The organism is Pseudomonas sp. GL_135, from assembly GCF_057834665.1.
Genome location: NZ_CM174408.1, coordinates 2,070,749 through 2,183,980, shown reverse-complemented (window position 1 = coordinate 2,183,980; position 113,232 = coordinate 2,070,749). Strand labels below are relative to the sequence as shown.

Genomic DNA, 113,232 nt, shown 5'->3' with positions numbered 1-113,232 from the left:
CGCAATGTCCGATTACCTGCTGCAAATGAACGGCATCGTCAAATCCTTTGGCGGCGTCAAGGCGCTCAATGGCATCGACATCAAGGTGCGGGCCGGCGAATGCGTCGGCCTGTGCGGCGAGAACGGCGCTGGCAAATCGACGCTGATGAAAGTCCTCTCGGCGGTCTATCCCCACGGCACCTGGGAGGGCGAAATCCTCTGGGACGGCCAGCCGCTGAAGGCGCAATCCATCAGCGAAACCGAGGCCGCCGGGATTGTCATCATCCACCAGGAACTCACCCTCGTCCCCGACCTGTCGGTGGCCGAAAACATTTTCATGGGCCACGAACTGACCCTGCCAGGCGGGCGCATGAATTACCCGGCGATGATCCACCGCGCCGAAGCCCTCATGCGCGAACTGAAAGTGCCGGACATGAACGTGGCCCTGCCGGTCTCGCAATACGGCGGCGGCTATCAGCAATTGGTGGAAATCGCCAAGGCGCTGAACAAACAGGCGCGCCTGCTGATCCTCGACGAGCCCTCTTCGGCCCTGACCCGCTCGGAAATCGAAGTCCTGCTGGATATCATTCGCGAGCTCAAAGCCAAGGGCGTCGCCTGCGTCTACATCTCCCACAAGCTCGATGAAGTCGCCGCCGTCTGCGACACCATTTCGGTGATCCGCGACGGCAAGCACATCGCAACGACGGCCATGGCCGACATGGACATCCCCAGAATCATCACGCAGATGGTCGGCCGCGAGATGAGCAACCTCTACCCCACCGAACCGCACACCGTCGGCGAGGTGATTTTCGAAGCGCGCCATGTCACCTGCTACGACGTCGACAACCCGAAACGCAAGCGCGTGGACGACATCTCATTCCTGCTCAGGCGCGGGGAAATCCTCGGCATCGCTGGCCTGGTCGGCGCCGGGCGCACCGAACTGGTGTCGGCGCTGTTCGGGGCCTACCCGGGGCGCTACACCGGTGAAGTGTGGCTGGACGGCAAAGCCATCGACACGCGCACGCCACTTAAATCCATCCGCGCAGGCCTGTGCATGGTTCCCGAGGACCGCAAGCGTCAGGGCATCATTCCCGACCTGGGCGTGGGCCAGAACATCACCCTCGCCGTGCTCGACAGCTTCGCCCACTTGACGCGCATTGACGCCGAAGCCGAGCTGGGCAGCATCGACAAGGAAATCGCGCGCATGCACCTGAAGACCGCGAGCCCGTTCCTGCCGATCACCAGCCTGTCCGGCGGCAATCAGCAAAAAGCCGTGCTGGCGAAAATGCTGCTGACGAAGCCGCGGGTGCTGATTCTCGATGAGCCCACACGCGGCGTGGACGTCGGCGCCAAATACGAGATTTACAAACTGATGGGCGCGCTGGCGGCCAGCGGCGTGTCGATCATCATGGTGTCGTCGGAGCTGGCCGAAGTGCTCGGCGTCTCCGACCGCGTGCTGGTGATCGGCGAAGGTCAGTTGCGTGGGGACTTCGTCAACGAAGGTCTGACCCAGGAACAGGTGCTCGCGGCCGCACTCAGCCAGTCCGCGGACTGCCTGGCTGCGCCCGACAAAAACAATAACGACCGGCCCGGTGCTGTGGGAGACGCGCGTCAATGAATCAACTCAAGCAACTGTTCACCCGCTACAAAATGCTCGCGCTGGTGATCGCCATCGCGGTCATCTGGCTGTTCTTCAGTTGGGAAACCGACGGGGGCTTTCTGACGCCGCGCAACCTGTCCAACCTGCTGCGGCAGATGTCGATTACCGGGATTCTCGCCTGCGGCATGGTGCTGGTGATCATCAGCGGTGAGATCGATCTGTCGGTGGGGTCGTTGCTCGGCCTGCTCGGCGGCGTGGCGGCAATTCTCGACGTGGTGTACCACGTGCCGCTGCCGCTGAACCTGTGCATCGTCGCCGGCTGCGGGCTGTTGATCGGCCTGGCCAACGGCTGCATGACCGCGTACCTGCGCATCCCGTCATTCATCGTCGGCCTGGGCGGCATGCTGGCGTTTCGCGGGATTCTCCTGGGAGTCACCGGCGGGACCACCATCGCACCGGTGTCGCCGGAACTGGTCTACATCGGCCAGGGTTATCTGCCGCCAATGGTGGGCATCGTGCTTGGCGTGCTGCTCTTCGCCCTGACGCTGTTCCTGACCTGGCGCCAGCGCAGCAACCGCGCATTGCACGGGCTGGCCGCCCATTCGCTGGCAAGGGATGCAGTGCGGGTGGTGGCGATCGGTGCCGTCCTGGCCGGGTTCGTCTACACCCTGAACAGCTACGACGGGATTCCGGTACCGGTGCTGCTGCTGTTGGTCCTGCTTGGCGTGTTCAGCTACATCACCAGCCAGACCGTGTTCGGCCGACGCATCTACTCGGTGGGCAGCAACATGGAGGCCACGCGCCTCTCCGGGATCAACGTGCAGGCGGTGAAGTTGTGGATCTTCGGCATCATGGGTGTCATGTGCGCCCTCGCCGGCCTGGTCAACACCGCACGCCTGGCCGCGGGCTCGCCGTCGGCGGGCAACATGGGTGAGCTCGATGCCATCGCCGCCTGCTTCATCGGCGGGACCTCCATGCGCGGCGGCTCGGGCACCGTCTACGGCGCCTTGCTCGGCGCCCTCGTCATCACCAGCCTCGACAACGGTATGTCCATGCTCGACGTCGACAGCTACTGGCAGATGATCGTCAAGGGGAGCATTCTGGTGCTGGCGGTGTGGGTCGATGTCAGTACCCGGGCTGGGCGGCGTTAAGTGCAGACACCTGAATGTCTGTATTGGAAGCGAAATGGGTGGGAGATTCTATGGTTGTCATCAAACCAAAATCCCCCTTTTGATCGTTCCCACGCTCCGCGTGGTAACGCCGCCTCGGACGCTCCGCGTCCCGCAGACGACGCGCATTCAGGCCGGGGAAGGTGACGCGGAGCGTCACGGGATGCATTCCCACGCAGAGCGGGGGAACGATCAAGATCAAAAGCTTCCCGGCTGAAGCCGGTCCCACAGAATGCACGCGCTGCTTTTAGTGGGACCGGCTTTAGCCGGGAAGAGGCCAGCCCGGGCGCCGACAGTATTGCGGATCAGCCACACTTACTGTGCGAACGGAGGGGGCGCGTGCGGCCGAATGACCGCGTCGGACACGCCCCTTGCGGGAGCGAGCCTGCTCGCGAAGAGGCGGATACGGTCCTGCAGTAACAGGGCTGTATCCGCCCTCCCAAGCGGTTAACGCGCGGTGATTTTCCACGCGCGGTGGATCTTGCCATTGCGCGCAAAGTCCGGGTCGACGGTGTGCTGGGTGATTTCCTCCACGGCGTAACGCTCCACCAGCGTCTCTTCGAGCTGGAATTTGCGGAAGTTGTTGGAGAAATACAGCACGCCGCCCGGCGCCAGGCGCGCCATGGCCAGGTCGATCAGTTGCACCTGATCGCGCTGCACGTCAAACACGCCTTCCATGCGCTTGGAGTTGGAGAACGTCGGCGGGTCGATGAAGATCAGGTCGTACTCTTCACGACTGGCCTCCAGCCACACCATCACGTCGCTCTGCTCCAGACGGTTCTTGTCCGAGAAGCCGTTCAGCGACAAATTGCGACGCGCCCAATCCAGATAGGTTTTCGACAGGTCAACGCTGGTGGTGCTGCGTGCCCCACCCTTGGCGGCATGCACGCTGGCGGTCGCGGTGTAGCAGTAAAGGTTGAGGAAGCGCTTGCCCGCTGCTTCGCGCTGGATACGCATGCGCATCGGCCGGTGATCGAGGAACAGACCGGTGTCCAGGTAATCGGTGAGGTTGACCAGCAGCTTCACGCCGCCTTCGTTGACCTCATTGAACTTGCCCTGGGCGCTCTGGCGCTCGTACTGCTTGGTACCACTCTGGCGTTCGCGACGCTTGACCACCACGCGGCTCTTGTCGATGCCCAGCGCCTGGGGAATGGCCGCCAGCGCATCGAACATGCGAATGGACGCTTTTTCCGGATCAATGGACTTCGGCGCCACGTACTCCTGGACGTGGACCCAGTCGTGGTACAGGTCGATGGCCATGGCGTACTCGGGCATGTCCGCATCGTAGACGCGGTAGCAATCGATCCCCTCGCGCTTGACCCATTTGCCCAGCGCCTTGACGTTCTTCTGCAGGCGGTTGGCGAACATTTGCCCGCCTTCGCTCAAGCGCGGTTGCTCAATGACCGGCGCAGGTGCGGGCGTCGGCTTGATCGGGTTGCCGTTCTTGTTGTACTGGCGCTCCGGGGCGACGTCCGGCGTCTGGTCATAAGCGGCTTGCTCACGCTCGGCCTGACGCTGCTCCGGGGTGCGACGCTCGCCGGTGACGAACTGATCCGGCAGCACTTTGATCAACAGCAGCTTGCACGGCAGTGCGCCGTTCCAGAACGCGTATTGCTTGTGGCTGCGAATGCCCATGCGCTTGCCCAGATCGGGCGCACCGGTGAACACCGCCGCTTCCCAGTTCAGGCAGGCCTGACGCAGGCGCTCACCGAGGTTCTGGTAGAGGTACAACAGGCTGGCTTCGTCGCCAAGACGCTCGCCGTAAGGCGGGTTGCAGATCACCAGACCGGTCTGGTTCTGGTCGGGACGCGGCTCGAAGGTCGCCACTTCGCCCTGGTATATCTTGATCCACTCGCTGAGGCCGGCGCGCTCGACGTTGTTGCGGCCCGGCTGAATCAGCCGCGGATCGGCTTCGTAACCACGAATCCACAGCGGCGGCTTGGCCAGACCCGCTTGCGCACGTTCCAGCGCTTCGTCATGCAGCTTGCGCCAGATCGCCGGCACGTGGCCCAGCCAGGCGGAGAAGCCCCAGCGCTCGCGCTTGAGGTTGGGCGCGATGTCGGCAGCGATCATCGCGGCTTCGACCAGAAAAGTACCCACGCCGCACATCGGGTCAGCCAGCGCGCCACCCTCAGCGGCAATGCGCGGCCAGCCCGAGCGGATGAGGATCGCGGCCGCCAGGTTTTCCTTGAGCGGCGCGGCGCCCTGCTGCAGGCGGTAGCCGCGCTGGTGCAGGCTGTGGCCGGACAGGTCCAGGGACAGGATCGCTTCGCCCCGGTCCAGTCGCAGGTGCACGCGCAGGTCAGGATTGAGTTTGTCGACCGAGGGGCGTACGCCGTCTGCGGTGCGCAGGCGGTCAACAATGCCGTCTTTAACCTTCAAGGCGCCGAAATGGGTGTTATCGATCCCCGAACCGTGACCGCTGAACTCAACGGCCAGCGTGCCTTCCGCCTCCAGATGGTCCGCCCACTCAATGTCGTGAACCCCGTGATAAAGGTCCTCTGCGTCTTTCATCGGGAAACGCTTGAGCACCAGCAGCACCCGGTTCGCCAGACGCGACCACAGACACAGCCGGTAGGCGGTTTCCATGTCGGCGGTGCCACGGATGGCGGAAGTGTGTTCGCGGGTTTCCTCGAGACCAAGGGCGGTGGCTTCCTCAGCCAGCAAGCCTTCGAGGCCTTTTGGGCAGGTGAGGAAAAGTTCGTAACGGTCCGACATGAGTATTCCAGAGCCTAAGGCCATAGCGGCCGGACAACGCATTGTCCGGCCCGATTGCAACAGACGCCTTTCAGGGAGGACGCCTGCGGGGCACACAGTTTGTGCCTGTCCCTCGCACCGATACATTTCGAGTGCGACGGTCCGCCAGCGAATCAACGCCGGCGTTTTGATGTTAAAAAACACTATTCAGCACGACGGCGGCGGCAATAAAAAGTCACATCGCTGACCCTTCGTCGTTTTTACGCTGGCTGCAAACGGCCAGCACTCTCAATTGCGAAACACTTGCACTGCCACGCGAAAGCCCCGGTTCAAGGGGGCTCTCTGTCAAAATACCGCTGAAACGCATCAGCGCTTATGGTCGTAATGCCTGAATGGTTAAGTTCTTATGACAAAACGATCATTCACAGCGTACCCCTCATTGGTTAGAAATCACCCAAGGTCATCGCCGCAACGGCGGTGGCATCAAGCCCGCGACGCCGGCAGCGGGCCGCTAACGGCAGAAGATCTTCTGCCGGACCTCAACCTGAGGTCTCCAGGGACATTACAGTCAACAAACGAGGGCAACACCCTATGAGAAGACTTAAGCGTGATCCGATGGAAAGAGCATTTTCGCGCGGATACCAGTACGGCGTATCCGGTAAATCCCGTGAGCTTTGCCCATTTACTCTACCGTCAGTGCGTCAAGCCTGGATCAATGGCTGGCGAGAAGGACGCGGCGACAACTGGGACGGTATGACCGGCACTGCGGGCATTCACAGACTCAACGAACTTCACGCGGTCGGCTGACGCAACCCTCACGTTACAGCCTGACCTAAAGCTTCTTGAACTACAGTTTTTAAGACATCTGACCGCTTCACCGTAACCACGCACGTCCCACCCGGGCGGCGGGCCAAGGCCCAAGAGGGGTTCCAGTCGGAACCCCTCTTTTCGTTTCAGATGATTATCGAGACATTGCTGCGATAGCGTCCACCGACTGGCGAATCAGCGCCGGCCCCTTGTAGATGAAGCCCGAATAGATCTGCACCAGACTCGCCCCTGCGGCGATTTTCTCGGCCGCGTGCCTGCCCTCGGTGATGCCGCCAGCCGCAATGATCGGCAAGCGCCCACCCAACTCAGCGGCCAGCACCTTGACGATGTGGGTGCTCTGCTCGCGCACCGGCGCGCCTGACAGGCCACCCGCTTCATCGCCGTGGGGCAGACCTTCAACGCCCTTGCGGCTGAGGGTGGTGTTGGTCGCAATCACCGCGTCCATCCCCGACTCCAGCAACGCGCTGGCCACCAGCACGGTCTCTTCGTCGCTCATGTCCGGGGCAATCTTGATGGCCAGCGGCACGCGCTTGCCATGGATCTGAGTCAGCGCATCCTGACGCACCCGCAGGGCTTCCAGCAGTTGCTTGAGCGAATCACCGAACTGCAAGCTGCGCAGGCCCGGTGTGTTGGGCGAGCTGACGTTGACGGTGATGTAACTGGCGTGAGCGTAGACCTTGTCCAGGCAAATCAAGTAGTCGTCGACAGCGCGCTCGACCGGGGTGTAGACGTTCTTGCCGATGTTGATGCCCAGCACGCCGTTGTACTGCGCGGCCTGCACCCGACTGACCAGATTGTCCACGCCCAGGTTGTTGAAGCCCATGCGATTGATGATGGCATCCGCGTGGGGCAGACGGAAAATGCGCGGTTTCGGATTGCCCGGCTGCGGACGCGGCGTAACGGTGCCGATCTCGACAAAGCCGAAGCCCAGCTGGGAAAAACCATTAATGGCCGCGCCGTTCTTGTCCAGCCCCGCCGCCAGCCCGACGGGGTTGGGGAAGCGCAGGCCCATGACGGTCACCGGCAACTGCATCGGCGCCTTGTTGAACAGGCCGTTAAGCCCCAGACGCCCGCCCGCGCCGATCAGGTCGATGGACAGATCGTGGGAGGTTTCCGGGGAGAGTTTGAACAGTAACTGGCGGGCCAGGTTATACATGGGAGGGCGCGGCTCGTTTGCGGCTGGGATCAGCGGCGGATTATAAACGCCGCTGCAGGGGAGCGCGAGGCATGTCGAGAACTTTGCTGGCGCCCCCGCTCGCCGCTGGCATATCGCTTGCTTCACGTCCTCCATTGGCTCGATCCAACGGCGGAGCGAGACACAGGACAATGACGTCGCTGTCGCCCCGGTTCAATCAGGGCGAGGCGACGTTTTTTTGGACGATCGGCAGCGCTGTAAGGCGCTTCGGCCTCCACCCGGAATCGCACTCATGAATCACACGCTTACCCCCTCGCTGACGTGGGTCGATGGCAGCGATGCACCCGAACTGGCCAGCGTCGACCTTGGCTTCATGGCGCTCACCGACAGCGCCTCGCTGATCGTCGCCGCGACCCAGGGCTTCGCCCAGCCCTACGGCCTGCACATCAACCTGCACCGGCAGTCATCATGGGCCAACCTGCGCGACAAACTGGTGAACGGCGAATTGCACGCGGCCCACAGCCTCTACGGTCTGGTCTACGCCGTCCAGCTGGGGCTGGCCGGACCGGCGAAGGACATGGCGGTGCTGATGGGGCTGAACCAGAACGGCCAGAGCATCAACCTGTCGCGGTCGCTGCAGGACGCCGGCGTGACCACTCCTGATGCACTGGACCGGCGCACGCACCAAAGCGACTCAAAACTGACCTTTGCCCAGACCTTTCCCACCGGCAATCACGCCTTGTGGCTTTATTACTGGCTCGCGAGTCAGGGCATCCATCCGTTGCGCGACGTCGACAGCGTGGTGGTGCCGCCGCCGCAGATGGTCGAGCACTTGCAGGCCGGACGCATCGACGGCTTTTGCGTCGGCGAGCCGTGGGGGGCCAGCGCCGTTCAGCAAAACCTGGGCTTCACCCTGGCGACGTCCCAGGCCATCTGGCCGGATCACCCGGAGAAGGTCCTGGCCTGCAGCCTGGAATTCGCCGAGCAGTACCCGAACACAGCACGGGCGCTGGTGATGGCGATGCTTGAAGCCAGCCGTTTCATCGAAGAGAGCACCGACAACCGGCGCAGCACCGCGCAACTGCTCAGCGCCTCCGAGTACGTCAATGCACCGGTGGGCACCATCGAATCGCGGCTGCTGGGCGAATACGACGACGGGCTCGGCAACCAGTGGCTTGACCACCACGCCATCCGCTTCCATGGCGACGGGCAGGTCAACATGCCCTGGCTGTCCGACGGCATGTGGTTCATGACCCAGTTCCGCCGCTGGGGCTTGCTGCGTGAAGACCCGGATTACCTCGGCGTCGCCCGCGGCGTCCAGCAATTGGGGCTGTACCGCCAGGCCGCCGAGGCGCTGGGCATTGCCGTACCGCCTTCGCCCATGCGCAGCAGCCAGTTGATCGACGGCAAAATCTGGGACGGCAGTGACCCGGCGCGTTACGCCCGCAGCTTCAAGCTGCACGCGCTGGCCGATGCGGCCCTCGTTCATGCTGATCGCTGAGGAGACGCCACCATGCTGCGAATCCTGCTGATCAACGACACGCCCAAAAAGGTCGGGCGCCTTAAGGCCGCGCTGACCGAAGCCGGTTTTGAGGTGATCGACGAATCCGGGCTGATCATCGACCTGCCTGCCCGGGTCCAGGCCGTGCGTCCGGACGTGATTCTCATCGACACCGAATCGCCGGGCCGTGACGTGCTGGAGCAAGTGGTGCTGGTGACCCGCGATCTGCCGCGCCCGATCGTCATGTTCACCGATGAGCACGACCCCGTCGTGATGCGCCAGGCGATCAAGTCAGGGGTCAGCGCCTACATCGTCGAAGGCATTCATGCGCACCGCCTGCAGCCGATTCTCGACGTCGCCATGGCGCGCTTCGAAAGCGATCAGGACCTGCGCGCGCAACTGCAGGCCCGCGATCAGCAATTGGCCGAACGCAAACGCATCGAAACGGCCAAGGGGCTGTTAATGAAGATGAAGCAGTGCAACGAAGAAGAGGCCTACACCCTGATGCGGCGCCAGGCCATGAGCCGACAGCAGAAGCTGATTCAAGTGGCGGAGCAGATCATTGCCATGAGCGAGTTGCTGGGCTGAGCGCATTCAGTTCCGGACGGCCTTGGCGTAACTGACTACACCCGCTGCTGTAGGAGCCGACTTGCTGGCGAACCCATTGTGTCAGCTGAGATCTGCGCCGCTGACCCGCCGCTTTCGCCAGCAAGCCGGCTCCTCTGAAAAATGCGCGGGGCCGGCCCGGTTGATCCGACCAGGCGTCTGGCGCGTATCTGGCCCATGTATTGCTACGTACACATCACAGGTAACCAACGGCGGTTGCCCACTCACGACAAAGACGTCGCACCCCTTCGCGAAAGCGCACAGGGCTGCGGCGTTTTTTCGTTTTTGCCCTGAACACATCGGGGCGGGTGGAGTACCGGTCTGGTGCTTCACCTGCACGACCTGACCCGTAGCGGTGCGAGCAACCTCTCGACCGAACACGAATCCCTGCAGATGAGGTGTTAGATGAACACGAGTTTCTGGAAAGCCGGCCATAAACCGACACTGTTCGCAGCGTTCCTGTATTTCGACCTGAGCTTCATGGTCTGGTACCTGCTCGGTCCCATGGCCGTGCAAATCGCCGCCGATCTGCACCTGACCACCCAGCAACGCGGCCTGATGGTCGCGACGCCGATTCTGGCGGGCGCCGTGCTGCGTTTCATCATGGGCATGCTCGCTGACCAGCTGTCGCCCAAGACCGCCGGGATCATCGGCCAGGTCATCGTCATCGCCGCGCTGCTGGGCGCCTGGCAGTTGGGTATTCACAGCTATGAACAGGCGCTGCTGCTGGGCGTGTTCCTTGGCATGGCGGGCGCCTCATTCGCTGTGGCCCTGCCGCTGGCCTCCCAGTGGTACCCGCCGCAGCATCAGGGCAAAGCCATGGGCATTGCCGGCGCCGGCAACTCCGGCACTGTGTTCGCGGCCCTGATCGCACCCGTACTCGCGGCCAGCTTCGGCTGGAACAACGTGTTTGGCTTTGCCGTGGCGCCGCTGCTGTTGACCCTCATCGCGTTCTCGCTCATGGCAAAGAATGCCCCTGAGCGGCCCAAAGCCAAATCCATGGCTGACTATTTCAAGGCCCTGGGCGACCGCGACAGCTGGTGGTTCATGTTCTTCTACAGCGTGACCTTCGGCGGCTTCATTGGCCTGGCCAGCGCCCTGCCCGGCTATTTCAACGATCAATACGGCCTGAGCCCGGTGACCGCAGGTTACTACACCGCCGCCTGCGTCTTCGGCGGCAGCATGATGCGGCCACTGGGCGGCGCCCTCGCCGACCGCTTCGGTGGGATTCGCACGCTGTCGGGCATGTACGCCGTCGCCGCGATCTGCATCGCCGCCGTGGGTTTCAACCTGCCCAGCTCATGGGCCGCACTGGCGCTGTTCGTCGCGGCCATGCTCGGCCTTGGTGCCGGTAACGGCGCGGTCTTCCAACTGGTACCGCAACGCTTTCGCAAAGAGATCGGCGTCATGACCGGCCTGATCGGCATGGCCGGCGGCATCGGTGGCTTCCTGCTGGCCGCCGGGCTCGGCGCGATCAAGCAGAACACCGGCGAGTACCAACTGGGTCTGTGGCTGTTCGCATTCCTTGGCGTGCTGGCCTGGTTCGGCCTGATGAACGTCAAGCGTCGCTGGAGAACCACCTGGGGTTCGGCCGCCGTCACCGCCGCTCGCGTCTAGGTCGTGAGCGTCGATCAGCCTATTCCGGCAGTTGCTTCCAGAGCGACCGGCTTGCAACTCCGCGTCGCCGAGTTCAGCGCCACCGGGCCCAGGGCGGAAAATCAGGATGCCATTCGGGTGGTCACTCCTGCTCCGGCGCTGGCCGCCAGCAAGGGTTATCTGTTCGCCCTCGCTGACGGCGTCAGCCAGTGCGCCGACGGCAGCGTGGCATCCCGCGCCACGCTCCAGGCGTTGGCGATGGACTACTACGCGACGCCGGAAACCTGGAGCGTCGCCCAGGCCCTCGATCGCCTCCTGCTGGCACAAAACCGCTGGCTGCTGGCCAACGGCTTGTTGACCACCCTCAGCGCGCTGATCCTGCGCGGGCGTCGCTTTACCCTCGCCCATGTCGGCGACTGCCGCGTGTACCGCTGGCATGCAGGGCTGCTCCAGCGCATCAGCCAGGACCATGTCTGGGAACAGCCGGACATGCAGCATGTGCTGAAACGGGCGCTGGGCCTGGATCAATACGTGGTCATGGATTATCGGGACGGTGAGCTGCGCATCGGCGAGCGGCTGCTGCTGGTCAGCGACGGCGTGTGGGCAACGTTGGGCGATGACCGAATCGGTTCGATCCTCAACGAGCAGGCCGATCTGGACACGACCGTCAGAACGCTGGTCAACGCCGCGCATCTGTCTGGCAGCGCCGACAACGCCAGCGCCTTGATGATTCAGGTCGATCAACTGGGCTCGGACAGCCTGGGCGAGACGCTGTTGCAACTGCAGCAGTGGCCAGTCCCACCCCTTTTCAAGTCAGGCCAGATGTTTGAAGGCTGGCAGGTAGAAACGCGTTTGAGCGACTCGCGACAATCGCTGCTCTACCGCGTACGCGACAGTCAACAGCAACCGTGGTTACTGAAGACGCTGCCGCCCTCACGGGTTGACGAGGCCGGCGCGGCGGAGGCCTTGCTGCTCGAAGAGTGGTTCGTGCGTCGCGTCGCCGGTCGCTTCTTTCCCGAGCTTCACCCCCTCGGCCAGCGCCAGCATCTGTATTACGTGATGCGCGAGTATGCCGGCCATACCCTGGCTGACAGCTTCGATCAGGAAGGGCCGATGGCGCTGTCACCGTGGCTGAGTCTGGCCCGGGAGTTGATCGCAGCCGTTGGTCTGCTGCACCGGCGCAATATCATTCACCGCGACATCAAGCCGGAAAATCTGCTGTTTGAGGAGGCGGGAGGTGTGCGCATTCTGGATTTCGGGCTGGCCTACAGCCCAGGTCTTTCAGTGGATCAAGCCAGCGACGTGCCCGGCACGCCCAGCTTCATGGCGCCTGAAGCTTTCGAAGGCGCAGAACCCAGCCCTGGTTTCGACCTGTATGGCGCCAGCGTCACGCTGTATTTCCTGCTGACCGGTCACTATCCCTACGGCGAAGTCGAGCCCTTCCAGCGCCGGCGCTTTGGCAACCCGCTGCCCGCCAGTCGTTACCGTCCAGATGTGCCGGAATGGCTGGACCAGCATCTGCAACGCGCCCTACAGGCTGATCCGCTGAAGCGCTTCGAAACCGCCGAGCACTGGCTCGTGCACTTTAAACAGGGCGAACTTTCGCCGCTGGATAAACGCAACGTCCCACTGCTGGAGCGCGAGCCGCTCAAGGTCTGGCGCGCAGTTGCGCTGATGTCGCTGCTGATCAATCTGGTTTTGTGGGCTTTGCTGCTCAAACGCTAGTCTGGACTTAGTCGTTCAAGGGCATCTGCTTAGATGGATCCAGGTTCATCTCTGTCTGTTCGCTTAGACGATCAGACCGGGAATGAATGGGGACGAGAGAGGTTAAATCGCAGGCAAAGAAAAACCCGGCCGAGGCCGGGTTTTTCGTGAAGCGAGGCTAATTACTTAGCTTGGGCTTCTACTTGTGCTTCTACGCGACGGTTTACAGCGCGGCCAGCGTCAGTTGCGTTGTCAGCAACTGGACGGGATTCGCCGTAGCCAACCGAGTTTACGCGGTTAGCGCCAACACCGTACTGGTTAACCAGAACTTGCTTAACGGCGTTTGCACGACGCTCGGACAGCTTCTGGTTGTAAGCGTCAGGACCGACGGAGTCAGTGTGACCTTCAACAGTGGTGGTGGTTTGTGGGTACTGCTTCATGAAGTCAGCCAGGTTCTTGATGTCGCCGTAGCTGTTTGGCTTCACAACCGACTTGTTGAAGTCGAATTTAACGTCCAGCTCAACGCGAACGACTTCAGCAACAGCTGGGCAGCCGTTAGCGTCTACAGTCACGTTTGCAGGGGTGTCAGGGCACTTGTCAACGTTGTCGCAAACGCCGTCGTTGTCGCTGTCGGAGCACACTTCAGCTACTGGAGCCGGTGCTGCTTCAACTTTCTTCGAACCGCCGCCGAAGTTCACACCGATACCGACGCTTGGCGCCCACTCGGTGTCGCCCTGGTCGATGTTGTACTGAGCTTCAACGCCAGCACGGGCATAGAAGTTGTCAGTGAAGTACAGCTTGGCACCGCCGCCGATGTTGGCGAAGGTGGAACGGTTACGACCGTTGCTGCCGTTCTGATCGATGCTCTGATCGGAAAAACCAGCCGAAACGTACGGACGCAGCATGTCGCCTGGGTTGTTGAAGTGGTACAGAGCGTCCAGAGCGGTGTTCGCGCCCTTGATGTTCTGGCCATTGTCGCTACGGACGTTGTGCACTTCGTCATAGCCCAGACGCAATTCAACGTCGTCGGTCAGGAAGTAGCCAACAGAACCGCCGAACAGGTTGCCGTCGTTTTTGAAGTTACGAGCGCTGTCGAACTGTTCTTTCTTGGCGAAGCCTTCGATTTCGACTGCGCCTTGGCCTTGAGCCAGAGCGCCGAACGAAGTTGCGGCAACAATAGTACCAATGGCCAAGCCCAAGGTGTTTTTCAGTTTCATCCGTTAAATCCCCATCTGGTGATTGTAAAGCAGTCCCCCTTAGCGAGAGACAACTCGTCGGCAAGTCTATCAGAACTTGCCTGCTCGTTAGAGATATTTGCACCGAGTTAAGTTTCGGTAACGCCTGCAAATTTCTCACGTAATTTATCAAGTGCCCGCTTGTAACGCATTTTCGTGGCACTCAGGCCCATGTGCATGATGTCTGCGATCTCCTGAAATTCCAGCTCTGCGACAAATCGTAGCACCAGAATTTCCCTGTCGATCGGATTCACATGCACAAGCCAACGATCAAGCCCGCCCTTTTCTTCTGGTTTCGGCGTCTTTTCTTCCGACGCTTCCTCGAGGGGGTCAAGACTCAAAGCGTCCAGCAACCGACGCTTTCGTCGCTCCTTCCTGTACTGCGTGATGCATTCGTTGTACGTGATGCTGTAGAGCCAGGTTTTGAACTTCGATTTACCCTCGAAGTTCTTCAAGCCATACAACACCTTAAGCATCACTTCCTGACAGACATCATCAGCATCGCGATCGTTCCCCAGATACCGTGCGCAGACGTTAAAAAGTGTCCGCTGGTAACGACGCATCAGCTCCTCATAGGCACGCGTCACATGAAACAGCTCGGCGTGCGAACGCGCAACCAGCTCCTCATCGGAGAGCTCGCGTGGGTCGTAGCGCAGAGAGGGCGATTGAGCGTTATTCAAAACAAGTCGTGCCGACAGTCGGATAGATGTCCGCCGCACCCGGAAATCGCCCGGGTTTTGCGGCGGCATACATTAGCAGATTCGCCGGCTCAACGGCTGCTCACTCGCTGCTCGAGGAGGATCCGGTTGGACAAAGACACCAACTCCCCTTCCTCGGTCAGCAGGGTGGTCTTCACCGTGCCAATTTCTTCGATCTGCCCTTCGACCTCACCCACACGCACTTGTTGCCCTACCTGGTACAACTCACGTACATAAATTCCTGCGAGGATCTGGCTCGCGATTTCGCGGCTGCCGAGCCCCATGGCCAGCGCAACGGCCAGACCAACGGTAATCAATGCGATAACAATCACATGGTTCAGCAGGTCGGTTTTGACCTCTAGCTGACTGATCGCTACCGAAATACTGATGATGATCACCAGCCACTGGGCGATTCGCCCCAGGCCGGCCGAGTAATCCAGCCCCACCCCTTCGGCGGCGCCCCGCACAATACCGTTGACCAGTTGCGCCAGCAACACACCCACAAGGAGCACCAGCGCGGCGCCGAAAACTTTCGGCAGGTACAGCGCCAGCATGTCCAGCGTTGCCGACACCCGCTCCAACCCGAGCGATTCTGCCGCCGACACCAGAAAAATCAAGAGCACGAACCAATACACAATCTTGCCGATCAGCGTCGAAATCGGGACTTGAACCCCTGCGCGGCTGATCAGCTTGGTCAACCCGGTGCCACCCATCAGGCGATCCAGACCGAGTTTGGCCAATAACTTGGAAAGCAGGGTATCGAGCAGCTTTGCCACCACGAAACCCAAAAGCACTACCACCAGCGCGCCGAACAGATTCGGGATGAAGTTCGCGACTTTGGTCCACAACGCAGTCATTGCAGTAACCAGGCTCTGCGTCCAGAGATCCAATTCCATATTCAATCAGCCTTGTCTTGTGCACCGGTACCGGTAAACGTAGTACCGGCGCGGGTCGCCTTGCGGCGGGAAACAGGTGAAACGTGAGCGGAGCCATTGTTCAAGGCGATCATCAAAGCCTGCGTGCAACGACCCAGAAGACTGAACAGATCACCGGCGCCCACCTGACGGTTGGCGGTCTTCAACACTCTGCCCAGAACGGCATCATCGTCCCGGCTGCTGGACGAAGCATTGAGCATGTCTCGCAGTGATTCTTCAAACGGGTCGTGCATAGGCACCTCACGCAATGTCACTGAAAGACGCATCCCATTCTGCCGGAGTCACACGACACACACGAACGCCTCCCGTTTTTTTACGCTCACACCCACCGCAACCGCTTGAACAACCACGTCTGGCCGACGGCCACGATGAGCATCAAGCCGCAGGCGTACAGAAATCCATAGGGATTTTCCGACCCGGGGATACCCCCCACGTTGATGCCCAGCAAACCTGTCAGGAAGGTCATCGGCAGGAAGATGCCGGTGATGACCCCAAACCGATACATGGTCCTGTTCATCCGCTCGTTGAGGCGCCTGTCTTCAGCCTCAAGCACCAGCCCCACTCGCTCTCGTGTCAATTCCAGCTCTTCGAGGTAGCGCGTCAGGCTGTTGTTCAATTCGTTCCAGTAATCGGCATCGTCCTCCACGAACCACGGCATCTTGCTGCGCGTCAGCTGGGCGTAGATTTCGCGCTGAGGCGCCAGAAACCGACGCAGTCCCGCCGCTCTTCTGCGGATGTGCACCATGTTGCCGTGCTCGGGCAGATACCGCTCGTCGGCATCTATGCGTTCTTCCATGTCATCGACCAGTTCGGTCAGCTCGCTGACCACGGCCTGAACCTTGTCAGTCAGAAACTGGGCCAGATACAGCAGCAGTTCCGATGCCGTTTTCGGTCCCTTTCCTTCATTCAATGACGAGATCAGTTCATCGGTTGCCCGCAGCGAGCGCAGGCGCAACGAGATAACGCGCTGGGCGGCGGCAAAAATGCGCACCGACACCATGTCTTCCGGCTCGGCCCCCGGGTTCAGGTTGATCCCGCGCAGGAACAGCAGCAATTCGTTGTCCGGCAAAGCCAGCAGCCGCGGCCGGGTGTTCTCTTCCAGCATCAGGTCGCAGACGAACTCGCTCAGACCGCTGGTCTTGCGCAACCACGTCTGGGTCTGGGGATGGCTGCGGTCCCAATGGAGCCACACGCTTTCGTGGGGCTCCAGTTGCAGACCATCCAGTTCAGTTCGGGGGATTGAACGCGCCCCGCCCTTTCCGTCCAACACGAGGGCGTGAACCAGCCCCCACTGCGCGTTTGTTTCGTCGAACATTTGTATCCTTGCTGAGTGAATCGCCAGCAGCCCGAAGAAGGCCGCTCAGTCGGGCATCGTCAGCGCGCTGGGCGAGACGATGATGCCGTTGTTGTCGGCATAGATGAATTCGCCCGGCTTGAACGTCACACCGCCGAAGGTCACCACCTTGTTCAGGTCACCGAGGCCACGCTTTTCGGTCTTGAGCGGGTGACTGGCCAGTGCCTGCACACCGAGGTCGGTCTGTGCCAGGACATCGACATCGCGCACGCAGCCAAAAATCACCATGCCCTCCCAACCGTTTTTCGCTGCCTTTTCGGCGATCATGTCGCCGAGCAGTGCGCAGCGCAGCGAGCCTCCGCCGTCCACGACCAATACTTTGCCGTGTCCATCCTGTTCGGCCTGCTCGCGCACCAGGGAATTGTCTTCGAAGCACTTGAGCGTGACGATCTCGCCGCCGAATGAATCTCGGCCACCGAAGTTGCTGAACATCGGCTCCACCACCTCAACCAGGTCAGGGTAGGCGTCGCACAAGTCCGGGGTGATGTAATGCATGGGTAACTCCTGTCAGGAAAGCTCTGTGATGAGGGTCAACCGGTACGAGGATAGACGGCTTGTCTGAACGGCGGACGTTCCACGCGCGTCGCTTCCTTATATAGCACCTACAGAGCAAAAACATTCTGACCAGCACGTCGCCACCGGCCATCCGGTCCCGGTGTTGAGAATGGGTGCAGCTTAGCGCCAAGTCAGCGCCCAAGGAATGGCTGCGCCGGTGACAATCACGGCGTCGCGATCATGTTCAGCGTTGATTCAGTCTTTACCACAGCGACATGACGGTTCAGCCAGTCGGCTACGCGCGGCCACACCTGGGTTTGCGCGGCTTTGCTGACCAGCATCGGCACATGGCCGAAATCTTCGCTGAAGCCGTGCTCGCGGCCGAGGACGAGAAATGTCTTGTCGTCGCTGCCGAACTGCTCGAACAGCTCGCGGCAGGCCCATTCCGGGTCCTGATGATCGCCAGCGCCCGCCACGCACAGCAGTGAGACCGTCACCTGTTGCAGCCCTGCCCACCAGTCCTCCTTCTTGTGCCCGAAACGGCCGAACAGACCATGACAGCGCATGCTTTCCAGAAGGACGCCCATGGGCTCATCTTCCGGGCCGCGCTTGAACCGCGGGCCTGACACGTGCTCGAAGCGCTTGAGCAGCAGCCGTGCAGCCCATTGCAGCGGTGGCACTTTCAGCGGCCAGTGGCTGCGGGTGACCTGACTGCCGAACAGCGCCACCGAGGCCGCATCGTCCGCCGTCAGATACTGCCCGCCCAATGCCGCCGCCAGGGTCGTGCCGCCCAGGGAGTGGCCGATCCAGTGGGGTGCCTCGCCGGTCTGCTCGCGCACGAACGCCGCGATGGCCGGCAGATCAAAGCGTGCGTAATCGGCCACGCAATTGGTCTTGTACGCACTGTTGCGCGCCGACAAACCGTGCCCGCGCATTTCCGGGATCCACACATCGAACCCGGCACGGGCCAGGTAGGCGCCCAGGCCGATGCCTTTGGGGGAGTACCAGAATCGTCGATTGGAAAAACTGCCATGCAGCAAGACCACCGGTACGCCCCGGGCATCCGGTGCAGCCACGAGACCCAGCCGGGTGACGGCGATTTCGACGGTAAAGTCCGGGCTGTTGCCGGGTTTCAAACGGTAGACGTCCTCGGTCAGGTCGCCACGACGCTCGGCACTGATCAGGGCCACGGGAAAGAGATGACTGCTGCTTTGCATGGTGCTCTTGCTGGACGCTCTAGGTGGGTGGGGAAATGGCCGTGGGGACGGACAGCAGGTTGACGCTGCCAGCGCGCCAAAAATCACCCACAAAAAAGGGCGGATTCGTCAAAAACCGCCCTTTCGGGAAACCGGCCCATGGAAACGGGCCGGCATCTTACTCGATCTGCATCAGGTGGGAGCGTCCTCTTCGGACAGGAAGAACCAGGTCTCCAGTACCGAATCAGGATTGAGGGACACGCTTTCGATGCCCTGCTCCATCAACCAGCGCGCCAGATCCGGGTGATCGGAAGGGCCCTGGCCGCAGATGCCGATGTACTTGCCGGCCTTGTTGCAGGCCTGAATGGCGTAGGACAGCAGCTTCTTCACCGCAGGATTACGCTCGTCGAACAAGTGGGCGATGATCCCGGAGTCACGGTCCAGGCCCAGGGTCAGCTGGGTCAGGTCGTTGGAACCGATGGAGAAACCGTCGAAGAATTCGAGGAATTCATCGGCCATCAGCGCGTTGGACGGCAGTTCGCACATCATGATCACGCGCAGACCGTTCTCGCCACGGGCCAGACCGTTTTCGGCGAGCAAGTCGATGACCTGGCTCGCTTCGCCCAGGGTGCGGACGAACGGCACCATGATTTCGACGTTGGTCAGGCCCATCTCGTTGCGCACGCGCTTGAGGGCACGGCATTCCAACTCGAAGCAGTCGCGGAAGTTTTCGCTGATGTACCGCGACGCGCCACGGAAGCCCAGCATCGGGTTTTCTTCTTCCGGCTCGTAAAGCTTGCCGCCGATCAGGTTGGCGTATTCGTTGGACTTGAAGTCCGACAGCCGCACGATGACTTTCTTGGGCGAGAACGCCGCCGCCAGGGTGCTGATGCCTTCCACCAGCTTCTCGACGTAGAAACCGACCGGATCGTCGTAGCCGGCGATGCGCTTGTCGACGCTTTCCTTGATGTCCTGAGGCAGGTTGGCGTAGTTCAGCAGCGCCTTGGGGTGCACGCCGATCATGCGGTTGATGATGAATTCCAGACGCGCCAGGCCGATACCGGCGTTGGGCAACTGGGCGAAATCAAAGGCGCGGTCGGGGTTGCCGACGTTCATCATGATTTTGAACGGCAGGTCAGGCATGGCGTCGACAGAGTTCTGCTTGATGTCGAAGCCCAGTTCGCCCTCGAAGATGTAACCGGTGTCGCCCTCGGCGCAGGACACGGTGACGCCCTGACCTTCCTGCAACAGCTCGGTGGCGTTGCCGCAACCCACTACCGCCGGAATGCCCAGCTCGCGAGCGATGATCGCGGCGTGGCAAGTGCGTCCGCCACGGTTGGTGACGATGGCGCTGGCGCGTTTCATGACCGGTTCCCAGTCCGGGTCGGTCATGTCGGAGACCAGCACGTCGCCGGGCTGGACCTTGTCCATCTCGGACACGTCCTTGATGATCCGCACCTTGCCGGCGCCGATGCGCTGGCCGATGGCGCGGCCTTCCACCAGAACGGTGCCCTTCTCTTTCAGCAGATAGCGTTCCATGACATTGGACGAGGTGCGGCTTTTTACGGTTTCCGGACGCGCCTGCACGATGTAGAGCTTGCCGTCATCGCCATCTTTGGCCCACTCGATGTCCATCGGGCACTGGTAGTGCTTTTCGATGATCATCGCCTGGCGGGCCAGATTGCTGACTTCCTCGTCGCTGAGGCAGAAACGCGCGCGGTCCGCCAGGTCGACGTCGATGGTCTTGACCGATTTACCGGCCTTGGCCTCTTCGCCGTAGATCATCTTGATTGCCTTGCTGCCGAGGTTGCGGCGCAGGATCGCCGGGCGGCCGGCTTCAAGGGTGTTTTTGTGAACGTAAAATTCGTCCGGGTTGACCGCGCCCTGGACGACGGTCTCGCCCAAGCCGTAGGCGCCGGTGATGAAAACCACGTCGCGGAAACCGGATTCGGTGTCCAGGGTAAACATGACGCCTGCGGTGCCGGTTTCAGAACGCACCATGCGCTGCACGCCAGCGGACAGTGCCACCAGCTTGTGGTCGAACCCTTGGTGAACGCGGTAGGAAATGGCGCGGTCGTTGAACAGCGATGCGAACACCTCTTTCGCCGCGCGGATGACGTTTTCGACGCCACGAATGTTCAGGAAGGTTTCCTGCTGGCCGGCGAACGAGGCGTCCGGCAAATCTTCTGCGGTGGCGGAAGAGCGCACGGCCACGGCGATGTCCGGGTTGCCCGCCGAGAGCTCGGCGAAGGCGGTGCGGATTTCGACGTTGAGCTTTTCGGGGAATTCAGCCTCCATGATCCACTCACGGATCTTGGCGCCGGTTCTGGCCAGTTCGTTGACGTCGTCGACATCCAGCGCGTCGAGGGCCTGATGGATCTGATCGTTCAGGCCACTCTGCTCGAGGAAATCACGGTAGGCCTGAGCGGTAGTGGCAAAGCCACCGGGAACGGACACGCCTGCACCCGCCAGGTTGCTGATCATCTCGCCGAGGGATGCGTTCTTGCCCCCCACGTGCTCAACATCATGTTTGCCGAGCTTATCGAGGGAAACTACGTACTCTACCAAGGTGATCTCTCCACTAACCGGTTATTGTTGGAAACGCTTTTGGTGCGGGAATCGCGGCGATTGAAAACAGGTAGAATGCGGCCAGTCATGGCCCGCAAGCCGGCCTATCATATCCACAAATTGTCTTCAGCTTAAGGCCCCGGGGCGCAAATGAAACGATCCGCTTTTTTCATCTCCGATGGCACCGGCATTACCGCCGAAACCCTTGGCCAGAGTCTGCTAGCGCAATTTGAAAACATTACATTCAACAAGTTCACGCGCCCCTATATCGACAGCGTCGAGAAGGCGCGGGCCATGGTGCAGCAGATCAACAAGGCGGCCGAGAAAGACGAAGCCCGCCCGATCATTTTCGACACCATCGTCAACCAGGACATCCGCGAGATTCTCGCGACCTCCGACGGCTTCATGATCGACATTTTCTCGACCTTCCTCGCCCCGTTGGAGCTGGAGCTTAGTTCACACTCTTCCTACTCGGTGGGGAAATCCCACTCCATCGGGCACAACTCCAATTACATGGAGCGGATCGAGGCGGTGAACTTCGCGCTGGACAACGACGACGGCGCCAGAACCCATTATTACGACAAGGCCGACATCATCCTGGTGGGCGTGTCGCGCTGCGGCAAGACCCCAACTTGTCTGTACATGGCCATGCAGTTCGGCATCCGCGCCGCCAATTACCCGCTGACCGAAGAAGACATGGAGCGTCTGCAGTTGCCCACTGCCCTGAAGCTGCACCGGGACAAGCTGTTCGGCCTGACCATCGATCCCGACCGTCTGACTGCGATCCGCCACGAACGCAAACCCAACAGCCGCTACGCCAGTTACGCCCAGTGCGAGTTCGAAGTGCGCGAAGTCGAAGGCCTGTTCCGCCGCGAGAACATCCCGCACATCAACTCCACGCATTTTTCGGTCGAGGAAATCTCGGCGAAGGTGCTGGTGGAGAAAGGCGTCGAGCGGCGGTTTAAGTAGCTGCGCAGCGGCAAGTTTGAAGCTGCAAGCTGCAAGTTGGCCGGAGCAGGCCATGCGCTCCGGTCAGAAGCTGTCACCCGGCACGCGCACCCATCCTTCCATCAACACCCGCGCGCTGCGGCTCATGATGGCTTTTTTGACTTGCCATTCGCCGTCGACCAATACCGCTTCAGCGCCGACACGCAGGGTCCCGGAGGGGTGGCCGAAGCGCACGGCACTGCGCTCGCCCCCGCCCGCTGCCAGGTTGACCAGCGTGCCCGGTATCGCCGCCGCCGTGCCGATGGCCACTGCCGCCGTGCCCATCATCGCGTGGTGCAGCTTGCCCATGGACATGGCGCGCACCAACAGATCGGTGTCTGCGGTGGTGACCCGCTTGCCGCTGGAAGACAGGTATTCAGCAGGCGCGGCCACGAACGCCACTTTAGGCGTGTGCTGACGCGTCGCGGCCTCCTCGACCGTGCCGATCAGCCCCATGCGCACGGCGCCATGGGCCCGGATCGTTTCGAACATGCTCAAGGCCTTCGGATCGCTGTTGATTGCGTCCTGCAATTCGCTGCCGCCGTAACCGATGTCCCGGGCGTTGACGAAGATCGTCGGGATGCCGGCATTGATCATCGTCGCCTTAAACGTCCCCACCCCGGGCACTTCAAGCTCATCGACCAGATTGCCGGTGGGGAACATCGAGCCGCCAGCGCCCTCCTCATCCGCGGCCGGGTCCATGAATTCCAGCTGCACTTCCGCTGCCGGAAAGGTCACACCGTCGAGCTCGAAATCGCCGGTTTCCTGAACCGCCCCGTCGGTCATCGGCACATGAGCGATGATGGTTTTGCCGATGTTGGCCTGCCAGATGCGCACCACTGCCACGCCGTTCCGGGGGATGCGCGCCGGGTCAACCAGACCGTTGCTGATGGCGAACGGGCCGACCGCCGCCGACAGGTTGCCGCAATTGCCGCTCCAGTCGACGAAGGGCTTGTCGATGGCGACCTGACCAAACAGGTAATCGACGTCGTGATCGGCTTTCTCGCTCTTTGACAGAATCACCGTCTTGCTGGTGCTCGACGTCGCGCCGCCCATGCCATCGATTTGCTTGGCGTAGGGGTCGGGGCTGCCGATCACCCGCAGCAGCAAGGCGTCACGGGCGGCGCCTGGAGTCTGCGCAGCTTCGGGCAGGTCGTCCCGGAGGAAAAAAACGCCCTTGCTGGTGCCGCCGCGCATGTAGGTCGCGGGAATCTTGATCTGTGCTGTGGAAGCCATGGAGCTGTTCCTTCTGATTCTTTCGTATATAGAGAGCAGCGCGGGCGTCGGCTCAGGCAACGGCCGAGGATTCGAGGAAGTCCTGGGCAAAGCGTTGCAACACGCCGCCGGCCTCGTAGATCAACACCTCTTCCCCCGTGTCGAGGCGGCAGGTCACCGGCACGTCCACACGCTCGCCGTTCTTGCGCTGGATGATCAGCGTCAGCGTGGCACCCGGCGTGCGGGCGCCGATCACGTCATAGGTTTCACTGCCGTCGATACCCAGGGTCAGGCGACTGGTGCCCGGTTTGAACTCCAGCGGCAGCACGCCCATGCCCACCAGATTGGTGCGGTGGATGCGTTCGAAGCCTTCGGCGACGATAACTTCGACACCCGCCAGGCGCACGCCCTTGGCGGCCCAGTCCCGGGACGAACCCTGGCCGTAATCGGCGCCGGCAATGATGATCAGTGGCTGCTTGCGCGCCATGTAGGTTTCGATTGCCTCCCACATCCGCGTGACCTGGCCTTCAGGCTCGATCCGCGCGTAGGAGCCCTGCTTGACCTTGCCGTTTTCTACGACCATTTCATTGAACAGCTTGGGGTTGGCGAACGTGGCGCGCTGGGCCGTCAGGTGATCGCCGCGATGGGTGGCGTAAGAGTTGAAGTCCTCTTCCGGCAGGCCCATTTTTTCCAGGTATTCGCCGGCCGCGCTGTCGAGCATGATCGCGTTGGACGGCGACAGGTGATCGGTGGTGATGTTGTCCGGCAGCACCGCCAGCGGACGCATGCCGCGCAGGGTTCGTTCACCGGCAAGCGCGCCTTCCCAGTACGGCGGTCGACGAATGTACGTACTCATCGGGCGCCAGTCGTACAGCGGCGCGACTTTCGGGCCGTTGTCTTCGTGGATGGCGAACATCGGGATGTACACCTGACGAAATTGCTCCGGCTTGACCGAAGCTTTCACCACCTGATCGATCTCGGCGTCGCTTGGCCAGAGGTCTTTCAGGCGGATCTCTTCGCCATTCGGGCCGAGGCCCAGCACGTCTTTCTCGATATCGAAGCGGATCGTTCCGGCGATGGCGTAGGCCACCACCAGCGGCGGCGAGGCGAGAAAGGCCTGCTTGGCGTAAGGATGAATGCGTCCGTCGAAGTTGCGGTTGCCTGACAATACCGCCGTGGCGTAAAGGTCGCGGTCGATGATTTCCTGCTGGATCACCGGATCCAGCGCACCGGACATGCCGTTGCAGGTGGTGCAGGCAAACGCAACGATGCCGAAACCCAGTTGCTCCAGCTCAGTGGTCAGACCCGCTTCGTCGAGGTACAGGGCGACGGTTTTCGAGCCGGGCGCCAGGGACGATTTGACCCACGGTTTGCGCGTCAGGCCCAGGCGATTGGCGTTGCGCGCCAGCAAACCTGCGGCGATGACGTTGCGCGGGTTGCTGGTGTTGGTGCAACTGGTGATGGCAGCGATGATCACCGCGCCGTCCGGCATTTCGCCCGGGGTTTCCTCCCACGGCGCCGCGATGCCTTTGGCCGCCAGATCGGCCGTCGCCACCCGCGCATGGGGGTTGGACGGTCCGGCCATGTTGCGCACCACGCTGGACAGGTCGAAACGCAGCACGCGCTCGTATTCGGCGGTGACCAGGCTGTCGGCCCAGAGCCCGGTGTGGCGGGCGAATGTTTCGACCAGTTGCACCTGCCGGTCTTCGCGACCGGTCAGCCGGAGGTAATCGATGGTCTGTTGATCGATGCTGAACATGGCCGCGGTCGCGCCGTATTCGGGAGCCATGTTCGAGATGGTCGCGCGGTCGCCGAGGGTCAGGGCGCGGGCGCCCTCGCCGTAAAACTCCAGGTACGCGCCGACAACCTTCTGCTGACGCAGGTATTCGGTGAGCGCCAGCACCACGTCGGTGGCGGTAATGCCCGGCTGCGGACGGCCCGACAGTTCGACGCCGATAATGTCCGGCAGGCGCATCCACGAGGCACGGCCGAGCATGACGTTCTCGGCTTCAAGGCCGCCGACGCCGATGGCGATGACCCCCAGAGCATCCACGTGTGGGGTGTGGCTGTCGGTGCCGACCAGGGTGTCGGGGAAAGCGACGCCGTTCAGCGTCTGAATCACCGGTGACATCCGCTCCAGATTGATCTGGTGCATGATGCCGTTGCCGGGCGGGATCACTTCGACGTTCTTGAACGCCTGCTTGGTCCAGTTGATGAAGTGGAAGCGGTCTTCGTTGCGACGGTCTTCAATCGCCCGGTTCTTGCTGAACGCGTCCGGGTCGTAGCCCCCGCATTCGACGGCCAGCGAGTGATCGACGATCAACTGCACGGGCACCACGGGATTGACCTGCGCGGGGTCGCCGCCCATGTCGGCGATTGCGTCGCGCAAGCCGGCGAGGTCCACCAGCGCGGTCTGGCCGAGAATGTCATGGCAGACAACGCGCGCCGGAAACCACGGGAAATCAAGATCACGCTTGCGTTCAATCAGTTGCGTGAGCGAAGCCGTCAGCGTGGTCGGATGGCAACGGCGCACCAGGTTTTCGGCGAGCACGCGGGAGGTGTACGGCAGCGTGGCGTAGGCGCCTGGCTTGATCCCATTGACTGCCGCCTGGGCGTCGAAGTAATCCAGCGCAGTGCCGGGCAGCGATTTGCGGTATTCAGTGTTCATCGTCAGGACTCGATCACGGTAGTTTCCAAAAGGCAGGGGGATTGCACTGGCTTTGACTTGAGTACCCGATCCGTGGGAGCGAGCTTGCTCGCGAAGAGGCAAGGGCATCCGCTAAATTTTCAGCGGCTGGAATGACGCCTTCGCGAGCAAGGTGGAGCGCCACCCCGGTCGCTCCCACAGGAATCGGTCTTCAGTCTTCAGTCAGTGCCCTGCCCAATCAGCGCTGTTCGATGGGCACGAATTTGCGCTGTTCGACGCCGATGTATTCGGCGCTCGGTCGGATGATGCGGTTGTTGGCGCGCTGTTCAAACACGTGGGAAGCCCAGCCGGTCAGGCGCGAGCAAACGAAGATCGGGGTGAACAGCTTGGTCGGGATGCCCATAAAGTGGTACGCCGAAGCGTGGTAGAAGTCGGCGTTGGGGAACAGCTTCTTCTGCTCCCACATGGTCTTGTCGATGGCTTCGGAGACCGGGAACAGCACGGTGTCGCCCACCTCCTCCGCGAGCTTTTTCGACCAGCCCTTGATCACCTCGTTACGCGGGTCGTTGTCCTTATAGATCGCGTGGCCGAAGCCCATGATCTTGTCCTTGCGCTCCAGCATCGCCAACGTGCCCTTCGTCGCTTCTTCGGCGGAGGAAAACTTCTGGATCATCTCCATCGCCGCTTCATTGGCGCCGCCGTGCAACGGACCGCGCAATGTGCCAATGGCCGCCGTGATGCAGGAAAACAGGTCGGACAGGGTCGATGCGCAAACCCTGGCGGTGAAGGTTGAGGCGTTGAATTCGTGCTCGGCGTAAAGAATCAGCGAGACGTCCATGACCTTGCGGTGCAGTTCGCTCGGCGCCTTGTCCAGCAGCAGTTTCAGGAAGTGCCCGGCAATGGACACTTCGTCGGTGACGCAGTCGATGCGCTTGCCTTCATGGCTGAAGCGGTACCAATAGCACATGATCGCCGGAAACGCCGCGAGCAGCCGGTCGGTGGAATCGAGCTGCTGGGCGAAGCTGGCTTCGGGCTCGAGATTGCCGAGCATCGAGCAGCCGGTGCGCATGACGTCCATGGGGTGGGTGTCGGCGGGAATGCGCTCCAGCACTTCTTTCAGCGCCTGGGGCAGGTCACGCAGGCCCTGGAGCTTCTTCAGGTAACCGTCGAGTTGCGCCTGGGTCGGCAGATCGCCGTACAGCAGCAGGTACGCGACTTCTTCGAATCGGGCGTCGGCGGCGAGTTCACGCACGTCGTAGCCGCGATAGGTCAATCCGGCGCCGGCCTGGCCGACGGTGGACAACGCGGTCTGCCCGGCCACCTGGCCTCGCAGGCCTGCGCCGCTCAATACTTTTGCTTCAGCCATTGCTGTCTCCAGTCTTGTAGTTGTGTGGGAATCGGCAATTCGTCTCTATGTTTTACGCAGCCTTCAGAGCAAGAGATACGCTAACCCGTGGGAGCGAGCTTGCTCGCGAAGGCAATAGTCCGGGTAATAGAAGGGGTTCGAATGTACCGTCCTCTTCGTGAGCAAGCTCACTCCCACAGTGATCGGGCTTTTCTACGATTTCTTCTGCGCAAACAGCGCATCGAGCTTCTGCTCGAACGCGTGGTAGTCGATGCGTTCGTACAACTCCATCCGGGTTTGCATGGTGTCGATGACATTCTTCTGGGTGCCGTCGCGGCGAATCGCGGTGTAGACGTTTTCCGCCGCCTTGTTCATCGCCCGGAATGCCGACAGCGGGTAGAGCACCAGCGCCACTTCGGCGGACTTCAGCTCGTCGGTGGTGAACAGCGGCGTCGAACCGAACTCGGTGATGTTGGCGAGGATCGGCGCCTTCACCCGCGAGGCAAACAGCTTGTACATCTCAAGCTCAGTGATTGCTTCCGGGAAGACCATGTCCGCGCCTGCCTCGATGCACGCGGCGGCGCGATCCAGAGCTGATTCCAGGCCTTCCACCGCCAGCGCATCGGTGCGCGCCATGATCACGAAACTGTCGTCGGTTCGCGCATCCACCGCCGCCTTGATGCGATCAACCATCTCCTGCTGCGAGACGATTTCCTTGCCGGGCCGGTGACCGCAGCGCTTGGCGCCGACCTGGTCTTCGATGTGCATTGCCGCCGCGCCGAACTTGATCATCGATTTCACCGTACGCGCCACATTGAACGCCGAGGCACCGAAGCCGGTGTCGACGTCCACCAGCAGCGGCAGGTCGCAGACGTCGGTGATGCGGCGTACGTCGGTGAGCACGTCATCCAGGCCGGTAATGCCGAGGTCCGGCACGCCCAGCGAACCCGCCGCAACACCGCCGCCGGACAGGTAAATGGCCTTGAAGCCGGCCCGTTGCGCCAGCAACGCGTGGTTGGCGTTGATCGTACCGACCACTTGCAGCGGATGCTCGCTGGCGACGGCGTCACGGAAGCGTTGGCCGGGAGTGGATCTTGTGGTCATTGTTCACCTCGGGCAGTTGCAGCGTGAAAGTGCTGCTCAATGTTGCGTTTGGACGCGGCAATGTGGCGGCGCATCAACAGCTCGGCCAGCTCGCCGTCACGTTCGGCGATGGCGTCGAGAATACGGTGGTGCTCGGCGAACGCCTGGCGCGGACGATTAGGCGTCGTCGAGAACTGGATGCGGTACATGCGCACCAGTTGGTACAGGTCATCGCAGAGCATCTGGGTCAGGGTGCTGTTGCGCGCGCCCTGGATGATCCGGTAATGAAAGTCGAAGTCGCCTTCCTGCTGGTAATAGCCGACGCCGGCCTGAAAGGCGCTGTCGCATTCGTGGGTTTCCAGCACGCGGCGCAGCTCGTCGACTTCTTCAACGGTCATGCGCTCGGCGGCCAGGCGACACGCCATGCCTTCGAGGGATTCACGAATTTCGTACAACTCGACCAGTTCGGCATGGCTCAGGGAAACCACGCGAGCGCCGACGTGGGGGACGCGCACCAACAGGCGCTGACCTTCAAGCCGGTGGATGGCTTCGCGCAATGGCCCCCGGCTGATGCCGTAAGTGCGCGCCAGCTCAGGCTCGGAGATCTTGCTGCCGGGGGCGATGTCGCCCTTGACGATGGCCGCCTGAATACGACGAAAGACGTTCTCGGACAGCGTCTCGGCGTCTAACGACGTAGCAGGCAGAGTTTCTGCGGCATCTAACATTGTTGACACCTGATGATCGAATGTCAGCAAATCTAGCGAATGAAGGCAGTTCCGTCAAAGCCAAATGGCTGATTGTCGACAATCGTCTAATGGCGACACCCGCTGACGAAGCGTCTGACCGCACCTGTCCGCTGCGCCCTTCGCTGGCGTCACAAAGGCTTCATGCTAAGATGCCGCCCGCTGAAGACCACCCATGCAGGCAACAGACGGCTTGCCCAGGCGCGGCACCTTGGTTCAAACCAAAACCGTATTTCGACGTCAAAGCAGCTCTTTCACCCTTTCATCGCACCTGGACTTATGAGCCGTCACCCCCTTCTCGTTCTGTTATCCCTGTACCTGCCAGGCTTCTTTCTGCCCGGACTTTTTCTTTCCGGGCTTTTTCTGCCCGGCCTGAGCCTGGCCGCTGAAAAGACGGTGTATGGCTTGAACGAGTACGCAGAACTGGCCGACATCGACCTGCAAGTCGCCGCCAAACTGGACACCGGCGCGAAAACCGCCTCCCTGAGTGCCCGCGACATCAAGCGTTTCAAGCGCAATGGCGAATCCTGGGTGCGTTTTTACCTGGCCATCGACGACGCCCACGAACACCCCATCGAACGCCCCCTGGCCCGGGTCAGCAGGATCAAGCGGCGTGCGGGGGATATCGACGCCGATGACGACAGGAAATACACCGCCCGCCCGGTCATCAGCCTGGATGTGTGCATGGGCAGCGCGCTGCGCACCATAGAAGTGAACTTGACCGACCGCAGCGCATTCCAATACCCGCTTCTGATTGGCTCCGAAGCCCTCAAGCACTTCGATGCGCTGGTCGATCCAAGCCTGAAATACGCAGCAGGCAAGCCTGCCTGCGTCACCGATGCTCAAACCGCAGAGTAACAACATGCGCTCTCTTACCCTCCATCTGAAAATCCTGATCGCGACCCTCGTCACGCTGGGCATCGCGATCACGGCTTATCAGATATTGGCACTCGGCATTCCGGTGACCGAAGACGAAACCGACGACCTGTGGAACATCGACGCCAAGGTCGAGTTCATCGCCAACCCGAAGGACACGGTCAAGGTACAAATGTACGTGCCGCCCCTTTCGCGGGATTACATCAGCCTCAACGAAAGCTTCATCTCCAACAACTACGGCGTGAACGTCAATCGCGCGGATGGCAACCGCAAGGTGACCTGGTCCGCACGCCGGGCCAACGGCAACCAGACGCTCTACTACCGGCTGGTATTGACCAAGCGCTACAGTGGCGAGAAAGCCAAGATCAAAGGCCCGATCTTCCGCGACAGCATCGTTGTGGAAGGCCCGGAAAAAATCGCCGCCGACGCACTGCTCGCGCCGATCCGGCAGCACTCGGCCGACGTCGAAACTTTCGTCAGCGAAGCCATCAAGCGCGTCAACAACTTGAGCGATGACAACGTCAAGCTGCTGCTGGCCGGTGATACGTCGGTGCAAAACAAGGCGCGGATCACCGAAACGCTGCTGTCCATCGCCCACGTGCCGGTGGAGAAAGTCCACACCATCCGTTTGGTCGCCGATCAGCCGCAGTCACCCGAACTGTGGCTGCGCAGCTTCAATGGCAAGGACTGGCTGTATTTCAATCCGGAAACCGGCGAGGCGGGCCTGCCCCAGGACCGACTGCTGTGGTGGACCGGCAACGACAACCTGATCTCCGTGGAGGGTGGCAAGAAGGCCACTGTGAGCTTCAGCCTGAACAACAGCGAGATGAACGCCATTCGCCTGGCCAAGCTGACCGACGAAAGCACCGACGCCGACTTTCTCGAATACTCGCTGTACAGCTTGCCGCTGCAAACCCAGCAGACCTTCATGATCATGGTGATGATCCCGATCGGCGTGCTGGTGATCCTGATCCTGCGCAACCTCGTAGGCCTGCAGACGCTGGGAACCTTCACCCCGGTGCTGATCGCGCTGGCGTTCCGCGAGACCCAGCTGGGCTTCGGCATCGTGTTGTTCACCATCATCACCGCGCTGGGCCTGTCCCTGCGCTCGTACCTCGAACACCTCAAGCTGCAAATGCTGCCGAGGCTGTCGGTGGTGCTGACCTTCGTGGTGGTGCTGATTGCCGCCATCAGCCTGTTCAGCCACAAGCTGGGGCTTGAGCGCGGGCTGTCGGTGGCGCTGTTCCCGATGGTGATTCTGACCATGACCATCGAACGCCTGTCGATCACCTGGGAAGAGCGCGGCGGCGGCCATGCCATGAAAGTCGCCATCGGCACGCTGTTCGCGGCGTCCCTGGCGCACATCATCATGAGCATTCCGGAGTTCATCTACTTCGTGTTCACCTTCCCGGCCATCCTGCTGATTCTGGTGGGCTTCATGCTGGCGATGGGGCGTTATCGCGGGTATCGGCTGACCGAGCTGATTCGCTTCAAGGCCTTCCTCAAGGAAGACGCCGAGCGGGAAACCCCTAAATGATCGGCTGGTGGAAAACCTGGAAGGCGCTGGAAGCCAAGGGGATCATGGGCATCAACCGGCGTAACGCCGACTACGTGCTCAAGTACAACAAGCGCAGCCTCTACCCCATTGTGGATGACAAGATCATCACCAAGGAGCGGGCCATCGCCGCGGGCATTCACGTGCCCGAGCTGTACGGGATCATTTCCACCGAGAAAGAAATCGACAAGCTCGACGCGATCATCGGCGGGCGCAGCGATTTCGTCGTCAAGCCGGCCAAGGGCGCAGGCGGCGACGGCATCCTGGTGATTGCCGACCGGTTCGAAGAGCGCTTCCGCACGGTCTCCGGGCGCATCATCAGCCACGACGAAATCGAGCATCAGATTTCCAGCATCCTCACCGGGCTGTATTCCCTGGGCGGCCACCGCGATCGCGCGCTGATCGAATACCGGGTCACGCCGGATCAGATTTTCAAGAGCATCAGTTATGAGGGTGTTCCGGACATCCGCGTGATCGTGTTGATGGGTTATCCGGTGATGGCCATGCTGCGCCTGCCAACCCGGCAGTCTGGCGGCAAGGCCAACCTGCACCAGGGCGCCATCGGTGTCGGCGTCGATCTGGCCACTGGCCTGACGCTGCGCGGCACCTGGTTGAACAACATCATCAGCAAGCATCCTGACACCACCAATGCGGTGGATGGCGTGCAACTGCCGAACTGGGACGGTTTCATGAAGCTTGCGGCTGAGTGCTACGAGCTGTGTGGCCTGGGTTATATCGGCGTCGATATGGTGCTGGATCAGGATCGCGGGCCGTTGATTCTAGAGCTGAATGCGCGGCCGGGGCTGAACATCCAGATCGCCAACGACTGCGGGCTGACTCACCGGACATTGGCGGTGGAAAAGCGCCTCGAAGAGCTGGCGGCGGACGGTGTCCAGGAGAGCGCGGAAGAGCGGGTCAAGTTTGCCCAGGGGTTGTTCGGGCACGTTTGATCGTATTTCTGTTGATCACGATATTTGATGCTCCCCTGACCCATTGCTGGCGCTCACACCGGCCTCTTCCCGGCTGAAGCCAGTCCTACTAGATGCCGCGTGCAGTCAATGGAATTGGCTGAAATGCCGACTGTGGGACTGCCTGGACCTCAACTGTGGGACCGGCTTTAGGCGGGAAGACGTCACGCGCCACACCGCAAATCTGATGGCGTTCACATCGGCCTCTTCCCGGCTGAAGCCGGTCCCACTAGACCACCGCTCACATTCGTAGGACCGGCTTTAGCCGGGAAGACGTCAGGCGTCGTTCCGCGAAACCCGAGCCGAACATCACCGGCCGCTCCCCCCGATAAATGAAGATTCACCCCATGCGGCATCCCGTCCCTAGAGAACCCTTGCCTATCGCTGTATAGTTTTTTACATACCGAAACAATGAGTAACAGATGTCCCCTCTCAAGCTGCACTCCCCTCTGCTGCTCGGCCTGTTGGCGTTGATCATGACGGCTGCCTGTGCGCTGTCATTGGGCCGCTATCAAATCTCAATCCACGAATTCCTGACGTTCATCGCAACGATGCTGGGCCTCAGCGACATGCCCGCGCAGCGCTACGACCTGCTCCACAGCCTGATCATCGAGGCGCGCCTGCCTAGAGTCATTGCCGCGGTGCTGGTGGGGGCCGGGCTTTCCGTCTCGGGCGCGGCGTATCAAGGCGTGTTCCGCAATCCGCTGGTGTCGCCGGGTTTGCTGGGGGTGTTGAGCGGCTGCGCGTTCGGCGCTGCGCTGGGAATCATCTGGCACCTGTCGCCCCTGGCCATCGCACTGGTGGCGTGCGTGACCGGGCTCATCGCCGTGGCGGTCGGTCTGGGCATCGCGCGTATGTTCCAGACCCGCTCCATCTTGCTGCTGGTGCTCGGCGGCATTGTCGCGAACGCCCTCTTCACCTCGCTGCTGTCCATCGCCCAGTACATGGCCGATCCGGTGGATCAGTTGCCGAGCATCGTTTATTGGCTGCTCGGCAGCCTGAGTGCCGTGGACGTGCAGGCGTTGTGGATCATCGGGCCGATTCTGGCCGTGGCCATCGTGCTGTTGTGTCTGACCGGCCGCGCCATCGATGCGCTGTCCTTGAGTGATGACGAGGCGCTGAGCCTGGGCGTGCCGGTCGAGCAGATTCGTGGCGGCCTGATCGTGCTGACCACGCTGATCTGCGCACTCACTGTGAGTCTGGCGGGGATGGTCGGCTGGATCGGTCTGTTGATTCCGCACCTGGCGCGGTTGCTGGTCGGCCCCTGCAATACGCGCTTGCTGCCCCTCAGCGCCTGCCTGGGCGGGATCTTCCTGCTGGCGGCTGACGGCGTCGCTCGCAGCGTATCGGCGGGCGAGATTCCCCTCGGCATCATCACCGAGCTGTTTGGCGCGATTGCTTTTGTGCTGGTGCTGCATCGCGTGCGCAAGGGCTGGCTATGAAGCGCTTGCAGGCCCGCCAACTCAGCTATCGAGTCGGCGACCGCGTGATTCTCGACAACGTCTCGCTGGACATAAAAGCCGGTGACAACATCGCGCTGCTGGGGGCCAACGGCGCCGGGAAAAGCACGTTGATGAAACTGCTGCTGGGGTTGCTGACGCCCCACGCCGGCGACGTGCTGATCGAAGGCCAACCGATGCGTTCAATGAAGCGCCGCGCCGTCGCCCGGCAGATTGCCTACGTGCCGCAGAGCCATGTCCCGAGCTTTCCGTTCAGCGTCGCGCACATCGTCGGCCAGGGCCGGTTGCCCACCGTTGGCCTTGGCCATACGCCGAGCCGCGACGACAAGACCTCTGTGCAGCAGGCCCTGACCGACCTGGGCATCCTTCATTTAAGTGAGCGGCCGTACACCGAGCTGTCCGGGGGCGAGCGTCAACTGGTGCTGATCGCCCGGGCCGTGGTCCAGCGCGCCAACACCATCATTCTTGACGAGCCGGTCACCGGGCTCGACTACGGCCATCAGCTGCGCCTGCTGGCATTGCTCAAGCGCCTCGCCACTGAAGGCATCAGCGTTCTGTCCAGCACCCATCGCCCTGAACACGCCCTTGCCTGGGCCAATCGCGTGCTGGTGCTGCACGACGGCCAACTCATCGCCGACGGCGCGCCCCACGACGTCATCGACAGCGCCCTCATGGCGCGCCTTTACCAGGTCGCCGTCGAGCAGATAGACACCGACGGCCACCGCTTTTTTATTCCTTGCCGAGTGTTTACATGACCCGATCCTTCCCATCGCGCCTGGCCTTCGCGCCGCTGTTGTTTGGCGGCTTCGCTCAGGTCAGCCTGGCGCAAGAAATGACCCTGGCGCCCCTGGACATCAGTGCCGAACAGTCGATTGCCGATCAGGCGCGGGAGAAGTCGGCGACCCTCGGCCCCATGGGTGAGCGCAGGCTGCTGGACACGCCCTATTCCATCAGCGTGCTGTCATCGGAGCTGATCGACAGCCAGCAGCTGAAAAGCTTCAAGGACATCATCCGCTACATGCCCTCCGTGCAGGCCGACGGCGCCCGGCCGCAAACCCGGGGGCTGCAGGGCAGCGTGGTGCAGAACAGCCGGCTGGACGGCCTCAACGTGGTCTCGACCACCGATTACCCGGCCGAGCAACTGGGCGGCGTCGAGGTGCTGAGCGGTCTGTCGGGGTCGCTGTATGGCCCGGCGAATCCGGCCGGCACCTTCAACCTGCTGTCGAAACGACCGACCGATTTCACCCGCAATCGGCTGACCGTCGGCGTGGGCACCGGTCTGACCTGGCTCAAGGCCGCCGACCTGAGCGGCCCGTTCGACCCGGACGGCAAGATCAAATACCGCCTGAACGTGGCCGACGAACAGGGCCACAGTTATGCCCCCGGCAGCACGTTGCGCCGGCAGTTGGTGAGCCTCGCCACGGACTTTCAGATCAGTGACGACAGCGTCATCGAAACCAACGTCAGCCACTACAACTACCTGTCCAAGGGCCTGCCGGGCAAGTTTGCCGTCGCCTCGGGCGTGACGCTGCCCCACGCGCCGGACCCGACTCGCAGCAACCTCGGGCAGAATTATTCTGGCGACAACAACACCACGGACACCGCGAGCGCGCACTTCAAGCACGACTTCGACGGCAACTGGAAACTCGACCTCGGCGCGCTTCGGCAGATCGCCGACCGAGAGTCCACCGCAGTGACCAATACGCTGATCAACAACGCGGGCACCTATCGCAGCTCGGTAGCCAGCGCCACCGCCAGCCGCTTTACCATCAACAGCTATCTGGCCAACCTCAACGGCAGCGTTTACACCGCCGGTATTCGCCACGACCTGGCCGTCGGCGTGACCGGTTTTGACTGGGACAACTACAACCCTGTGGCCGGCGGCACGAAAACCCTGGGCACAGCGTCATTGAGCAACCCGGTCGCCTTCGATGAGCCGGATTTTCCGGACTTCACCGATCGCTACCACTCCGCCAACGCCCGCCAGCGTTCCTTCGTGCTGGGCGACACCCTGACCTTCACGCCGAAATGGAGCCTGATGCTCAGCGGCAGTCAGAGCCGCCTGACCGCCGACAACTATTCCCAGGCAGGGCTGCACACCTCATCCCGTGATTCAGGCATTAGCACCGCCAGCAGCGTGATGTACAAGCCGGTGGACGACCTGACGCTGTACCTGACTTACGCCGACAGCTTGCAACAGGGCGACAGCGCGGCGGCCGGCAGCAGCAACGCCGGGGCAATCCTGTCGCCGTACCGCAGCCGCATGTGGGAGTTGGGCGGCAAATGGGTCGCGCGCGGGGTCAACCTGTCGCTGGCGGCGTTCCAGATCAAGCGGCCCTTCGCCTACACCCAGCCGGATAACGGCTATGCCGTGGCGGGTGATCAGCGCAATCGCGGAGTGGAATTCCTCGCCGACGGTGACCTGACTTCAAACCTCAAGATGTTCGGCGGCATCACCTGGCTGGACCCGAAACTGCTGTCCACCGGCAACGAAAGCACGGAAGACACGCGCATTGTCGGGTTGTCGCGGGTTACCGCCAGCCTGTTGACCGAATACCGCATCGATCAGGTGCCGGGCCTCGCGGTCAACCTCAACGCCCGCTACGCCAGCGCCCGCCCCACTGACGACAGCAACGATCACTGGGTGGGCAGCTACAAGACCTTCGATGCCGGCGCCAGCTACAGCACCCGGTTGATGAGGCGCGACACGGTCTACCGGCTCGAAGTCACCAACCTGGCCAACGAACGCTACTGGACCAACATCGTCCCCGGCGGCCTGAACGGCTACACCGGTGCCGGGCAAGCCAGCGCCACACCGGCCGCGCCGCGTATGGTGCAGGCGTCGATCCAGGTGGACCTGTGAAGATGCGGCAGCTCGGCATGCCGCATTTGCTAAGAGGCTTGCTGACGAGTGTGCTGCTGGTCAGCCTGAGTGCCAGCGCCTTCGCTGATGCGGGCGACGCTGGCCAGAACATTCAGGCCGGTCGGCTGAAACCCGGACAGGTGCAGGACGATGACGGCCAACGTATCAGCCTTCCCACCGAACCCGCGCGCATCGCCGACGCCTGGTATGCCCATCACGTGCTGCTGATGACCCTGGGCGCCGGTTCGCGCATTGTCGCGACGGTCAACCATCCCGAAAGCCAACCGTGGATGTTCAAGGTCCTTCCGTCACTCAACCAGGTCACGGCCATCCAGGGCACCGCGTTTAATGCCGAGATTTTGCTGGCGGAGCACGTTGACCTGGTGTTCACCGCTCTCGGCGATCGGCAGGCCATCGCCTATCGACAGTTGGGCCTGCCGGTCATGCAGATGGGCTACACCGACCTGGCCGGGCTGAAACGCTCGATGCTCAACACCGCCAGAGCCCTTGGCGGCAGCGAGCCCGGCGCGCGCGCCCTCGCCTACAATGGATTTCTGGATCGACAGCTGGCGGCGGTCAATCACGTAGTGGCGGGTATTCCGGCGGAGCAGCGGCCCAAAGTGCTGCACATCGCGTCGGTCAATCCGCTAAAAGTGGACGGCGCCGATACGCTGATCGACGACTGGATCAAGCTCGCCGGTGGCCGCAATGCCGCGACGGGGCTCAAGGGCAATCTGCAGATCGTGTCGGCTGAGCAATTGCTGGCGTGGCAGCCGGATGTGCTGATCCTCGCGGCGGCCGCGGGTGATTTGAATCAGGCAGCGCAACCGCAGTTGCTGAACCAGCTTGATGCCGTGCGCAACGGGCGCGTCCTGCGCAACCCGGCCGGGGTGTTCCCGTGGGACCGTTACGGCACCGAAGTGGCGCTTCAGCTGGCGTGGGCAGCGCAGCAGTTGCACCCGGCGTTGTTTCCGGACGTCGACATGGCGGCACAGACGATGGACTTCTACCGGCGCTTTTTCGATTACCCGCTGACGCCGGAGGATGCCCAACGAATTTTGCACGGCGAGCCGCCAGCGACTGCGCCTTCCCCCTAGGACTCGCCCTTGGGGAAGACTACAATCGCCGTCCTCGCGCACTGACTGATCCACGCCTCGCATGCCAACTTGCTCCGTACACCCGCTGCCCTATCACGCTGACCCGAGCGGTTACTTCGCCCGCGTGCGCGCTGCACCGGGCGCTGTGCTGCTGGACAGCGGTCGCCCGACCGCGGACCGGGGCCGCTTCGATCTGCTCAGCGCCTGGCCGCTGGACACCCTGCAGCCGGTGGCGGACGAATCCGGCGCGGTCTTTCTTCAGCGCCTGCGTGAATCACTGGCGCGCCTCGGTGACGCCGACCTGCCCGAGCACAGCGCGCTGCCGTTCGCCGGTGGGTTGATCGGTTATCTGGCGTACGACTTCGGCCGTCTGTTCGAACCTCTTCCCGATCAAGCCATCGACGACTTGCACCTGCCCTCGGCCCGGCTGGGGCTCTACGCCTGGGCGCTGATCAGCGATCACCGCGAGCACACCAGCCAGTTGGTGTTTCATCCTGCCCTTGATCAGGCCGAACGCCAGCGCCTGATCGCGCTGTTCGAGCAACCGGCGGCGAAACGGGATGCATCGTTCGAACTGACCGCGCCCTTCGCGCCGGACATCGATCCCGAGCAGTACCGACAGGCCATCGCGAGGATTCACGCCTATATCCAGGCCGGTGACTGCTACCAGGTCAATTTCGCCCAGCGTTTTCGCGCGCAGTACCTCGGTGATCCGTGGGCGGCGTATCAAGCGCTGCGAGTGGCCTGCCCCACGCCGTTCGCCGGGTATCTGGCCCTGCCGGAGGGCGATGCGGTCTTGAGCCTGTCGCCGGAGCGGTTCGTCAAAGTCAGTCAGCGTCAGGTGGAGACCCGGCCGATCAAAGGCACGCGGCCGCGCGGGCGGGATGCCGATGAGGACGTGTCGTTTGCTCAAGAGCTGCTAGCGAGTGCGAAAGACCGCGCCGAGAACCTGATGATCGTCGACTTGCTGCGCAACGATCTGGGCCGGACCTGCCGGATCGGTTCTGTAAAGGTGCCGGAGCTGTTCAGCCTGGAGAGCTATCCCAACGTGCATCACCTGGTCAGTGCCGTCACCGGCGAACTCGCCGACGGTAAGGACGCGCTGGACCTGATTGGCGGCAGCTTTCCCGGCGGCTCGATCACGGGCGCGCCGAAGATCCGCGCCATGCAGATCATTGACGAACTGGAGCCGACTCGACGGGCGCTGTATTGCGGTTCGTTGATGTACCTGGACGTGCGCGGCAGCATGGACAGTTCCATCGCCATCCGCAGCCTGCTGGCCAAAGACGGCCAGATGGCGTGCTGGGGCGGCGGCGGCATCGTCGCTGATTCGCAGTGGGAGGCGGAATATCAGGAAACCTTCACCAAAGTGCGGGTGCTGATGGAGACCCTTGAGGGGTTGTGAGCCGCGTGGCGGGTGCGGATGGACCGACTCTCGATTGCGCAGACACCGCGCCGTTGGACGGCGAACACGGTCCATGTGAGAGCAAGCTTGCTCACGAAGAAGCCGGTACATCCGCTAAATTTCTACCGGCAGGAATGCAGTCTTCGCGAGCAAGCTCGCTCCCACAGGATCGTGGGTCGCCTCAGTATTCCGGCCCGTTCGTGGGACTTGTGGGAGTGACCGGGGTGGCGCTCCACCTTGCTCACGAAGACGCCAACACAGCCAGCTACTTTCTCCGGGAAATGACAGTAAGCATTCGCGAGCAAGCTCGCTCCCACAGGATCGTGGGTCGCCTCAGGATCTCGGCCGGTTCGTTGGACTTGTGGGAGTGAGCTTGCTCACGAAGAGGCCAGGACAGCCAGCCACTTTCTCTGGGGAATGACGGTAAGCCTTCGCGAGCAAGCTCGCTCCTACAGAATCGTGGGTCGCCTCAGAATTCCGGCCGGTTCGTTGGACTTGTGGGAGTATCAGCGTCGGTCCCAACCCCACCCTCTGCACCCATTGCTCAGCACTCAGCTTCCAACCCAAAGCAATCCGGCGCTTTCAGCCAAAAGGCGCGATGTTTTTTGTTACCATCTGCGCCATTACGAGCGCCTAAGCGCCAGCCCTGATCAGGAAGCCGCCCAGATGAACCACCCTTTCGACGTCGACGACAGCGCCGCCACCTTCGCCAACAAATCCCCGTCCGACATCCTCAAATTCGCCTTCCAGCACTTCGGCGAAGACCTGTGGATTTCCTTCAGTGGCGCGGAAGATGTGGTGCTGGTGGACATGGCCTGGAAAATCAACAAGAACGTCAAAGTGTTCAGCCTCGACACTGGCCGGCTGCACCCGGAGACCTATCGCTTCATCGATCAGGTCCGCGAGCAGTACAAGATCGACATCGACATCGTCAGCCCCGACCGCGAAAAGCTCGAGCCGATGGTCAAGGAAAAGGGCTTGTTCAGCTTCTACCGTGACGGCCATGGCGAGTGCTGCGGGATCCGCAAGATCGAGCCGTTGCGCCGCAAGCTGTCCGGCGTGAGCGCCTGGGCCACCGGCCAGCGTCGGGATCAGAGCCCGAGCACGCGTAACAACGTCGCCGTGGTCGAAATCGACAGCGCGTTCTCAACCCCGGAGCGCACGCTGTACAAATTCAACCCGTTGGCCCAGATGAGCAGCGCCGACGTGTGGAACTACATCCGCATGCTCGAACTGCCCTTCAACACCCTCCACGAGCGCGGCTTCATCAGCATCGGCTGCGAACCCTGCACGCGTCCGGTCCTGCCGAATCAGCACGAACGCGAAGGCCGCTGGTGGTGGGAAGAAGCAACGCAGAAGGAATGCGGGCTGCATGCCGGGAATATGATCGCGAAAGAATAGAAAAGCAGCTTCAAGCCTCAAGCCTCAAGCCTCAAGTCGCAAGAGAACGGCGGTCCGCGTGAGGTCTGCTGTTTCTCGCAGCTTGAAACGTGCCGCTTGAAGCTGAGGCTCGCCTCTCAATGCTCCGGCAGTTCAACCCCGGCAAACAGCTCTTCCAGTTCCTGCTTGTTGTGGCACTGAATGGCCTTGGCCATGACGTCGCGGGTCAGGTGTGGTGCGAATTTTTCGATGAAATCGCACATGAAGCCGCGCAGGAAGGTACCGCGGCGGAAGCCGATCTTGGTCACGCTGGCTTCGAACAATTCGCTGGCGTCAAGCACCACCAAATCGCTGTCCAGCTTCGGGTCGACGGCCATTTTCGCGACGATGCCGACGCCTAATCCCAATCTCACGTAGGTTTTGATCACGTCCGCATCGGCGGCAGTGAACACCACCTTCGGCGTCAGGCCGCGGTGGCTGAATGCTTCGTCGAGTTTGGAGCGGCCGGTGAAGCCGAACACGTAGGTCACGATCGGGTATTCGGCGAGAATCTCAAGGGTCAGCTTCGGCACCTTGGTCAGCGGATGGCCCTGGGGCACAACCACACAGCGGTTCCAGGTGTAGCACGGCATCATCACCAGATCGCCGAACAGCTCCAGCGCTTCGGTGGCGATGGCGAAATCGACCGTGCCGTCGGCGGCCATTTCGGCAATCTGCATCGGCGAGCCCTGATGCATGTGCAACGCGACGTCCGGGTACTGCTTGATGAAATTGCTGATCACCGGGGGCAACGCATAACGCGCCTGGGTGTGGGTGGTGGCAATCGACAGCGTTCCCTTTTTCTCGTTGGAGAATTCCTGGGCGATCTGCTTGATGCTTTCGACCTTGCGCAAAATCTCGCCGGCGGTAGTGATGATGCGCTCCCCTGCCGGGGTGACGCGGGTCAGGTGCTTGCCGCTGCGGGCAAAGACTTCAACGCCCAGCTCGTCTTCCAGCAGGCGGATCTGCTTGCTGATGCCGGGCTGCGAGGTGTAGAGGCTTTGCGCGGTCGCTGAAACGTTGAGGTCGTGGTGCGCCACTTCCCAGATGTAGCGCAATTGTTGAAGCTTCATATGTATCCCTCAAAGCCGGAAGACGCCACGGGCATCAGCGACGGTATATAACTGGATTATTGGTCAGGAAGGCAAAGCTAGAACTTTTTATCACTTTTATCCGGTAATGGCACGCAGCTTTTAACGCCCTTGGCACATTCCCCGGAACGCGATCACGTTTGTGTACGACTTTGCAGCATCGGCACCATGTACACCGGCACATCGGACAGTTGCAGGACACGCGCCGCCGTCCGGCCAATCGGCGTATCCCCCTCCCCGCCGTGGCTGCGACTGCCCACCACGAGCAAATCGACGCCGAGCAGGCGCGCCTGATCAAGTATCACATTGGATGGGTCGCCCTGGACCACGCGAACGCTGCGGATCAGCGACAGGTCCTCATGCCCCTCGCCCAGCTCCTCGCGAAAACTGGCCATCACCCGCGCCTCAATACCGTCGATGACCGTATTGACGCCCTCGCTGTGCAGCGCTTTGAGCACGTCTGCGGCGAGGTAACTCTGCAGCACGGACTCGGCGAACACGCCCATCGGCTCAACCACATGCACGACGTGCAGTTCGGCATCGAAGGTACGCGCCAGAATCAGCGCATGCTGCAGCGTGTACGGCGCATAAGCACCAAGGTCCGTGGCGTAGAGCATCGAGCGGATCATGGGACCCCCGGTCTGCCATTGAAGTGAAGACTTCATCAGCGTAGCAGCGCGTCGCGCACTCCGACGGCCGGCTGCTGCTTTTCGGTCTAACGCGTCAGGGTTTTAGCTCGTTGCTGATGCCGTGGGGCACGTGCCCGGTCGCCACGACGTCGCGCGCGCGCTCACAGTGGCCAGGCTGATCGTCGAAGAACACGTCCGCCGCGAAGGCTTCGAGAAAGGCCGATTTGTCCAGGCCACCGAGAAACAGCGACTCATCCAGACGAATGTCCCACTCGCGCAACGTACGGATCACCCGCTCGTGAGCCGGGGCCGAGCGCGCAGTCACCAAGGCCGTGCGAATCGGGCAGGATTCTTCGGGGAATTCACGCTGCAGGCCGTTCAGCGCCGCGAGAAAGGGTTTAAACGGACCGCCGGGCAATGGCCGTCGTGCCGCCTCGCGCTCGTTGGCCTGAAACGCCTCGAGCCCGCCGGACTGATACACGCGCTCGGACTCATCGGAAAACAGCACGGCGTCGCCGTCGAAAGCGATGCGCAGCTCGGCACTGGCCGCGCGACGAGCGCCTCCGGAGAGGATGGTCGCAGCGGCAAAGCCCGCGTCCAGCGCGGCGCGTACGTCTTCGGCGTGGGTCGATAGAAACAGGTGACTGCCAAAGGCCGCAAGATACGGAAACGGACTGCGCCCGCCGACGAACGCCGCGCGGGAAATGTCGAGGCCGTAATGCTGAATCGAATTGAACACGCGCAAGCCGGTGTCGGCGCTGTTGCGGGAGACCAGCACTACTTCCACCCGGGACTGGTTGAGGCTGGCATTCAGGCTCAGTAGTTTTTCCACCAGGCGGAACGCGTCACCGGGCTCGAGGATTTCATCTTCGTGGTCGATCTGATACTGACGATAGGCCGCGACGCCGCTGGCCATGTAAACGTCATGACTTTCGCGCAAATCAAACAGCGCCCGCGAGGAAATCGCCAGCACCAGCTTGCTCCCCGGGGTTTTAACGTTCAGCTGAGTGCTCATCAGTTTTCCTTGCAGCGGGAGGTGGGCAGGCGTACGGCAATGGCCGTCAACGATTGCCGCGATCAATAAACGCCAGCGCGTGATACAGGGCGCGCACTTTGGGCATGTCGCAGCCGGCGGCAAGCGCAGCCGCGAGGGGCCGGGCGTAGATGGCATCGAGTTCCAGCGGGCGTTTTTCGGTGAAGTCGTGGTACATGCTCGGCCGGTAATCCGGCATATGGCCGGTGACCTTGAGCAGTTGCTCGGCATAGCCCGCCGGCAGCACATGCCCGCACGCTTCGGCGCCCTGCACCACTTCCGCCATCAGGCCCTGGATCAGCGCGCGACTGTCGGGGTCGGCCATCAGCGGCGTGGTGCTGGCGTCAAGCAGCACGGAAAGCCCGTTGTAGGGCACGTTCCACACCAGTTTCTGCCAGCGTGCCTTGTCGAGATTGTCCATCGCCACAGAGTCGATGCCGGCCTGATGAAACAGTGACGCCCCCTCTTCGACCCATTTCCCGCGTGTAGCCGTATCGGCCGGCCCACTGTGGTAGCCGATATTCACGGCGCCAAAGGCCTGGTGGGTGATCCGGCCTGGCCCTGTTCGATGCACGCAGACAAAACACAGGCCGCCCAATAGATGAAGGGAATCCGGTAACTCGGCGCGCAGCTCTTCCTCGACACCCAACCCGTTTTGCAGCAGCAGAACCCTGGCGTCCGGCGCCGCAGCCTGGACGATGGCAGGCGCGACGCCACCGTTGCCGGTGGTCTTGGCCCCGATCAGCAGCCAGTCGCAGGGCGGCATGTCGGCGGCGGAGGCGTAAGCCTGGACATTTTCCAGCACTAAAGGGCCGTGCACCTGACTGTCCACGCGCAGGCCGTTGCGGGCGACGGCATCGAACTCGCTGCGCAACAGAAAATGCACATCAAAGCCGGCCCGGGCCAGCATCACGCCGTAGAAGCCGCCGATCGCGCCGGTGCCGATGATGCCGATCCGGGGTGTGGTTGCGCTGTCGATCGCTGCGCTTTCGCTCATGGAAACTCCGCTTCAGGGTAGTTCGTCTGGCGGCGTCGCCAGCGCGTGTCCCAGGCCCGTGACAATGGCGTCGGCGGACATCTTCGTGCGCAGGGGCCCAAAGAAGGCGCCGTCGCGCACCACAAACATCGCCGGCAGGTGAAACACGCCATAGCGTTGCACCGCGCCGCCGTTCTCCTCGGCATCGATCCAGCACAACCGGTCGAGCGGCAAGGATTGCTCGGGCAAATGGTGCCGGGCCCAGCGGCAACTGGAGCAGCCCAGGCTGGTGAAAATCAGCAGTGAGACGCCGGGGAGGTCAAGAAGTTGCTGATCGAGGTCGAAGTCCGTCAGTTGCAATTGATCCACGCGCTTCTCCTCTGAATGATGTTCGGGTGATGCCTGTCGCAACCCAAGACAGGTCAGACAATGCCGCAACCGTTGGACGAAAGCCACGTTTACCCATTGTCGAACCACCGGCTAACGCGCTAAGGTTCGGCTCCCCCGTTGCGCTCAATCATGCTCGGCTCCGCCGCACGGGGACGCTGGCGGCCAGCATCCGTGACCTGATGAGTAACACGATGGCTGATTTACCGATTGACGACCTCAACGTTGCGTCCAACGAGACACTGATCACCCCGGATCAGCTGAAACGCGAAATCCCGCTGACCGCCGCCGCCCAGGCCACTGTCAGCCAGGGCCGCGAAGTCATCCGCAACATCCTCGATGGCAAGGATCACCGCCTGTTCATCGTGATCGGACCCTGCTCGATCCACGACCTCAAGGCCGCCCACGAATACGCCGATCGCCTGAAAGCGCTGGCGGCCGAGGTGTCCGACACCTTGTATCTGGTCATGCGCGTCTATTTCGAGAAGCCGCGCACCACTGTCGGCTGGAAAGGCCTGATCAATGACCCGTACCTGGACGACTCCTTCAAGATTCAGGATGGCCTGCACATCGGCCGTCAATTACTGCGCGACCTGGCCGAAAAAGGCCTGCCGACCGCGACCGAAGCGCTCGACCCGATTTCACCTCAGTACCTTCAAGACCTGATCAGCTGGTCGGCCATCGGCGCGCGTACCACTGAGTCCCAGACTCACCGGGAGATGGCCTCGGGCCTGTCCTCGGCAGTCGGTTTCAAGAATGGCACCGACGGCGGCCTGACCGTCGCGATCAACGCCCTGCAATCGGTGTCCAGCCCTCATCGCTTCCTGGGTATCAATCAGGAAGGCGGCGTGTCCATCGTCACCACCAAAGGCAACGCCTACGGCCACGTGGTCTTGCGCGGCGGCAACGGCAAGCCCAACTATGACTCGGTCAGCGTTGCCCTGTGTGAGCAGGCGCTGAACAAGGCAAAGATCAAGCCGAACATTATGGTTGATTGCAGCCACGCCAACTCCAACAAGGACCCGGCGCTGCAGCCGCTGGTCATGGAGAACGTTGCCAACCAGATTCTCGAAGGCAACCAGTCGATCATCGGTCTGATGGTCGAAAGTCACCTGAACTGGGGCTGCCAGGCCATTCCCAAAGACCTCGCCGACTTGCAGTACGGCGTGTCCATCACTGATGCCTGCATCGACTGGGAAAGTACTGAACAAACCCTGCGCAGCATGCACGCCAAGCTCAAGGACGTATTGCCCAAGCGCAAGCGCGACTGACCTGACCGCAGAAACGACAACGCCGAGCCCATGCTCGGCGTTTTACTGTGTGACGCGCGCCTGGATCAGATCTTGGCCGCCTGCCGCTGGTTGCGCTCCATGTAGCGCTCCACGTAGGAGCACGAAGGGATCACGGTGTAGCCGATCCGGTCGGCATAGTCGAGGGCCACCTTGGTCAAGGCTGCCGCTATCCCACGTCCGCGCAATTCGTTGGGAACGAACGTACGATAGATATCCAGGGTCTCTTTACCCAGGTCCATGTACGTCAGATAGGCACGGTAGCCGTCAATATTGACTTCGAACTGGTGACCGGTCTCGTCATGGTGGATGGACAACGCCTCGCTCATCACTACTCCTCGCGGGTCTTGGAATTGGACCCTTACCTTATCGACATTTTCCCGGCGAAGGAACCTTTACAGGCAGTATGAGAACTATTGCCTCTGCAATAGAGCCTGCTGCAAGAGAGCTGACTGCGCCACCCTGTGCCGTTTGGACACCGCGAAGAGCATCGCTGTTCTCAAACAATTCGAGCACAGGCAAATAGTAGGCGTCCTGGGCAAGTGCGCTCAAGTGAATCAACTGTTAATTGCGCTGCCGCACCTCTGCTGATGTAACCCACGGAACCTGTTGTCGCCAACGAATGTCCACTGAGACGCAACGCCCGGACACCCGTCACTTGAAGGCCATTTAAACGGCCCTCAAAGATGCGCCTGTCACGATAATCGACTATACAAAAAAGGTCGCCCGTACCGCGAAGTCGCCTCGACCGGAGTCACCTGACAGCCATCTCTGCCGGGCGCTTTTTCTGTGCGAAGAAAAAGCGTGAGGAGTTGCACGGAACTCGTTCAAACCCAAGAATTTTCTGCAGATCTTGCGCGCGCTCCGTTTACTTACTACAAACAATGAGTAAGATGTACGCCGGTCATTTTCTCACTTTCGAGAGATGACTAATTTGATAGAAGTCCTTTAAGGGGAACACGATGAACAACGTTCTGAAATTCTCTGCTCTGGCCCTGGCCGCAGTTCTGGCTACCGGTTGCAGCAGCGCATCCAAAGAAACAGAAGCTCGTCTGACCGCAACTGAAGACGCAGCCGCTCGTTCGCAAGCCCGTGCCGATGAAGCCTATCGCAAGGCTGACGAAGCGCTGGCTGCAGCTCAAAAAGCTCAGCAAACTGCTGACGAAGCCAACGAACGCGCTCTGCGTATGTTGGACAAGGCTAGCCGCAAGTAATAATCCCTCGGGATTATTGATAAGCCGATCCGTTAACGGGTCGGCTTTTTTATTGCCTGGCCTTTTTTTGCCAAGCGCCGCAGCGTCGTCTTATTGCAGTGTCATCGGCGCGCCGCCCACCACGGGCGCCGGCGTGGTCGGCACGGCAATCTCGACCGGCATGCCGTCTTCGGCAGCCACTACGTCCCGCACTTCGTCCCAGTTGATCCGCAGGCTGTTGGCCAGGTCTTCACGCTTGAGCAGGGCATTGATCACGGCGGTGTGCTTGTCGACCACCGAAGGCTTGCCGCTTTCGTCCAGCGGCGTGTGCGCTTCCAGGTAGACCTTGCCGCCGCTGACGCCGAACTTGTAGGGCTCGCTCATGATGCGCACGGTGGTGCCCACCGGGACCATGTCCGCCATTTCCAGCACATTGTTGTTGTACATGCGGAAGCAGCCGTGGCTGGTGCGCATGCCGATGCCGAACTTCTTGTTCGAGCCATGGATCAGGTAGCCCGGCAAGCCGAGGCCGAACTTGAAAGGGCCCAGCGGGTTGTCCGGCCCGGCCGGGACCACGTTGGGCAGGATGTCGCCGTCGGCGGCGTGCTCGGCCTTGACCGACGCAGGCGGCGTCCAGGTCGGGTTCGGTGTTTTGGCGGTGACTTTAGTGGTGGAAACCGGCGAACCCCAACCCTCGCGTCCGATACCCAGCGGAAAGGTGTACACCACGTCCCGGCCTTTCGGGTAGTAGTACAAACGGTACTCGGCGAGGTTGATGACGATGCCTTCGCGCGGACCCGGCGGCAGGATGAAACGCGTCGGCAATACTATTTGCGTGCCTGCGCCCGGCAGCCAGGCATCAACGCCCGGGTTGGCGGCGATCATTTCCAGGTAGCCCAGGTCGTAGCGCGTAGCGAGGTCGGCGAAGGTGTCTTCGTACCTGGCGGTGACGGTCTGCACCTGGCCGATGATGTCCTCGCCCGGCGGCGGCAACGGAAACTCCAGGGCGGAGACGGGGCCGGCCGCGCACAGCGCAGCGAGCGACAGACAGCGGGCGAAAGCTGGAATGCGCGACAACATCCGGAGAATCCTTGGTAAGCGGAAGGCTTGATTGTGCGCGATTGTACACGCACCCCTGCGCGTCCGGGAGTGTTCGCGCGGCGTTAAACGCCGGTTTCCAGTTCAGGCCAGATCGGGTGCCAGCCGCGCCGTTGCGCGTCGATGATCGCCCGGCACAGCGGGCACAGCCGCTCATCCTGATAAACCGTCTGCTGGACTTCCGACCAGCGTGGCTGGGCGGGCAGCAAGGTGCCGCACAAGGTGCGATCGGCGGAGCCTGCCAGTTCGAGCTGACGAGCGACCAGATGCACAAGGATTTCCTGGCACGCGAACAGGTCAAGCTGTTCGTCAGGCTCGATCAGTTGATAAGCATAAAGGGACCAGGCAGGACGGCGCGGCATCGGGGGCTCCAGAGCGGGGGCGCCACATTAGCCGAAAGCCCCCGTCCGGAAAAGGCCTGCAAGCCTTTAAATCAGCGGTTTTCGTCTGAGGGTCTGGAAATCGCGCAACGGTCGTCGCGGCATCGACGACTGCCGTCCGGATGAGGCAACCACGCCAGATGGGGACGCCAGCGGCAGAACAAGCGGTAACCGAGGTTCAGCAACGGCCTCAGTGGCCGCCATGACAGCGGCGCAGCCCAGGCGCCGAGGCCGGCAGCCCGCCAGCTCCATAGCGTCGCATCCAGGCCGGTCACCCAGGTGCCATCGCCGAATCGGGCGTGCAGCACAGACTGCATCTGCTCGTGGGTGAATCCGAGCGCCGGGGCATCAAACCCCTCTTCGCTCATGTCGACGAGCTGAAGCCGCGCCTGTGTGGCGTCAGTCGTCGAGTGGGCCGACGCGTGGGCACGCAGGAGTTTGATCTCCCGCGCGCACAGCGGGCAGTCACCGTCGAAGTACAGTGTGAGTGGCCACTGCTCTTTCTTGTACATCTTTTTGGTCCTGTATAGGTTTGGTCCACCATAGGCGCAAACCCGGCCGCTGACAACGAGCGGCCCTTGCGCCTGATGACTGACGCCCTGCCTGTATTGGCCTGATGTTAGCGGCGGCGACTAAAGCAACGGTTTCAGCGCGGGCCAGACGTTATCCAGCAAATAAGGCTGAGCCTGGACGTTGGGGTGAATGCCATCCTGCTGCGTCATGTCAGGCCGGCCGCCCACACCCTCCAGCATGAACGGCACCAACGCGGCATCGGTGGCTTCGGCGACTTTCGGGTACACCGCCGCAAAGGCCGTGGTGTAGCGCTCACCGTAGTTGGGCGGGATTTTCATGCCCAGCAACAGCACCTTGGCGCCGGCCGCTTTGGACTGCTCAACCATGTCAGTAAGGTTTTGTTGCAATTGCGCCGGCGGCTGCCCGCGCAGGCCGTCATTACCGCCCAGTTCGAGGATCACCAGATCCGGTTTGTGCTCGGCAAGCAGCGACGGCAGCCGCGCCTGGCCCCCGGCACTGGTATCGCCGCTGACCGACGCATTGACCACTTTATCCTTGAAGCCTTCCTTCGCCAGGCGCTGTTCCAGCAGACTGACCCAACCGACGCGGGTATCCAGGCCGAAAGCCGCGCTGATACTATCGCCAACGATCAATACCGTGCCTGCCATCGCGCCTTGTGACAACAGCAGCAAACCCAGGCCAGCACTTAAAAACCACGCACGCATCGGATTCTCCATGAGCGAAAGTATTCTCAGTGCTCGGAACCTCAGCAAAGTGGTCCCAAGCACCGAAGGTGACCTGACCATCCTGCACGAACTCTCCCTGGAACTAAACAAGGGCGACACGCTGGCCATCGTCGGCGCGTCGGGCTCGGGCAAATCCACCCTTCTCGGTCTGCTGGCCGGCCTCGACCTGCCCAGCGCCGGCTCCGTCGTCCTGTCCGGGCGCAACCTCAGCGAGCTGGATGAAGACCAGCGCGCCCGGGTTCGCGCCGAACATGTGGGCTTTGTGTTCCAGTCCTTCCAGTTGCTCGACAGCCTGAACGCGCTGGAAAACGTCATGCTGCCGATGGAGCTGGAAGGCCGCAAGGACGCCCGGGATCAGGCCCGGCATCTGCTGGAGCGCGTCGGCCTGGGTCAGCGTCTGACCCACACGCCCCGGCAACTGTCGGGGGGCGAGCAGCAACGGGTCGCCATCGCTCGCGCGTTTGCCGCCGACCCGGACGTGTTATTCGCCGATGAACCCACTGGCAACCTGGACAGCCACACCGGCGAGCGCATCAGCGACCTGTTGTTCGAGCTGAACCAGGAACGCAATACCACCCTGGTGCTGGTCACCCACGATGAGCGCCTGGCACACCGTTGCCGGCGCCTGATCCGTCTCGAGGGTGGCCGACTGGTCGCCCCCATGGAGCCTTGATGGCACGCCTGCCTTTTTCCCGTCTGCTTAGCCTCGCGGCGCGGCAGCTCATGCGCGATGCCCGCGCCGGCGAGCTGCGCGTGCTGTTCTTCGCGCTCGTGGTGGCGGTTGCCGCCAGCACGGCCATCGGCTATTTCGGCGCGCGCCTTAACAGCGCCATGCTGCTGCGAGCGACGGAATTTCTCGGCGCCGACCTCATTCTCGGCGGCTCCACGCCGGCGACGCCTGCGCAGATCGATGCCGGCACGGCGCTGAAGCTGGATCACTCGCAGATCGTGATTTTCTCCAGCGTTGTGGCCACCGACAACGGCATTCAGCTGGCCAGCGTCAAGGCCGTCGATGGGGCGTATCCATTGCGCGGCGAGCTGAAAAGCGCCCCTGCCCCCTACGAAGCTGAAACCGTTGGCGGTGAGCCGCAAGTCGGCGAAGCCTGGGCGGAAGCGCGAATTCTGGTGGCGCTGAACCTGAAGGTCGGCGACAGCATTGACGTCGGTTCCAAGACCTTGAAGCTGACCCGCGTGCTGACCTACGAGCCCGACCGCGCCGGTAACTTCTACAGCCTGACGCCTCGGGTGATGATCAACATGGCCGACCTTGAAGCCACCAAGGTCGTTCAGCCTGGCAGCCGCGTCAGTTATCGGGACCTGTGGCGCGGGACGCCCCAGGACCTCGCCGCCTATCGCAAAGCGATAGAGCCCGGGCTGGCGCCTAACCAGAAAATCGACGATGCCCGGGATGGCAATCAACAGATCGGCGGCGCACTGGGCAAGGCCGAGCGTTATCTGAACATGGCCAGTCTGGTCGCCGTACTACTGGCCGGCGTGGCAGTGGCGTTATCGGCGGCGCGTTTCGCGGTGCGCCGCTTTGACGCCAGTGCCTTGCTGCGTTGCCTTGGCCTGTCGCGCCATGAAGCGCTGGTGCTGTTCGGTTTGCAGCTGGCCATGCTGGGCGTAGTCGCCAGCGCGGCCGGCGCGTTGCTCGGCTGGTTCGCCCAACTCGGGCTGTTTCATTTGCTGGAAAACCTGCTTCCTGCTGCGGTGCCGCCCGGGGGCTGGCTGCCGGCAGTCGCCGGTATCGGCACCGGGCTGGTCGCCCTCGCCGGCTTCGCACTGCCGCCGCTGGCAGCGTTGGGTCGCGTGCCACCGCTGCGGGTGCTGCGTCGGGACATGCTGCCCATCCCGGCCAGCACCTGGCTGGTCTATGGCGCGGCGCTGCTCGCGCTGGGCCTGATCATGTGGCGCCTGAGCCTGGACCTGGTGCTGACCTTCGCCCTGCTCGGCGGCGGCCTGATCGCGGCGATGATACTTGGCGGTGTGTTGCTGCTGGCCCTGAAAAGCCTGCGCCGTTTGCTCGCCGGGGCCTCGCTGCCGTGGCGTCTGGGCCTGGGTCAGCTGTTGCGCCATCCCATGGCCGCCGCCGGCCAGTCCCTGGCATTCGGGCTGATTCTGCTGTCCATGGGGCTGATTGCGCTGCTGCGCGGCGAGCTGCTCGACACCTGGCAAAATCAGCTGCCCAAAGATGCGCCGAACTACTTCGCGCTGAACATTCTGCCCAACGACAAAGACAACTTCGCTGAACGCATGGGCCGCCTGTCGACCCACAGCGCGCCGCTGTACCCGATGATTCCGGGGCGCCTGATGACCATCAATGGCGAGCCGGTGAGCAAGTTCGTCACCAAAGACTCCCGTGGCGAGAACGCCACCCAGCGCGACCTCAACCTGACGTGGGCAGCATCGTTGCCGGAAGGCAACAGCATCACCGCCGGTCAGTGGTGGACCAGCGATCAGCCGCCCGCCGACGGCGTGGTTCCCGGCGTGTCGGTGGAAACCAAGCTGGCCAACAGCTTGAACATGAAGCTGGGCGACACCCTGGGTTTCGTAATCGGGGGTCTGACCCGGGAGGTCAAGGTCACCAGCCTGCGCGACATCAACTGGGACACCTTTCAGCCCAACTTCTTCATGATCTTCCAGCCTGGCACCCTAAAGGACGTGCCGGCCACGTACCTGACCAGCTTCTATCTGGCGCCGGGCAATGATCAGCAGATCGTCGAACTGTCCCGGGCCTTCCCGGCCGTAACGATCCTGCAGGTGGAGGCGTTGCTGGCGCAGCTGCGCAGCATCCTCGATCAGGTGACGATGGCGGTGCAGTACGTGCTGCTGTTCGTGCTGGCGGCGGGGATGGCGGTGTTGTTCTCCGGCTTGCAGGCGACGCTGGACGAGCGAATTCGACAGGGCGCGCTGCTGCGGGCACTGGGTGCGAGTCGCGCATTGTTGACCAAGGCGCGACGCATCGAGTTCGGTCTGCTCGGGGCGGTCAGCGGTGTGCTGGCGGCGATTGGCTGCGAACTGGTGAGCTTTGCACTCTATCGCTACGCCTTCAACCTTGAGTGGCACCCCCATGCCTGGCTGCTGGTGCTGCCGCTGATCGGCGCCTTGCTGGTGGGCGGCGCGGGTGTGTTCGGCACACGGCGGGCGCTGAACGCAAGTCCCCTGCAAGTGCTGCGCGAGGGTTAGCGGTGGCATATGGACATGGGCGGCAAGGCGCCGCTCACGGTCTGCTGAAACCGCCGGACCGGCGACCGCAAGGCCTCGGCTATTTCTGGTACTCGATTTTCGTGATCCACCATTGCTTGCTGCCGGAGGGAACCGGCACCGAGACTTCGTCGTCGACTTGTTTCTTCAGCAGCGCCCGGGCCATGGGTGAATCGATGGAAATGTAGTCCATGCGTCCGTAGATCTCGTCGTAGCCCACGACGCGGAAACGCTTGCTCTCGCCCTCCTCGTCCTCGACTTCGACCCATGCGCCAAAGAACACCCGACCTTCCTGCTCCGGCGAATAGGCGACCACACGCATGTCTTCGAGACGCTTGCGCAGATAGCGCACACGCCGGTCGATCTCGCGCAGCAGCTTTTTGTTGTACTGATAGTCGGCGTTCTCGCTGCGATCCCCCAGGGAAGCGGCCCACGCCACTTTCTGCGTGATATCAGGCCGGTGCTCACGCCAGAGGTAATCGAGCTCCTTCTTCAGGGCGGCATGGCCCTCGACGGTGATTATTTTGGTGCTGATCTCACTCATTCACGCTGTCTCTGCCCCGGGCTGGGTACGTTGTTCTGTTGAGGACGAAGCCTACAGGGTTGGGCTGGCCGAGGGGCAAATCAAGGCAGCGCTCATTTGACCAGACGCTTTTCTTTGGAAGGCCGATAGCCGAAGTACGCGCTGTAGCATTTGCTGAAATGGCTCGGCGAGACGAACCCGCAGGCCACCAGCACTTCCACCTGGGTCAGCTCAGTGTGCTGCAGCAGGCGGCGGGCCTCGGTGATGCGAAGTTCCAGGTAGTAGCGCTGCGGGGTGGTGCCCAGTTGTTCCTGGAACAGCCGCTCGATCTGTCGCCGCGAACGTCCGGCGTACACCGCCAGTTGCTCCAGTTCCAGGGGTTCCTCAAGGTTGGCGTCCATCAGCTTGACCACTTCCTTGAGCGGCGCGCTGACCGTCAGGTGCCGGCTTGGCCTGGTCCGCCGATAACGGGATTCCTCGAAAGCCAGAATGTCCTCGATCCCTTCGATCAACGCCTTGTCGTGCAACGTCTTGATCCACTCCAGTGCCATGTGGAACGCCCCCGCCGGGCTTGCAGCGGTGAGGCGATCACGGTCGATGACAAATGCTTCGCTGGTGACTTCGCTGACTTTGCAGATCTCCGCCAGGGCGGCGCGGTGCTCGGGGTGGATGGCGCAACGGTAGCCGTCGAGCAAACCCGCGGCGCCGAGGAACCAGGCGCCGTTCCACAATCCTGCGAGGGTGATGCCCTGCTCGGCGGCGGTGGCCAGCAGACGCACCAGGTGCTCATCGGCCTTGAGTTCGGTGCGATAACCGCCACAAATCACCAGCAGATCCAGCGCCTTCAGCGCCGACGCGTCAAGCCGCGCGTCAGGCCGGATCACCAGCCCCAAATCGCTGGTTACTTCGCCCTCGTGCACGCCGAACGTCTGCGACGTGAACAGATCGGGGCGCAGCAGGTTGGCCGTTACGAAGGTGTCCAGCGTCTGGGTGAAGGCCGGCAACGAGAAGTGCTCGAGCAGCACGAAACCAGTGCGCGTGCGGGCCGAGCGGCTTCCCTGGTCCTCCTCCACGTAGCGAAGGTTCTTGCCCTTCATGCCTCCGCTGAATGCTCGCCGCTCGATCACTGCCGCCTCGCTTTTGCGTCCCGCCCGGGATGCTGATGGGTTGCTGCGGTTCGCCGCCGTTTGCTGACTCGGAAGACGTTGATCAAACGGGGGCTGGACCGGGTCCGCGCCATTCTAGCGGAACGGCGCCGGGGTTAAAGTTTTGTCGAGGTGGCCGATACAAAACCGCCCGCGAAAAAAAGCCTGCACGCGCTGACACTCGCCCGACCCACCGCCCTTACCCATCAGGCTGCTTATGGCGCTCGACCCGATCACCTTGCTGACGATGACCATCGCCCTCGCTGCAGCCGCCGCGCTGTATCTGGCCGTGGAGTGGCGGACGGTGAGAGGGCCTTCGCTGCTGTTCTGGAGCACCGGCTTCGCCATCATTTCGGTGGGCTCGACCCTGGCGTTGCTGCGCAGCAGCGGCATTCTGCTGATTGGTATCTGGTTCGCGAACGGGTTGTTGGTGACCGCCCACTGGCTCTTCCTGTTGGGGGTTGCGCGGTTTACCGAAACTCGGCTGTCGCGCGCCTGGTACATGATTTTTGCCCTGTGGCTGGGGTTGTTGCTGCTGCCAGACCAGCCGTGGTGGTCGAAAGTGATGCTGGCAGCCAACTCGCTATTAATCTCTCTGCTGATGCTCAAGGCCAGCGGGTTGCTGCGCCCCCATGGCAAGTCCCTGAGCGTCGGCGCGGTGCAGCTGCGCTATGTGCTGCTGGCCCACGGCCTGTTCTATTTTTCCAAGGCGGTCACGGCAGTGATGCCTGGAACGTTGATTGATCTGGCCGCCTTTCGTGGCGCAATCATTCAAATCTCACTGGTCGAAGGGACGATGGCGGTGATGCTGATCGCCCTGTCGATGACCGGCTCGGAGCGTCATCGCCGGGAAAAGCGCATTGCCCGGCTGGCGGCGCGGGATCCACTGACGGCGCTGTACAACCGTCGTGCGCTGGAGATGCGCGGTCAGCGTCTGCTGGAAAGTGTCTCGGCCGCTCGGCCGGGGGCGCTGCTTCTGATGGACGTCGACAATTTCAAGCTGGTCAACGACCTCTACGGTCACAGCGCTGGCGACCGGCTGCTGGTCGAGCTCAGTGAAATTATCCGTTCGGCCTTGCCCAAGGGCGCTTTGGTCGCGCGCCTGGGCGGGGATGAATTCGTGATGCTGCTCAGCGACACGTCCAGCGAGCAAATTCTGGCGCTGGGCCGCACGCTGCGTGAGGCCTTCCACTCGATCGCCTCGGAAACCTTTTCCACGCCCCAGCCGGTGACGCTGAGCATTGGCGCCACCCTGTTCAGCCAACCGCCGCCCAGCCTGGCGGCGTTGCTTGAGCGCAGCGATGCAGCCCTGTATGAATCCAAACGGGGTGGACGCAACCGCATTCAACTGGTAGATCAGAGCCTCGAAGGCGGCAATGCGCTGCACCTGCCGTGAAGGCTCACCGAAGGATCCCTCGCCATGCCCATGAGCAGCGCTCACCTGATCTACCGTGCCACGGCAGTTGACGACCTCGACCGCTTGTTTGCCATCTACAGTGATCCACAAACCCAGCTGTTCAACCCTTCCGGGCCGATGACCGACAAGGCCCAGGCCGCAGCCCTGCTTGAGGGCTGGATCGAGCACTGGCAGACCCATGGCTATGGGTGGTGGGCCATCGCGCGCAAGGAGTTGCCCGAACATATCATCGGATTCGGCGGCATCGGGTTGCATGACTTTTTGGGCGTGCAAAGGGTCAATCTGGGCTATCGGTTCGCCGTCGAGGCGTGGGGACAGGGGTTTGCTACGGAGATGGGCAAAGCGGCGCTGGATTTCGGGTTTTCGAACTTAAAACTGAGGGATGTCTACGGCTACGTGCGGCCGACCCACGCTGCATCCATTCGTGTGCTGGAGAAAATCGGCATGCGCCGTTGCGGCGAGCTCAATGACGTACCGGGTCAGGCCCCGAGCCTGATGTTCAAAGCTGTCACCAGTGCTGCACAGTAAACAATCAGTGCCGCAGGACTAGCGAGAACCCATCAATGGGCGGTCTGCAGGCCGCAGCTGGCGTCAAGTTCATCCCATGGGCGGGCGGCCTCACGGGCATAGCCGCAGGTTGGCAAATGCACGAACGTCGCTTCCCGCTCCGCTTCGCTCTGCCTGGCTTTGCAGGCGCGGCACAGCACTGTGTGGTCGTTCAGCCACCAGTGGGTGTTCCACCGGACCAGATCGTCGGTCACCATCATTGCTTCCCCTCACACTTGCGTACGTATCCAGTTGATTCAACTTGTTGCCGGAGGTTTCCCGCGACATGCATCTGGCTGATCGGCGGTCATTTTTTTCACTCGTTAGGGGCAAATGGGTCCTGCCGCCCCTTGCGCTCCCGCCTTTTACGCACAGACATCAACATCGAATTCGCCTCTGCGCGATGCGGGTTTACCCAACCTTTACCGATCCTAGACGTGGGTTTACACGGATCCGGTGTTTTATACGTCCATGGCGAACCCACTCTTTCGCCAAAGGAGACACCATGATGTCCAAGATGACCCAAGCCTTGATCCTGTCCGGTCTGCTCGCCGGCGCCGGTACGGCGTCCGCCAGCGAACGCAACGTGATTGTGCCTGTCATCGCCGGAGCCGCCGTCGGTGCCGTACTGGCCGCCGTGATCAGTCAGTCGCACAACGATCGTCATGAGCGTTATCAGGATTACCGCCCGCAACCGCGCTATGCACCGCGTTATCAGCCGCAGTACCGGGAGGTTGTCTATGTGCCGGTGCGTGAGCGGGCCGAGTATCGCCGCTTCGCGCCACCGCCACCCCGCGGTTACTACGACGGCGGTTATCGCCGGGGCTTTGATCACGGTCGGGGCAATGACCGGTGGTAAGCACTCAAGCGGACCGTAATGTGGGACCGGCGTGTGGGACCGGCTTTAGCCGGGAAGGCGGCAGGCGTCACGCTGCAAATCTTGCGGTGTTCATGCAGGCCTCTTCCCGGCTGAAGCCGGTCCCACTAAGCAATTGCCTTCACTCAGCGGGATTAGCCGCGACCCTGAATGTGGGACCGGCTTTAGCCGGGAAGGCGGCAGGCGTCACGCTGCAAATCTTGCGGTGTTCATGCAGGCCTCTTCCCGGCTGAAGCCGGTCCCACCAAGGGAATTGCGTGCAGTCGGTGGGACTGGCTGGGTGCCGGTCCTGCAACAAAGCGGCGCGTTCATTCAGTAAAACCTGCCTTGTCTGCACTGCCGCTTTCTCCAACAAAACTGCTAACGTGTCCGGCCATCACTCGCCCATCGACCACTGACAGCACGCAGGGACGGACAATGTTCGAATTCATCTACCTGGCAATCCTCATCGGCATCGGCGGCACTGCGCTGCTGGATCTCTGGGCGTTGTTGCTCAAGGCGCTGCTGGGTTTGCCTACGCCGCCGTGGCACCTTGTGGGCCGCTGGTTTGCCGGGATGCCCAAAGGTCAGTTCGTGCACCCCAAGGGCATCGGCAATTCCCCTCCCGTACCCAATGAGCTGGCGATTGGCTGGTTCATGCATTACACCGTCGGCGTGCTGTTCGCCGCCGCGTTGTTGTTCATCTGGGGTGTGCAATGGGCGCACGCGCCGACCTTTCTGCCGGCACTGATCGTCGGGCTGGTGACCATCGGCGCAGGCTGGTTCATCCTGCAGCCCGGCATGGGTGTCGGCGTGGCATGCAACAAGGCGCCGAAACCGAACGTGGCGCGGTTGCAGAATGTGGTCGGCCATGTGGTCTTCGCCATTGGCATGTATGGCGCGGCGCTACTGGTCGGGTAATCAACGGGAGATTGCCAAGGGGCGCGGTCTGGGGTCGCACCCGACCAATCGAGATGAACCTATGGGCATCGGTGCCGTTCTGAAACCTGAGAGCTGCATCGTTATGAAGCTCGTTCAACCCGATCAAACAGGAGATCCCCATGACCCAAACGGCTTTGGTCGTCGGCGCCAGCGGCATCGTCGGCAGCGCAACCACCCAACTGTTACTCGATAACGGTTGGCAGGTGGCCGCCCTTTCCCGCAGTCCCTCGCAAACGCCGGGCGTGATCCCCGTGGCAGCGGACCTGCAAGACCCGGCCTCGGTCAGACAAGCCCTGGCGGACCTCAAACCGACCCACGTCTTCCTCACCACCTGGTCGCGTCAGGCCACGGAAGCTGAAAACATCCGCGTCAACGCCGCCATGGTGCGTAACGTCCTGGACGCATTGAGCCCGGCGAAGAGCGTCAAGCACGTCGCGCTGGTCACCGGCCTGAAGCATTACCTCGGCCCGTTCGAAGCCTACGGCAAAGGCACCCTGCCGCAGACGCCGTTCCGCGAATCCCAGGGCCGGCTGGACATCGAGAATTTCTATTACGCCCAGGAAGATGAAGTGGTTGCCGCCGCCAAGCGTGACGGTTTCACCTGGAGCGTGCACCGTCCGCACACCGTCACCGGCGTCGCGGTGGGCAACGCGATGAACATGGCGACTACCCTCGCGGTGTACGCGTCGATCTGCAAAGCCACCGGCCGCCCGTTCGTGTTCCCCGGCTCCCGGGTGCAGTGGGACAGCCTCACCGACATGACCGATGCGCGGCAATTGGCCAAGCAGCAACTGTGGGCAGCGACGACGCCTGCGGCAGCGGATCAAGCGTTCAACATCACCAACGGCGACGTGTTTCGCTGGAAGTGGATGTGGGGCCAGATCGCCGAGTACTTCGGGCTGCACCCTGCTGCATTCCCGGAGAAGGTGTCCCCGCTGGAAGAGCAGATGGCCAACGATCAAGGGGCATGGGACGCGCTCGTGCGCGCCCATGGTTTGAAAGAAGCCGACATCAGTCGCCTGATTTCGCCGTGGCACACCGATGCCGACCTCGGTCGTCCCATCGAAGTGGTCACCGACATGTCGAAAAGCCGAGCCCTGGGTTTCAAGGAATTCCAGGCCAGTGACCAGGCGTTCTTTGACGTGTTTGACACACTGCGGGCCCAGCGCTTGATTCCTTGATCGGCCAAACCAGCCACACAAAAACGCAGCGATGATTCGATCATCGCTGCGTTTTTGTATTTAGGCCATCGCTTATCAAAAACGCGCGACTCAAGCCTTTTCCAGCGCGTCCTCTTTATGCATTGCGAGGTGGCCGGTTTTGTCGCTCTTGACCTCGTACTGTGGCGCCTCGGGTGAGGCGTGACGATGCCGGCCCATGAACTCGACTTCCTTGGTGTGCACCTTCATCACTTTGCCGACGATGTGCCCGGCCTCGGAATTCCAGCGCACATGGTCACCGACCTTGAATGCATGAGCCATTGATTTTCTCCTTGGGTTCAGGAAGTCAGGGCTGCCAGAGGGTCTGGCTGCCTTCCAGCTTGCGATCCAGAAAACTCGCCGCACTGATCAGCGCCAGGTGGCTGAGGGCTTGCGGGGTGTTGCCCAAGTGGTGGCCGTGGGCGTCGAATTCCTCGGCGTACAAGCCCAGCGGGTTCGCGTAGCGCAGTAACTGTTCGAACTCCAGATGCGCCTGCTCCACCCGCCCGGCGCGGGCCAGGCATTCGACGTACCAGAAGGAACAGGCAACAAACGCGCCTTCCTCACCTTCAAGGCCATCCTGGTGCTCATCGTCATTGCGATAACGGAAGACCATACCGTCGCGCACCAGCGCGCGCTCAATGGCCTCCAGCGTCTTCAGCCATTTGGGATCGCTGGCGCCTACGAAGCGCACCAGCGGCATGAGCAACATGGAGGCGTCGAGGTTCTTGCTGCCTTTGTGCTGGACGAAGTGGCCCAGATCGGCGTCCCAGAAGTTTTCCCAGATGTCATCGTGGATGGCCTGACGCGCCTGGTCCCAACGCTCGAATGGCGCCGGCAGCGAGCGTTTCAGCGACAGCCGCAGCGCCCGGTCCAGCGCGACCCAGCACATCAGCCGCGAATGGAGAAAATGCTGATCGTCGCCGCGCATCTCCCAGATGCCCACGTCCTTGCTGTTCCAGGTCTCGCACAGATCGTTGACCAACCGGGTGACGTGCTTCCAGCCCTCATGGGAAATGGCCTCGCCGTATTTGTTGGCCAGGTACACCGCATCGAGCAGCTCGCCGTAAATATCCAGCTGCGTTTGCTTGTAGGCCTCGTTGCCGATACGGACCGGGGATGCACCGCCGTAGCCGCTCAGGTGATCCAGTGCCTCTTCGGGCAATTCTTCGCGGCCGTCCAGCGCATAGAGAATCCCAAGCTTGCTGGCGTCCTCGCAGCAGTCGCCCATGCGCTCGCGGACCCAGTGCATGAAGGCGTTGGCTTCCTCGGTGTAGCCCAGGCGCATGAAGGCATAGACGGTGAACGACGCGTCGCGGATCCAGGTGTAGCGGTAGTCCCAGTTGCGCTCGCCGCCCTCTTCTTCCGGCAGGCCAAAGGTCGCCGCCGCGACGATGCCGCCATGCTTGCGTGAGGTCAGCAGCTTGAGCGCCAGGGCCGAGCGATTGACCACTTCGCGCCAGCGCCCCCGGTAATTGGAATGCCGGCTCCAGTGCTGCCAGTAGTTGACGGTGTTTTTCAGATCGCAGTCGCAATTCGTGGCCTTGACCAGCGGATCATCCGCGCCGCCGAGCATGAACTCCACCACATCGCCCTGCTTCATTTCGAACTCGGCCGCCGCGGCATGGCCTTCGAGGGTCAATTGAGTGGTTGCGGCCAGACGCATGGAGGGCTGGCCTTCGGCGTCAAAGCGGATGTCATCGCCGTCCATCTGCGCGGTGGTGTCGGCGCGGCTGTAATCGTGGCGTACCCGGCAGCGCATGCGCACGGCGGTTTGGCCGTGACGCACATGAATGCGGCGGATCAGGCGCGGCAGGTTGTCCACTTCGGACGCGATGGGCATCAGGTCGGTGACTTCTACCACGGCGTCCTTGGCAATCCAGCGCGTCATCAGCACGTTGGTTTCCGGCAGGTACAGCTGCTGGCGACGGGCATCAGGGAGGATCGGCGCCAGCTGGAAAATCCCGGCGTCCGGGGTGTCCAGCAGCGCGGTAAAAATGCTGGGGCTGTCGAAATCGGGCCAGCAGCAGAAGTCGATGCTCCCGGTGTCGGCGACCAGCGCCGCACTGCGCATGTCGCCGATGATGCCGTGGTTTTCGATAGCGTTCTGCGGTTCTTGCTCGGTCGGGTCATCCGGGTTCGGGGTGTGCTCAGCCATTGTTGCGGAACTCCGGGTAGAGGCTCATGCCGCCGTCGATGAACAGCGTCGTGCCATGCACATAATCGGAGGCATCCGAGGCCAGCCAGACGATGGCGTTGGCCACATCGTCGGCCTCGCCCACCCGACCGTACGGGATCAGCTCCAGCAGTTTCTTTTCGGCGTCGCCACTGGTGGCCTTGGTGTTGATGGCCGTGCGAATCGCCCCTGGCGCAATGCTGTTGACACGGATGCGCTGTTCGCCAACCTCTTGGGCAATGCTGCGCATCAGCAAATCGACGCCGCCCTTCGAGGCGGCGTAATTGACGTGACCGGCCCAAGGGATGACCTGATGCACCGAGCTCATGTGGATGATTTTGCCCCGGGCGCGGGACACCTCAGGGCGGAGGTCCTGTTTGGCGAACTGCCGCACGGCGGCGCGCGCACAGAGGAACTGACCGGTGAGGTTGACGTTAATGACGGTGTTCCAGTCTTCGAGTGACATGTCGGCGAAGGCGGCATCCTTCTGCAGCCCCGAATTGGCGACGAGGATGTCCAGACGGCCGAATGCGTCGAGGGTCTCGGCGAAGAGCCTTTCCACGTCCTGCTCGTTGGAGACGTCGGCACCGATGGCGATGGCCTGGCCACCCGCCTCAATGATTTCTTGCGCGAGCTTCTGCGCGGGTTCGGGTTGCGAGTGGTAGTTGATCACCACCGCCGCGCCTGACGCCGCCAGCCCTTTCGCTGCGCCGGCACCCAGTCCGGAGCTGGCGCCGGTGACGATGGCGACTTGGCCTTTCAACGAAATCTGCATGGAATGTAGAGCCTTATGGTGAGCGTTTTAATGCTGACTCACGGGGTTCTGCCGAAGTTCAGCGGGATGAGTACGCCCGTGGCGAAAAGCCCCCCCGGTTGGCATTGGCAGCCAGGGCCTTGGCGGTCCGCTGCAGAACTGAGGGTGCACGGACTGGCCTCTTCCCGGCTGAAGCCGGTCCCACTAACAGCATGCGCATACCCTGTGGGACCGGCTTTAGCCGGGAAGGCGTCGGTGATCACGCCGCAAAATCGAGGGTGCCCGGATTAGCCTCTTCCCGGCTGAAGCCGGTCTTACAATTCGCAGCCCAGCCGGTCCTGCCAATAGCATCCGCATATCCAGTTGGACTGGCTTTAGCCGGGAACGCTGGACGCCGAACAACCGCGCTCCATAAACTGGCGCCCATCATGTCGCAGGCCATCCACAGCAGGGTGACCAATGTCGGGTAACGGGGACGATCTATGAATCGCAATGAGCTGCGCAAGGCCGACATCAACCTGATGGTGGTGTTCGAGACCTTGATGCAAGAGCGTAACGTGACCCGCGCCGCCGAGAAGCTGTTCCTCGGCCAACCCACCATCAGCGCTGCCCTCAATCGCCTGCGTGCGCTGTTCAACGACCCGCTGTTCATTCGCGTCGGTCACCGCATGGAGCCCACGGCGCGGGCCAACGAGATCATCAGTCACCTGTCGCCGGCACTGGACGCCATGTCCGTGGCCCTGAGCCTCACGCGGGAATTTGACCCGGCCAGCAGCGACATGACCTTCCGCATCGGGCTGTCCGACGACGTCGAATACAGCCTGCTGCCGCCGATGCTGCGCGCGATTCGTGAAGAAGCACCGGGCATCGTGCTGGTGATCAAACAGGTCAATTTCTGGAATGTTTCGGAGCTGCTCATGTCTGGCGACATCACCGTTGGCGTCTGCCTGACCCGTGAACTGCCGGCCAACGCCAAGCGGAAAATGCTCCGCACCGTGCAGCCAATGGTGGTGCGCGCCGACGCTTCGCCTGAGCCAATCACCCTGGATGAATACTGCACGCGGCCCCACGTCGTGGTTTCCCACGTGGCGAACATTTCAAGCTTTGCGGATGAATGGCTGGCCGCGATCGGGCGCAAGCGCACCGCCGTATTGTCGGTGCCGCAATACAGCACGTTGCCGGCGTTGATGGAGGGGACGGATCTGCTGTGTAACCTGCCGGATCACCTGACCCGTGCCATGGCCCGGACCGGTCTGCGCGGTGAACCGCTGCCGTTCGTGACGCCGAACCTGGACCTGTCGATGGTCTGGCTCAGCGTTATGGACACTGACCCCGCCGAACGCTGGCTGCGCAAGCGGCTGGAGGCGTTCATGGGGGATTCGAGCGCGACCAGCTCTCCGCAGTAGCGCCTGACGCCTTCCCGACTAAAACCAGTCCTGCTGACTGCCAGCGATCAACTGTAGGACCGGCTTTAGCCGGGAAGACGCCGGTTTGTACACCACCAAGTTTCCGGTGCAGCGGCCGACGCATTCCCGGCTGAAGCCGGTCCCACAAACACCCTGCGATCAACTGTAGGACCGGCTTTAGCCGGGAAGACGCCGGATTGAACACCCACGCATCTGCGGTGTGACGACCAATGCATTCCCGGCTAAAGCCGGTCCTGCGAGGCGCGCGGTCCCACTAAAACCTCTCGCCGCGCCAGCAATACTCTCAATCAGCCAAAACGACCGGTGATGTAATCCTCGGTCTGGGTCTTGGACGGCTTGGTGAAGATGGTGTCGGTGTCACCGTGTTCGATCAGTTCGCCCATGAACATGAACGCGGTGTAGTCCGAGCAACGGGCCGCCTGTTGCATGTTGTGGGTCACGATGATCACCGTGAACTGCTCTTTGAGCTCGGTGATCAGCTGTTCAATGCGACCGGTGGAGATCGGGTCGAGGGCTGAAGTCGGTTCGTCCAGCAACAGCACTTGCGGGCGCAGCGCGATGGTGCGGGCGATGCACAGACGCTGTTGCTGACCACCGGAAAGACTCTGGGCGCTCTGCTTGAGCTTGTCTTTCACTTCATCCCACAACGCCGCGCCACGCAGGGCCTGCTCGACGCGCTCTTCCATCTCGCGACGGGAGAGTTTTTCGTGGTGACGCACCGCGTAGGCGATGTTGTCGTAGATCGACATCGGGAACGGCACCGGCTTCTGGAACACCATGCCGACGTTGCTGCGCAGGCGGTTCATCGAGTAGCCCGGGGCCAGAATGTTCTCCCCGTTGAGCATCACTTCGCCTTTGGCTTCCTGCTTCGGGTACATCGAGTAAATGCGGTTGAACACGCGCAGCAGCGTGGACTTGCCGCAGCCGGACGGGCCGATGATCGCGGTGATGCGCTTCTCTGGGATGATCATGTCGACCGACTTCAGCGAGCGCTGAGTGCCGTAGTAGAAATCGAGACCGCGTACCTGGATTTTGGTTTTTTCGTCGGCGAGGGAAAGGTTGTTCATCAGGACGCCCTATTGCGCAAAAGGAGAAGACGGGAACTGAGGCTCAGTACCAGTACAAACATGGTCATAATCAAAGCGCCGGCCCAGGCCAGGGAATGCCAGTCATCGAACGGACTCATCGCGTACTGGAAGATCACCACAGGCACGCTTGCGATCGGTTTGAGCAGGTCACTGCTCCAGAACTGGTTACCGAAGGCGGTGAACAGCAGCGGCGCGGTTTCGCCGGTGATGCGCGCCAGCGCCAGCAGGATGCCGGTCACCACGCCGGCTTTGGCCGCACGCAGGACGATCTGCAAGGTCAGCTTCCATTGCGGCACACCCAGGGCCAGTGCGGCTTCGCGCATGGTCGACGGTTGCAGCTGAAGCATTTCATCGGTGGTTCGTACCACCACCGGGATCACCAGCAGTGCCAGGGCCAGGGCGCCGGCGATGGCGGAGAAACCGACCTGGTGGTTGGTCACGGCGCTGAGGGGCAGAATCACCGCGGTGTACACGAACAGACCGAGCACGATTGACGGTGCCGACAGCAGAATGTCGTTGATGAAGCGCACCGCATTGCCCAGCTTGGTGTTGCGGGCAAACTCTGCCAGCCAGATCCCGGCCATCAAACCAATCGGCGTGCCGATCAGCAGGCCGATGCCAGACATCAGGATGCTGCCGTAAAAGGCGTTGGCCAGACCGCCCGATGAGCCCGGTGGCGGGGTCATGTCGGTGAACAGCCGCAGGTTAAGCGCTTCGAACCCGTTGACGATCGTGGTCAGCAGAATCCACACCAGCCACAACAGACCGAAGGCCGTCGCGGCGCAGCTCAGGACCATTGCGATCCTGTTTTTGATGGCCCGCGAGCGGTACAGGTTTTCGTTATCGGCCTTACTCATAGACCCTCCTTGCGCGACAGACGAGAGAGCATCAGACGGGCGATCGCCAGCACGATGAAGGTGACCACGAACAGCAGGAAGCCCAGGGCAATCAGCGCAGAACGGTGCAGGTCGGTGTAGGCCTCGCTGAACTCGTTGGCAATCACCGAAGCAATCGAGCTGCTCGGCATCATCAGCGATGCCGAGAACTGGTGGGCGTTGCCCAGCACGAAGGTCACCGCCATGGTTTCACCGAGGGCACGGCCTAGGCCCAGGAACACACCGCCGACCACCGCAGAGCGGGTATAAGGCAGGACGATGTCCCAGACCACTTCCCAGGTCGTGCCGCCCAGTGCGTACGCCGACTCTTTCAGGGCAATGGGCACGCTGCGGAACACTTCAGTCATGACCGAGGTGATGAACGGGATAATCATGATCGCCAGCACGATGCCGGCGGTGAGCATGCCGATACCCAGTGGCGGGCCCTGAAACACCGGGCCGATCAGCGGCAGCGCGCCAAGGTTGTCGTTGATCCAAGGGGCCATGTATTGCGCCATGAACGGGCCGAACACGAACAGGCCCCACATGCCGTAGATGATCGAAGGAATGCCGGCCAGCAGTTCCACCGCCGAAGCGATGGGCATGCGCAACCAGGGCGGTGCGACTTCAGTCAGAAAAACCGCGATGCCGAAGCTCACCGGAACGGCGATCAGCAGCGCGAGAAAGGAGGTGACCAGCGTGCCGTAGATCGGCACCAACGCGCCGAACTTGCCGTTGACCACGTCCCATTCGGTACTGGTAAGAAATTCGAAGCCAAAGGTCTTGAACGCCAGGGCACCGCCCCAGAGTGTCGAGCCGGCGATACTCGCCAGCAACAGCAGCACCAACAGAGCCGCTCCCAGCATCGTGCGCCGAAACCAGGCGTCGTGTCGGTGATCGCGGGCCGCGCGTTTTTCGCTCTCGGATATTGCATCCGGAATCACAGCGGACATGTATTGGGTGTTATCAGTCATGGTAGGTCCACTCGCAAGGAAACCCTGTCACCGAGCGCTCGGTGACAGGGGTTAGCCGGATGACGTCGAGTTACTTGGTGAACTCGGTTTTCCAGTAGTCTTCGATCTTGCTGACCAACGAGGCAGGCAGAGGGACGTATTCCAGTTTTTCAGCGGCGCTCTGACCTTTTTCCAGGGACCATTTGAAGAAGTCGAAAGCAGCAGCGCTTTTCTCGGCGTTCTTCGGTTGCTTGTACATGATGATCCAGGTGGTCGCGGTGATCGGCCATGCCGTCTTGCCCGGCGCGTTGGTCATGATCAGGTTGAAGTCTTTGGCGTTGGCCCAATCAGCGGTGTCAGCAGCTGCGGCGAAGGCTTTCGCGTCAGGCTTGATGTACTCGCCAGCAGAGTTCTGCAGTTGGGTGAAAGCGATATCGCTTTTGGTGGCGTAGGAGTATTCAACGTAACCGATCGAGCCCTTGATCTGTTTTACGTAAGCCGCCACACCTTCGTTACCCTTGCCGCCCACGCCCACCGGCCATTGAACAGCGGAGCCGGTGCCTGGACCGGATTTCCATGCGTCACTGACTTTGGTCAGGTAGCTGGTGAAGTTGAAGGAAGTGCCCGAGCCGTCCGAACGGTGAACGACGGTGATAGCGGTTTCAGGCAGCTTTACACCCGAGTTCATTGCGACGATTGCAGGATCGTTCCACTTGGTGATTTTGCCCTGGAAAATGTCAGCGAGGACCTGGCCACTCAGTTTCAGGTCGTTGGCCTTCACGCCTTCGATGTTGACGACCGGAACGATACCGCCGATCACGCTTGGGAATTGACCCAGGCCGCCGGCCTTGAGGTCTTCCGCGGACATCGGGGCGTCGGACGCGCCGAAGTCTACGGTGGCAGCCTTGATCTGGGCGATACCGCCACCCGAACCGATCGACTGGTAGTTGACGCGATTGTCAGCAGTTTTGCTGTAGTCCTGCGACCACTGGGAGATAACCGGGAATACGAAACTCGAACCAGCGCCCGTCACATCAACGGCGTGTGCCATACCCGACAGGCACATCGAAGCCATCAGAAGCGACAGGCGTTTTTTAGTCAGCAGAATCACGGCAATACCTCAACAAGAGAATTTTGTGTGTGTGGTCACAGTTGAAGACCCGAGGCAGATTTAAAACCGGAAACATTTCTGTTTGATGACAGTCTTGAGACCGCGCGCAAAAACGGAGGCGTCTGTCAGCTTTTTCCTACAGCTTGTAAAACTGGAATGCCCGGTTTTGCTGGCTGCGGCTGAAGTTGTCTAGCGGAAGGGAATTTAGTGTCAATGGGCCACATGTCAGCGCGAAGGCGAGCATTTTGTCGCAATTACCCAAGGCATGGGGCACCGCAGGGGCGGCGTAGCGCCGTCGTAGGGCGTAGGCAGAGCTCCGCTGTTTGCGGCGAATGGCAGATTCATGGCGGCAATGTGTATCGAGATCTTACGATTCGCCGCGATACACCTCGACGCTCGCCCTTTACACCGCAGCAACCAGACGCCCGATGTCGGCCATCAGCACATTGATCTGATCACCGCTGGCCTTGGAGCCGGTGTAATAAGCTGTGACAAGGATGGGCGACCGGTCGCCGGGCCAGATCACGGCGACGTCGTTACTGCCATTGTTGGCGCCGGAGCCGGTCTTATCGCCCACACGCCAATGGGCAGGCACCCCAGCGCGCAACTTCTTGTCACCCGTCTGGTTGTTCACCAGCCACGCTGTCAGTTGATCGCGGGACGGCAGCGTTAGCTCACTGCCCAGAACGAGGGTGTCCAGGGTGTGCAGCATGGCGACGGGCGTCGTGGTGTCGCGCGGGTCACCCGGCCGGTTTTCATTTAGCTCTGGCTCACGTCGGTCGAGGCGGGTTTGTGTGTCACCGATCGATCGCAGCCAGGCGGTCAACGCATCAGGGCCGCCCACGCTGTCGAGCAGCACGTTGGCCGCCGTGTTGTCGCTCAGCGTCATCGCTGCCTCGCACAGTGAACCGACGCTCAGCCCCTGCCCGCCCACGTGCAGCTCGGTGGTGGGTGAATACGGCACCAGTTGCTCGGCGGAATAAGCGATGCGCCGCGCAAGGTCCTCCTGCTTTTGATCGACGCGCGACAGCACGCAGGCGGCGGCGAGGCATTTAAAGGTGCTGCACAGGGCAAATCGTTCATCGCCGCGATGGCTGATCAGGCGCTGGCTGGCCGTATCCAAAATAGCGACACCCAGCCGGCCGCCATGACGATGTTCGAGGTCGGCCAGCTGTTGCTGGATGATCCGGTCCGAAGACGGCGCGGGCCGTCGTTCGGCAGCGAACGAGGGAAGGCTCAGCAGCGAGGGCACAGCCAACAACGATACGCCAATGAGGGTTCTGCGGGTGATCAAGATGAACGTCCTTGTGAAGGGCAACGAGCGACGCACGGCTGATGGCAGCCATCCCATGATAAGAGGAGCTGCCGGTGAGCCGCTGCGAACGGTAAGAAAACCGGCGCACATCATCCTTCCAGACGCTGGGACATTACAACCATAAGCCGCAAAACCGGCACCGTCACGGGACCGAGCTCATCGCACATCGCCCATCGCGCGCCGCCTCAGTGTGATCGTTTGAAGGCCGACACCGAACGCACCCACATGAACAGCCGCAACGTCGCTGGCGTGTCGATGGGCTCGTGGCTCGCCGCAAGCTCGCCGGCCAGGGACGCCAGCGACTGCGGCAACAACCAGGAGACCTCCTGCTCGGCGGCCTGATAAGGCATCGGGGTTTCATCTTTCTCGAACGCTGGCCATGGGTTCATCGCCGTCTCTCCCGCACACGCATGGATGGTTACAGATCGAGCACCAACGGCCCTGAAGCCGGGACTGCGCAGCAGATCAGCACGTGGTCCGGCGCCGGCCTTTCAGCGGGCGGGACCGGGTAATGCACCTGGCCACTGACGAGCCGGGTCTTGCAGGTGCCACAGGATCCGCCGCGACAGCTGAACTCCGGGCTGAGCCCGCGGCTTTCGGCCAGTTCGAGCAACGTGCCGCCGGCGGGTTGCCAGCGCGCCTCCTTGGCAGAGCGTTCGAACACCACCGGCACCGCTTCAGTGGCGGCGGGTGGTTGCTCAAAGGCGATCGCCTGGGAATCGCCGCTGCGCTTCAGGCTGGACGGGCCGAACGTCTCGGCATGGATGCGCTCGTCGCGAATGTGCAGGCCGCGCAGGCCGTCGTAGATCGCCTGGGTAAATGCGGCCGGCCCGCACACATAGAAATCAAAATCGTCGAACGGCAGCAGCGCCTTAAGCAGGTCGAGGTCGATACGGCCGGTCAGCTGGAAATCTTCACCCGCTCGCGCCGACGTTTCCGGCTGGCTCAGCACACGGATCGCTGTCAGCTGATCGCCAGCCTTTGCAATAAGTGTGTCCACTTCTTCGCGAAACGCCAGGTCGGCCAGACGACGGGCACTCTGGATGAACCAGGTCGCCCGCCCTCCTCGCACCCGTTTTCCTTCGTAGATGACTTCTCGCAGCATCGACAGCATGGGCGTGACACCAATCCCCGCACCCAGCAGCACCAACGGCCGGCGCTCTTGCGGGTCCACCACGAAACTGCCCTGGGGCGCCCGCGCCTGGAGCAGATCCCCGACCTTGACCTGATCATGCAGGTACGCCGAGGCCAGGCCGTCGCGCTTGACGCTGATGCGAAAGAATCCGTCGGACGGCGCGCTCGACAGGCTGTAGGTCCGGATCAATGGTCGCGCAGGACTGTCCTGCGATACCGGGAGCGCCAGACGCAGCGGCAGGTGCTGCCCGGCCTTGAACGCGGGCAACCCGGCGCCGTCCGCAGGCTCGAGATAGAACGAACGGATGCCGTCGCTTTCGTCCTCGATCCGCGTCACCCGCATGGGCCGCCATTGATCGCGCAGGGCATCGGCTTGCAAACGGGCGGCGGTCTGCTGCCAATCGCCGGTCATCAGGCTGTTCGGCGACCACCCTTGGAATTCCCAGCGCGAGCGCAACGCCGCCGGCCGACGCACCACCTGTTCCACCCGCACTTGCCAGAGCCGTTCGGCGCCTTGAAACGCCGCGATGTCCGGCCCGTCGAGGATTAACGTGACAGTGCCTGCCACCTGCAACAGATCGCCGGTCTGGAAATCAACAAACAGCAGACCCGCTCTGGGGTTGAGCTGGAAATTGCCCAGCGTATTGAAAAACAGGTTGCCGGCGAAATCCGGGATGGTCAGCACGTCGCCCTCCACCCGCACGAACCCGGCCTGGCCGCCACGGTGGGAGACGTCCACCGAACGATGGGGCTGCGCGCCCTCAAGGTCGACATAACTGGCGACGAAGAAGGTGTCAGCGCCACGAATGGTGGCGGTGGCGGCATCATCCAGTGCGGTCAATCGCTGCACCGGGGGACGCTCCGCCACAGCGTTGAGCGGCACCTGCTTCAGCGCCCGCAGCTGAATGTACTGCGGGCAGTTGCCATAGGAGTGCTCGACGCTCACCGAGAAACCGTTTTCCCGCACCTCGCTGATGTGACCGTTGAGGCGGTTGCGACGGCGGGTGTGCAGGTCGATGCCGAGCATTCCCACCGCCGCGCCCGGCGCGAATTCGCCGCCGGCCGGGTCTTCGGCGTCGGGTCGTCGGGTGATGTGCAGCTGCCTGGCATCGGGGGACTGGATAAAACCCGGCTGGGCGTCCAGCAGACTTGCCCATGGCCAGCCCTCAGCGTCCACGGCGCCGATGATCAGGTACGGCAGATGCTCGTAGAACTCACGGTGCTGATCGGGCATATAGTCGCGAATGACGCGCTTGCCCAAGGTTTCCATGCGTTCTGCGACGCCGACCTTGGCCTGCAGAGCGCGCTCGCCGGAATGCCATGGCGATGCTGTTTCAGTGCGGATCTCGTTCATGGCGCGAACTCCCTGGACTCCCGGATGATTACTTGACCAGCCCTGCCGCCGTGCGTGGCATGGGCGTGAAGCCCGGCAGGTTTTCGATGCGCGCCAGCCATGCCTGCACGTTGGCGTACTCGTCCAGCGACACATTGCCCTCGGGTGCGTGGGCGATGTAGCTGTAGGCGGCAACATCGGCGATGGTGGCGTGATCGGTGGCGAGGAATTCGCGGCCGCTCAGGTGCTGATCGATCACGAGCAGCGCGTCATGGGCACGCTGGATCGTGTCTTTCGGATCGAAGCCCGCGCCGAACACCGTGATCAGACGCGCCCGCGCCGGGCCCAGATAAATCGCGCCAGACGCGGCAGACAACCAGCGCTGCACCTGCGCCGCGGCCTCGGGATCATTCGGCAACCAGCGGCCCGACGGGTCATACTTCTTAGCCAGATACACAAGAATCGCGGTTGAATCGGCGACGATGACACCGTTGTCGTCAATCACCGGCACTTGGCCGAAAGCGTTGATGGCCAGGAATTCCGGCTTCTTCTGCTCGCCCTTGGCCAGATCAACAAACTGAATCTTCGGATCAAGGCCCAGCAGCGACAACATCAGCTCGGCGCGGTGGGAGTGGCCGGACAACGGGAAGTGATAGAGCGTGATAGCGGTCATGGGGTGAGCTCCAGGGCAAGTGAATCAACTCAGCGTGGGGCGGCGGTGCCGCAATGGTGAGCCGCGCTGGTGGAATGAATAGTGGGCTTGACCGCTTGATTGGAGAATGACCAGAAAAAGCAATCCACTGTTTCACGGGGTGAAACGCCGGGCGTGGAATCCCGCTGTTTGAACCGCTCACACGGCTCGCGCCTCTCCTATCTGCAACATTCAGAAATATCCCCTTGACGGAGGCCCAACGGCTGAGCGCTCATATTGCAGTATGCCCATCATCCAACTGCGGCTCTCTGGTGAATTTCCATGGTTTCGTCCCTTCTGGCGGCTTCGCTGTCGCGCCGTCGCATTCACTACAGCTGGGTGATCCTCGCCGTCACTTTCCTGACCATGCTGGTGATGGCCGGTGCAGTGGGCGCGCCGGGGGTGTTCATCCGGCCGCTGCAAGCGGAATTCGGCTGGGACACCGCCGAGATTTCTTCGGCGCTGGCGATCCGCTTTGCCCTGTTCGGGCTGGTCGGCCCTTTCGCCGCCGCGTTCATGAACCACTTCGGCCTGCGCAAAGTGGTGCTGACGGCCCTGACACTGGTCGCCAGCGGCATGGTCTTGTCGCTGTTCATGACCCAGTTCTGGCAACTGGTGCTGCTGTGGGGCGTGGTGGTCGGCTTCGGTACAGGGCTGACGGCGATGGTGCTCGGCGCCACCGTCGCGACGCGCTGGTTCTCCGCGCGTCGCGGACTGGCGATGGGTTTACTGTCGGCGAGTTCTGCCACGGGCCAGTTGGTGTTCATGCCGTTGCTGGCGAACATGACCGAGCATTTCGGCTGGCGCACGGCGCTAACGTGCATCTGCGCAGCCATCGTCATTGCCGGCGTCGCGGTGCTGGCACTGATGCGCAACCGCCCTGCCGATCTGCAGTTGCCGCTCTATGGCGATGAGGACATTCATCCCGTTGCCGAGAGCAGCCAGACGTTCATTCAGCTGTTGATCACGCCGCTGCGGGTGCTGCGCGACGTGTCGAAAACCTGGACGTTCTGGGTGCTGTTCATGACGTTCTTCATCTGCGGCGCCAGCACCAACGGCCTGATTCAGACCCACTTCATCAGCCTGTGCGGCGATTACGGCCTGGCCGCGACGACGGCAGCCGGAATGCTGGCGGTGATGGGGATTTTTGATTTCTTCGGCACCATAGGCTCCGGCTGGTTGTCGGACCGGTTCGATAATCGCTGGCTGCTGTTCTGATACTACGGCTTTCGCGGCGTGTCGCTGGTGCTGCTGCCCTTTCTTGATTTCACTGTGTTCGGGCTGTCGGTGTTTGCCCTGTTGTACGGGCTGGACTGGATCGCCACGGTGCCGCCGACGGTGAAGCTGACCGCCCAGCGATTTGGCGCAGAACGCGCCAATATCGTGTTTGGCTGGGTGTTCGCCGGGCATCAGCTGGGTGCAGCGTTTGCCGCCTTCGGCGCCGGCTGGACGCGCACGCATTTCGCCACGTACCTGCCGGCGTTTTTCATTTCCGGCCTGTTGTGTGCGATTGCCGCGTTGATCGCGCTGTCCATCGTGCCCGCGGTGAAGACGGCCAACGCTGCAGCTGCCTCATAAAGCGCCTAAAGCCACTGCCGCGCCGTCAGCCACATCCCAAAACCCAAGGCCATCAGCGACCAGGCCAGCAGCGGGTGAAACACCACCCGCCAAGCCATCGCCCGCGGCTCGAAACCGACGCCGTGGACAAACCCTCCGGCCACGCCCCACATGATCAGCATCAGCAGGCTGTGGGAGTAATGGCCGTTGGCGTCGAGCATCGACGCCGGGTGAATCAGCAGCACCAGGCTCAGCGGCGCGGCCATCAGCAGGGACAACGCCCGGCCGACGGCGTGCCTGAAGGGTGCATTCAGCGCTTCAGCGGTCACGGCCGCTCTCCAGCGCTGCAGCGTCGGATGACTCCAGCCACAGCGCGTTGATGATGCCGAAGCTGCAGGCCAGCAACACGCCGAGAATCCAGGCGAAATACCACATAGTTGTCTCTCCTCTAAAACGTGGTTCAGTACAGGCCGTGGGGGTTGTGGTCGATGTGCGCGGTGGTGACCTTGCCCCACATCTTGGCGTAGCACCACAGCGTGTAGCAGAGGATCAACGGCACGAAAATCGACGCCGCGATCAGCATGATCATCAGGGTTTTATGGCTGGAAACGGCGTCCCACACGGTCAGGCTCGACACCGGGTCCAGGCTCGACGGCATGACGAACGGGAACAGCGCGAAACCTGCCGTGCACAAAGCGCCGACGATGGCCAGGCTGCTGCCGAGGAACGCCGTCCTGCCCTGCCCCGCACTGGCGCCGAGCAAGGCCAGCAAGCCACCGAAAATCCCCAACAACGGTGCGACGACCGTCAGCGGGTGCTGCTGATAATTCCCCAGCCAGCCGTGGTTGCTGGCCGTCACGGTTTTCGCCAGCGGGTTGAGCGCAGCGCCAGCATCGAACGCCGAAGTGATCGCCAGGCCCTGAATGCCGCCGAGCAACAGCCACACGCCGGCCCCGATGAACGACAGCAAGAACACGAGCGACAACCACTGGGCCGCACGGCGGGAGCGTTGGGCAATGGCCCCTTCGGTGCGCATCATCAGCCAGCTGCCGCCGTGCAGGCCGAGCATGCTCAGGCTGACCACGCCGGCCAGCAGGCCAAACGGGCTCAACAGCTGCCAGAAGTTGCCGTGATAGCTGGAGCGCAGGGTGTCGTCGAACTGGAACGGCACGCCCAGCAACAGGTTGCCGAACGCCACGCCGAAGACCAGCGACGGCACCACGCCACCGATGAACAGGCCCCAGTCCCAGCTCTGCCGCCAGCGGGTGTTTTCCAGCTTGCTGCGGTAATCGAACCCTACCGGGCGCACGAACAGCGCAAACAGCACCAGCAGCAGCGCCCAATACAAACCCGAGAACGCCGCGGCGTAGACCAGTGGCCATGCGGCAAAAAGCGCACCGCCGGCGGTGATCAGCCAGACTTGATTGCCGTCCCAGTGCGGGGCGATGGTGTTGATGACCACGCGCCGCTCGGTGTCGCTGCGCCCGACGTAGGGCATCAGCATCGCTGCACCCAGGTCGAAGCCATCGGTGAGGGCGAAGCCGATCAGCAACACGCCGACCAGCACCCACCAGATCATTTTCAGTGTCTCGTAATCGAACATCGGTGATTCCTCAGGCCAGGGCCGGTTGTTTGGCGTGAGCAGCGTTGCCCTGCGCGCCTTGCTCGAAGTGATAGCGACCGGTGTGCAGGCTGCTCGGGCCGAGTCGGGCGAACTTGATCATCAGGTACATCTCGATGATCAGCAGGACGGTGTAGAAGCCGACCAGCGCCACAATCGAACCGATCACATCCGCCGCCGACAGGGTCGAGGCCGAGAGGTGCACGGGCAGCACTTCGCCGATGGACCAGGGCTGACGACCGTGCTCGGCGACCCACCAGCCGGTCTGGGTGGCAATCCACGGCAGCGGCAGGCTGAACAGCGCCCACTTGAGCAGCCAGCGCTTGCGGGTCTCGTTCTTGCGCGCCGACGCCCAGAAGGCACAGGCGAACAACAGCAGCATGAGCATCCCGCTGAGCACCATCACGCGAAAGGTCCAGAAGATCGACGCCACCTGCGGGATCGAGTCCAGCGCGGCCTGCTTGATCTGTTGCTCGTTGGCGTCGACGACCTTGTCGGTGTATTTCTTGAGCAACAGGCCGTAGCCGAGGTCCTTTTTCGCCGCATTGAAGGCGTCGAGGGTCTGCTCGCTCTTGTCGCCACCGCGCAGCTGGCCAAGCAAGTCGTAGGCGGTCATGCCGTTGCGGATGCGGCCTTCGTGTTCGCGGACCAGGTCCTTGATGCCGGTGACCTGCTTGTCCACCGAGCGGGTGGCAATGATGCCCATCACGTAGGGAATCTTGACCGCGTAGTCGGTGCGCTGCTCGGCCTGGTTGGGCAAGCCGAACAGGGTAAACGCCGCCGGGGCCGGTTCGGTTTCCCACTCGGCTTCGATGGCGGCCAGTTTGGTTTTCTGCACGTCACCGATCTCGTAGCCGGATTCATCACCCAGCACGATCACCGAGAGGATCGAGGCCATGCCGAATGCCGAGGCGATGGCGAACGAGCGGCGGGCGAAGGCGATGTCGCGGCCCTTGAGCAAGTACCAGCTGGAAATCGCCAGAACGAAGATCGCGCCGGTGACGTAGCCGGACGCTACGGTGTGGACGAACTTGACCTGGGCGACGGGGTTGAACAGCAAGTCGCTGAAGCTGGTGAGTTCCATGCGCATGGTGGTGAAGTTGAACTCGGCGCCGACCGGGTTCTGCATCCAGCCGTTGGCGATGAGGATCCACAGCGCCGACATGTTCGAGCCGATCGCCACCAGCCAGGTGACGGTCAGGTGCTGGGCGCGGGTCAGGCGGTCCCAGCCAAAGAAGAACAGGCCGATGAAAGTCGATTCGAGGAAGAACGCCATCATCCCTTCGATGGCAAGCGGCGCGCCGAAGATGTCACCGACGTAGTGGCTGTAGTAGGCCCAGTTGGTACCGAACTGGAATTCCATGGTCAGGCCGGTGGTGACGCCGAGGGCGAAGTTGATGCCGAACAGTTTTCCCCAGAACTTCGTCATGTCTTTGTAGACCTGCTTGCCGGTCATGACGTAGACCGATTCCATGATGGCGAGCAGGAAGGTCATGCCGAGGGTCAACGGGACGAACAGGAAGTGGTACAGCGCGGTCATCGCGAACTGCAGCCGGGAGAGGTCGACGACTGATTCCGATATCATTTTGGGTTTTTCTCAGAGGGTGCGGGTGGGGTGCCCAGTACGTGCAGGCCGGTTTGCACGCCGTCGTCCTTGATTTCGACCGGGGCGTCGAACCAGACGCTGCGGATGCCCATGAGCAGGACGAGTTTGATCAGGAGGATCAGACTGATGTCTTTGGCCAGGGGGTGTTTGAGGAAGTCGAAGGGACCGGGCATGTTGAGGACTCGTCGGGGTGCGGGGTATTTTTCCTACAGCCCCTTCGTGCACCTTTGATCCAGGTCAAGGAATCGCGTTTGCTCTGATGTGGCAGAACGCCACAGTTGTTTAAAAGCATCTGCCTGGGGGCAGATTGTTTCGCCTTCGGCGACTTACTTTTGAAAAGCACCAAAAGTAAGCAAAAGTGCCTGCTCTTGGTTTGGCCCTTCCTTCGTCAGGGTTCCTTCACTCCGGTCTTGCTCCGTGGGCCCGCGCCGAACGGACATCCATGTCCTGACGGCGCTCTCGCCGCATCCCTGCGGCTCGGCCCACTCCACAAAACCTGCGTTCAGCCTGCACCCAAGTCGCGTTTGGCGATGTCTGGACTTTTTGTGTACGAAGATCAAAAGCAGATCAAATGCTTCCCGGCTGAAGCCGGTCCCACTGACTGCACACGGCTTTTTAGTGGGACCGGCTTTAGCCGGGAAGAGGCCCGTCCGGTCACTGGAGATCGGTGGTTGCCGCGCGATGTGCTTTGTCTGGCGGTCGGGAACTTTGTGTGAGGTTGCGCGCGGCAGTGGGGGAACCCGGACTTGTCTGTTCAAGCTGTTAGGATGACCGGCAGGAAGCCGTCTCAAGTGACGGATTATTCAGCCGATATCCCAATGTGCAAGGCAGTCGGTGACGGTTGCGCCGGGTTATTCACGGCCCGGAATCGGTCGCTTTTGCACCCATGAGGTAGTTATCGATGACACTCCATTCGCTCATTCACTCGCTGGGCAGCGCACTTTGTGTGGCGCTGTTGCTGTGTACGGGGACAGGCGCGCTGGGAGCTGAATCGATTAACTCAGATGCGCTTCATGCGAAGATTCATGTCGTCACCGAAGAACTCCCGCCCTACAACATGACCCGCGACGGGGTGCTCACCGGCATGAGCACCGAGGTCGTTCAGGCCGTGCTGAAGGAGGTCAATGTGCAGGCCTCCATTCAGTCCATGCCCTGGGCACGGGCGTATGATATGGCGCTGCACACGCCCAATGTGCTGATTTACTCCATCACCCGCACCGCCGAGCGCGAGCATCTGTTCAAGTGGGTCGGCACCATCGCCGCGTCGCGCTGGTTTCTCTATTCGTCCGCCAGCCATCCCGTTACGTTGCTGAGCCTGGACGATGCCCGGGACTGGCAGACCGCGACGGTCAATGAAGATGTTGGCGAGCAGTATCTGATGGCGCGCACGTTCGAGATCGGCCATCAGCTGCAATCGAGCAATCGCTACGAATTCAATTACCAGAAACTGCAGACCGGCCACGTCGACCTGTGGATTTCCGACGAACTCAACGCTTACTACCTCGCCCGGCAGGTGGGTGATGACCCGGCCCGAACCCTGGTGCAATCCCTGCGCGTAAAAGAGCTGGAGGAAGCCGGCGGCTTCAACATGGCGTTCAGCACGGGAACGCCCGATGCCACGGTGCAGCTGTTTCAGAAAGCCCTGGAGACGATTCGCGCCAATGGCACCTACGACGCCATCGCGCGCAAGTGGCAATGAGCATGCAGAGCGAAACGCCTTCTGACGCGCCCGGCGAGACCCGCCCCACACCGCGAACCGGCCAAAGCACCGGTTCGCTGGCGCGGCGTCTTGTGCTGGCAACGCTGGCGTTCTGCGTGCTGTTCACTGCCGCGACGGTGCTGGTGCGCACCTGGTTCGCCTGCGAAACCAACCTGGCGACGATGAACGCCGAGCTGACCCTGATCGATCAGGTGTTTCAGGGCACGCTGTCCAAAGCTGTATGGGAAATGGACGACCAGGCGCTACAGACCCAGATCGACAGCGTGGCCACAGCGGCGCCGGTGGGTCGGGTACAGCTTAAGATCCTGCGGCCCGGTCGCGCACCTGAAATCCTGGAACGCCACCACCCTGGCCACGCCGGCTCGATCCGCGCCCCTGTGTTGCACCGACTACTGACCGTGGCGCCGTACCCCGGCGCCAGTGAGGTGGTCGGCGAGCTGACGATCGAGGGCGATGAGAATCTGCTCTGGGAGCGCATGTCGAAAGAGGTCGAGATCATCATCCTCACTCAGATCATTCAGTCCCTGGCGCTGGCCGGGTTGATCATGGGGATGTTCAACCGTTCGGTGACCCTGCACGTGCGGCGCATTGCCCGGCACCTCGAACACCTGACGCCGCTCAACCTAAAGACCCACCTGACCCTGGAACGGCGCGGCAAGGGGGGCGACGAACTTGACTTGCTGGAAGCGGGCGTCAATGACCTTCAGGACAAACTGGCCGCGCACCTGGAGCGTCAGGCCCACGATGAGGTCGCCCTCGCCGCCAGCCGCGATCAGCTCGCCGAACTGGTCGAGCAGCGCACCGCACAGCTCAAGGCCGCCAATACACGGCTGGAAGCGCTGACCCGCTTCGATCCCCTCACGGGGCTCGCCAACCGCCGCCATTTCGACGAGCTCAAGGAGCTGGAATTCAACCGCGCCTTGCGTCATCGCCAGCCGCTGTCGGTGCTGATGTGCGACATCGATTTCTTCAAGCTGTACAACGACACCTACGGCCATGCGCGGGGCGATCAATGCCTGCGCGACGTGGCGCTGGCCATGAGCGCGCTGTTTTCGCGGTCCGGCGAACTGGTGGCGCGGCTTGGCGGCGAAGAGTTCGCAGTGCTGCTGCCGGGCCAGGATGAGCAACAGGCGCTGGCCTCGGCCGATCGCCTGCGCGGCCTGCTGGCCCGACAACAACTGGTCCACAGCGCTTCACCGGTCTCGCCCTTCGTGACCTTGAGCATCGGCGTGGCCGAACTCGACCCGGCGAACATGGAGCACTTCGATCAACTGCTGCAGAGTGCCGACCGGGCACTGTACCGGGCGAAAAGCCAGGGCCGGGACCGCTGTGTGATCTGAACCGAGAGGGATGCCATGGGAAAAATTCATTGTCAGCACAGTGTTCTGGCCACTTTCCTGATGCTGTTCGTGTGCCTGACCGCCGACGCCACGCCGCTGCAAGTGGTGACCGAGGACTCTTCCTACAGCGCGCTTGACGGCGACAAGGTGGTCGGGGTCGCCAGTGAAGTCGTCGAGATGACCCTCGCCAACGCCGGCATCACCGACTACCACATGGCCCTCTACCCTTGGGCAAGGGCCTACGACATCGCTCGCCTGGAAGCAAACGTGCTCATCTACCCCATGATTCGCAGCAGTGCGCGCGAAGGGCTGTTCAAGTGGGTCGGCGAGCTGGAACACGTCATGCCGTCGTTCTACAAACTCCGCAAGCGCCGCGATGTGCGGGTCACGGATCTGCAGGACGCCAGTCACTACACCGTCGGCGTGGTGCGCGACGATTCGCGCCAGCAGTACCTGGAGGGCAAGGGTTTCAGCAGGATGGTGGTGTCGGCCAATAACCTCGACAACCTGCGCAAACTCATCAGCGGCCAGGTCGAGCTGATTCCCATGCCCGAACGCGAGGCGCGGGAACAATGCGCCGATCTGCACATCGATTTCGAGGACCTGGAAAGCGTCTTCACCCTCGACGAACTGTCCAAAGGTCTGTACGTCGCCCTCAGCGCCAGCACCCCGGATGAGACGGTGCAGCGGATCACCGCCGCGTTCGCCCGACTCAAGCAGAACGGCACCGTGGACAGGGTCATCGCCGGGCAGTGACAGCAAGCGGTCGCAAGCCCACCCCGGCCTGCAAAAACTGCTTTTCGCGCCCCGGAAACAAGCGCCTGCGGGATTTCACGAAGCCTTCACAATCGATTTGGAAAACTCCGCGCGGTCTGTCCCGCCTCCCCTCCCGGCAGCCATTGACTGACTCACCGCACGTCTCGGCGCTCACGTCTCGGCACTATGGATGGAAATGCCTGCTGCACCCGCACGCCAGGCACTGCGCGGCCCCTGATATGGAAATGAATCCGATGGTCAAACCGGTCACGTCTACTCGTCTGGTGATGCTGTTTTCCCTGTGTCTGGTGCTGTTTTACAACCTGGCGACCTGGCGCGCACTGATTGATCTGGCGCAGTTACAAGGCGTCAAAGCCATCGCGTTTTATGTGTCGTTTGCCCTCCTGCTGTGGGCTGCGATCACCCTCCTGCTCACGCCTTTTTCGTTTCGCCCGACGCTTAAGCCGGTGCTGAGTCTGGTCGCGCTGTGCTCGGCCGGCGCCGCGTACTTCATGAACACCTACGGCATCAGCATCGACACGACGATGATGCAGAACGTGCTCGAAACCAACCCCGGCGAGGCCCAAGCCCTGTTGAGCGGCAAGCTGTTTCTCTACCTGGGACTGCTCGGCGCGCTGCCGATCGCACTGATCTGGCGGGTGCCGGTGACCTATCGCCGCGTGTTGCCCGGGCTGGTCAACAAAGTGCTGGTGTGCATCGGCTGTCTGCTGGTGATCGCCGCTGCCGTCGGGCCTTTCTACTCGACCTATGCGCCGATCTTTCGCGATGAAGACAAGCTCACCCACTTCATCAACCCGACCAATTACCTCTACGCCATCGGCAAGCTGACCAAGCAGACCGTCGCCATCAAAGAGACGCTGAACATCCAGACCGTTGGCGCCGACGCAGCGCTCAGCCCGCAAGCGCAACAGCGGCCGAAAAAGAGCCTGATGATCTTTGTCGTCGGCGAAACGGCCCGCGCCGATCACTTCTCTCTCAACGGTTACGGGCGGGAGACCAACCCGGAGCTGAAGAAGCAGGACATTCTCAACTTCACCCACGTGGCCTCGTGCGGCACGTCAACCGCCGTGTCGGTGCCGTGCATGTTTTCGAAGTTTCCGCGCACTGATTACAGCGACAAAAAGGGCAAGACCTACGAGGGTCTGCTGGACATGCTCCAGCGCGCCGGCCTGAAGGTGCTGTGGCTGGACAACAACAGCGATTGCAAAGGCACCTGCCTGCGCGTGCCCCACAGCGACATTCCGAAAAATCAGCCGAGCCCGTTCTGCGATGGCCAGAATTGCCTCGACGAATCGCTGCTGGTGGGCTTGCAGGACTACATCGATTCGCTGCAGGACAACGCCATCATCGTCCTCCATTCCGATGGCAGCCACGGTCCGGAATACTACGATCGCTACCCCAAAAGCCTCGAACGCTTCACGCCGGTTTGCCATACCAATCAGTTGGGCAGTTGCACGTCCGACGAACTGAAAAACGTCTACGACAACACCATTCTCTACACCGACCATTTCCTGTCCCAGACCATCGAACTGCTCAAGCGCAATCAGGACAAGGTCGATGCCTCGATGATCTACGTCTCGGACCACGGCGAGTCCCTCGGCGAAAACGGCATCTATCTGCACGCCGCGCCGTACGCCATCGCTCCGACGGCCCAGACCCATGTGCCGATGGTGATGTGGTTCGGCCACTCGACCCTGGAGGACGCCGGCGTCGATCGCACCTGCCTGGCCGCCAGGCAAGACCAGCCGGACCTGAGCCATGACTATATGTTTCATTCGGTGCTAGGCTTGCTCGGCGTTACCAGCACGGAATACCAGCCGGCGCTGGACCTCTTTCACAGCTGCAAACGCAACAAGGGATGAGTTGAGATGACCTGCCAGAACCCGGTGAAACGTCTTGATCAACCGGTGTTCTGGCGGGACGCGCAGCTGCCGTTCATTGAAGCGCGCTCTATCCACGACGGCCGCAAGGTCTGTTATTCCCGTCATTCCCACGACGTGTTCTCCATCGGCGCAATCACCGCCGGGCAAAGCACCTACCTGCACGAGAAGACCACCCAGACCATCGCCGCCGGCACCGTTGTGGTGATGAACCCCGGCGAGGTCCACGCCTGCAACCCAATCGATGATCAGCCGTGGTCCTACCTGATGCTGTACGTGAACGCGCAGTGGCTGGGCGCGCTTCAGCGTGATTGCGGGGCCAACAACGGCGGCGTGTTTCGCGGGTATCCGGCCACCAACAGTCGTGACCCGCTGTTGTTCGATGGGCTGCTGGCGCTACATCGGCAGCTGGTGGATTCGCAGCTGGATACGCTGGCAAAACAGGAGGCCGCGGTCGGGTTCTTCACGCGGGTCGAACAGCGTCTGGGCGGCTCGACGCTGACACCGAGACGGGCCAATCCCAAGGTCGAACGTGTGGCGCGCTACATCGATGCGCATTACATGCAACCGATTCGGCTGGAAGACCTGTGCGCGGTGGCGAATCTGTCCGAGGCCTACCTGATTCGCGCGTTCGAGCAGCATTACCACATGACCCCGCACGCCTGGCTGGTCAACCGGCGCATCCAGCATGGCCAGGCGCAATTGCGCAGCGGCGAGCCCATCGCCGATATCGCCCAGCAGAGTGGCTTTGCCGATCAGGCGCACTTTCAGCGGGCGTTCAAAAAGCATCTGGCCCTGACGCCGGGCCAGTACAAACCGTGATCGGACTTTTCCTTGCCCGGACTTGAACGGGCTCAGACGTAAAACAGTGACACCGCGCAGCCTGCCAACAGCGCCGCCATGCTGCGGTTGAACATGCGGATACGCCGGGGGCTGCGTAAGTAAGGGCCCAGAAACGCACCGGCGCAGGCCCAGCAGCCCACCGACAGGTAGCACACGACAAAGTAAATCAGCGCAAACAGACCGATCAGTCGCGCCTCGCCATCGGCCACGAACGCGCCCATTCCCGCCACGGCCGCCAGCCACGCTTTCGGGTTCAGCCATTGCATCGCCGCGCCGTGCAGAAAAGACGGCTCGCGGGTCGGTTTGGCGACGTCGAGGCGGCCGTCGTCCATCGCCAGTTTCCACGCGAGATAGAGCAGAAACGCTACCCCCGACCAGCGAATGATCTCGGTGAGCATCGGGTAGCGCTGCAGCACTTCATGCAGCCCGAACCCGGTGAACATCAGCAGCACGACAAAGCCCACCGTCGCGCCGAGCACATGACGCAAGCTGGCGCGCAAGCCGAACTGCGCGCCCGTACTGAGCGCCACGACGTTCACCGGCCCCGGCGATATGGAGGCGGCCAGCGCAAACGCCGCCATGGAAATCATCAGGTTCATTGCACGTCTCATCTGTCATTGACTGTCAGGTGAGTGTACGAAGCGCGGCCGGGCGGTGATTGAACAAAACTGACCAATCGCCGCCCGGGTGTTTGGGTCAGTCGTGGGCCTGGGACAACGGCCGCGCCACTTCTTCGAGGGATTTGCCTTCGGAGGCCACGCCCCAGATCGCCTGCACCACTGCGGCCAGCAACATCAACACCGCGCCGATCAGGTAGCCGAAGAACACCGGCCCGCGCTCGTGGGTGTCGATCAGCTCGCCGAACAGTGTTGGACCGACAATGCCACCCAGCGCCGTGCCGAACGCATAGAACACCGCAATCGCCAGTGCACGGATTTCCAGCGGGAAGGTCTCTGCGACGGTCAGGTACGCCGAACTGGCCGCTGCCGAGGCGAAGAAGAAGATGATCATCCAGGCGATGGCCTGTTGGGTGACGTCCAGAACACCCTGCTGAAATAAATAGCCGCTGACGGTCAGCAAAACCCCGGAGACCGCGTAAGTCAGGCTGATCATCACCCGCCGCCCCACCACATCGAACAGCCGGCCGAGCAGCAAGGGCCCACAGAAGTTGCCCAGCGCCAGGGGCAGCACGTACCAGCCGATGGAGGCCGACGGCACTTGGTAGAACTCGGTGAGCACCAGCGCGTAGGTGAAGAAGATGGCGTTGTAGAAGAACGCCTGGGCGGTCAGCAACGTCAGGCCCACCAGGGCGCGACGGCGGTAGGTGTTGAACAGCGTGTGGAAAATCTCTTTCAGCGGCGTGTGGTCCCGGGCGTGCAGACGCAATGGCGGGCCCGTCGGCGCGGAGAGGTCGTGGCCCTGTTGGCGCAGGCGCTCTTCGATGCCTTCCACAATCACCCTCGCCTCCTCGCCCTGGCCGTGAATCAGCAACCAGCGCGGACTCTCCGGCAGCCACAGGCGCATCAGCAGAATGATCAGACCCAGCACCGCACCGATGCCGAAACACAGGCGCCAGCCCATGTCCGCGCCGACCCACGACGCGTCCAGCAGGACGATGGAGCCAACCGCGCCCAGGGCCGCGCCGATCCAGAAGGTGCCGTTGATGGTCAGGTCCACCCAGCCGCGAAACCGGGCCGGGGTAAATTCCTGAATGGTGGAATTGATCGCCGTGTACTCGCCGCCGATGCCCATCCCCGTGAGAAAGCGGAACAGCAGGAAACTCCAGAGGCTGAAGGAGAACGCCGTGGCGGCAGTCGCGGTGATGTAGAGCGCGAGGGTGATGAAGAACAGTTTGCGCCGACCGAGACGGTCGGTCAGCCAGCCGAAGAACAACGCTCCCAGTACCGCGCCGCAGATATAGGCACCGCCAGCCAGGCCGATGTCGGCATTGGTCAGGTGCAGCACCGGGCTGTCTTTCAACGCCCCGGACACCGAGCCCGCCAGTGTCACCTCGAGCCCGTCGAGCAGCCAGGTGATGCCCAGCGCAAACACCAGCAAGGTATGAAACCGCCCCCACGGCAGACGATCAAGCCGGGCTGGAAGATCCGTTTCGAACACCTCTCCTTTGCTGTCCGTCGCTACCGCCTGCACGCCGCTGATCGCCATGACTCGTCCCCGTGGATCGGAAGTGATCTGTGGGTTCAGAGTTCGCGGGGCGGGCGGGAGTTCAGCGGGGGTGATGGGCTCTGTGTCAGCCGCTGAACCTGTGGGACTGAGCTTGCTCAGGAGGGGCCGGAACAGTCAGCTACTTTCTTCTGTGAATGAGAGCAAGTCTTCGCGAGCAAGCTCGCTCCCACAGGATCGCGGACCGACTGGGGATATAAGAGGACTGATTTATTGGGGATATAAGGGGACTGATTTATTTACATCGCTTCACCGTAAATTAATCTGTCCCCGGCTGGGCTGAACAATGAGGCTGCTGGTACCGGCCCCTTCCCGGCTAAAGCCGGTCCCACTAACTCAAAAAAAACCCACCTGACGGTGGGCTTCTTTTTCAACGCGACTGCATGACGTTAAACGTTGAACACCGTCACCAGCTTGGTGTTCAGGTAGGCCTCGATCGCTTCGGTACCGCCCTCGGACCCGTAGCCGGAATCCTTGATGCCACCGAACGGCACTTCGACCAGGCCGATGCCCTGGTGGTTGATCGACAGCATGCCGGCTTCGATGCGGGTGCTGAGGATGTGGGTGGTTTTCATCGACGAAGTAAACGCATACGACGCCAGACCAAACGGCACGCGGTTGGATTCCTTGACGGCATCCTCAACCGTGTCGAACGGCACCAGCAGCGCCACCGGGCCAAACGGTTCTTCGTTCATGATGCGCATTTCGGTGGTCAGGCCGCTGAGGACAGTGGGCTGGAAGAAGTAGCCCGGCCCTTCAATAGCCTTGCCGCCGACGTGGACCTTGGCGCCCTTGTCGCTGGCGTCCTTGATCAACGCCGACAATGCCGGAATGCGCCGCTCATTGGCCACCGGGCCCATGGTCACGCCCTGCTCCAGGCCGTTGCCGACTTTCAGCTCGTGGGCATGGCCGACGAACTTCTCGACGAATTCATTGAACACGCCGCGCTGAACCAGAATCCGCGTGGGTGACACGCAGACCTGCCCGGCATTGCGGAATTTGGCACCGGCCAGCGTGCGGGCGGCCAGGTCGATATCGGCGTCGTCGAACACCAGCGCCGGGGCGTGGCCGCCGAGCTCCATGGTCGCGCGCTTCATGTGCTGACCGGCCAGCGCTGCCAGTTGCTTGCCGACCGGGGTCGAGCCGGTGAAGGTGACTTTCTTGATGTTCGGGTGGGCAATCAGGTAGCTGGAAATCTGTGCAGGGTCGCCGTATACCAGGCCGATGACGCCCGCCGGAACGCCGGCATCGACGAACGCGCGGACCAGTTCGGCAGGCGACGCCGGGGTTTCTTCCGGGGCCTTGACGATGATCGAGCAGCCAGCGGCGAGCGCGGAGGACAGTTTGCGTACTACCTGGTTGATCGGGAAGTTCCACGGCGTGAAGGCCGCCACCGGGCCGACCGGCTCTTTGATGACTTTCTGCTCCACCGAGACATTGCGCGATGGGACCAGTCGGCCATAGGCGCGACGGCCTTCTTCGGCCAGCCAGTCGATGATGTCGGCGGCGGACAGGGTTTCCATGCGCGCTTCGGCCAGGGGTTTGCCCTGTTCCTGGGTCATGATGTTGGCGATGTGGTCGACGCGGTCGCGCAGCAGGTTGGCGGCCTTTTGCATGATTTTGTAGCGGTCGTAGGCCGGGGTGCTGCGCCAGGTTTCAAAGCCGCGCTCGGCCGCTGCCAGGGCCTGATCCAGATCGGCGATGTCGGCATGGGCTACGGTGCCGAGGGTTTCGCCATCGGCGGGGTTGATGACGTCGAGGGTGCGGCCGTCTGCACTGGCACGCCATTGACCATCGATGAAGAGCTGAACGTCTGGGTACATGGGGAACTCCGGATGCGGGATTGTTCAAGACATAGGGGTTGTCAGGGCTTTTTTCAATGGGGCTGAAGAAGATTTGAAGCGGATCAAGGGCGTCGGCCTGGGGGCCGACTGTTTCGCCTTCGGCGAGTTACTTGGAAAAGCACCCCAAGTAACCAAGGGTGCTTGCTCTCGGTTGGGCCCCTCGTTCCTCGGGGTTCCTTCACTCAGGTCTCGCTCCGTGGGCCCGCCGCCATCCGCCATCCATGGCGGGGGGCGGCTCTCGCGGCATCCATGCCGCTCGGCCCACTCCGCAAGACCTGCGTTCAGCCTGCACCAAAGTCGCGATTGGCGGTGACTGAGCTTTTTGCGTACGAAGATCAAGAGCAGATCAAAGGCGAAGCAAAGCAGATCAAGAGCTTCCCGGCTGAAGCCGGTCCTACAGTCCGGGCCAATCCCACTGACTGCACACGGTGCCCTTTTGTTGATGGTTCCCACGCTCCGCGTGGTAACACCGCCCCGGACGCTCCGCGTCCTGCGGACGACGCGCATTCAAGCCATGGAGGTGACGCGGAGCGTCACGGAATGCATTCCCACGCGGAGCGCGGGAACGATCATCCCACTGACTGCACCTGTCGCTTTTTTAGTGGGACCGGCTTTAGCCGGGAAGACGCCGGTTTGTTCACCCTAGATGTTGATGGTTCCCACGCTCCGCGTGGTAACACCGCCCCGGACGCTCCGCGTCTTGCAGATCGCACGGGGTGTATTAGATCTGCATCAACTGCCGAGCGTAGGCGTGGAGCACCTCGCGCTGGATGATGAAACTGGCGTATTTGCCTTCGCGCAGGGTGGCGATGAGGCCGGCGCGCTCGAGCTCTTTGGTGTGGTGGGAGACGGTGGCGGCGCTGACCGGATGGACCTTCAGCACTTCGGCGCAGGGCAGCGCCTGTTCGCTGTCGCCGATCTGAATCAGGATCCGAAAGCGTCGGCTGTCCGCCAGCGCCCGGGCGATCAATGCAATTTGCGACTCACTCAACGGGAACTGCTGTGCCGTGCTCTTGATCATCGTGACGCCTCAGTAAAAACCTCCTTGTCCAGAGATACTGCGGAACAAACTCGACAGGCTGATGACGGTCACCACTGATGGCGGTCGACACGGGCGGTCATCATTATGGAGGCTTTCGGCAAAAGATGGTTCAGCGCCGTGAGCATTTGCCTGGAACCCGCCGACATCGATCGCTGACCTGGGTAATGTTTTCTGGCATCCTGCGCGCCCTTTTTCCCACGGCCGACTGCCATGCCTCGCCCTGCGATTTGTACACAATCTTTTACCGAAATGTATTTCTACGTGTGGACATGTTGTACAGTCGCCAATCCTGACCGGCAAGACAAGATGTCCGCACCGGTCGGAGATGTGTCATCCGCAAAGCCCATGACCCCATAAAAACAAAATGGCAGGCTAACCATGACCGCACCCCGCAACAGCGCCCCGACCCGCTCGGCTTCTGCTTCAGTTTCATCCAGAACAGACCTCATCTACGGCCTGCATGACCGACCGCATTTCACCGCCGCGATCTTTGCCGCGTTGCAGCACGTGCTGGCCAGTTTCGTCGGCATCATCACCCCTACCCTTATCGTCGGCAGCGTGCTCGGGCTCGACAGTGAAGTGCCGTACCTGATCAGCATGGCGTTGTTCGTGTCCGGGCTGGGCACCTTCATTCAGGCCAAACGCTTCGGCCCGATCGGCTCGGGGCTGCTGTGTCTGCAGGGCACCAGTTTCTCCTTTCTCAGCGTCATACTCAGCGCGGGGTTTCTGGTGAAGAGCCGGGGCGGCGGCACAGAGGAAATCCTTTCCACGATCTTCGGCGTGTGCTTCTGCGCGGCGTTCGTCGAAGTCGCCCTCAGCCAGTTCATCGGTAAATTGCGCAAACTGATCACCCCGGTGGTTACTGGCACGATCATTACCCTGATGGGCCTGTCGCTGTTGAAAGTGGCGATGACCGACATGGCCGGCGGCTTTGGCGCCAGCGACCTGGGTTCGGCGGCGAACATGGGCCTGGCAGGGCTGGTGCTGATCACCATTGTGGTACTCAACCGGTTCAACATCCCGTTACTGCGCCTGAGTGCGATCATCATCGCCCTGGCCCTGGGCTTCGCCGTCGCGTGGTTCATGGGTCGGGTGGATTTCGCGCAGATGCCCCATGTTCCGGTGATGAGCCTGCCGGTGCCGTTCAAATACGGCTTTTCCTTCGATTTGCTGGCGTTCATCCCGATCGCGGTGATCTTTCTCGTGTCGCCGCTGGAGGCCGCCGGGGACCTTACCGCCAATTCGATGATTTCCCGGCAGCCGGTGAGCGGGCCGGTGTACATCCGCCGGATCAAGTCGGGGCTGCTGGCGGACGGGCTGAATTCGGCGCTGGCCGCGACCTTCAACAGCCTGCCCATGGTGACGTTCGCGCAGAACAACGGGGTCATTCAGCTGACCGGCGTGGCCAGCCGCTACGTGGCGTTTTACATCGCCGGGATTCTGGTGCTGCTGGGCCTGTTTCCGGTCATCGGCGCGGTGCTGCAGCTGATGCCGAAGCCGGTGCTGGGCGGCGCGACGCTGATCATGTTCGGCACCGTGGCGGTGGCGGGCATCAAGATCCTCTCGGAAGCCGGCCTGCATCGGCGCAATATGCTGATCGTGGCGATTTCCCTGGGCATGGGCCTGGGCGTCGCTGCCGTGCCGGAGGTCTTGCGCGAGCTGCCCAAGGCGCTGCACAACATTTTCGAATCACCCATCACCGTCGGCGCGTTCTGCGCGATCCTCCTCAATATCTTTCTGCCGGAGGAATACCAGGAGCCGGAGCTCACCGAATTCGACCCGGAAGCCGCGACCTTGAAGGTGCTGCAGGACCCGTCCCGCGGCCCCGATGCAGAAGCTGATGCAGCTCCTGACGCAGAACCTCTTCCGGCGCGCGGGGTCGCACACTTGAATCGTCAGGACGTTTGAAGGGGCATGTTGTGCCCCAACGGCCTGCCACGGGAGTCACCAATGCCGCTACGCCTGATCCGCACCCTCCTCGCCGGCCTGACCATGGTGCTCGCACTGAGCGCCTGCGCGCTGTTTCCCAACCGCGACCCGTTGAACATCAACGTGGTAGGCATCGATCCCCTGCCCGGCCAGGATCTGGAAATCCGCTTCGCCGTGAAGCTGCGCCTGCAAAATCCCAACGACACCGACATCCAGTACGACGGCGTCGCGCTGAACCTGGACGTCAATGGCCGGTTGCTGGCGACCGGCGTGAGCGATCAAAAAGGCACGATCGGGCGTTTCTCCGAGGGCGTACTGACCGTGCCGGTCACCGTTTCAGCCTTTGCCGCCCTGCGCCAGGCGGTGGGCCTTGCTGATCAGCAGCGCCTGGACAACCTGCCCTACGAGCTGCACGGCAAGCTGGCCGGCGGACTGTTTGGCACTATGCGCTTTGAGGACAGCGGCACGCTGAGCCTGCCGAAACCGGCCAGCGGCACTTGGTGATGGCGGCTTAGCAGAACGTCGCTAGCTGCTTTCCCGGCCGATCAACCGGCACTCCAGCAAATTCAACCGCTGAAAGACCTCGTCCGCGCCGATTACCCCCAGGCGCTGCAGCACCCGCTCGGCAGCAAGCACGCCAATCTGCAACGCGGGCGGCTTGATCGTGCTGAGGCTGGGCATAAGCATTTCGGCGAAGGGGTAATCGCCGAAACCCAAGATTGCGCAATCACCCGGAATGCTCACCCCTGCACGCTGCGCCGCGAGCAACCCTCCGGCAGCCAGATTGTCGTTGGCGAAGAAGATCGCATCAGGAGGCGTGGCGTGCTGCATCAGACCGGTGAGCGCCTGCTTGCCGGCTTCGAACGGCGCAAGATCGCCGGCCGGCGTGAAAATCTGCGGGCTGACCCCGGCCGCTTCCAGCGCCTGCACATACCCGGCGCAACGCTCCTGAGCGCTGAAGTCCCCCGCCGCGCTGTTGAGCACGAACGCCACGCGCCGATAACCGCGCTCCAGCAGATAACGCGCACCGGTAACGCCCACTTCATGGTGGGAAAAGCCAATCTGGATCGGCGCGCGGTCGGGCTGGTAGTCCCAGGTTTCGATCAGCGGGATGTCCGCCGCCGCGAGCATCTTCTCCGTGGCCTCGCTGTGGAAGTGGCTGGTGACCACCAGCGCAGCGGGTGACCAGCCGAGAAACGCACGGATCGCCCGCTCTTCCTGCTCGGTGGAGAAATAGCTCGACGCCAGCAGCAGCTGATAACCGTGCTGCGCCAGGGTGTCGCTGAAGCCCTGAATGGTGTCGGCGAAGATCGGCCCGGAGATGTTCGGCACCACCATCGCCACGATCCTGCCCCTGGCCGACGCCAGCCCTCCGGCGACCAGATTGGGCACGTAACCCAGCTCGGCAACGGCCGCTGCGATGCGCTGACGATGCTCGTCGGACACCTGATCAGGCTGATTGAAGTAACGCGACACGGTCATCGTCGACACGCCGACATGGCGGGCCACGGCGTCCTGGGTCACGCGCCCGGCACCCCGTCGCTTGCGTGGGGGATCTGCTGTGTCGGTCAAAACGCCCGCTCCTGCCGAAAGACTGGTTATAACCAGAGATTATTTAAAGCTGATTTTTCAGTATTGGACGGTCTATCCAACGATTACCGATACTGGCGATGTTAGCGCTAACCGACAGTATCAGCTACTCGCTTGAGCGAATGCCCACCTCTCTGCCGCGCAGCATACCCAGTGGCCGCAGAGCCACCTTCCGACAGGCATTCATCAGCGAGCAACGATCATGCGACAAACCGGGGCGTTCCATTTACCGAGTCATCTGAGCCAAGCCGTTGCGGCGGCGCTGAAGCTATCACTGGCACTTGCACTGCCGCTGTGCGCACTGCCGGTCTTCGCGGCGGACCTGTCGACCGCGCCCTCGGGCGCGGAGCAGGCACCGGAAACCGCCACTCTGCAGGCCGTGACGGTCACCGCCACCCGCCGGGAAGAACCGCTGCAGCAGGTGCCGGTCGCCGTCACGGTGCTGGATGGCGAACAGCTGGAGCGCGACAACCGCAACGGCGTCGCCAGCATCGCGCAACAGGTGCCTGCGCTGAATTTCCGCACCGGTGCCTCGAACAAGGACACCTCACTGTTCATGCGCGGCGTCGGCACCATTTCCACATCCCCGGGCGTCGAGCCCACGGTTGCGACGGTGGTGGACGGCGTGGTCTACGCGCGGCCCGGCCAGGCGACGCTGGACCTGCTGGACCTGGAGCGCATCGAAGTCCTGCGCGGCCCCCAAGGCACGCTATTCGGCAAGAACGCCTCGGCCGGTGTGTTGAACATCGTCAGCAAGGCGCCCACCGCCGAGACCCATGGCTACATCGATCAGTCCTACTACAGCGGCAACGAAAGCCGCACCCGTTTCGGCATTGGCGGCAGCCTGATCCCCGAAACCCTGAAGGCCTCGGTCACGACGTTGTTCGGCACCTACGACGGCAACGTGCACAACAAGGCCAACGGCCAGGAGGTCAACGGGTACAACCACAAAGGCGCGCGCGGCAAGCTGGATTTCACCCCCAACGAGGACGTCAAACTGACCGTCATCGGCGACTACATGCAGTCTCACGATGACACCCCCAACGGCGTCATCAGCCAGTCGCTGACACCGGCCTTCGCCAACGCGCTGTCGCCAGTACGCGCCAGCCACGACAACCGCGACCTGGTCAGCGATGACCGCAGCCATGTCGACGACATCAACAAGGGCTTGTCGGCGCAACTGGACTGGAACCTGGGCGATTACACGCTGACCTCGATCACCGCGTGGCGTGGCTGGAACAATACGCAGTGGCAGGATGGTGACCGACTGGCCAACGTCAGCGCCGCCTTCCCGGCCACCGCAGACAAGGGCGATCTGGATTTCAATCAATACTCCCAGGAGCTGCGACTGGCCTCGCCGAAAGGGCAGTTCCTCGAGTACGTCGGCGGCCTGTATTACATGCACGGCAAGGACGACGAAACCTACCGCCGCACGCTGATCACGCCCACCGCGACCAACACCGGCGTCGCCGATTACAGCACCACCAGCGACAGCTACGCGGTGTTCGGCGAAAGCACGCTGAATTTCACCTCGGCGTTTCGCGGCATCGCCGGTCTGCGCTGGACCCACGACGACCTGGAATACGATCACCGCCGCGTCTCGACGTCCGCCACCACGGTCAGCGGCATTCAGCCCGGCACCAGCAGCTCCGGTTCGGTGGACGAAGACGGCTGGTCCGGGCGGCTGGGCGTGCAATATGACTTGAGCGATTCGGTCATGGCTTACCTCACCTACTCGCGCGGCTACAAAGGCCCGGCCTACAACGTGTTCTTCAACATGCAGCCCCGGGACACCGGCGCCCTCAAACCTGAAACCTCGAACAACTGGGAGCTGGGCATCAAGGCCACCACCTGGAACCACCGCCTGACCACCAACGTTGCGGTGTTCCACAGCGAGTACAGCAACTATCAGGCGAACTTTTTCGACAGCGTCGCGGGCCAGGTGGTGACCCGGCTGATCAACGCCGGCAGCGTCAGCACCGAAGGGGTCGAGGCCGATTACGCCTTGCAGGCCACACGCAACCTGAAGTTCTCCGGCGCCATCGCCTACACCAAGGCGCGCATCGACCAGTTCAGCTGCCCGGCGGGCGCGGCGGCGTCCTGTGACGTGAACGGCAAGACGCTGCCCTACGCGCCGGACTGGAAAAGCTACGTGCGCGCCGATTACACCATCCCGCTGGACAATGGGCTGGACATCGAACTGGGCACTGACTACAGCTGGCAGAGCGAAGTGCAGTACGACATCAGCCAGAACCCGGACACCAAACAGGGCGCCTACGGCCTGTGGAACGCCAGCGCAGCCGTGGCCGATTACAGCAACGGCTGGCGCGTCGCGGTGCTGGTAAAAAATCTCACCGACAGATCCTATTCCCCCCTGCTTGCCAGCGGCACGGGCTACATCTACCGCGCCGTGCCACGGGACGACGAGCGCTACTTCGGCGTGCAAGTGCGCAAGGATTTCTGAGCATGGGCGAACCTTCACAAGGACACTTCATGAAAGGCAGCGGCAATGAGCACTGAACCCCCGCAGACAAGCGCTGACTCGCGGCAAACACGCACTGAGCCCCGGCAGATGAAACTGGGCGCGTTCCTGATGGCCACCGGTCACCACGTTGCGGCGTGGCGCCACCCGGACGTGCCGGCCGACGCGGGCCTGGACTTCAAGCACTACAAACACCTGGCGCAGGTGGCCGAGGCGGCGAAGTTCGACACGCTGTTCATCGCGGACAGCGTGGCGGCCGCGACGGGAGACGCCGCCAGCTCCATGGCGCGTTCGGACCACTTCGAACCCCTGACGCTGGTCTCGGCGCTGAGCGCGGTGACCGAGCGCATCGGCCTGATTGTCACCGCCACCACCAGTTACAACGAGCCCTTCCACATCGCCCGTAAATTCGCCTCCCTGGATCACCTGTCCGGAGGCCGTGCGGGCTGGAACCTGGTGACATCGGATGCCGCCGCCGAAGCCCTGAATTTCGGCCGCGACGAGCACATCGACCATGCCGAGCGCTACAGCCGCGCCCGGGAGTTTCATCAGGTCGTGACCGGATTGTGGGACAGCTGGGACGACGACGCTTTCGTGCGGGACAAGGCCAGTGGCGCGTATTACCGCCCGGACGGCCTGCACGTGCTGGATCACCAGAGTGAGCACTTCAAAGTCAAAGGCCCGCTCAATGTGGCCCGCTCCCCCCAAGGTCAGCCGGTGGTGGTGCAGGCCGGTTCGTCGGAGGCCGGCCGTACGCTGGCGGCGCAAACCGCCGAAGTGGTGTTCACCGCACAGCCCTCACTGGCCGCTGCCCAGGCGTTCTACCGGGACATGAAGTCTCGAGCCGTCGGGTTCGGTCGAGACCCCGACACGCTCAAGATCATGCCCGGCATGTTCGTGGTGGTCGGTGAGAGCGAGGCCCAGGCCCGGGACAAATTCGAGGAATTCCAGGCGCTGGTTGAGCCCCGCGTCGGCGTCGCGTTACTGGGGAGGATGCTGGGCAACTTCGACCTCTCGGGTTACCCGCTGGACGAACCCTTGCCCGCGCTGCCATTGACCCGGAGCGGCCAGCAAAGCCGCCAGGTCCTGCTCTCGCAATTGGCGCAGGACGAACACCTGACCCTGGCGCAGCTCGGACGACGAATCGCCGGCGGCCGAGGCCATTTCAGCGTGATCGGCACCGCCAGCCAGATTGCCGATCAGTGGCAGGCCTGGTTCGAGCAAGGCGCCGCGGACGGTTTCAATGTGCTCGTGCCGCACTTGCCGGGCGGGCTGGAGGACGTGGCGCACAAGGTGATTCCGGAGCTGCAGCGGCGCGGTTTGTTCCGCCGGGAATACACCGGCAGCACCTTGCGCGAGCACCTGGGTTTGCCGCGTCCGGCCAACCGGTTCAGCGCCCCGCCAGGGCATCGCCCTGCACACAGAAACGAAGAGGGTTTGAACGTATGAAAATAGTGCGCACATTGGGCAGCGCATTGCTGGCGATGATCGGGATCAACCTGGCCTGCGGGAACGTCGCGGCTGCGGCCGATTCATCCGATCCGGCCGAGCTGCGCATCGGTTATCAGAAGGGCTCGATTGCGTTGGTGCTGGCCAAGGAACAGGGCCTGCTGGAGAAGCGCTTTCCCGACACCCATGTGCAGTGGATTGAATTCCCGGCGGGGCCGCAGATGCTGGAGGCCTTGAACATCGGTGCGCTGGATGTGGGCTCCACCGGCGACATTCCGCCGCTGTTCGCCCAGGCCGCCGGTGCCGACCTGCTCTACATTGGCGCCGAGCCCGCCAAGCCGCAGGCGGAAACCCTGCTGGTCGCGGCCGACAGCCCGCTGCATCAGGTGGCGGACTTGAAGGGCAAGAAGGTGGCGTTCCAGAAAGGCTCCAGCTCCCACAACCTGATCCTCCGCGCCCTGAACCATGCCGGGCTGAAGTACACCGACATCCAGCCGGTTTACCTCAGCCCGGCCGATGCCCGCGCGGCGTTCGAACAAGGCAGCGTCGATGCCTGGGCGATCTGGGAACCGTTCTCGTCGCTGGCACTGAGCAGCGGTGGGGCTCGGTTACTGGCGGATGGCTCAGGCCTGGGACTGTCCGGGCCGATCTACACCGCCAGACGTTCGTACGCCGTTGGGCACGGGGCCTTCATCAACGCCTTGCTCGAACAGCTGACACAAGCCGAAGCGCTGACCCGCAGCCAGCGGCAGCTGAGCCTGGACGTGCTGACCCGTTCGATGGGCCTGCCCGAGATGGTGATTGCCCGCTACATGGACAACCGCCCTGCCTCGCCGATTCTGCCGATCACCCCGCAGATCATTGCGGCGCAGCAGCGGACGGCCGATCTGTTTTTTGAAAACCATTTGCTGCCCAAACGCATCGACGTCAGCGCAGTGGCCAAGCCGTAGCCGTAGCAGTAGCCGTAGGCTGTTAGTGGGACCGGCTTTAGCCGGGAAAGCGTCAGCCGCCACACCGCAAACACGGGCAAAAATGATGTCGCCAGGACTGGCCTATTCCCGGCTGAAGCCGGTCCCACTAAACCGCGCATGGCAGGACCGGCTTGAGCCGGGAAGGCGTCCGACGGGCTAAACCGAAACCTAACCCCGCGCCGCTGCCACCAGACGATTGACCTCGGCGCGCACCATGTTGGCGTACTCCGGTGGCGACATGGCGTCGAGTTCGCCGCGCACCCACTCCGACCATTTGCCCTTGCGCTTGGCCCGCTCGCCCATCAGCCGGGCAGCGTCACCCTTGGCCTTGCCCAGATTGCTCTGCCACAGATCGAACAGACGAGACTTTTCGTCCTCGATAGCGGCACGTTCCGGAAGGGTTTTATTGGCCAGGTTGTAGCTCATGGTATGTACCTCGATGTGCAAAACGAAACGCATGAACGGAGCCGTATCGGCTCGAAAAACGTCAGCATCTTACACCCGGTGAAGACAATTCCCGACCCTGTTCAGTGTACTTTTTGGCCGCCGGCGGATTTGGGCTGCAACTTTTCAGGCCCTCAAAACTCCATTGCACACTGCCATAACCACTGAAAGGAAATTTGCCATGGCTCGTAAAACTGCTGCCCAAAACGCCGCTGTCGAACAGATCAAGGATCAAGCGTTCAGCGAACTGGCCGCCCTCATTGAAGAGTCCGACAAATTGCTCAAGGACAGCGCGTCACTGGTTGGCGAAGAAGCCGACACGGTACGCGCTCAGCTAAGCCAGAAGCTGAAGCAGGCCATGGAATCCGTGAGCAGCGTGCGCGAACGCGCCAAGCCAGCCGTCGATGCCACCGAAAACTACATCGGCGGCCACCCATGGCAGACCGTGGCGGTCTCTGCGGGCTTCGGTCTGGTCGTGGGTCTGCTGCTAGGCCGTCGTTGATTATCGACGTCTGACTCTGCTTCAAGACAGGCCTTGGCCGGGGCATCCCTTGATGCCACCGGCCTTGGGCCCTCAGGAGTGTGGCGCGATCACTTCCAGCTGTGACAGTCGATGGGCCTTGGCCATTGCGGCATCGATATCCATTTTGGCCTTCTCGGCGTCAGCCTGAGACTCGAACGGCCCGATCATCACCACTTCTCTGCCATCGACCTTCACCACGTAAGACGGGTAATGGTGCTCGACCAGCCAATAGGTCATGTCGCTCAGCGCTTCCTTCAAGTGGACACGAATGGTCCATTGCTGCGAAGCCGGCGTCGGCGCTTCCGCCACCGAATCAGTGCTCGGAACCTGGGCGGGCGTCGCCGGCTTGCCGCCATCACAACCCGCCAGCATCAACACCGCTACCATCATTGCCATCTTGCGCACGTCTGTCGCTCCTCGTTTGAAGTGGCGGGAGTCTATCACCGCAGGTGGATGCGAGTTGTAACTGGCCGCCGCTACAATGCTCGGCCACAACAGCAAATTCGCTTTCAACCCTGCCTGTGACAGCATTCTGAAAACGGTGCGGCCGCCTTTGCAAAATTACGCCGAACCCAATGATGGCACTGTGGTCAATCTTTCAAGTCTTTCCGCCGGCGCGTCTTTCATGACATTCACTTCAACTAATGCGAGCCTGCGCTTGGCCGACAGGGTATCGTTGCCCGCCCAACGCCCACACGCGCAATCGACGAAAGCCGATCTATCGTGAACACATCCATGACTTCCGCGACACCCGCGCCGATGACTGACATTTCTCACCGCCAGGCCCATGCATCCGAGCAACCGCCCGCGCCAGCGCTGGCCGAGACGCACACGCGCGCTGATCAGTGGATCATCTGCGAGCATTGCGACTCGGTTTACGAGGCCATGCCTCTGAACAAAGGCGAGGCTGCCTATTGCCTGCGCTGCGCCGCGATTCTTCGCCGCAGTCACCGGCTGACCATCGAGCAGCTGCTCGCACTGAGCCTCGCCGCCTGCGTCCTGTTCATCTTCGCCAACGTGTTTCCGGTCATCAGCATCAGCATGCAAGGCCTGCACAACGAGGTGACCCTGTGGGGTTCGGTTCAAGCGCTGGCCCAGGGGCAGATCACGCTGATCGCCCTGGTCGCAGGGCTGGCCATCATTCTCGCGCCGGCGCTGCAGATCGCCCTGCTGTTCTGGGTGCTGGCGCATGCCCATCGCGGCGAGATCGCCCCCGGCTTCAAAATGTGCATGCGCACCCTCGAACACCTGCGGCCCTGGAGCATGCTGGAGGTGTGCCTGCTGGGGATTCTGGTGGCGATCGTCAAGCTGGCAGGCATGCTGGACGTGCACCCAGGCGCGGGTCTGTGGGCCATGGCAATGCTGATGGTGCTTATCCTGTCGATCGCTGGCAAAGACATCCGCCGCCTGTGGGACGAACTGGGAGTTGAACCGGAATGAACGGCATTCCCTACGCCCGCGACTACAACGTCACCTTGTGTCACGTGTGCAGTTACGTCTGCCCGGAAGACGCCCATGAATGCCCGCGCTGCGATTCGCCGGTGCATCGGCGCAAGCCCAACAGCCTGACGCGCACCTGGGCCTTTCTGATTGCCGGGCTGATCTTCTACATTCCGGCCAACCTGCTGCCGGTGATGTATACGACCATGCTCGGCAGCAGCAGTGAGAACACCATCATGAGCGGGGTCATCGAGTTCGCCGAAAGCGGCTCCTGGGACATCGCCATTCTGATTTTCATCGCCAGCGTGGTCGTGCCCTGCATCAAGTTTCTGGTGCTGGGGCTGATGCTGGTGACATGCCAGCGCCGTAGCACATGGGCGATGCGCGAGCGCTCGCGGCTGTTTCGTTTCATTGAATTGATCGGCTACTGGTCCATGCTCGACGTGCTAGTGGTGGCGCTGGTGGCAGCGCTGGTTCAGTTTCGCGGGCTCAGCACCATCGAGCCGCGCCTTGGCATTCTGTTTTTTGGTTTGGTGGTGGTGATGACCATGCTTGCCGCCATGACGTTCGATCCCCGGCTAATCTGGGACGCAGAGGTTGAAGATGTCCGATAACACCCTACCCCCCTCCCCGCCGACCCGACCGCAGGTCAAGGCACGCAAGGTTCGCGTGTCACTGGTCTGGCTGGTGCCGATCGTCGCCGCCCTGATCGGCTTGTCGATGGTGGTTCATGACTTCCTCAACGTCGGCCCCAAAGTGGTGGTGAGCTTCCTCACGGCCGAAGGCCTGGAAGCCAAGAAAACCCAGGTCAAGTACAAGAACGTGGTCATCGGCATGGTCACCGACATCGAACTCAGCGATGACCGCACTCACGTGCTGGCGAGCATCGACCTGAACCAGTCGGCCGCGCCGTTCACCCGCGCCGACACACAATACTGGGTGGTGCGGCCGCGCATCGGCGCCCATGGCGTGACCGGCGTCGACACCCTGTTATCGGGGGCGTTCATCGGCGCCGATGCCGGCAATTCGGAAGAAACCAAGAAAGACTTCACCGGCCTGGAAACCCCACCGGCCGTGACGTTTGGCGAGAAAGGCAAGCGCTTCATTCTGCACACCGACGACCTGGGCTCGCTGGACATCGGCTCGCCGGTGTACTTCCGCCGCATCCAGGTGGGCCAGGTCGTGGCCTACGAACTGGCAAAGGACGGCAAGGGTGTGGACGTCGAAATTTTCGTCGGCGCGCCCAACGATCAGTTCGTCCTCGACGATTCACGCTTCTGGAACGCCAGCGGCGTGGACGTCACTCTCGGTGCTTCGGGTCTGAAAGTGTCGACCCAGTCCATGGCCTCGATTCTCTCTGGTGGTATCGCCTTCCGTGAACCCAAATACAGCCCGGACGCCAAGCCAGCCAACGGCAACGCCGAATTCAAGCTGTTCGAGGACCAGGCCACTGCGCTGGCCCCGCCCGATGGCGAACCCAAATACATCCGCATGCGCTTCAACCAGTCGCTGCGCGGCCTTGTGGTCAATGCGCCGGTGGACTTCCTCGGCGTCAATATTGGCCGCGTGGTCTCCGTCGATCTCGACTATGACGCCGCCACAGGCACATTCCCTGGCATCGTCGGCGCAGTCATCTATCCCCAGCGGCTGGGTGCTGCAAACGACAAGCTGCAGCAGCAGGCAGGCGCAGGCGACGATGAAGAAAAGACATCGCGAGTGCTCGGGCAATTCATTGAACGTGGCCTGCGTGCTCAGGTCCGTACCGGCAACCTGCTGACAGGGCAACTTTACGTTGCCATGGATTTCGACCCCAAGGCGCCGAAAGTCTCCTACAACGCCAAAGCACGGCCGCTGGAGATCCCGACGGTGCCGGGCAGCTTCGACAAACTGCAGGAGCAGTTGCAGCAGTTTGTCGACAAGCTTGGCAAGATCCCCCTCGACGACCTGGCAAAGAACCTCAACGGCAGCCTGATCGAACTTCAGAAAACCATGAAGCAGGTCAACAGTGACGTGTTGCCACAGATGCGTGGCGCGTTGCAGCAAGCGCAAAAAACCCTGGGCACGGCCAACGAAGCGCTGTCGGATGACTCGCCGGCACGTCAGCAACTGGGTCAGGCCATGGACGAAGTGCAGCGGACCGCGCGCTCAGTGCGGGTGTTGACCGACTTCCTCAGTCGCCATCCCGAATCGCTGATTCGCGGTCGCAGTGGCGACGCGGCGCCCGGTTCGTATAAAGGATCATCCTCTTCCCGTGAAATCGCTCCGGAGCCGGCCCAATGACGCTGCGTAATTCTCTTCTCGCCCTGGCGTGTGTGTTCGGTGTGACGGCCTGCGCTTCCACGCCGACCCACTATTACACCTTGATCGCGCCGGCCGCTCCGGTGCAGGCGAATGTAAGCCCGGCACCGTTTCAGTTCGAAATGCAGGCTGTGCTCATGGCGGTGCAGGTCGACCAGCCGCCGCTGGTTATCCGCCAGGGCAATGGTAGCCTGGCGATTCTGGAGAACGAACGCTGGGGCGCGCCGTTGGGGGATGAATTCCATGACGCGCTGACCGGGCAGCTGGAGCGTCGCTTCGGGTCTCGAGACCTTGCCGGGCTGCCGAAACAGAGTGACCAGCCGGTGCTATCGGTGCGTACCGACGTACGTCGCTTTGAATCGGTGCTGGATCAATACGCCCTGATCGACGTGGTCTGGAACCTGAGCCTGCGCGGCAGCGGAGCCGGGCCCGGTACCCAGCGCAAGACCCTTACCTGCAGCAGCGTGATTCGGCAACCCGCAGCCCCCGGCATGGAAAACCTGGTGCTCGCTCATCAGAAAGCCGTGTCGGCTCTCGCAGAAACAATCTCGCGGACCGCCTCGCAATGGGCGCGCCAATCCGATGCCCGCTGCCCTTCCTGACAGCATAGACGCCCGGTCCTCAGACGCCCGGGCGTTCCCTTCAGCGCACCTTCTTCGCGCCACTATTCATAAAGCGCACCGATCTAATCCAAGACCTTCGTTCGAATAGTTGTCATACAACTGTTTGAGAAAATTCCTACAACACGCTATTTTCGGATCCACATTCAAGCCGAATGACGGTATTGTCGGGTCCGGTACCAACAGACGAACCTCTTAAGCCGCACCCGTTTGCGTTGATCCGCTCATCCTCCCGCCGAGTCGGTCCATGAATTCGCATTCAGCTGCTTGACATCAGGGATCCTCAAATGGAGTTGAGCACATGAAAGGCATTGGCGTGCGACTCAGGCAGGAACGCAACAGACTGAAGCTGTCACAGAGCGCTTTGGGTGCCATCGGCGGCGTCGAAACCAACGCTCAGGGCAATTACGAAAACGGCACCCGGTCGCCGAAGGCCGATTATCTGCTGCGCATCGCCGAGGCCGGTGTCGAGCTGAACTTCGTGATGAGTGGCAACAGGGCATCGCCGGACGCAATGAGCAGAACACCGGTGATTGATCATGAAGAAAGCCCGGACGTATACCCCCATCTGACTAAAGTCACCCACCAGTTGCACCGTAATTTATACGGCCTCATTGAGGCGTCGCTGCAGTTAACGCAACTCATCGAGGTGCGCAACCACGACGCCCGGTTCAGCGAAGCAAAAGTGCAGCTGGAAACGATCCGGGTTGAAGCGCAGTCGCTGGCTCAGGCCACGATGAAGTTGATCTTCGAGACCTCGAAACTGGTGTAAGGCGGCATGGGAGGAGATGAGGCGCTTTGCGGGGAGACGCCCTCCCCACACAGCGCAGTCCAGACGACTCCGAATCAGCGACGCTTCAACCGGTCGATGATTACCGCCAGCAACAGGATCGTGCCGCGGATCACGTACTGGTAAAACGTGTCGATGTTCTTCAGGTTCATGGCGTTTTCGATGATTGCCAGGATCAACACCCCTGCGATGACGTGGCGAATCATGCCGATGCCGCCGCTCAGGGATACCCCGCCCAGTACGCACGCGGAAATCACCGTCAACTCAAAGCCCTGGCCGATCATCGGCTGACCCGAGGTCATGCGCGAGGCCAGCACCACGCCGGCCAGCGCGCCGATCAAGCCGTGCACAGCGAAGATGATGATCTTGGTCCGGTCAACGTGTACGCCAGCCAGCAGCGCCGCTTCCTGGTTGCCGCCGATGGCCAGGGTGTTGCGTCCGTAGGTGGTGTAGTTCAACAGCCAGCCGAAGAAGATAAAGCAGACGATGGTGATCAGAATCGGCACCGGCACGCCGAACAGCTGACCGTTACCGAACACGAAGAAGGCCTCGTCGCCAACGCCCACGGCTTTACCGTTGGAGAAGATATACGCCAGCCCCCGCACAATCTGCATGGTCGCCAGCGTGGTGATCAGCGCGTTGATGCGCAGCTTGGCGATGACGATGCCGTTGATCAGCCCGACGAGCAAGCCCATGGCCAGCGCCGCCGATACGCCCAGAAACACGCTGTCGGTGTCACGTATGACGATCCCGGCAATGACGCCTGAGCACGCCAGCACCGAACCGACCGATAGGTCGAAATGCCCTGACGCCAGGCAGTACAGCATGGTGCAGGCGGCGATGCCGACCGTGGAAATCGCCAGACCCAGGCCACGCATATTCAGCGGTGACATGAAGTTGTCGATCAAAAGCGCACAGAGCACAAAGATGCCCAGGGCGGCCATGAGCATGGCCCAGTCATCGACAAATCGACGCAGGTTCATGCCTTGGCGGGGAGCCGTCAGGCTGGATTCGGTAGACATACGCACCTCGTTCTTATTTTTCATAGCCAGTTTTCATAGCCAGGTTCAACCGCGCGTACGCGGCAATGCCAGTTGCAGAAGACGCTGTTCATTGGCCTCTTCGCGGGACAATTCGCCGGTGATGGCGCCTTCACTCATGACCAGAATCCGATCGGAAATGCCCATCACCTCCATCAGGTCGCTGGACACCACGATGACCGCAATGCCATCGGCGGCGAGGTTGTGGATGATCTGGTAGATCTCGGATTTGGCGCCGATGTCGATGCCCCGGGTGGGCTCGTCCAGCAGCAGCACCTTCATCGGCATCGACAGCCAGCGGCCCAGAATGGCCTTCTGCTGATTGCCGCCCGATAGAAACAGCATTTGCTGTTCGGGCGAAGGCGTCTTGACGTTCATCGACTTGATCTGGTGCCGGGCGTTGTCACGCTCCCAGCGGCCCTGAATCAGGCAGCCCAGGCTGACATGGCGAGGCCGCGCGCCAATGTTGATGTTCTCGGCGACACTGGACAGCGGCACGATGCCTTCTTTTTTGCGGTCTTCCGGGCACAGCAGAATGCCGGCGTCGATGGCGTCGCGCGGTGAACGCAGGTTCAGCGGCTTGCCCTCCAGTTGCAAGGCCCCGGCCTGACTGCGCGTCAGCCCCGACAGCATGCGAAACATCTCGGTCCGACCGGCGCCGACCAGGCCGAAGAAGCCAAGGATCTCCCCCTTCTCCACGGCAAAACTGACCGGCTCCTGCAAACCAGGGCCCATCAGGCCAGTCACTCGCAGGCTCGGCCCCTGATGCTGGCGTGGCCGATAGTTGTAGATGTCCTGGATGTCGCGCCCGACCATGCAGGTGACGAGGCGGTCATGGTCCAGATCGGCCATGTCCTCGAAGGTGCGCACGAAGCGCCCGTCCTTGAACACGGTCACGGCGTCACACACGCGGAAGATTTCTTCCATGCGATGAGACACGTAGAGAATGACCCGGCCCTCGTCACGCAGCCGGGTGATGATCGCCATCAGCCGATCAATTTCCCGCGCCGACAGGCTGCTGGTGGGTTCGTCGAACGCAATCACATGGGCGTTGCGCGACATGGCCTTGGCGATTTCCACCAATTGCCGCTGACCCAGGGAGAGATCACCCAGGCGCGTGTTCGGGTCGATCTCGTCGGCCAGACCTTTGAGCAGCTCCCTCGCGCGTCGGACCATGGCCCGACGGTTGATCATGCCCCAGCGATTGGGCATGTGACCGAGCAGCAGGTTCTCCGCCACCGACATTTCCGGGACCAGGTGCAGTTCCTGGTGAATCACCGCGACGCCGGCCGCGATGCTGTCAGCGGTTGATTTGAACGCCAGGTGCTGATCGCCGATCTGCAGATCGCCGCTGTTGGGCTGGTACGAGCCGCCGAGGATTTTCAGCAGCGTCGATTTACCCGCGCCGTTCTCGCCCATCAGCGCGTGAACGCTGCCTGGCCGAGCTTCGAAATTGATTTCCGACAGCGCCTTCACACCGGGAAAGGTTTTACCGATCTCGTTAAAGCGCAGGCTGCCGCCAGGCTGAACCTGTTGTTGAACCGATGCCTGTTGCATGAACCACCTCCACCCCGCCCCACCCTTCGAGTGAAACGGGGCCTTGCAGATATCCGCCTGAGTTTCAGGCGTCCCGACTCGACTGCCGCGCTTACTTGTACAGACCGAGCGGGGTCAGCACGTCCTTGAAGTTGGCACGGGTGATCAGCGTCACGTCGTCCATGGCAGTGTATTTAGGCGGTTCTTTGCCGGTGGTGACCCACTCGTAGACCATCAGGGCGGTGTTGTAGCCCTCTTTGTCAGGGCTTGGCAGCATCGAGCCGAAGAAGCCGCTTTCCTTCTTCTTCAGCTCGTCGATGGCGTCAGTGCCGTTGATGCCGATGCCGATCACGTTGGCCGGCGCGAAGCCTGCGCCCGCTGTCGCACGTACGCCGCCCAGCACGGTGTTGTCGTTCATGCCGCCAACGATGAGGTTTTTCGCGCCGCTTGGCAGTTTTGGCAGGGCAGCCCCGGTGGAATCCATGCTGCCTGGCACGTCGAGGGTTTTCTGCGGAGCAAAGAGGATGTGATCCTCAGGCAAACCGGCTTTCTTCAACGCATCTACCGAACCGTCGGTGCGCTTCTTGCCGGTGTCGAGCTCGTTGTAGGTGTTGATGATCGCGTAGGTCTCTTTCCAGTCCCACTTGCGATTCTTCGCTTCGTCGGCCATGGCCGCGCCCTGTTTCTGGCCGACTTCGAACGCGGCCATGCCCAGGTACGGCACGTCTTCCATGAACTTGCCTTTGGCGTCGACGAAACGGTCATCGACGGCCATGACTTTCAAACCGTTGACCTTTGCTTTGGCGACGATAGACGGGCCTAGGGCAACATCAGGCGGGCAGATGACAAACCCCTTGGCGCCGTTGGCGGCGAGGCTGTCGATGGCGGAGAGGGTTTTCTCACCATCGGGAACGGCAATTTTGATCACTTCGAAACCGTGTTCCTGACCGGCTTTTTCAGCGAAGGCCCATTCGGTCTGGAACCAGGGCTCTTCAGCCTGTTTGACCAGGAAGCCGATCTTGACCTTGTCAGCGGCAGATACACCGCCGCTCATGCCAAGGATGGCGGTGGCAACAGCAGCACAGCACAGGGAACGAATCCCGTGGCGACTCAACATAGCTAACTCCTTATTTTTATTGACTAGCTACAGCGTTCAGCGGTGAGTGTCGGGGAGTAATGCAGTTGAAAACAGCGCACGCCGCCCGACTGAAAACAGTCATATCATATTATCAATGAAGCCTATGTAACCGAGTGTCACACCTCTACGGCACAGGGTTCGGGTCATCCCGCAAAGCGATGCGAGGTCATGCCCCTGATGCCAATTTCCATCTGAATCACAGATCCATCGAGCTCCAGCGCGCCTTCTGCAGGCCGCGCGCTGGTGACGAATAAGGTGGTCATGTCCGGCCCGCCGAACACGCAACTGGTCGGGTGACTGACCGGCAACTCGACGACCCGATCAACGCTGCCATCGGGGGCAAAACGGATCAGGCAGCCACCACCCCAGCGGGCGTTCCAGACAAAACCATCTTCGTCCATCGCCGAGCCATCGGGGGCACCGCGCGAATGCTCATGGGCCCAGACCTCCCGCTCGCCGAGGGAATGATCCTGATTGATCGGGTAGCGATAGATCACGCCATCGAGGGTGTCTGCGGTGAGTACCGCTGCATCGTTCTCCGGCCAGACCAGTGTGTTAACGATGCCCTGCCCGTTCAGCAACGGCGAGACCGAGGCATCGCCGTCGACGCGGTAAAGTCCGCCGGAGCGACGCTTGATCGGCAGGTCACCGCCCTCCTCGTCCAGGTTGTTCTGCATGGTCCCCAGCCACAGCCGGCCATGCCGGTCGCAACGGGCTTCGTTGGCACGGTTGCCGGCCACAGGGTCGGCGGCGCATAGCAGAGAAATAACAGGCTGATGGGACGGGGAATCGAGGTCGAGTCGGTGGACCCCGCTGGCGAGAGTGACCAGTGCATCGCCTGTCGTGGTAGGTATGAAGGCGGAGACCGGTTCGCTGAACTGCCAGTGGGACAGCTTGCCCGCCTGAAGGCGCAGCGCGCGGAAGCCGGCGATATCGACCCAGTACAAGGCCTGATGGGCATGGTCCCAGAACGGCCCTTCGGCCAATTTGAAACGCTGGTCACAGACCGGCAGCCATTTCATGGAAGATTTCCTGCTTATTATTGTAGGTCTGTGAGCCACTCAAAAAGCCCACCTGTAAAACGTCAAACTCAGCCTGTCATCAGTTGCGCGTCAACGGTTGCTGGCGAGAACGCGCAATCACTTCACCAGCGTTTTCGATCAGACTCATGCAGGCCCACACACCCCGCGCCGAATCCCGATTCGCAATGGCGTCCGCCAGATCTTTGTGCAACGGCAAGGTTCGGCCCAGCTCGCCGGGCACCGCCGATGACACTTCAAACGAAATCGCCAGCAGAGCGCCCAGTGCCGGCAGCATTTGCTCGATAAACTGGTTATGACTCGCCGCCAGCACCGCTTCATGGAAGCGTTGATCCGCAGCGTTGTAATCGCCGAAGTCGGCGACGCTGGCCGCAAGTCGCGCATAGGCTGCCTGAATCCCGGCAATCTGCTCCGGTGTCGCTCTTTCACACGCCCATCGCACGGCCATCGGTTCAATGGCGCGTCTTAAATCCAGCAGGTCCAGCACAAAACTTGTCGGCAGACCTTTTGCCGCCAGCCAACCCACGACTTGCGGGTCAAACAGATTCCAGGCGCGCACCGGCAATACCCGCGTGCCCACCTTGGGCCCGACTTCCAGCAACCCCTTGGCCACCAGGGTCTTGATGGCCTCGCGAATCACCGTCCGGCTGACCCCGAACTCTTCACCCAACGCCGCTTCAACCTTCAGCGACTGCCCCGGCATCACGTTGCCTTGAGCAATCCAGGCCCCCAGGCGGTCTACCGTCGACGCATGAAAACTGCTGCTCATTGATCCGCCCCTGTTTGCGGTGTGTTCCGCAAATCGAGGCTAATGATCATACGATTAGGCGTCAATCGCCTGTACAGAAGGCCAATCCTGGACTAGACCTTCCCGCACCGTGACGGACGCTGCCTTTCGCCAAATAGTATTACAATTTATTTTTAAAGCGAGTGCTTTTGATCTATAACTCGAAATACCGGGGCGCGAAAGCCTAAATAGTATGACCAATGGCAGAATCCCAAGCCATTGACGTACTGCTTGGCGGTAGCGCATCGAGCAGCAAGACTGGTGCCTTCGGGCAACACCCCCTGATTACCCACTGCAACACGCCTATAAAAACAAAAGGACCGATGCAATGAGAAAGACGTTTATCCCTGCCCTAGGGCTGTCGCTGATGGCCGCCGCCCTACAGGTGCACGCCGCCGGACTGTCCACTGAACACGGCGCCTTCGGCAAACTCGCCGACGGCACCCCGGTCGAGAAATACACCTTGCGCAACAGTAAGGGCATGCAAGCCACCGTCATCACTTACGGCGGCACGTTGCAGTCGCTGCTGGTGCCGGACAAGCACGGCAAGGCTGAAGACGTGGTTCTGGGCTTCGATGACGTGGACGGCTACGTCAAAGGGACCGCATTTTTCGGCGCCACCATTGGCCGCTTTGGGAATCGCCTGGCGGGCGGCAAGTTCTCTCTGGATGGCAAAAGCTATCAGGTGCCGCTGAATGACAAGACCAACTCCCTGCATGGCGGCCCGAAAGGCTTCGACAAGCAGATCTGGAAGGCCGAAGAGGTCAAGGACAAAGGTTCGGTCGGGGTCAAGCTGACGTACGTCTCGATCGATGGCGAGATGGGTTTCCCCGGTACGCTGAAAACCGAAGTCACCTATAGCCTGAACGACAAGAACGAGTTGCGCATTCAGTACCACGCGACGACGGACAAACCGACCGTCCTCAACCTCACCAACCACAGTTACTTCAACCTGGCGGGCGCGGGTAACGGCGACATTCTGGATCAGGTGGCGGTGGTGCATGCCGCGCATTACACGCCGGTCAACGAGACGCTGATCCCGACCGGTGAGCTGCCGTCAGTGGTCGGCACACCGTTTGACTTCCTCAAACCTGTCGCCTTCGGCAAGCGCATCCGTGAAGACAACGAGCAGCTCAAGTTCGCCGAAGCGACCCAGGGCGGCTACGACCACAACTGGGTGCTCGACACCAAAGGCAAGCTGTCGAATCTGGCAGCGGACGTGGTCGATCCGAAGTCGGGTCGTCGTTTGCAGCTGTTTACCACCGAGCCCGGCGTCCAGTTGTACACGGGCAACTTCCTCGACGGCACCGTCAAAGGCAAGGGCGGCAAGATCTATCCGCACTGGGGCGCATTCACGCTGGAAACCCAGCACTACCCGGATTCGCCGAACCAGCCCGCCTTCCCTTCGACTCGCCTGGAACCGGGTAAGGCCTACACCCAGACCACTGTGTTCAAATTCCTGAACAAGTAACCATTTGGGTGTGAAAACGGGGCGGCAGGACGACGTGAAGGGTCGTCACTGCCGCATCGCTCTGTGCTTCATGCAGCCAGAGTGTCGCTGCAACCGCTCAAAACCGGGGTTTGCCACTCATTTGTAAGGGTGATCGAGGATTCCCTCATCGTTCTGTACTAAAGCTAACCATTTGGCTTAGAACGAGAATTCCGAGTGAATTTTCCCGGCGGTGACGACTCAGTTACAAAGAGAGTGACTGATAGGGAGGTTTGCAAGCGTGGCACAGTACAAGCATTTCAGAATCGATTATCTGCTGCACGGCAGCTACAAAAGCTTCTACATCAGCGCTGAAGCCATGGACAACGCATCTGCCTGGCATTGGGCCTCTGTGGATGCCGGGTTTGGTCAGATTCCAAAATACCGCTCGGATCGCGTTCCGAAGGTTACCAAGCCAAAAGCTGAGCAACTGGGTTTGACCGATGTTGAATGGGCTGAATCCTGATCAGCCGATCAGGGCTCCTTTTCGTGATGTGATATCTGACTTTTCCCTACGGAAACTTGCTCTGGCAGCGCGTCATTCCTGATGCGCTGCCGGGCACCCGCCGCCTGATCGCCCCCCTCGCTTTACTTCCCACCGTTTCGGCCCGATTCGAAGAGAATTCTGACGATTAACCTGCTGCATCGGCGCCATTGGCAAACCTGATCATTAAACAACCATTGCAGCTAAAGCCTTGCAACTACAGGCTTACAGAAACTTATCCACAGAGATATTCACGCTTTCCGTGGACAACTTTTTCAACGAAATGGCGTTGACTTCGCTGCCCTCCCCGGCCTAGCCAGCGCTCAAGAAAAGCCCCTGCCAGACCGACATGTTCCTCCATCAAGCGGCGCTTAGCACCCTTGCCAGTGTTGCCTTGACCTTGCCGATTCCGTCGTGCAAAGCCTGCTCGATTTCGGCCATCGTGATCACTGCCGCCGACTTGCCGGCAGCCGGGTTGACGACCAGCGCCAGACAGGCATATTCCAGTTCAAGCTCACGGGCCAGGGCCGCTTCCGGCATGCCGGTCATGCCGACGATGTCGCAACCATCACGCTCCAGTCGCGCGATCTCCGCCACGGTTTCCAGACGCGGGCCCTGAGTGCAGGCGTACACGCCGAAATCGCTGTGGGCGCAGCCCTCGGCAGCCAGCGCCGCGATCAGCCGGGCCCTTAACGGCGCGCTGTAAGGGAAGCTGAAATCGATGTGGGTCACGTGCTCCAGGTCATCGGCAAAGAACGTGTGATCGCGACCGCTGGTGTAATCCACGAGATCATGGGGCACGCAGAAATGGCCGGTGCCCATGTCAGGGTGAATTCCGCCTACGGCATTGACCGCCAGAATCGCTTCGGCCCCGGCCTGCTTCAGCGCCCAGATGTTGGCGCGGTAGTTGACCTTGTGTGGCGGAAAACGATGCGGGTGACCGTGACGGGCCAGAAACATCACCTCGCGGCCGGCGTACTCGCCCACATGGATATCGCCGGACGGCGCGCCGTAAGGCGTATTCACCGCCAGGGATTGACGGATCGTCAGCCCGTCGAGCTGGGTCAAGCCAGTGCCGCCGATAATCGCGTAAACAGTCATGGGGAATCCTTAATCGATCAGTTGAGCAGCGCGCAGCGCGGTCAGCGCCGCCAGCCAGCGGGGGTGCTGCCGGTATTCGGTGGACGCCATGCCCTGCCCGCGCATTCTGTGAAGTCGCGCCGCAGGAGGCGAGACCTTCAAGCGCTGAGCGGCACTCAACGCCAGCTCAGCCGCAGCGCGGTCGTTGCACACCAGGCCCATGTCACAACCGGCGGTAAGCGCCGCCTCGATGCGGCTGGCGGCGTCACCCACCACATGGGCGCCGGCCATCGACAGGTCATCGCTGAAGATCACGCCATCGAACCCCAGCTCGCCGCGCAGGATGTCCTGCAGCCAGCGCCGGGAAAAGCCCGCCGGCTGTGAATCGACCTGGGGATAGATGACATGGGCAGGCATGACCGCTGCCAGGTGTTTGCTCAAGCGCTGAAAAGGCACCAGATCATTGGCGCGGATCGTTTCCAGACTGCGCTCGTCGTTGGGGATAGCCACATGGGAGTCAGCTTCGGCCCAACCATGCCCCGGGAAATGCTTGCCCGTAGCGGCCATGCCCGCCGCATTCATGCCCCGAATAAAAGCGCCGGCCAGTAACGCCGCCCGCTCAGGGTCGCCTTCAAACGACCGGGTGCCAACGACCGCACTGCGCTGATAGTCCAAATCCAGCACCGGCGCAAAACTGAGGTCCAG

105 protein-coding genes (1 of these 105 running past the window's edge) are annotated in these 113,232 nt (G+C 61.9%); 47 read left to right on the top strand and 58 right to left on the bottom strand.

The window, feature by feature from the left end:
• Positions 1 to 4 precede the first annotated feature (4 nt).
• Entirely contained in the window at positions 5 to 1,597 is a 1,593-nt protein-coding gene (gene xylG / locus AC3ISG_RS09890; protein ID WP_489299126.1) for a D-xylose ABC transporter ATP-binding protein, read from the top strand.
• Complete coding sequence (locus AC3ISG_RS09885; protein ID WP_489299125.1) at positions 1,594 to 2,730, top strand: sugar ABC transporter permease; 1,137 nt, start codon at positions 1,594 to 1,596, stop codon at positions 2,728 to 2,730. The genes xylG and AC3ISG_RS09885 overlap by 4 nt, the downstream gene beginning before the upstream one ends.
• 465 nt (positions 2,731 to 3,195) lie before the next feature.
• Here AC3ISG_RS09885 and rlmKL read toward each other — a convergent pair whose 3' ends face one another.
• Positions 3,196 to 5,466 (bottom strand): bifunctional 23S rRNA (guanine(2069)-N(7))-methyltransferase RlmK/23S rRNA (guanine(2445)-N(2))-methyltransferase RlmL, encoded by a 2,271-nt coding sequence (gene rlmKL, locus AC3ISG_RS09880; RefSeq protein WP_122534583.1) that lies wholly within the window; start codon positions 5,464 to 5,466, stop codon positions 3,196 to 3,198.
• A 570-nt stretch (positions 5,467 to 6,036) separates the two neighbouring features.
• Here rlmKL and rmf point away from each other — a divergent pair.
• Complete coding sequence (gene rmf, locus AC3ISG_RS09875) at positions 6,037 to 6,252, top strand: ribosome modulation factor (protein ID WP_074887169.1); 216 nt, start codon at positions 6,037 to 6,039, stop codon at positions 6,250 to 6,252.
• Positions 6,253 to 6,406: 154 nt separating this feature from the next.
• Here the strand turns inward: rmf and AC3ISG_RS09870 are convergent, their stop codons facing one another.
• Entirely contained in the window at positions 6,407 to 7,429 is a 1,023-nt protein-coding gene (locus AC3ISG_RS09870) for a quinone-dependent dihydroorotate dehydrogenase (protein ID WP_489299124.1), read from the bottom strand.
• Positions 7,430 to 7,700: 271 nt separating this feature from the next.
• Between AC3ISG_RS09870 and AC3ISG_RS09865 the strand changes: the two genes are divergently transcribed.
• The 4 genes from AC3ISG_RS09865 (at position 7,701) to AC3ISG_RS09850 (ending at position 12,836) form a co-directional block, all read left to right on the top strand.
• Complete coding sequence (locus AC3ISG_RS09865; RefSeq protein WP_489299123.1) at positions 7,701 to 8,909, top strand: CmpA/NrtA family ABC transporter substrate-binding protein; 1,209 nt, start codon at positions 7,701 to 7,703, stop codon at positions 8,907 to 8,909.
• Between the two features lie 12 nt (positions 8,910 to 8,921).
• The gene (locus AC3ISG_RS09860; protein ID WP_489299122.1) at positions 8,922 to 9,497 is read left to right on the top strand and encodes an ANTAR domain-containing response regulator; all 576 of its coding nucleotides are present in this window, start codon (positions 8,922 to 8,924) and stop codon (positions 9,495 to 9,497) included.
• A gap of 423 nt (positions 9,498 to 9,920) precedes the next feature.
• Positions 9,921 to 11,132 (top strand): nitrate/nitrite transporter, encoded by a 1,212-nt coding sequence (locus AC3ISG_RS09855; RefSeq protein WP_205482960.1) that lies wholly within the window; start codon positions 9,921 to 9,923, stop codon positions 11,130 to 11,132.
• Between the two features lie 51 nt (positions 11,133 to 11,183).
• Positions 11,184 to 12,836 carry a bifunctional protein-serine/threonine kinase/phosphatase gene (locus tag AC3ISG_RS09850; RefSeq protein WP_489299121.1) on the top strand — a complete coding sequence of 551 codons (1,653 nt, stop codon included), beginning with the start codon at positions 11,184 to 11,186 and terminating at the stop codon, positions 12,834 to 12,836.
• A 161-nt stretch (positions 12,837 to 12,997) separates the two neighbouring features.
• Here AC3ISG_RS09850 and AC3ISG_RS09845 read toward each other — a convergent pair whose 3' ends face one another.
• From AC3ISG_RS09845 to ppsA, 8 genes are all read right to left on the bottom strand, one after another.
• A complete protein-coding gene (locus tag AC3ISG_RS09845) occupies positions 12,998 to 14,032 on the bottom strand; it encodes an OmpA family protein (protein WP_065988496.1) in 1,035 nt (344 codons plus the stop codon).
• A 107-nt stretch (positions 14,033 to 14,139) separates the two neighbouring features.
• On the bottom strand, positions 14,140 to 14,730 hold the full coding sequence (sigX, locus tag AC3ISG_RS09840; RefSeq protein WP_122534578.1) for an RNA polymerase sigma factor SigX: 591 nt from the start codon (positions 14,728 to 14,730) through the stop codon (positions 14,140 to 14,142).
• Positions 14,731 to 14,819: 89 nt separating this feature from the next.
• The gene (locus tag AC3ISG_RS09835) at positions 14,820 to 15,644 is read right to left on the bottom strand and encodes a mechanosensitive ion channel family protein (RefSeq protein ID WP_122623142.1); all 825 of its coding nucleotides are present in this window, start codon (positions 15,642 to 15,644) and stop codon (positions 14,820 to 14,822) included.
• A 2-nt stretch (positions 15,645 to 15,646) separates the two neighbouring features.
• The gene (locus AC3ISG_RS09830; protein WP_122534576.1) at positions 15,647 to 15,916 is read right to left on the bottom strand and encodes a CrfX protein; all 270 of its coding nucleotides are present in this window, start codon (positions 15,914 to 15,916) and stop codon (positions 15,647 to 15,649) included.
• A gap of 86 nt (positions 15,917 to 16,002) precedes the next feature.
• Positions 16,003 to 16,998, bottom strand: coding sequence for a zinc transporter ZntB (locus AC3ISG_RS09825; RefSeq protein ID WP_122534575.1), 996 nt, complete (start codon positions 16,996 to 16,998; stop codon positions 16,003 to 16,005).
• A gap of 45 nt (positions 16,999 to 17,043) precedes the next feature.
• Positions 17,044 to 17,532, bottom strand: a complete 489-nt coding sequence (gene rraA, locus AC3ISG_RS09820) for a ribonuclease E activity regulator RraA (RefSeq protein WP_205482957.1) — start codon at positions 17,530 to 17,532, stop codon at positions 17,044 to 17,046.
• A 224-nt stretch (positions 17,533 to 17,756) separates the two neighbouring features.
• Positions 17,757 to 18,749, bottom strand: a complete 993-nt coding sequence (locus AC3ISG_RS09815; protein ID WP_489299120.1) for an alpha/beta fold hydrolase — start codon at positions 18,747 to 18,749, stop codon at positions 17,757 to 17,759.
• A gap of 171 nt (positions 18,750 to 18,920) precedes the next feature.
• On the bottom strand, positions 18,921 to 21,296 hold the full coding sequence (gene ppsA / locus AC3ISG_RS09810) for a phosphoenolpyruvate synthase (RefSeq protein WP_489299119.1): 2,376 nt from the start codon (positions 21,294 to 21,296) through the stop codon (positions 18,921 to 18,923).
• A gap of 150 nt (positions 21,297 to 21,446) precedes the next feature.
• Here ppsA and ppsR point away from each other — a divergent pair, with 150 nt between their 5' ends.
• Complete coding sequence (gene ppsR, locus AC3ISG_RS09805; RefSeq protein WP_489299118.1) at positions 21,447 to 22,265, top strand: posphoenolpyruvate synthetase regulatory kinase/phosphorylase PpsR; 819 nt, start codon at positions 21,447 to 21,449, stop codon at positions 22,263 to 22,265.
• Between the two features lie 63 nt (positions 22,266 to 22,328).
• Here the strand turns inward: ppsR and prpF are convergent, their stop codons facing one another.
• The 5 genes from prpF to AC3ISG_RS09780 all read right to left on the bottom strand — a co-directional run bounded on the left by prpF (position 22,329) and on the right by AC3ISG_RS09780 (position 29,298).
• Positions 22,329 to 23,519 (bottom strand): 2-methylaconitate cis-trans isomerase PrpF, encoded by a 1,191-nt coding sequence (gene prpF / locus AC3ISG_RS09800; RefSeq protein ID WP_489299117.1) that lies wholly within the window; start codon positions 23,517 to 23,519, stop codon positions 22,329 to 22,331.
• 52 nt (positions 23,520 to 23,571) lie between these two features.
• Positions 23,572 to 26,166, bottom strand: coding sequence for a Fe/S-dependent 2-methylisocitrate dehydratase AcnD (gene acnD, locus AC3ISG_RS09795; RefSeq protein WP_489299116.1), 2,595 nt, complete (start codon positions 26,164 to 26,166; stop codon positions 23,572 to 23,574).
• Between the two features lie 217 nt (positions 26,167 to 26,383).
• On the bottom strand, positions 26,384 to 27,511 hold the full coding sequence (gene prpC, locus AC3ISG_RS09790) for a bifunctional 2-methylcitrate synthase/citrate synthase (RefSeq protein ID WP_122534569.1): 1,128 nt from the start codon (positions 27,509 to 27,511) through the stop codon (positions 26,384 to 26,386).
• Between the two features lie 192 nt (positions 27,512 to 27,703).
• On the bottom strand, positions 27,704 to 28,594 hold the full coding sequence (gene prpB / locus AC3ISG_RS09785) for a methylisocitrate lyase (protein ID WP_122534568.1): 891 nt from the start codon (positions 28,592 to 28,594) through the stop codon (positions 27,704 to 27,706).
• Complete coding sequence (locus AC3ISG_RS09780; protein ID WP_122623149.1) at positions 28,591 to 29,298, bottom strand: GntR family transcriptional regulator; 708 nt, start codon at positions 29,296 to 29,298, stop codon at positions 28,591 to 28,593. The genes prpB and AC3ISG_RS09780 overlap by 4 nt, the downstream gene beginning before the upstream one ends.
• Positions 29,299 to 29,595: 297 nt before the next feature.
• Here AC3ISG_RS09780 and rloA point away from each other — a divergent pair, with 297 nt between their 5' ends.
• The 9 genes from rloA (at position 29,596) to AC3ISG_RS09735 (ending at position 40,941) form a co-directional block, all read left to right on the top strand.
• Positions 29,596 to 30,174 carry a retropepsin-like aspartic peptidase RloA gene (gene rloA / locus AC3ISG_RS09775; protein ID WP_122534566.1) on the top strand — a complete coding sequence of 193 codons (579 nt, stop codon included), beginning with the start codon at positions 29,596 to 29,598 and terminating at the stop codon, positions 30,172 to 30,174.
• Positions 30,175 to 30,178: 4 nt separating this feature from the next.
• Entirely contained in the window at positions 30,179 to 31,729 is a 1,551-nt protein-coding gene (gene rloB, locus AC3ISG_RS09770; RefSeq protein WP_122534798.1) for an osmotic stress tolerance membrane protein RloB, read from the top strand.
• Entirely contained in the window at positions 31,729 to 32,697 is a 969-nt protein-coding gene (locus AC3ISG_RS09765) for an alpha-L-glutamate ligase-like protein (protein WP_163022031.1), read from the top strand. The genes rloB and AC3ISG_RS09765 overlap by 1 nt, the downstream gene beginning before the upstream one ends.
• A gap of 440 nt (positions 32,698 to 33,137) precedes the next feature.
• Positions 33,138 to 34,157, top strand: a complete 1,020-nt coding sequence (locus tag AC3ISG_RS09760) for a FecCD family ABC transporter permease (protein ID WP_489299115.1) — start codon at positions 33,138 to 33,140, stop codon at positions 34,155 to 34,157.
• The gene (locus tag AC3ISG_RS09755) at positions 34,154 to 34,930 is read left to right on the top strand and encodes an ABC transporter ATP-binding protein (RefSeq protein ID WP_489299114.1); all 777 of its coding nucleotides are present in this window, start codon (positions 34,154 to 34,156) and stop codon (positions 34,928 to 34,930) included. The genes AC3ISG_RS09760 and AC3ISG_RS09755 overlap by 4 nt, the downstream gene beginning before the upstream one ends.
• Positions 34,927 to 37,038, top strand: a complete 2,112-nt coding sequence (locus AC3ISG_RS09750; protein WP_489299113.1) for a TonB-dependent receptor — start codon at positions 34,927 to 34,929, stop codon at positions 37,036 to 37,038. The genes AC3ISG_RS09755 and AC3ISG_RS09750 overlap by 4 nt, the downstream gene beginning before the upstream one ends.
• 2 nt (positions 37,039 to 37,040) lie before the next feature.
• Positions 37,041 to 38,135 (top strand): ABC transporter substrate-binding protein, encoded by a 1,095-nt coding sequence (locus AC3ISG_RS09745; protein ID WP_489299490.1) that lies wholly within the window; start codon positions 37,041 to 37,043, stop codon positions 38,133 to 38,135.
• Between the two features lie 61 nt (positions 38,136 to 38,196).
• Positions 38,197 to 39,540, top strand: a complete 1,344-nt coding sequence (gene pabB / locus AC3ISG_RS09740) for an aminodeoxychorismate synthase component I (RefSeq protein ID WP_489299112.1) — start codon at positions 38,197 to 38,199, stop codon at positions 39,538 to 39,540.
• 666 nt (positions 39,541 to 40,206) lie between these two features.
• Entirely contained in the window at positions 40,207 to 40,941 is a 735-nt protein-coding gene (locus AC3ISG_RS09735; protein WP_489299111.1) for a phosphoadenylyl-sulfate reductase, read from the top strand.
• A gap of 116 nt (positions 40,942 to 41,057) precedes the next feature.
• On the opposite strand, the gene cysB is transcribed toward AC3ISG_RS09735, so the two are convergent.
• The 5 genes from cysB to AC3ISG_RS09710 form a co-directional block, all read right to left on the bottom strand.
• Positions 41,058 to 42,032: an HTH-type transcriptional regulator CysB gene (gene cysB, locus AC3ISG_RS09730; protein WP_122534560.1), complete on the bottom strand. Its 975-nt coding sequence runs from the start codon at positions 42,030 to 42,032 to the stop codon at positions 41,058 to 41,060.
• A 152-nt stretch (positions 42,033 to 42,184) separates the two neighbouring features.
• Positions 42,185 to 42,679, bottom strand: coding sequence for a universal stress protein (locus AC3ISG_RS09725; protein WP_122534559.1), 495 nt, complete (start codon positions 42,677 to 42,679; stop codon positions 42,185 to 42,187).
• Positions 42,680 to 42,773: 94 nt separating this feature from the next.
• Positions 42,774 to 43,694, bottom strand: coding sequence for a 5'-nucleotidase (locus tag AC3ISG_RS09720; RefSeq protein WP_489299110.1), 921 nt, complete (start codon positions 43,692 to 43,694; stop codon positions 42,774 to 42,776).
• Positions 43,695 to 43,740: 46 nt separating this feature from the next.
• A complete protein-coding gene (locus tag AC3ISG_RS09715) occupies positions 43,741 to 44,709 on the bottom strand; it encodes a putative 2-dehydropantoate 2-reductase (RefSeq protein WP_489299109.1) in 969 nt (322 codons plus the stop codon).
• Between the two features lie 12 nt (positions 44,710 to 44,721).
• Positions 44,722 to 45,057 carry a YbbN family protein gene (locus tag AC3ISG_RS09710; RefSeq protein WP_205482939.1) on the bottom strand — a complete coding sequence of 112 codons (336 nt, stop codon included), beginning with the start codon at positions 45,055 to 45,057 and terminating at the stop codon, positions 44,722 to 44,724.
• 212 nt (positions 45,058 to 45,269) lie between these two features.
• Here AC3ISG_RS09710 and AC3ISG_RS09705 point away from each other — a divergent pair, with 212 nt between their 5' ends.
• Positions 45,270 to 46,346 (top strand): 3-deoxy-7-phosphoheptulonate synthase, encoded by a 1,077-nt coding sequence (locus AC3ISG_RS09705; protein WP_163022030.1) that lies wholly within the window; start codon positions 45,270 to 45,272, stop codon positions 46,344 to 46,346.
• 65 nt (positions 46,347 to 46,411) lie between these two features.
• Here AC3ISG_RS09705 and AC3ISG_RS09700 read toward each other — a convergent pair whose 3' ends face one another.
• Positions 46,412 to 46,693 (bottom strand): GNAT family N-acetyltransferase, encoded by a 282-nt coding sequence (locus AC3ISG_RS09700; RefSeq protein ID WP_065988521.1) that lies wholly within the window; start codon positions 46,691 to 46,693, stop codon positions 46,412 to 46,414.
• A gap of 633 nt (positions 46,694 to 47,326) precedes the next feature.
• Here AC3ISG_RS09700 and oprI point away from each other — a divergent pair.
• Entirely contained in the window at positions 47,327 to 47,578 is a 252-nt protein-coding gene (oprI, locus tag AC3ISG_RS09695; RefSeq protein ID WP_003199355.1) for an outer membrane lipoprotei OprI, read from the top strand.
• 90 nt (positions 47,579 to 47,668) lie between these two features.
• Here oprI and AC3ISG_RS09690 read toward each other — a convergent pair whose 3' ends face one another.
• The 4 genes from AC3ISG_RS09690 to AC3ISG_RS09675 form a co-directional block, all read right to left on the bottom strand.
• Positions 47,669 to 48,637 (bottom strand): L,D-transpeptidase family protein, encoded by a 969-nt coding sequence (locus AC3ISG_RS09690; protein WP_122534554.1) that lies wholly within the window; start codon positions 48,635 to 48,637, stop codon positions 47,669 to 47,671.
• Positions 48,638 to 48,720: 83 nt separating this feature from the next.
• Positions 48,721 to 49,017 carry a hypothetical protein gene (locus AC3ISG_RS09685; protein ID WP_122534553.1) on the bottom strand — a complete coding sequence of 99 codons (297 nt, stop codon included), beginning with the start codon at positions 49,015 to 49,017 and terminating at the stop codon, positions 48,721 to 48,723.
• Between the two features lie 71 nt (positions 49,018 to 49,088).
• A complete protein-coding gene (locus tag AC3ISG_RS09680) occupies positions 49,089 to 49,547 on the bottom strand; it encodes a thiol-disulfide oxidoreductase DCC family protein (protein ID WP_122623154.1) in 459 nt (152 codons plus the stop codon).
• A gap of 120 nt (positions 49,548 to 49,667) precedes the next feature.
• Positions 49,668 to 50,273 (bottom strand): arylesterase, encoded by a 606-nt coding sequence (locus AC3ISG_RS09675; RefSeq protein ID WP_122534551.1) that lies wholly within the window; start codon positions 50,271 to 50,273, stop codon positions 49,668 to 49,670.
• A gap of 10 nt (positions 50,274 to 50,283) precedes the next feature.
• On the opposite strand from AC3ISG_RS09675, the gene AC3ISG_RS09670 reads away from it, so the two are divergent.
• Both AC3ISG_RS09670 and AC3ISG_RS09665 read left to right on the top strand, forming a co-directional pair.
• Positions 50,284 to 50,967, top strand: coding sequence for an ABC transporter ATP-binding protein (locus AC3ISG_RS09670; RefSeq protein ID WP_065988527.1), 684 nt, complete (start codon positions 50,284 to 50,286; stop codon positions 50,965 to 50,967).
• Positions 50,967 to 53,480, top strand: coding sequence for an ABC transporter permease (locus tag AC3ISG_RS09665; protein WP_489299108.1), 2,514 nt, complete (start codon positions 50,967 to 50,969; stop codon positions 53,478 to 53,480). Before AC3ISG_RS09670 ends, AC3ISG_RS09665 begins: the two co-directional genes overlap by 1 nt.
• A gap of 79 nt (positions 53,481 to 53,559) precedes the next feature.
• Here the strand turns inward: AC3ISG_RS09665 and greB are convergent, their stop codons facing one another.
• Both greB and AC3ISG_RS09655 read right to left on the bottom strand, forming a co-directional pair.
• Positions 53,560 to 54,033, bottom strand: coding sequence for a transcription elongation factor GreB (greB, locus tag AC3ISG_RS09660; RefSeq protein WP_122534795.1), 474 nt, complete (start codon positions 54,031 to 54,033; stop codon positions 53,560 to 53,562).
• Positions 54,034 to 54,134: 101 nt separating this feature from the next.
• A complete protein-coding gene (locus AC3ISG_RS09655; RefSeq protein ID WP_489299489.1) occupies positions 54,135 to 55,118 on the bottom strand; it encodes a GlxA family transcriptional regulator in 984 nt (327 codons plus the stop codon).
• Positions 55,119 to 55,383: 265 nt separating this feature from the next.
• On the opposite strand from AC3ISG_RS09655, the gene AC3ISG_RS09650 reads away from it, so the two are divergent.
• Together AC3ISG_RS09650 and AC3ISG_RS09645 are read left to right on the top strand one after the other, a co-directional pair.
• The gene (locus AC3ISG_RS09650; protein WP_489299107.1) at positions 55,384 to 56,562 is read left to right on the top strand and encodes a GGDEF domain-containing protein; all 1,179 of its coding nucleotides are present in this window, start codon (positions 55,384 to 55,386) and stop codon (positions 56,560 to 56,562) included.
• A 24-nt stretch (positions 56,563 to 56,586) separates the two neighbouring features.
• Positions 56,587 to 57,111 (top strand): GNAT family N-acetyltransferase, encoded by a 525-nt coding sequence (locus AC3ISG_RS09645; protein WP_489299106.1) that lies wholly within the window; start codon positions 56,587 to 56,589, stop codon positions 57,109 to 57,111.
• A 32-nt stretch (positions 57,112 to 57,143) separates the two neighbouring features.
• On the opposite strand, the gene AC3ISG_RS09640 is transcribed toward AC3ISG_RS09645, so the two are convergent.
• Positions 57,144 to 57,350 (bottom strand): hypothetical protein, encoded by a 207-nt coding sequence (locus AC3ISG_RS09640; RefSeq protein WP_122534546.1) that lies wholly within the window; start codon positions 57,348 to 57,350, stop codon positions 57,144 to 57,146.
• A 284-nt stretch (positions 57,351 to 57,634) separates the two neighbouring features.
• Here AC3ISG_RS09640 and AC3ISG_RS09635 point away from each other — a divergent pair, with 284 nt between their 5' ends.
• From AC3ISG_RS09635 to AC3ISG_RS09625, 3 genes are all read left to right on the top strand, one after another.
• Positions 57,635 to 57,988, top strand: coding sequence for a hypothetical protein (locus tag AC3ISG_RS09635; RefSeq protein ID WP_122534545.1), 354 nt, complete (start codon positions 57,635 to 57,637; stop codon positions 57,986 to 57,988).
• 435 nt (positions 57,989 to 58,423) lie between these two features.
• Positions 58,424 to 58,906: a DUF2938 family protein gene (locus tag AC3ISG_RS09630; RefSeq protein WP_122534544.1), complete on the top strand. Its 483-nt coding sequence runs from the start codon at positions 58,424 to 58,426 to the stop codon at positions 58,904 to 58,906.
• Between the two features lie 140 nt (positions 58,907 to 59,046).
• Complete coding sequence (locus tag AC3ISG_RS09625; RefSeq protein ID WP_489299105.1) at positions 59,047 to 60,108, top strand: SDR family oxidoreductase; 1,062 nt, start codon at positions 59,047 to 59,049, stop codon at positions 60,106 to 60,108.
• Positions 60,109 to 60,198: 90 nt separating this feature from the next.
• Here the strand turns inward: AC3ISG_RS09625 and AC3ISG_RS09620 are convergent, their stop codons facing one another.
• The 3 genes from AC3ISG_RS09620 to AC3ISG_RS09610 are packed head-to-tail and all read right to left on the bottom strand — an operon-like array spanning position 60,199 to position 63,077.
• On the bottom strand, positions 60,199 to 60,408 hold the full coding sequence (locus tag AC3ISG_RS09620; protein WP_272634917.1) for a hypervirulence associated TUDOR domain-containing protein: 210 nt from the start codon (positions 60,406 to 60,408) through the stop codon (positions 60,199 to 60,201).
• Between the two features lie 25 nt (positions 60,409 to 60,433).
• Positions 60,434 to 62,284, bottom strand: a complete 1,851-nt coding sequence (locus tag AC3ISG_RS09615; RefSeq protein WP_489299104.1) for a glycoside hydrolase family 15 protein — start codon at positions 62,282 to 62,284, stop codon at positions 60,434 to 60,436.
• Entirely contained in the window at positions 62,277 to 63,077 is an 801-nt protein-coding gene (locus AC3ISG_RS09610) for a glucose 1-dehydrogenase (protein ID WP_122534540.1), read from the bottom strand. The genes AC3ISG_RS09615 and AC3ISG_RS09610 overlap by 8 nt, the downstream gene beginning before the upstream one ends.
• Positions 63,078 to 63,538: 461 nt before the next feature.
• Here AC3ISG_RS09610 and AC3ISG_RS09605 point away from each other — a divergent pair, with 461 nt between their 5' ends.
• On the top strand, positions 63,539 to 64,462 hold the full coding sequence (locus AC3ISG_RS09605; protein WP_489299103.1) for a LysR family transcriptional regulator: 924 nt from the start codon (positions 63,539 to 63,541) through the stop codon (positions 64,460 to 64,462).
• Between the two features lie 308 nt (positions 64,463 to 64,770).
• Here AC3ISG_RS09605 and pstB read toward each other — a convergent pair whose 3' ends face one another.
• From pstB to AC3ISG_RS09565, 8 genes are all read right to left on the bottom strand, one after another.
• A complete protein-coding gene (pstB, locus tag AC3ISG_RS09600; protein WP_065988537.1) occupies positions 64,771 to 65,550 on the bottom strand; it encodes a phosphate ABC transporter ATP-binding protein PstB in 780 nt (259 codons plus the stop codon).
• Entirely contained in the window at positions 65,550 to 66,428 is an 879-nt protein-coding gene (gene pstA / locus AC3ISG_RS09595; protein ID WP_122534538.1) for a phosphate ABC transporter permease PstA, read from the bottom strand. The genes pstB and pstA overlap by 1 nt, the downstream gene beginning before the upstream one ends.
• The gene (gene pstC, locus AC3ISG_RS09590) at positions 66,425 to 67,420 is read right to left on the bottom strand and encodes a phosphate ABC transporter permease subunit PstC (protein ID WP_065988539.1); all 996 of its coding nucleotides are present in this window, start codon (positions 67,418 to 67,420) and stop codon (positions 66,425 to 66,427) included. Before pstC ends, pstA begins: the two co-directional genes overlap by 4 nt.
• Positions 67,421 to 67,490: 70 nt before the next feature.
• A complete protein-coding gene (gene pstS / locus AC3ISG_RS09585; protein WP_489299102.1) occupies positions 67,491 to 68,510 on the bottom strand; it encodes a phosphate ABC transporter substrate-binding protein PstS in 1,020 nt (339 codons plus the stop codon).
• Positions 68,511 to 68,913: 403 nt separating this feature from the next.
• Positions 68,914 to 69,804, bottom strand: coding sequence for a class A beta-lactamase (gene bla / locus AC3ISG_RS09580; RefSeq protein WP_489299101.1), 891 nt, complete (start codon positions 69,802 to 69,804; stop codon positions 68,914 to 68,916).
• 206 nt (positions 69,805 to 70,010) lie between these two features.
• The gene (locus AC3ISG_RS09575) at positions 70,011 to 70,214 is read right to left on the bottom strand and encodes a hypothetical protein (RefSeq protein WP_489299100.1); all 204 of its coding nucleotides are present in this window, start codon (positions 70,212 to 70,214) and stop codon (positions 70,011 to 70,013) included.
• Positions 70,215 to 70,243: 29 nt separating this feature from the next.
• Positions 70,244 to 72,313, bottom strand: coding sequence for a 2Fe-2S iron-sulfur cluster-binding protein (locus AC3ISG_RS09570; protein ID WP_489299099.1), 2,070 nt, complete (start codon positions 72,311 to 72,313; stop codon positions 70,244 to 70,246).
• Positions 72,314 to 72,341: 28 nt separating this feature from the next.
• Positions 72,342 to 72,965: a glutathione S-transferase family protein gene (locus AC3ISG_RS09565; protein WP_489299098.1), complete on the bottom strand. Its 624-nt coding sequence runs from the start codon at positions 72,963 to 72,965 to the stop codon at positions 72,342 to 72,344.
• A gap of 300 nt (positions 72,966 to 73,265) precedes the next feature.
• On the opposite strand from AC3ISG_RS09565, the gene AC3ISG_RS09560 reads away from it, so the two are divergent.
• Both AC3ISG_RS09560 and AC3ISG_RS09555 read left to right on the top strand, forming a co-directional pair.
• The gene (locus AC3ISG_RS09560) at positions 73,266 to 74,201 is read left to right on the top strand and encodes an MFS transporter (RefSeq protein ID WP_489299097.1); all 936 of its coding nucleotides are present in this window, start codon (positions 73,266 to 73,268) and stop codon (positions 74,199 to 74,201) included.
• An 18-nt stretch (positions 74,202 to 74,219) separates the two neighbouring features.
• Positions 74,220 to 74,561 (top strand): hypothetical protein, encoded by a 342-nt coding sequence (locus AC3ISG_RS09555; protein ID WP_489299096.1) that lies wholly within the window; start codon positions 74,220 to 74,222, stop codon positions 74,559 to 74,561.
• A 5-nt stretch (positions 74,562 to 74,566) separates the two neighbouring features.
• Here the strand turns inward: AC3ISG_RS09555 and AC3ISG_RS09550 are convergent, their stop codons facing one another.
• The 5 genes from AC3ISG_RS09550 to cydP are packed head-to-tail and all read right to left on the bottom strand — an operon-like array spanning position 74,567 to position 77,940.
• Positions 74,567 to 74,869 (bottom strand): cyd operon YbgE family protein, encoded by a 303-nt coding sequence (locus AC3ISG_RS09550; RefSeq protein WP_272634926.1) that lies wholly within the window; start codon positions 74,867 to 74,869, stop codon positions 74,567 to 74,569.
• Entirely contained in the window at positions 74,859 to 74,975 is a 117-nt protein-coding gene (cydX, locus tag AC3ISG_RS09545; protein ID WP_065988546.1) for a cytochrome bd-I oxidase subunit CydX, read from the bottom strand. The genes AC3ISG_RS09550 and cydX overlap by 11 nt, the downstream gene beginning before the upstream one ends.
• A 25-nt stretch (positions 74,976 to 75,000) precedes the next feature.
• The gene (gene cydB, locus AC3ISG_RS09540; RefSeq protein ID WP_272634927.1) at positions 75,001 to 76,143 is read right to left on the bottom strand and encodes a cytochrome d ubiquinol oxidase subunit II; all 1,143 of its coding nucleotides are present in this window, start codon (positions 76,141 to 76,143) and stop codon (positions 75,001 to 75,003) included.
• Positions 76,144 to 76,153: 10 nt separating this feature from the next.
• Positions 76,154 to 77,746: a cytochrome ubiquinol oxidase subunit I gene (locus AC3ISG_RS09535; protein ID WP_489299095.1), complete on the bottom strand. Its 1,593-nt coding sequence runs from the start codon at positions 77,744 to 77,746 to the stop codon at positions 76,154 to 76,156.
• Entirely contained in the window at positions 77,743 to 77,940 is a 198-nt protein-coding gene (gene cydP, locus AC3ISG_RS09530) for a cytochrome oxidase putative small subunit CydP (RefSeq protein ID WP_122534530.1), read from the bottom strand. Before cydP ends, AC3ISG_RS09535 begins: the two co-directional genes overlap by 4 nt.
• A gap of 728 nt (positions 77,941 to 78,668) precedes the next feature.
• Here cydP and AC3ISG_RS09525 point away from each other — a divergent pair.
• From AC3ISG_RS09525 to AC3ISG_RS09505, 5 genes are all read left to right on the top strand, one after another.
• Positions 78,669 to 79,466, top strand: a complete 798-nt coding sequence (locus tag AC3ISG_RS09525; protein WP_122534529.1) for a transporter substrate-binding domain-containing protein — start codon at positions 78,669 to 78,671, stop codon at positions 79,464 to 79,466.
• Positions 79,467 to 79,468: 2 nt separating this feature from the next.
• Positions 79,469 to 80,827, top strand: a complete 1,359-nt coding sequence (locus AC3ISG_RS09520; RefSeq protein ID WP_489299094.1) for a GGDEF domain-containing protein — start codon at positions 79,469 to 79,471, stop codon at positions 80,825 to 80,827.
• 15 nt (positions 80,828 to 80,842) lie between these two features.
• Positions 80,843 to 81,583, top strand: a complete 741-nt coding sequence (locus tag AC3ISG_RS09515) for a substrate-binding periplasmic protein (protein ID WP_489299093.1) — start codon at positions 80,843 to 80,845, stop codon at positions 81,581 to 81,583.
• A 239-nt stretch (positions 81,584 to 81,822) separates the two neighbouring features.
• Complete coding sequence (locus AC3ISG_RS09510) at positions 81,823 to 83,466, top strand: phosphoethanolamine transferase (RefSeq protein ID WP_489299092.1); 1,644 nt, start codon at positions 81,823 to 81,825, stop codon at positions 83,464 to 83,466.
• Between the two features lie 6 nt (positions 83,467 to 83,472).
• Positions 83,473 to 84,306: an AraC family transcriptional regulator gene (locus AC3ISG_RS09505; RefSeq protein WP_489299091.1), complete on the top strand. Its 834-nt coding sequence runs from the start codon at positions 83,473 to 83,475 to the stop codon at positions 84,304 to 84,306.
• A gap of 32 nt (positions 84,307 to 84,338) precedes the next feature.
• Here the strand turns inward: AC3ISG_RS09505 and AC3ISG_RS09500 are convergent, their stop codons facing one another.
• From AC3ISG_RS09500 to AC3ISG_RS09485, 4 genes are all read right to left on the bottom strand, one after another.
• Positions 84,339 to 84,926 (bottom strand): LysE family translocator, encoded by a 588-nt coding sequence (locus AC3ISG_RS09500; RefSeq protein ID WP_489299090.1) that lies wholly within the window; start codon positions 84,924 to 84,926, stop codon positions 84,339 to 84,341.
• Between the two features lie 97 nt (positions 84,927 to 85,023).
• Positions 85,024 to 86,493 carry an MFS transporter gene (locus tag AC3ISG_RS09495; RefSeq protein ID WP_489299089.1) on the bottom strand — a complete coding sequence of 490 codons (1,470 nt, stop codon included), beginning with the start codon at positions 86,491 to 86,493 and terminating at the stop codon, positions 85,024 to 85,026.
• A gap of 407 nt (positions 86,494 to 86,900) precedes the next feature.
• Positions 86,901 to 88,334 carry an NAD-dependent succinate-semialdehyde dehydrogenase gene (locus tag AC3ISG_RS09490; protein ID WP_489299088.1) on the bottom strand — a complete coding sequence of 478 codons (1,434 nt, stop codon included), beginning with the start codon at positions 88,332 to 88,334 and terminating at the stop codon, positions 86,901 to 86,903.
• Between the two features lie 742 nt (positions 88,335 to 89,076).
• Positions 89,077 to 89,376 carry an ArsR/SmtB family transcription factor gene (locus tag AC3ISG_RS09485; RefSeq protein ID WP_205482901.1) on the bottom strand — a complete coding sequence of 100 codons (300 nt, stop codon included), beginning with the start codon at positions 89,374 to 89,376 and terminating at the stop codon, positions 89,077 to 89,079.
• Between the two features lie 399 nt (positions 89,377 to 89,775).
• On the opposite strand from AC3ISG_RS09485, the gene AC3ISG_RS09480 reads away from it, so the two are divergent.
• Together AC3ISG_RS09480 and AC3ISG_RS09475 are read left to right on the top strand one after the other, a co-directional pair.
• Positions 89,776 to 91,305 carry a nucleobase:cation symporter-2 family protein gene (locus tag AC3ISG_RS09480; RefSeq protein ID WP_489299087.1) on the top strand — a complete coding sequence of 510 codons (1,530 nt, stop codon included), beginning with the start codon at positions 89,776 to 89,778 and terminating at the stop codon, positions 91,303 to 91,305.
• A 42-nt stretch (positions 91,306 to 91,347) separates the two neighbouring features.
• Entirely contained in the window at positions 91,348 to 91,830 is a 483-nt protein-coding gene (locus tag AC3ISG_RS09475; RefSeq protein ID WP_122534520.1) for an LEA/WHy family protein, read from the top strand.
• A gap of 21 nt (positions 91,831 to 91,851) precedes the next feature.
• Here the strand turns inward: AC3ISG_RS09475 and AC3ISG_RS09470 are convergent, their stop codons facing one another.
• Complete coding sequence (locus tag AC3ISG_RS09470; protein ID WP_240356564.1) at positions 91,852 to 92,898, bottom strand: LacI family DNA-binding transcriptional regulator; 1,047 nt, start codon at positions 92,896 to 92,898, stop codon at positions 91,852 to 91,854.
• A 220-nt stretch (positions 92,899 to 93,118) separates the two neighbouring features.
• On the opposite strand from AC3ISG_RS09470, the gene AC3ISG_RS09465 reads away from it, so the two are divergent.
• Genes AC3ISG_RS09465 through AC3ISG_RS09455 form a run of 3 tightly spaced genes read left to right on the top strand, consistent with a single transcriptional unit; the run spans position 93,119 to position 97,797 of the window.
• Positions 93,119 to 95,380, top strand: coding sequence for a TonB-dependent receptor (locus AC3ISG_RS09465; RefSeq protein WP_489299086.1), 2,262 nt, complete (start codon positions 93,119 to 93,121; stop codon positions 95,378 to 95,380).
• A gap of 45 nt (positions 95,381 to 95,425) precedes the next feature.
• Positions 95,426 to 96,847 (top strand): LLM class flavin-dependent oxidoreductase, encoded by a 1,422-nt coding sequence (locus tag AC3ISG_RS09460; protein ID WP_489299085.1) that lies wholly within the window; start codon positions 95,426 to 95,428, stop codon positions 96,845 to 96,847.
• 35 nt (positions 96,848 to 96,882) lie between these two features.
• Positions 96,883 to 97,797 (top strand): aliphatic sulfonate ABC transporter substrate-binding protein, encoded by a 915-nt coding sequence (locus AC3ISG_RS09455; protein WP_489299488.1) that lies wholly within the window; start codon positions 96,883 to 96,885, stop codon positions 97,795 to 97,797.
• 189 nt (positions 97,798 to 97,986) lie between these two features.
• Here the strand turns inward: AC3ISG_RS09455 and AC3ISG_RS09450 are convergent, their stop codons facing one another.
• The gene (locus AC3ISG_RS09450) at positions 97,987 to 98,244 is read right to left on the bottom strand and encodes a hypothetical protein (protein WP_122534790.1); all 258 of its coding nucleotides are present in this window, start codon (positions 98,242 to 98,244) and stop codon (positions 97,987 to 97,989) included.
• A gap of 199 nt (positions 98,245 to 98,443) precedes the next feature.
• On the opposite strand from AC3ISG_RS09450, the gene AC3ISG_RS09445 reads away from it, so the two are divergent.
• A complete protein-coding gene (locus AC3ISG_RS09445) occupies positions 98,444 to 98,764 on the top strand; it encodes an ElaB/YgaM/YqjD family protein (protein WP_122625365.1) in 321 nt (106 codons plus the stop codon).
• Positions 98,765 to 98,836: 72 nt separating this feature from the next.
• Here the strand turns inward: AC3ISG_RS09445 and AC3ISG_RS09440 are convergent, their stop codons facing one another.
• Entirely contained in the window at positions 98,837 to 99,190 is a 354-nt protein-coding gene (locus AC3ISG_RS09440; RefSeq protein ID WP_122534515.1) for a hypothetical protein, read from the bottom strand.
• Between the two features lie 480 nt (positions 99,191 to 99,670).
• Between AC3ISG_RS09440 and AC3ISG_RS09435 the strand changes: the two genes are divergently transcribed.
• The 5 genes from AC3ISG_RS09435 to AC3ISG_RS09415 all read left to right on the top strand — a co-directional run bounded on the left by AC3ISG_RS09435 (position 99,671) and on the right by AC3ISG_RS09415 (position 103,915).
• Entirely contained in the window at positions 99,671 to 100,225 is a 555-nt protein-coding gene (locus tag AC3ISG_RS09435; RefSeq protein ID WP_489299487.1) for a paraquat-inducible protein A, read from the top strand.
• Positions 100,222 to 100,839 (top strand): paraquat-inducible protein A, encoded by a 618-nt coding sequence (locus tag AC3ISG_RS09430; RefSeq protein WP_122534513.1) that lies wholly within the window; start codon positions 100,222 to 100,224, stop codon positions 100,837 to 100,839. Before AC3ISG_RS09435 ends, AC3ISG_RS09430 begins: the two co-directional genes overlap by 4 nt.
• On the top strand, positions 100,829 to 102,505 hold the full coding sequence (locus tag AC3ISG_RS09425; RefSeq protein WP_122625367.1) for an MlaD family protein: 1,677 nt from the start codon (positions 100,829 to 100,831) through the stop codon (positions 102,503 to 102,505). Before AC3ISG_RS09430 ends, AC3ISG_RS09425 begins: the two co-directional genes overlap by 11 nt.
• Entirely contained in the window at positions 102,502 to 103,125 is a 624-nt protein-coding gene (locus tag AC3ISG_RS09420) for a PqiC family protein (protein ID WP_489299084.1), read from the top strand. Before AC3ISG_RS09425 ends, AC3ISG_RS09420 begins: the two co-directional genes overlap by 4 nt.
• A 319-nt stretch (positions 103,126 to 103,444) precedes the next feature.
• The gene (locus tag AC3ISG_RS09415; RefSeq protein ID WP_489299083.1) at positions 103,445 to 103,915 is read left to right on the top strand and encodes a helix-turn-helix domain-containing protein; all 471 of its coding nucleotides are present in this window, start codon (positions 103,445 to 103,447) and stop codon (positions 103,913 to 103,915) included.
• A gap of 74 nt (positions 103,916 to 103,989) precedes the next feature.
• Here AC3ISG_RS09415 and araH read toward each other — a convergent pair whose 3' ends face one another.
• The 5 genes from araH to AC3ISG_RS09390 all read right to left on the bottom strand — a co-directional run bounded on the left by araH (position 103,990) and on the right by AC3ISG_RS09390 (position 109,456).
• Complete coding sequence (araH, locus tag AC3ISG_RS09410) at positions 103,990 to 104,955, bottom strand: L-arabinose ABC transporter permease AraH (protein WP_065988753.1); 966 nt, start codon at positions 104,953 to 104,955, stop codon at positions 103,990 to 103,992.
• 45 nt (positions 104,956 to 105,000) lie between these two features.
• On the bottom strand, positions 105,001 to 106,530 hold the full coding sequence (gene araG, locus AC3ISG_RS09405; protein ID WP_489299082.1) for an L-arabinose ABC transporter ATP-binding protein AraG: 1,530 nt from the start codon (positions 106,528 to 106,530) through the stop codon (positions 105,001 to 105,003).
• Between the two features lie 91 nt (positions 106,531 to 106,621).
• Positions 106,622 to 107,626 (bottom strand): substrate-binding domain-containing protein, encoded by a 1,005-nt coding sequence (locus tag AC3ISG_RS09400; protein ID WP_489299081.1) that lies wholly within the window; start codon positions 107,624 to 107,626, stop codon positions 106,622 to 106,624.
• Between the two features lie 164 nt (positions 107,627 to 107,790).
• Entirely contained in the window at positions 107,791 to 108,669 is an 879-nt protein-coding gene (locus AC3ISG_RS09395) for an SMP-30/gluconolactonase/LRE family protein (protein ID WP_489299080.1), read from the bottom strand.
• 79 nt (positions 108,670 to 108,748) lie between these two features.
• Entirely contained in the window at positions 108,749 to 109,456 is a 708-nt protein-coding gene (locus AC3ISG_RS09390; RefSeq protein WP_122534506.1) for a FadR/GntR family transcriptional regulator, read from the bottom strand.
• Between the two features lie 346 nt (positions 109,457 to 109,802).
• Between AC3ISG_RS09390 and AC3ISG_RS09385 the strand changes: the two genes are divergently transcribed.
• Complete coding sequence (locus tag AC3ISG_RS09385) at positions 109,803 to 110,945, top strand: aldose epimerase family protein (protein WP_489299079.1); 1,143 nt, start codon at positions 109,803 to 109,805, stop codon at positions 110,943 to 110,945.
• Positions 110,946 to 111,204: 259 nt separating this feature from the next.
• On the top strand, positions 111,205 to 111,429 hold the full coding sequence (locus AC3ISG_RS09380; RefSeq protein ID WP_037011182.1) for a DUF6555 family protein: 225 nt from the start codon (positions 111,205 to 111,207) through the stop codon (positions 111,427 to 111,429).
• Positions 111,430 to 111,807: 378 nt separating this feature from the next.
• Here AC3ISG_RS09380 and AC3ISG_RS09375 read toward each other — a convergent pair whose 3' ends face one another.
• Both AC3ISG_RS09375 and nagZ read right to left on the bottom strand, forming a co-directional pair.
• Complete coding sequence (locus AC3ISG_RS09375; RefSeq protein ID WP_122534504.1) at positions 111,808 to 112,548, bottom strand: S-methyl-5'-thioinosine phosphorylase; 741 nt, start codon at positions 112,546 to 112,548, stop codon at positions 111,808 to 111,810.
• 9 nt (positions 112,549 to 112,557) lie between these two features.
• Positions 112,558 to 113,232, bottom strand: the 3' portion of a protein-coding gene (nagZ, locus tag AC3ISG_RS09370) for a beta-N-acetylhexosaminidase (RefSeq protein ID WP_205902576.1). It continues 327 nt past the right edge of the window; 675 of the gene's 1,002 nt are visible here — the last part of the coding sequence; the start codon falls outside the window, past its right edge — the gene reads right to left on this strand; it ends in the stop codon at positions 112,558 to 112,560.

Excerpts from the sequence above, each read along its gene's own strand:
- xylG (WP_489299126.1), top strand. The coding sequence starts at position 5 with ATGTCCGATTACCTGCTGCAAATGAACGGCATCGTCAAATCCTTTGGC.
- AC3ISG_RS09645 (WP_489299106.1), top strand. The coding sequence starts at position 56,587 with ATGCCCATGAGCAGCGCTCACCTGATCTACCGTGCCACGGCAGTTGAC.
- AC3ISG_RS09430 (WP_122534513.1), top strand. The coding sequence starts at position 100,222 with ATGAACGGCATTCCCTACGCCCGCGACTACAACGTCACCTTGTGTCAC.
- acnD (WP_489299116.1), bottom strand. The coding sequence starts at position 26,166 with ATGAACACTGAATACCGCAAATCGCTGCCCGGCACTGCGCTGGATTAC.
- AC3ISG_RS09715 (WP_489299109.1), bottom strand. The coding sequence starts at position 44,709 with ATGAGCGAAAGCGCAGCGATCGACAGCGCAACCACACCCCGGATCGGC.
- AC3ISG_RS09515 (WP_489299093.1), top strand. The coding sequence starts at position 80,843 with ATGGGAAAAATTCATTGTCAGCACAGTGTTCTGGCCACTTTCCTGATG.
- AC3ISG_RS09665 (WP_489299108.1), top strand. The coding sequence starts at position 50,967 with ATGGCACGCCTGCCTTTTTCCCGTCTGCTTAGCCTCGCGGCGCGGCAG.
- AC3ISG_RS09670 (WP_065988527.1), top strand. The coding sequence starts at position 50,284 with ATGAGCGAAAGTATTCTCAGTGCTCGGAACCTCAGCAAAGTGGTCCCA.
- cydX (WP_065988546.1), bottom strand. The coding sequence starts at position 74,975 with ATGTGGTATTTCGCCTGGATTCTCGGCGTGTTGCTGGCCTGCAGCTTC.
- AC3ISG_RS09460 (WP_489299085.1), top strand. The coding sequence starts at position 95,426 with ATGAGCACTGAACCCCCGCAGACAAGCGCTGACTCGCGGCAAACACGC.
- AC3ISG_RS09395 (WP_489299080.1), bottom strand. The coding sequence starts at position 108,669 with ATGAAATGGCTGCCGGTCTGTGACCAGCGTTTCAAATTGGCCGAAGGG.
- cydB (WP_272634927.1), bottom strand. The coding sequence starts at position 76,143 with ATGTTCGATTACGAGACACTGAAAATGATCTGGTGGGTGCTGGTCGGC.
- AC3ISG_RS09525 (WP_122534529.1), top strand. The coding sequence starts at position 78,669 with ATGACACTCCATTCGCTCATTCACTCGCTGGGCAGCGCACTTTGTGTG.
- AC3ISG_RS09445 (WP_122625365.1), top strand. The coding sequence starts at position 98,444 with ATGGCTCGTAAAACTGCTGCCCAAAACGCCGCTGTCGAACAGATCAAG.
- AC3ISG_RS09885 (WP_489299125.1), top strand. The coding sequence starts at position 1,594 with ATGAATCAACTCAAGCAACTGTTCACCCGCTACAAAATGCTCGCGCTG.
- AC3ISG_RS09450 (WP_122534790.1), bottom strand. The coding sequence starts at position 98,244 with ATGAGCTACAACCTGGCCAATAAAACCCTTCCGGAACGTGCCGCTATC.
- AC3ISG_RS09750 (WP_489299113.1), top strand. The coding sequence starts at position 34,927 with ATGACCCGATCCTTCCCATCGCGCCTGGCCTTCGCGCCGCTGTTGTTT.
- AC3ISG_RS09490 (WP_489299088.1), bottom strand. The coding sequence starts at position 88,334 with ATGTACCCAGACGTTCAGCTCTTCATCGATGGTCAATGGCGTGCCAGT.
- AC3ISG_RS09845 (WP_065988496.1), bottom strand. The coding sequence starts at position 14,032 with ATGAAACTGAAAAACACCTTGGGCTTGGCCATTGGTACTATTGTTGCC.
- AC3ISG_RS09455 (WP_489299488.1), top strand. The coding sequence starts at position 96,883 with ATGATCGGGATCAACCTGGCCTGCGGGAACGTCGCGGCTGCGGCCGAT.
- pstC (WP_065988539.1), bottom strand. The coding sequence starts at position 67,420 with ATGACTGATAACACCCAATACATGTCCGCTGTGATTCCGGATGCAATA.
- AC3ISG_RS09755 (WP_489299114.1), top strand. The coding sequence starts at position 34,154 with ATGAAGCGCTTGCAGGCCCGCCAACTCAGCTATCGAGTCGGCGACCGC.
- AC3ISG_RS09570 (WP_489299099.1), bottom strand. The coding sequence starts at position 72,313 with ATGAACGAGATCCGCACTGAAACAGCATCGCCATGGCATTCCGGCGAG.
- AC3ISG_RS09780 (WP_122623149.1), bottom strand. The coding sequence starts at position 29,298 with ATGTTAGATGCCGCAGAAACTCTGCCTGCTACGTCGTTAGACGCCGAG.
- AC3ISG_RS09610 (WP_122534540.1), bottom strand. The coding sequence starts at position 63,077 with ATGCAGATTTCGTTGAAAGGCCAAGTCGCCATCGTCACCGGCGCCAGC.
- AC3ISG_RS09505 (WP_489299091.1), top strand. The coding sequence starts at position 83,473 with ATGACCTGCCAGAACCCGGTGAAACGTCTTGATCAACCGGTGTTCTGG.
- AC3ISG_RS09635 (WP_122534545.1), top strand. The coding sequence starts at position 57,635 with ATGATGTCCAAGATGACCCAAGCCTTGATCCTGTCCGGTCTGCTCGCC.
- AC3ISG_RS09390 (WP_122534506.1), bottom strand. The coding sequence starts at position 109,456 with ATGAGCAGCAGTTTTCATGCGTCGACGGTAGACCGCCTGGGGGCCTGG.
- prpC (WP_122534569.1), bottom strand. The coding sequence starts at position 27,511 with ATGGCTGAAGCAAAAGTATTGAGCGGCGCAGGCCTGCGAGGCCAGGTG.
- AC3ISG_RS09760 (WP_489299115.1), top strand. The coding sequence starts at position 33,138 with ATGTCCCCTCTCAAGCTGCACTCCCCTCTGCTGCTCGGCCTGTTGGCG.
- AC3ISG_RS09615 (WP_489299104.1), bottom strand. The coding sequence starts at position 62,284 with ATGGCTGAGCACACCCCGAACCCGGATGACCCGACCGAGCAAGAACCG.
- AC3ISG_RS09825 (WP_122534575.1), bottom strand. The coding sequence starts at position 16,998 with ATGTTCGACGAAACAAACGCGCAGTGGGGGCTGGTTCACGCCCTCGTG.
- AC3ISG_RS09705 (WP_163022030.1), top strand. The coding sequence starts at position 45,270 with ATGGCTGATTTACCGATTGACGACCTCAACGTTGCGTCCAACGAGACA.
- AC3ISG_RS09500 (WP_489299090.1), bottom strand. The coding sequence starts at position 84,926 with ATGAACCTGATGATTTCCATGGCGGCGTTTGCGCTGGCCGCCTCCATA.
- AC3ISG_RS09720 (WP_489299110.1), bottom strand. The coding sequence starts at position 43,694 with ATGAGCACTCAGCTGAACGTTAAAACCCCGGGGAGCAAGCTGGTGCTG.
- AC3ISG_RS09465 (WP_489299086.1), top strand. The coding sequence starts at position 93,119 with ATGCGACAAACCGGGGCGTTCCATTTACCGAGTCATCTGAGCCAAGCC.
- AC3ISG_RS09870 (WP_489299124.1), bottom strand. The coding sequence starts at position 7,429 with ATGTATAACCTGGCCCGCCAGTTACTGTTCAAACTCTCCCCGGAAACC.
- AC3ISG_RS09605 (WP_489299103.1), top strand. The coding sequence starts at position 63,539 with ATGAATCGCAATGAGCTGCGCAAGGCCGACATCAACCTGATGGTGGTG.
- AC3ISG_RS09565 (WP_489299098.1), bottom strand. The coding sequence starts at position 72,965 with ATGACCGCTATCACGCTCTATCACTTCCCGTTGTCCGGCCACTCCCAC.
- cysB (WP_122534560.1), bottom strand. The coding sequence starts at position 42,032 with ATGAAGCTTCAACAATTGCGCTACATCTGGGAAGTGGCGCACCACGAC.
- cydP (WP_122534530.1), bottom strand. The coding sequence starts at position 77,940 with ATGCCCGGTCCCTTCGACTTCCTCAAACACCCCCTGGCCAAAGACATC.
- AC3ISG_RS09680 (WP_122623154.1), bottom strand. The coding sequence starts at position 49,547 with ATGTACAAGAAAGAGCAGTGGCCACTCACACTGTACTTCGACGGTGAC.
- AC3ISG_RS09435 (WP_489299487.1), top strand. The coding sequence starts at position 99,671 with ATGCCTCTGAACAAAGGCGAGGCTGCCTATTGCCTGCGCTGCGCCGCG.
- rlmKL (WP_122534583.1), bottom strand. The coding sequence starts at position 5,466 with ATGTCGGACCGTTACGAACTTTTCCTCACCTGCCCAAAAGGCCTCGAA.
- AC3ISG_RS09860 (WP_489299122.1), top strand. The coding sequence starts at position 8,922 with ATGCTGCGAATCCTGCTGATCAACGACACGCCCAAAAAGGTCGGGCGC.
- pstA (WP_122534538.1), bottom strand. The coding sequence starts at position 66,428 with ATGAGTAAGGCCGATAACGAAAACCTGTACCGCTCGCGGGCCATCAAA.
- AC3ISG_RS09560 (WP_489299097.1), top strand. The coding sequence starts at position 73,266 with ATGGTTTCGTCCCTTCTGGCGGCTTCGCTGTCGCGCCGTCGCATTCAC.
- araG (WP_489299082.1), bottom strand. The coding sequence starts at position 106,530 with ATGCAACAGGCATCGGTTCAACAACAGGTTCAGCCTGGCGGCAGCCTG.
- ppsR (WP_489299118.1), top strand. The coding sequence starts at position 21,447 with ATGAAACGATCCGCTTTTTTCATCTCCGATGGCACCGGCATTACCGCC.
- AC3ISG_RS09830 (WP_122534576.1), bottom strand. The coding sequence starts at position 15,916 with ATGCACGACCCGTTTGAAGAATCACTGCGAGACATGCTCAATGCTTCG.
- AC3ISG_RS09690 (WP_122534554.1), bottom strand. The coding sequence starts at position 48,637 with ATGTTGTCGCGCATTCCAGCTTTCGCCCGCTGTCTGTCGCTCGCTGCG.
- AC3ISG_RS09640 (WP_122534546.1), bottom strand. The coding sequence starts at position 57,350 with ATGATGGTGACCGACGATCTGGTCCGGTGGAACACCCACTGGTGGCTG.
- AC3ISG_RS09650 (WP_489299107.1), top strand. The coding sequence starts at position 55,384 with ATGGCGCTCGACCCGATCACCTTGCTGACGATGACCATCGCCCTCGCT.
- rloB (WP_122534798.1), top strand. The coding sequence starts at position 30,179 with ATGCGCTCTCTTACCCTCCATCTGAAAATCCTGATCGCGACCCTCGTC.
- rraA (WP_205482957.1), bottom strand. The coding sequence starts at position 17,532 with ATGCATTACATCACCCCGGACTTGTGCGACGCCTACCCTGACCTGGTT.
- pabB (WP_489299112.1), top strand. The coding sequence starts at position 38,197 with ATGCCAACTTGCTCCGTACACCCGCTGCCCTATCACGCTGACCCGAGC.
- AC3ISG_RS09485 (WP_205482901.1), bottom strand. The coding sequence starts at position 89,376 with ATGATCAAGAGCACGGCACAGCAGTTCCCGTTGAGTGAGTCGCAAATT.
- AC3ISG_RS09415 (WP_489299083.1), top strand. The coding sequence starts at position 103,445 with ATGAAAGGCATTGGCGTGCGACTCAGGCAGGAACGCAACAGACTGAAG.
- prpB (WP_122534568.1), bottom strand. The coding sequence starts at position 28,594 with ATGACCACAAGATCCACTCCCGGCCAACGCTTCCGTGACGCCGTCGCC.
- AC3ISG_RS09480 (WP_489299087.1), top strand. The coding sequence starts at position 89,776 with ATGACCGCACCCCGCAACAGCGCCCCGACCCGCTCGGCTTCTGCTTCA.
- AC3ISG_RS09375 (WP_122534504.1), bottom strand. The coding sequence starts at position 112,548 with ATGACTGTTTACGCGATTATCGGCGGCACTGGCTTGACCCAGCTCGAC.
- AC3ISG_RS09655 (WP_489299489.1), bottom strand. The coding sequence starts at position 55,118 with ATGAAGGGCAAGAACCTTCGCTACGTGGAGGAGGACCAGGGAAGCCGC.
- AC3ISG_RS09700 (WP_065988521.1), bottom strand. The coding sequence starts at position 46,693 with ATGAGCGAGGCGTTGTCCATCCACCATGACGAGACCGGTCACCAGTTC.
- AC3ISG_RS09835 (WP_122623142.1), bottom strand. The coding sequence starts at position 15,644 with ATGGAATTGGATCTCTGGACGCAGAGCCTGGTTACTGCAATGACTGCG.
- AC3ISG_RS09630 (WP_122534544.1), top strand. The coding sequence starts at position 58,424 with ATGTTCGAATTCATCTACCTGGCAATCCTCATCGGCATCGGCGGCACT.
- araH (WP_065988753.1), bottom strand. The coding sequence starts at position 104,955 with ATGTCTACCGAATCCAGCCTGACGGCTCCCCGCCAAGGCATGAACCTG.
- AC3ISG_RS09745 (WP_489299490.1), top strand. The coding sequence starts at position 37,041 with ATGCGGCAGCTCGGCATGCCGCATTTGCTAAGAGGCTTGCTGACGAGT.
- AC3ISG_RS09495 (WP_489299089.1), bottom strand. The coding sequence starts at position 86,493 with ATGGCGATCAGCGGCGTGCAGGCGGTAGCGACGGACAGCAAAGGAGAG.
- oprI (WP_003199355.1), top strand. The coding sequence starts at position 47,327 with ATGAACAACGTTCTGAAATTCTCTGCTCTGGCCCTGGCCGCAGTTCTG.
- AC3ISG_RS09385 (WP_489299079.1), top strand. The coding sequence starts at position 109,803 with ATGAGAAAGACGTTTATCCCTGCCCTAGGGCTGTCGCTGATGGCCGCC.
- AC3ISG_RS09855 (WP_205482960.1), top strand. The coding sequence starts at position 9,921 with ATGAACACGAGTTTCTGGAAAGCCGGCCATAAACCGACACTGTTCGCA.
- prpF (WP_489299117.1), bottom strand. The coding sequence starts at position 23,519 with ATGGCTTCCACAGCACAGATCAAGATTCCCGCGACCTACATGCGCGGC.
- AC3ISG_RS09535 (WP_489299095.1), bottom strand. The coding sequence starts at position 77,746 with ATGATATCGGAATCAGTCGTCGACCTCTCCCGGCTGCAGTTCGCGATG.
- AC3ISG_RS09815 (WP_489299120.1), bottom strand. The coding sequence starts at position 18,749 with ATGCAAAGCAGCAGTCATCTCTTTCCCGTGGCCCTGATCAGTGCCGAG.
- AC3ISG_RS09475 (WP_122534520.1), top strand. The coding sequence starts at position 91,348 with ATGCCGCTACGCCTGATCCGCACCCTCCTCGCCGGCCTGACCATGGTG.
- rmf (WP_074887169.1), top strand. The coding sequence starts at position 6,037 with ATGAGAAGACTTAAGCGTGATCCGATGGAAAGAGCATTTTCGCGCGGA.
- AC3ISG_RS09425 (WP_122625367.1), top strand. The coding sequence starts at position 100,829 with ATGTCCGATAACACCCTACCCCCCTCCCCGCCGACCCGACCGCAGGTC.
- AC3ISG_RS09685 (WP_122534553.1), bottom strand. The coding sequence starts at position 49,017 with ATGCCGCGCCGTCCTGCCTGGTCCCTTTATGCTTATCAACTGATCGAG.
- AC3ISG_RS09575 (WP_489299100.1), bottom strand. The coding sequence starts at position 70,214 with ATGAACCCATGGCCAGCGTTCGAGAAAGATGAAACCCCGATGCCTTAT.
- AC3ISG_RS09620 (WP_272634917.1), bottom strand. The coding sequence starts at position 60,408 with ATGGCTCATGCATTCAAGGTCGGTGACCATGTGCGCTGGAATTCCGAG.
- AC3ISG_RS09625 (WP_489299105.1), top strand. The coding sequence starts at position 59,047 with ATGACCCAAACGGCTTTGGTCGTCGGCGCCAGCGGCATCGTCGGCAGC.
- AC3ISG_RS09510 (WP_489299092.1), top strand. The coding sequence starts at position 81,823 with ATGGAAATGAATCCGATGGTCAAACCGGTCACGTCTACTCGTCTGGTG.
- AC3ISG_RS09675 (WP_122534551.1), bottom strand. The coding sequence starts at position 50,273 with ATGCGTGCGTGGTTTTTAAGTGCTGGCCTGGGTTTGCTGCTGTTGTCA.
- AC3ISG_RS09420 (WP_489299084.1), top strand. The coding sequence starts at position 102,502 with ATGACGCTGCGTAATTCTCTTCTCGCCCTGGCGTGTGTGTTCGGTGTG.
- AC3ISG_RS09725 (WP_122534559.1), bottom strand. The coding sequence starts at position 42,679 with ATGATCCGCTCGATGCTCTACGCCACGGACCTTGGTGCTTATGCGCCG.
- AC3ISG_RS09520 (WP_489299094.1), top strand. The coding sequence starts at position 79,469 with ATGCAGAGCGAAACGCCTTCTGACGCGCCCGGCGAGACCCGCCCCACA.
- AC3ISG_RS09865 (WP_489299123.1), top strand. The coding sequence starts at position 7,701 with ATGAATCACACGCTTACCCCCTCGCTGACGTGGGTCGATGGCAGCGAT.
- rloA (WP_122534566.1), top strand. The coding sequence starts at position 29,596 with ATGAGCCGTCACCCCCTTCTCGTTCTGTTATCCCTGTACCTGCCAGGC.
- AC3ISG_RS09400 (WP_489299081.1), bottom strand. The coding sequence starts at position 107,626 with ATGTTGAGTCGCCACGGGATTCGTTCCCTGTGCTGTGCTGCTGTTGCC.
- pstB (WP_065988537.1), bottom strand. The coding sequence starts at position 65,550 with ATGAACAACCTTTCCCTCGCCGACGAAAAAACCAAAATCCAGGTACGC.
- AC3ISG_RS09735 (WP_489299111.1), top strand. The coding sequence starts at position 40,207 with ATGAACCACCCTTTCGACGTCGACGACAGCGCCGCCACCTTCGCCAAC.